At 67.8% G+C, this 113,421-nt stretch carries 108 protein-coding genes, 5 pseudogenes and 1 riboswitch (1 of these 114 only partly in view); of the genes and pseudogenes, 75 read left to right on the top strand and 38 right to left on the bottom strand.

Annotated features, from left to right (window positions below):
- Positions 1-166 precede the first annotated feature (166 nt).
- Positions 167-883: a potassium channel family protein gene (locus tag AYX06_RS17060; protein WP_062737157.1), complete on the bottom strand. Its 717-nt coding sequence runs from the start codon at positions 881-883 to the stop codon at positions 167-169.
- Between the two features lie 4 nt (positions 884-887).
- Positions 888-1,898, bottom strand: coding sequence for an IS481 family transposase (locus tag AYX06_RS17065; RefSeq protein WP_062737158.1), 1,011 nt, complete (start codon positions 1,896-1,898; stop codon positions 888-890).
- Between the two features lie 908 nt (positions 1,899-2,806).
- On the opposite strand from AYX06_RS17065, the gene AYX06_RS17070 reads away from it, so the two are divergent.
- The 7 genes from AYX06_RS17070 (at position 2,807) to istB (AYX06_RS17100) (ending at position 10,011) form a co-directional block, all read left to right on the top strand.
- On the top strand, positions 2,807-3,379 hold the full coding sequence (locus AYX06_RS17070; protein ID WP_157093475.1) for a hypothetical protein: 573 nt from the start codon (positions 2,807-2,809) through the stop codon (positions 3,377-3,379).
- A 171-nt stretch (positions 3,380-3,550) separates the two neighbouring features.
- Positions 3,551-4,798 (top strand): coiled-coil domain-containing protein, encoded by a 1,248-nt coding sequence (locus AYX06_RS17075; protein ID WP_232319476.1) that lies wholly within the window; start codon positions 3,551-3,553, stop codon positions 4,796-4,798.
- The gene (locus AYX06_RS17080) at positions 4,798-6,171 is read left to right on the top strand and encodes a DUF4041 domain-containing protein (RefSeq protein ID WP_062737161.1); all 1,374 of its coding nucleotides are present in this window, start codon (positions 4,798-4,800) and stop codon (positions 6,169-6,171) included. The genes AYX06_RS17075 and AYX06_RS17080 overlap by 1 nt, the downstream gene beginning before the upstream one ends.
- 56 nt (positions 6,172-6,227) lie before the next feature.
- Positions 6,228-6,851: a hypothetical protein gene (locus AYX06_RS19960; RefSeq protein ID WP_147017992.1), complete on the top strand. Its 624-nt coding sequence runs from the start codon at positions 6,228-6,230 to the stop codon at positions 6,849-6,851.
- 183 nt (positions 6,852-7,034) lie between these two features.
- A complete protein-coding gene (locus AYX06_RS17090; RefSeq protein WP_062737163.1) occupies positions 7,035-7,364 on the top strand; it encodes a histone-like nucleoid-structuring protein Lsr2 in 330 nt (109 codons plus the stop codon).
- 653 nt (positions 7,365-8,017) lie between these two features.
- Positions 8,018-9,226, top strand: a complete 1,209-nt coding sequence (istA, locus tag AYX06_RS17095; protein WP_084271588.1) for an IS21 family transposase — start codon at positions 8,018-8,020, stop codon at positions 9,224-9,226.
- Entirely contained in the window at positions 9,226-10,011 is a 786-nt protein-coding gene (istB, locus tag AYX06_RS17100) for an IS21-like element helper ATPase IstB (RefSeq protein ID WP_047802659.1), read from the top strand. The genes istA (AYX06_RS17095) and istB (AYX06_RS17100) overlap by 1 nt, the downstream gene beginning before the upstream one ends.
- Before the next feature lie 131 nt (positions 10,012-10,142).
- Here istB (AYX06_RS17100) and AYX06_RS19445 read toward each other — a convergent pair whose 3' ends face one another.
- Complete coding sequence (locus AYX06_RS19445; RefSeq protein WP_084271795.1) at positions 10,143-10,583, bottom strand: excalibur calcium-binding domain-containing protein; 441 nt, start codon at positions 10,581-10,583, stop codon at positions 10,143-10,145.
- A 136-nt stretch (positions 10,584-10,719) separates the two neighbouring features.
- Between AYX06_RS19445 and AYX06_RS19450 the strand changes: the two genes are divergently transcribed.
- Entirely contained in the window at positions 10,720-11,016 is a 297-nt protein-coding gene (locus tag AYX06_RS19450) for an Lsr2 family DNA-binding protein (protein WP_147017978.1), read from the top strand.
- A gap of 473 nt (positions 11,017-11,489) precedes the next feature.
- Here the strand turns inward: AYX06_RS19450 and AYX06_RS19965 are convergent, their stop codons facing one another.
- A complete protein-coding gene (locus tag AYX06_RS19965) occupies positions 11,490-11,666 on the bottom strand; it encodes a hypothetical protein (protein WP_157093476.1) in 177 nt (58 codons plus the stop codon).
- A 170-nt stretch (positions 11,667-11,836) separates the two neighbouring features.
- On the bottom strand, positions 11,837-12,289 hold the full coding sequence (locus AYX06_RS17110; protein WP_186815709.1) for a ParA family protein: 453 nt from the start codon (positions 12,287-12,289) through the stop codon (positions 11,837-11,839).
- A gap of 233 nt (positions 12,290-12,522) precedes the next feature.
- Here AYX06_RS17110 and AYX06_RS17115 point away from each other — a divergent pair, with 233 nt between their 5' ends.
- Positions 12,523-13,158: an AAA family ATPase gene (locus tag AYX06_RS17115; RefSeq protein ID WP_062737164.1), complete on the top strand. Its 636-nt coding sequence runs from the start codon at positions 12,523-12,525 to the stop codon at positions 13,156-13,158.
- On the top strand, positions 13,152-13,451 hold the full coding sequence (locus AYX06_RS19970; RefSeq protein WP_139318660.1) for a hypothetical protein: 300 nt from the start codon (positions 13,152-13,154) through the stop codon (positions 13,449-13,451). Before AYX06_RS17115 ends, AYX06_RS19970 begins: the two co-directional genes overlap by 7 nt.
- Before the next feature lie 578 nt (positions 13,452-14,029).
- Here AYX06_RS19970 and AYX06_RS17120 read toward each other — a convergent pair.
- Both AYX06_RS17120 and AYX06_RS17125 read right to left on the bottom strand, forming a co-directional pair.
- A complete protein-coding gene (locus AYX06_RS17120; protein WP_062737165.1) occupies positions 14,030-15,292 on the bottom strand; it encodes a Y-family DNA polymerase in 1,263 nt (420 codons plus the stop codon).
- Positions 15,293-15,750: 458 nt separating this feature from the next.
- A complete protein-coding gene (locus AYX06_RS17125; RefSeq protein WP_062737166.1) occupies positions 15,751-16,377 on the bottom strand; it encodes a recombinase family protein in 627 nt (208 codons plus the stop codon).
- Between the two features lie 367 nt (positions 16,378-16,744).
- Between AYX06_RS17125 and AYX06_RS17130 the strand changes: the two genes are divergently transcribed.
- The 12 genes from AYX06_RS17130 (at position 16,745) to AYX06_RS17185 (ending at position 27,003) form a co-directional block, all read left to right on the top strand.
- The gene (locus AYX06_RS17130) at positions 16,745-17,320 is read left to right on the top strand and encodes a hypothetical protein (RefSeq protein WP_058858396.1); all 576 of its coding nucleotides are present in this window, start codon (positions 16,745-16,747) and stop codon (positions 17,318-17,320) included.
- A 1,072-nt stretch (positions 17,321-18,392) separates the two neighbouring features.
- Positions 18,393-18,722, top strand: a complete 330-nt coding sequence (locus AYX06_RS17135) for a hypothetical protein (protein WP_058858395.1) — start codon at positions 18,393-18,395, stop codon at positions 18,720-18,722.
- Between the two features lie 51 nt (positions 18,723-18,773).
- Entirely contained in the window at positions 18,774-18,956 is a 183-nt protein-coding gene (locus tag AYX06_RS17140) for a hypothetical protein (protein ID WP_062737167.1), read from the top strand.
- Between the two features lie 288 nt (positions 18,957-19,244).
- On the top strand, positions 19,245-19,658 hold the full coding sequence (locus AYX06_RS17145) for an Hsp20/alpha crystallin family protein (protein ID WP_058858393.1): 414 nt from the start codon (positions 19,245-19,247) through the stop codon (positions 19,656-19,658).
- Positions 19,659-19,856: 198 nt separating this feature from the next.
- Positions 19,857-20,330 carry a general stress protein gene (locus AYX06_RS17150; protein WP_058858392.1) on the top strand — a complete coding sequence of 158 codons (474 nt, stop codon included), beginning with the start codon at positions 19,857-19,859 and terminating at the stop codon, positions 20,328-20,330.
- A 449-nt stretch (positions 20,331-20,779) separates the two neighbouring features.
- Positions 20,780-23,392, top strand: coding sequence for an ATP-dependent Clp protease ATP-binding subunit (locus AYX06_RS17155; RefSeq protein WP_062737168.1), 2,613 nt, complete (start codon positions 20,780-20,782; stop codon positions 23,390-23,392).
- Between the two features lie 804 nt (positions 23,393-24,196).
- Positions 24,197-24,445 carry an ANTAR domain-containing protein gene (locus tag AYX06_RS20615; RefSeq protein ID WP_058858390.1) on the top strand — a complete coding sequence of 83 codons (249 nt, stop codon included), beginning with the start codon at positions 24,197-24,199 and terminating at the stop codon, positions 24,443-24,445.
- Between the two features lie 177 nt (positions 24,446-24,622).
- Complete coding sequence (locus AYX06_RS17165; RefSeq protein ID WP_062737169.1) at positions 24,623-24,985, top strand: hypothetical protein; 363 nt, start codon at positions 24,623-24,625, stop codon at positions 24,983-24,985.
- Positions 24,982-25,242 carry a hypothetical protein gene (locus AYX06_RS17170; protein ID WP_058858388.1) on the top strand — a complete coding sequence of 87 codons (261 nt, stop codon included), beginning with the start codon at positions 24,982-24,984 and terminating at the stop codon, positions 25,240-25,242. The genes AYX06_RS17165 and AYX06_RS17170 overlap by 4 nt, the downstream gene beginning before the upstream one ends.
- A gap of 370 nt (positions 25,243-25,612) precedes the next feature.
- The gene (locus AYX06_RS17175) at positions 25,613-25,996 is read left to right on the top strand and encodes a low affinity iron permease family protein (protein WP_058859808.1); all 384 of its coding nucleotides are present in this window, start codon (positions 25,613-25,615) and stop codon (positions 25,994-25,996) included.
- A gap of 206 nt (positions 25,997-26,202) precedes the next feature.
- The gene (locus AYX06_RS17180; protein ID WP_062737170.1) at positions 26,203-26,670 is read left to right on the top strand and encodes a hypothetical protein; all 468 of its coding nucleotides are present in this window, start codon (positions 26,203-26,205) and stop codon (positions 26,668-26,670) included.
- Positions 26,671-26,700: 30 nt separating this feature from the next.
- Positions 26,701-27,003: a DUF4193 domain-containing protein gene (locus tag AYX06_RS17185; RefSeq protein ID WP_058858386.1), complete on the top strand. Its 303-nt coding sequence runs from the start codon at positions 26,701-26,703 to the stop codon at positions 27,001-27,003.
- Between the two features lie 92 nt (positions 27,004-27,095).
- Here AYX06_RS17185 and AYX06_RS17190 read toward each other — a convergent pair whose 3' ends face one another.
- The 6 genes from AYX06_RS17190 to AYX06_RS17215 all read right to left on the bottom strand — a co-directional run bounded on the left by AYX06_RS17190 (position 27,096) and on the right by AYX06_RS17215 (position 33,222).
- A complete protein-coding gene (locus AYX06_RS17190; protein WP_147017866.1) occupies positions 27,096-29,621 on the bottom strand; it encodes a PHD finger domain-containing protein in 2,526 nt (841 codons plus the stop codon).
- Entirely contained in the window at positions 29,614-29,931 is a 318-nt protein-coding gene (locus AYX06_RS17195; RefSeq protein ID WP_058859807.1) for a helix-turn-helix domain-containing protein, read from the bottom strand. The genes AYX06_RS17190 and AYX06_RS17195 overlap by 8 nt, the downstream gene beginning before the upstream one ends.
- A gap of 35 nt (positions 29,932-29,966) precedes the next feature.
- A complete protein-coding gene (locus AYX06_RS17200) occupies positions 29,967-31,097 on the bottom strand; it encodes a tyrosine-type recombinase/integrase (protein ID WP_062737172.1) in 1,131 nt (376 codons plus the stop codon).
- 156 nt (positions 31,098-31,253) lie between these two features.
- On the bottom strand, positions 31,254-31,679 hold the full coding sequence (locus tag AYX06_RS17205) for a LexA family protein (RefSeq protein WP_062737173.1): 426 nt from the start codon (positions 31,677-31,679) through the stop codon (positions 31,254-31,256).
- A 235-nt stretch (positions 31,680-31,914) separates the two neighbouring features.
- Entirely contained in the window at positions 31,915-32,781 is an 867-nt protein-coding gene (locus AYX06_RS17210) for an alpha/beta fold hydrolase (RefSeq protein WP_062737174.1), read from the bottom strand.
- 33 nt (positions 32,782-32,814) lie between these two features.
- Positions 32,815-33,222 carry a hypothetical protein gene (locus AYX06_RS17215; protein ID WP_062737175.1) on the bottom strand — a complete coding sequence of 136 codons (408 nt, stop codon included), beginning with the start codon at positions 33,220-33,222 and terminating at the stop codon, positions 32,815-32,817.
- Positions 33,223-33,374: 152 nt separating this feature from the next.
- On the opposite strand from AYX06_RS17215, the gene AYX06_RS17220 reads away from it, so the two are divergent.
- From AYX06_RS17220 to AYX06_RS17230, 4 genes and pseudogenes are all read left to right on the top strand, one after another.
- A complete protein-coding gene (locus AYX06_RS17220) occupies positions 33,375-33,842 on the top strand; it encodes a LysR family transcriptional regulator (RefSeq protein ID WP_084271796.1) in 468 nt (155 codons plus the stop codon).
- A gap of 66 nt (positions 33,843-33,908) precedes the next feature.
- Positions 33,909-34,055: helix-turn-helix domain-containing protein (locus AYX06_RS20620; protein ID WP_407927999.1), on the top strand; the 147-nt coding region annotated here is incomplete at its 3' end.
- Between the two features lies 1 nt (position 34,056).
- A pseudogene (locus AYX06_RS17225) lies at positions 34,057-34,737 on the top strand (integrase core domain-containing protein); the annotation flags it as partial.
- A gap of 56 nt (positions 34,738-34,793) precedes the next feature.
- Positions 34,794-35,327 carry a LysR substrate-binding domain-containing protein gene (locus AYX06_RS17230; RefSeq protein WP_232319478.1) on the top strand — a complete coding sequence of 178 codons (534 nt, stop codon included), beginning with the start codon at positions 34,794-34,796 and terminating at the stop codon, positions 35,325-35,327.
- Between the two features lie 1,127 nt (positions 35,328-36,454).
- Here the strand turns inward: AYX06_RS17230 and AYX06_RS17235 are convergent.
- The 4 genes from AYX06_RS17235 to AYX06_RS19465 form a co-directional block, all read right to left on the bottom strand.
- Positions 36,455-37,348: a hypothetical protein gene (locus tag AYX06_RS17235; protein WP_062737177.1), complete on the bottom strand. Its 894-nt coding sequence runs from the start codon at positions 37,346-37,348 to the stop codon at positions 36,455-36,457.
- 99 nt (positions 37,349-37,447) lie between these two features.
- Entirely contained in the window at positions 37,448-38,173 is a 726-nt protein-coding gene (locus AYX06_RS17240; protein WP_062737178.1) for a GAF and ANTAR domain-containing protein, read from the bottom strand.
- Positions 38,174-38,258: 85 nt separating this feature from the next.
- On the bottom strand, positions 38,259-39,407 hold the full coding sequence (locus AYX06_RS17245) for a hypothetical protein (RefSeq protein WP_147017986.1): 1,149 nt from the start codon (positions 39,405-39,407) through the stop codon (positions 38,259-38,261).
- 270 nt (positions 39,408-39,677) lie between these two features.
- Positions 39,678-39,893: a hypothetical protein gene (locus tag AYX06_RS19465; RefSeq protein WP_075872786.1), complete on the bottom strand. Its 216-nt coding sequence runs from the start codon at positions 39,891-39,893 to the stop codon at positions 39,678-39,680.
- Positions 39,894-40,133: 240 nt separating this feature from the next.
- On the opposite strand from AYX06_RS19465, the gene AYX06_RS17250 reads away from it, so the two are divergent.
- The 4 genes from AYX06_RS17250 to AYX06_RS20625 are packed head-to-tail and all read left to right on the top strand — an operon-like array spanning position 40,134 to position 42,572.
- Complete coding sequence (locus AYX06_RS17250; RefSeq protein ID WP_062737180.1) at positions 40,134-40,547, top strand: hypothetical protein; 414 nt, start codon at positions 40,134-40,136, stop codon at positions 40,545-40,547.
- Positions 40,547-41,548, top strand: a complete 1,002-nt coding sequence (locus tag AYX06_RS17255; protein WP_147017949.1) for a hypothetical protein — start codon at positions 40,547-40,549, stop codon at positions 41,546-41,548. Before AYX06_RS17250 ends, AYX06_RS17255 begins: the two co-directional genes overlap by 1 nt.
- On the top strand, positions 41,545-42,138 hold the full coding sequence (locus tag AYX06_RS17260) for a hypothetical protein (RefSeq protein WP_062737182.1): 594 nt from the start codon (positions 41,545-41,547) through the stop codon (positions 42,136-42,138). The genes AYX06_RS17255 and AYX06_RS17260 overlap by 4 nt, the downstream gene beginning before the upstream one ends.
- An 11-nt stretch (positions 42,139-42,149) precedes the next feature.
- A complete protein-coding gene (locus tag AYX06_RS20625) occupies positions 42,150-42,572 on the top strand; it encodes a hypothetical protein (protein WP_062737183.1) in 423 nt (140 codons plus the stop codon).
- A 105-nt stretch (positions 42,573-42,677) separates the two neighbouring features.
- Here the strand turns inward: AYX06_RS20625 and AYX06_RS17270 are convergent, their stop codons facing one another.
- Positions 42,678-43,025: an ArsR/SmtB family transcription factor gene (locus AYX06_RS17270; protein ID WP_147017950.1), complete on the bottom strand. Its 348-nt coding sequence runs from the start codon at positions 43,023-43,025 to the stop codon at positions 42,678-42,680.
- Between the two features lie 180 nt (positions 43,026-43,205).
- On the opposite strand from AYX06_RS17270, the gene AYX06_RS17275 reads away from it, so the two are divergent.
- From AYX06_RS17275 to AYX06_RS17330, 12 genes are all read left to right on the top strand, one after another.
- Entirely contained in the window at positions 43,206-44,330 is a 1,125-nt protein-coding gene (locus tag AYX06_RS17275) for a transglycosylase SLT domain-containing protein (protein ID WP_062737185.1), read from the top strand.
- 200 nt (positions 44,331-44,530) lie between these two features.
- Positions 44,531-44,962 (top strand): hypothetical protein, encoded by a 432-nt coding sequence (locus AYX06_RS17280; RefSeq protein WP_232319477.1) that lies wholly within the window; start codon positions 44,531-44,533, stop codon positions 44,960-44,962.
- A complete protein-coding gene (locus AYX06_RS17285; protein ID WP_062737187.1) occupies positions 44,959-46,512 on the top strand; it encodes a hypothetical protein in 1,554 nt (517 codons plus the stop codon). The genes AYX06_RS17280 and AYX06_RS17285 overlap by 4 nt, the downstream gene beginning before the upstream one ends.
- Positions 46,509-47,921, top strand: coding sequence for a MinD/ParA family ATP-binding protein (locus AYX06_RS17290; RefSeq protein WP_157093477.1), 1,413 nt, complete (start codon positions 46,509-46,511; stop codon positions 47,919-47,921). Before AYX06_RS17285 ends, AYX06_RS17290 begins: the two co-directional genes overlap by 4 nt.
- A gap of 2 nt (positions 47,922-47,923) precedes the next feature.
- Positions 47,924-48,526, top strand: coding sequence for a DUF6668 family protein (locus tag AYX06_RS17295; protein ID WP_157093478.1), 603 nt, complete (start codon positions 47,924-47,926; stop codon positions 48,524-48,526).
- A 16-nt stretch (positions 48,527-48,542) separates the two neighbouring features.
- The gene (locus AYX06_RS17300) at positions 48,543-48,812 is read left to right on the top strand and encodes a hypothetical protein (RefSeq protein ID WP_062737190.1); all 270 of its coding nucleotides are present in this window, start codon (positions 48,543-48,545) and stop codon (positions 48,810-48,812) included.
- A gap of 49 nt (positions 48,813-48,861) precedes the next feature.
- The gene (locus AYX06_RS17305) at positions 48,862-49,668 is read left to right on the top strand and encodes a hypothetical protein (protein WP_062737191.1); all 807 of its coding nucleotides are present in this window, start codon (positions 48,862-48,864) and stop codon (positions 49,666-49,668) included.
- Entirely contained in the window at positions 49,668-51,308 is a 1,641-nt protein-coding gene (locus AYX06_RS17310; protein WP_157093479.1) for a hypothetical protein, read from the top strand. The genes AYX06_RS17305 and AYX06_RS17310 overlap by 1 nt, the downstream gene beginning before the upstream one ends.
- On the top strand, positions 51,305-52,837 hold the full coding sequence (locus AYX06_RS17315) for an SCO6880 family protein (protein ID WP_157093480.1): 1,533 nt from the start codon (positions 51,305-51,307) through the stop codon (positions 52,835-52,837). The genes AYX06_RS17310 and AYX06_RS17315 overlap by 4 nt, the downstream gene beginning before the upstream one ends.
- Positions 52,837-54,369: a hypothetical protein gene (locus AYX06_RS17320; protein ID WP_062737194.1), complete on the top strand. Its 1,533-nt coding sequence runs from the start codon at positions 52,837-52,839 to the stop codon at positions 54,367-54,369. Before AYX06_RS17315 ends, AYX06_RS17320 begins: the two co-directional genes overlap by 1 nt.
- On the top strand, positions 54,366-56,045 hold the full coding sequence (locus AYX06_RS17325; protein WP_062737195.1) for a type IV secretory system conjugative DNA transfer family protein: 1,680 nt from the start codon (positions 54,366-54,368) through the stop codon (positions 56,043-56,045). The genes AYX06_RS17320 and AYX06_RS17325 overlap by 4 nt, the downstream gene beginning before the upstream one ends.
- Positions 56,042-56,413 (top strand): DUF4913 domain-containing protein, encoded by a 372-nt coding sequence (locus AYX06_RS17330; RefSeq protein ID WP_062737196.1) that lies wholly within the window; start codon positions 56,042-56,044, stop codon positions 56,411-56,413. The genes AYX06_RS17325 and AYX06_RS17330 overlap by 4 nt, the downstream gene beginning before the upstream one ends.
- A gap of 61 nt (positions 56,414-56,474) precedes the next feature.
- Here the strand turns inward: AYX06_RS17330 and AYX06_RS17335 are convergent, their stop codons facing one another.
- Together AYX06_RS17335 and mobF are read right to left on the bottom strand one after the other, a co-directional pair.
- Positions 56,475-57,494 (bottom strand): DUF3644 domain-containing protein, encoded by a 1,020-nt coding sequence (locus AYX06_RS17335; protein ID WP_062737197.1) that lies wholly within the window; start codon positions 57,492-57,494, stop codon positions 56,475-56,477.
- Positions 57,495-57,690: 196 nt separating this feature from the next.
- Positions 57,691-62,193, bottom strand: coding sequence for a MobF family relaxase (gene mobF / locus AYX06_RS17340; RefSeq protein ID WP_062737198.1), 4,503 nt, complete (start codon positions 62,191-62,193; stop codon positions 57,691-57,693).
- 568 nt (positions 62,194-62,761) lie between these two features.
- Here mobF and AYX06_RS17345 point away from each other — a divergent pair.
- Complete coding sequence (locus AYX06_RS17345; RefSeq protein WP_062737199.1) at positions 62,762-63,115, top strand: hypothetical protein; 354 nt, start codon at positions 62,762-62,764, stop codon at positions 63,113-63,115.
- A gap of 194 nt (positions 63,116-63,309) precedes the next feature.
- Here the strand turns inward: AYX06_RS17345 and AYX06_RS17350 are convergent, their stop codons facing one another.
- The 3 genes from AYX06_RS17350 to AYX06_RS17360 form a co-directional block, all read right to left on the bottom strand.
- Positions 63,310-63,792 (bottom strand): hypothetical protein, encoded by a 483-nt coding sequence (locus AYX06_RS17350; RefSeq protein WP_062737200.1) that lies wholly within the window; start codon positions 63,790-63,792, stop codon positions 63,310-63,312.
- Complete coding sequence (locus tag AYX06_RS17355; RefSeq protein ID WP_062737201.1) at positions 63,773-64,057, bottom strand: hypothetical protein; 285 nt, start codon at positions 64,055-64,057, stop codon at positions 63,773-63,775. The genes AYX06_RS17350 and AYX06_RS17355 overlap by 20 nt, the downstream gene beginning before the upstream one ends.
- A gap of 440 nt (positions 64,058-64,497) precedes the next feature.
- A complete protein-coding gene (locus AYX06_RS17360) occupies positions 64,498-64,734 on the bottom strand; it encodes a hypothetical protein (protein ID WP_062737202.1) in 237 nt (78 codons plus the stop codon).
- Between the two features lie 423 nt (positions 64,735-65,157).
- Between AYX06_RS17360 and AYX06_RS17365 the strand changes: the two genes are divergently transcribed.
- The 3 genes from AYX06_RS17365 (at position 65,158) to AYX06_RS17375 (ending at position 67,270) form a co-directional block, all read left to right on the top strand.
- Complete coding sequence (locus AYX06_RS17365; RefSeq protein ID WP_062737203.1) at positions 65,158-65,559, top strand: hypothetical protein; 402 nt, start codon at positions 65,158-65,160, stop codon at positions 65,557-65,559.
- A gap of 2 nt (positions 65,560-65,561) precedes the next feature.
- Positions 65,562-66,254 carry an RES family NAD+ phosphorylase gene (locus tag AYX06_RS17370; protein WP_062737204.1) on the top strand — a complete coding sequence of 231 codons (693 nt, stop codon included), beginning with the start codon at positions 65,562-65,564 and terminating at the stop codon, positions 66,252-66,254.
- A gap of 329 nt (positions 66,255-66,583) precedes the next feature.
- Positions 66,584-67,270: a hypothetical protein gene (locus AYX06_RS17375; RefSeq protein WP_147017892.1), complete on the top strand. Its 687-nt coding sequence runs from the start codon at positions 66,584-66,586 to the stop codon at positions 67,268-67,270.
- A gap of 157 nt (positions 67,271-67,427) precedes the next feature.
- On the opposite strand, the gene AYX06_RS17380 is transcribed toward AYX06_RS17375, so the two are convergent.
- The gene (locus AYX06_RS17380; RefSeq protein ID WP_222596085.1) at positions 67,428-70,295 is read right to left on the bottom strand and encodes an HAD-IA family hydrolase; all 2,868 of its coding nucleotides are present in this window, start codon (positions 70,293-70,295) and stop codon (positions 67,428-67,430) included.
- 221 nt (positions 70,296-70,516) lie between these two features.
- Positions 70,517-71,386 (bottom strand): F510_1955 family glycosylhydrolase, encoded by an 870-nt coding sequence (locus AYX06_RS17385; protein WP_062737207.1) that lies wholly within the window; start codon positions 71,384-71,386, stop codon positions 70,517-70,519.
- A 158-nt stretch (positions 71,387-71,544) separates the two neighbouring features.
- Here AYX06_RS17385 and AYX06_RS17390 point away from each other — a divergent pair, with 158 nt between their 5' ends.
- The 5 genes from AYX06_RS17390 to AYX06_RS17410 all read left to right on the top strand — a co-directional run bounded on the left by AYX06_RS17390 (position 71,545) and on the right by AYX06_RS17410 (position 76,840).
- Entirely contained in the window at positions 71,545-72,246 is a 702-nt protein-coding gene (locus AYX06_RS17390; RefSeq protein ID WP_062737208.1) for a response regulator transcription factor, read from the top strand.
- Positions 72,243-73,379, top strand: a complete 1,137-nt coding sequence (locus AYX06_RS17395) for a HAMP domain-containing sensor histidine kinase (protein WP_062737209.1) — start codon at positions 72,243-72,245, stop codon at positions 73,377-73,379. The genes AYX06_RS17390 and AYX06_RS17395 overlap by 4 nt, the downstream gene beginning before the upstream one ends.
- A 97-nt stretch (positions 73,380-73,476) precedes the next feature.
- The gene (locus AYX06_RS17400; protein WP_062737210.1) at positions 73,477-73,803 is read left to right on the top strand and encodes a heavy-metal-associated domain-containing protein; all 327 of its coding nucleotides are present in this window, start codon (positions 73,477-73,479) and stop codon (positions 73,801-73,803) included.
- Between the two features lie 54 nt (positions 73,804-73,857).
- Positions 73,858-76,101, top strand: a complete 2,244-nt coding sequence (locus tag AYX06_RS17405; RefSeq protein ID WP_062737211.1) for a copper-translocating P-type ATPase — start codon at positions 73,858-73,860, stop codon at positions 76,099-76,101.
- 43 nt (positions 76,102-76,144) lie between these two features.
- Complete coding sequence (locus AYX06_RS17410) at positions 76,145-76,840, top strand: DUF305 domain-containing protein (protein ID WP_062737212.1); 696 nt, start codon at positions 76,145-76,147, stop codon at positions 76,838-76,840.
- 189 nt (positions 76,841-77,029) lie between these two features.
- On the opposite strand, the gene AYX06_RS17415 is transcribed toward AYX06_RS17410, so the two are convergent.
- Entirely contained in the window at positions 77,030-77,737 is a 708-nt protein-coding gene (locus AYX06_RS17415) for a DUF305 domain-containing protein (RefSeq protein ID WP_062737213.1), read from the bottom strand.
- Between the two features lie 414 nt (positions 77,738-78,151).
- Entirely contained in the window at positions 78,152-78,562 is a 411-nt protein-coding gene (locus tag AYX06_RS17420; RefSeq protein WP_062737214.1) for a four-helix bundle copper-binding protein, read from the bottom strand.
- 587 nt (positions 78,563-79,149) lie between these two features.
- Positions 79,150-79,342: riboswitch (cyclic di-AMP (ydaO/yuaA leader) on the top strand.
- 5 nt (positions 79,343-79,347) lie between these two features.
- On the opposite strand from AYX06_RS17420, the gene AYX06_RS20300 reads away from it, so the two are divergent.
- The 4 genes from AYX06_RS20300 to AYX06_RS17440 all read left to right on the top strand — a co-directional run bounded on the left by AYX06_RS20300 (position 79,348) and on the right by AYX06_RS17440 (position 84,312).
- Complete coding sequence (locus AYX06_RS20300; RefSeq protein WP_062737215.1) at positions 79,348-80,010, top strand: C40 family peptidase; 663 nt, start codon at positions 79,348-79,350, stop codon at positions 80,008-80,010.
- Positions 80,011-80,283: 273 nt separating this feature from the next.
- Entirely contained in the window at positions 80,284-81,288 is a 1,005-nt protein-coding gene (locus tag AYX06_RS17430; protein ID WP_062737216.1) for a C40 family peptidase, read from the top strand.
- Between the two features lie 1,162 nt (positions 81,289-82,450).
- Complete coding sequence (locus AYX06_RS17435; protein ID WP_062737217.1) at positions 82,451-83,173, top strand: response regulator transcription factor; 723 nt, start codon at positions 82,451-82,453, stop codon at positions 83,171-83,173.
- On the top strand, positions 83,170-84,312 hold the full coding sequence (locus tag AYX06_RS17440; protein ID WP_232319471.1) for a sensor histidine kinase: 1,143 nt from the start codon (positions 83,170-83,172) through the stop codon (positions 84,310-84,312). Before AYX06_RS17435 ends, AYX06_RS17440 begins: the two co-directional genes overlap by 4 nt.
- A 73-nt stretch (positions 84,313-84,385) precedes the next feature.
- Here AYX06_RS17440 and AYX06_RS17445 read toward each other — a convergent pair whose 3' ends face one another.
- Positions 84,386-85,618 (bottom strand): heparan-alpha-glucosaminide N-acetyltransferase domain-containing protein, encoded by a 1,233-nt coding sequence (locus AYX06_RS17445; RefSeq protein ID WP_330999251.1) that lies wholly within the window; start codon positions 85,616-85,618, stop codon positions 84,386-84,388.
- 720 nt (positions 85,619-86,338) lie between these two features.
- On the opposite strand from AYX06_RS17445, the gene AYX06_RS17450 reads away from it, so the two are divergent.
- From AYX06_RS17450 to AYX06_RS20975, 9 genes and pseudogenes are all read left to right on the top strand, one after another.
- Entirely contained in the window at positions 86,339-86,551 is a 213-nt protein-coding gene (locus AYX06_RS17450) for a heavy-metal-associated domain-containing protein (RefSeq protein WP_062737218.1), read from the top strand.
- Positions 86,552-86,682: 131 nt separating this feature from the next.
- Positions 86,683-87,516: a heavy-metal-associated domain-containing protein gene (locus AYX06_RS17455; RefSeq protein WP_307725510.1), complete on the top strand. Its 834-nt coding sequence runs from the start codon at positions 86,683-86,685 to the stop codon at positions 87,514-87,516.
- A gap of 73 nt (positions 87,517-87,589) precedes the next feature.
- Complete coding sequence (locus AYX06_RS17460) at positions 87,590-89,920, top strand: heavy metal translocating P-type ATPase (RefSeq protein WP_062737220.1); 2,331 nt, start codon at positions 87,590-87,592, stop codon at positions 89,918-89,920.
- A 140-nt stretch (positions 89,921-90,060) separates the two neighbouring features.
- The gene (locus AYX06_RS20970; RefSeq protein WP_147017869.1) at positions 90,061-90,201 is read left to right on the top strand and encodes a YHS domain-containing protein; all 141 of its coding nucleotides are present in this window, start codon (positions 90,061-90,063) and stop codon (positions 90,199-90,201) included.
- Between the two features lie 101 nt (positions 90,202-90,302).
- Positions 90,303-90,632 (top strand): metal-sensitive transcriptional regulator, encoded by a 330-nt coding sequence (locus AYX06_RS17470; RefSeq protein WP_062737222.1) that lies wholly within the window; start codon positions 90,303-90,305, stop codon positions 90,630-90,632.
- 238 nt (positions 90,633-90,870) lie between these two features.
- On the top strand, positions 90,871-92,469 hold the full coding sequence (gene istA, locus AYX06_RS17475) for an IS21 family transposase (RefSeq protein ID WP_198161393.1): 1,599 nt from the start codon (positions 90,871-90,873) through the stop codon (positions 92,467-92,469).
- Positions 92,466-93,248 carry an IS21-like element helper ATPase IstB gene (gene istB, locus AYX06_RS17480; protein ID WP_062733518.1) on the top strand — a complete coding sequence of 261 codons (783 nt, stop codon included), beginning with the start codon at positions 92,466-92,468 and terminating at the stop codon, positions 93,246-93,248. The genes istA (AYX06_RS17475) and istB (AYX06_RS17480) overlap by 4 nt, the downstream gene beginning before the upstream one ends.
- A 97-nt stretch (positions 93,249-93,345) precedes the next feature.
- Entirely contained in the window at positions 93,346-93,633 is a 288-nt protein-coding gene (locus tag AYX06_RS17485; RefSeq protein WP_062737223.1) for a DUF2306 domain-containing protein, read from the top strand.
- A gap of 106 nt (positions 93,634-93,739) precedes the next feature.
- Positions 93,740-93,964: pseudogene (locus AYX06_RS20975) on the top strand (tautomerase family protein); the annotation flags it as partial.
- Here the strand turns inward: AYX06_RS20975 and AYX06_RS17495 are convergent.
- Both AYX06_RS17495 and AYX06_RS17500 read right to left on the bottom strand, forming a co-directional pair.
- The gene (locus tag AYX06_RS17495; RefSeq protein WP_084271802.1) at positions 93,961-94,707 is read right to left on the bottom strand and encodes a PDC sensor domain-containing protein; all 747 of its coding nucleotides are present in this window, start codon (positions 94,705-94,707) and stop codon (positions 93,961-93,963) included. The pseudogene AYX06_RS20975 and the gene AYX06_RS17495 overlap by 4 nt on opposite strands.
- Positions 94,704-95,492 (bottom strand): GntR family transcriptional regulator, encoded by a 789-nt coding sequence (locus AYX06_RS17500; protein WP_062737226.1) that lies wholly within the window; start codon positions 95,490-95,492, stop codon positions 94,704-94,706. Before AYX06_RS17500 ends, AYX06_RS17495 begins: the two co-directional genes overlap by 4 nt.
- Before the next feature lie 166 nt (positions 95,493-95,658).
- Here AYX06_RS17500 and AYX06_RS17505 point away from each other — a divergent pair, with 166 nt between their 5' ends.
- The 6 genes from AYX06_RS17505 (at position 95,659) to AYX06_RS17530 (ending at position 101,744) form a co-directional block, all read left to right on the top strand.
- Positions 95,659-96,723, top strand: a complete 1,065-nt coding sequence (locus AYX06_RS17505; protein WP_062737227.1) for an ABC transporter ATP-binding protein — start codon at positions 95,659-95,661, stop codon at positions 96,721-96,723.
- Positions 96,724-96,775: 52 nt separating this feature from the next.
- A complete protein-coding gene (locus AYX06_RS17510) occupies positions 96,776-97,978 on the top strand; it encodes an extracellular solute-binding protein (protein WP_062737228.1) in 1,203 nt (400 codons plus the stop codon).
- A 270-nt stretch (positions 97,979-98,248) separates the two neighbouring features.
- The gene (locus tag AYX06_RS17515) at positions 98,249-99,034 is read left to right on the top strand and encodes an ABC transporter permease (protein WP_222596091.1); all 786 of its coding nucleotides are present in this window, start codon (positions 98,249-98,251) and stop codon (positions 99,032-99,034) included.
- Positions 99,035-99,047: 13 nt separating this feature from the next.
- Positions 99,048-99,851, top strand: a complete 804-nt coding sequence (locus AYX06_RS17520) for an ABC transporter permease (protein ID WP_062737229.1) — start codon at positions 99,048-99,050, stop codon at positions 99,849-99,851.
- A 65-nt stretch (positions 99,852-99,916) separates the two neighbouring features.
- On the top strand, positions 99,917-101,347 hold the full coding sequence (locus AYX06_RS17525; protein WP_084271804.1) for an NAD-dependent succinate-semialdehyde dehydrogenase: 1,431 nt from the start codon (positions 99,917-99,919) through the stop codon (positions 101,345-101,347).
- Between the two features lie 142 nt (positions 101,348-101,489).
- Complete coding sequence (locus AYX06_RS17530; protein WP_062737230.1) at positions 101,490-101,744, top strand: hypothetical protein; 255 nt, start codon at positions 101,490-101,492, stop codon at positions 101,742-101,744.
- Positions 101,745-102,016: 272 nt separating this feature from the next.
- Here AYX06_RS17530 and AYX06_RS17535 read toward each other — a convergent pair whose 3' ends face one another.
- The 5 genes from AYX06_RS17535 to AYX06_RS17555 form a co-directional block, all read right to left on the bottom strand.
- On the bottom strand, positions 102,017-103,027 hold the full coding sequence (locus AYX06_RS17535; RefSeq protein WP_062737231.1) for an IS481 family transposase: 1,011 nt from the start codon (positions 103,025-103,027) through the stop codon (positions 102,017-102,019).
- Positions 103,028-103,321: 294 nt separating this feature from the next.
- Entirely contained in the window at positions 103,322-103,909 is a 588-nt protein-coding gene (locus AYX06_RS17540; RefSeq protein WP_058874577.1) for a helix-turn-helix domain-containing protein, read from the bottom strand.
- A gap of 228 nt (positions 103,910-104,137) precedes the next feature.
- A complete protein-coding gene (locus tag AYX06_RS17545; protein ID WP_058874578.1) occupies positions 104,138-105,094 on the bottom strand; it encodes a DMT family transporter in 957 nt (318 codons plus the stop codon).
- A 394-nt stretch (positions 105,095-105,488) separates the two neighbouring features.
- A complete protein-coding gene (locus tag AYX06_RS17550) occupies positions 105,489-106,307 on the bottom strand; it encodes a shikimate 5-dehydrogenase (protein ID WP_261775459.1) in 819 nt (272 codons plus the stop codon).
- Positions 106,308-106,574: 267 nt separating this feature from the next.
- Positions 106,575-107,639, bottom strand: a complete 1,065-nt coding sequence (locus tag AYX06_RS17555) for a LacI family DNA-binding transcriptional regulator (RefSeq protein ID WP_062737232.1) — start codon at positions 107,637-107,639, stop codon at positions 106,575-106,577.
- A 164-nt stretch (positions 107,640-107,803) separates the two neighbouring features.
- On the opposite strand from AYX06_RS17555, the pseudogene AYX06_RS17560 reads away from it, so the two are divergent.
- Positions 107,804-108,508 (top strand): annotated as a pseudogene (locus AYX06_RS17560) (ABC transporter substrate-binding protein); the annotation flags it as partial.
- On the opposite strand, the pseudogene AYX06_RS19480 reads toward AYX06_RS17560, so the two are convergent.
- A pseudogene (locus tag AYX06_RS19480) lies at positions 108,508-109,515 on the bottom strand (IS481 family transposase); the annotation flags it as partial. The pseudogenes AYX06_RS17560 and AYX06_RS19480 overlap by 1 nt on opposite strands.
- 112 nt (positions 109,516-109,627) lie before the next feature.
- Between AYX06_RS19480 and AYX06_RS19485 the strand changes: the two are divergent.
- From AYX06_RS19485 to AYX06_RS19490, 4 genes and pseudogenes are all read left to right on the top strand, one after another.
- Positions 109,628-109,795: pseudogene (locus AYX06_RS19485) on the top strand (transporter substrate-binding domain-containing protein); the annotation flags it as partial.
- Positions 109,796-109,857: 62 nt separating this feature from the next.
- Positions 109,858-110,643, top strand: a complete 786-nt coding sequence (locus tag AYX06_RS17565) for an amino acid ABC transporter permease (RefSeq protein WP_062737233.1) — start codon at positions 109,858-109,860, stop codon at positions 110,641-110,643.
- A complete protein-coding gene (locus AYX06_RS17570) occupies positions 110,640-111,407 on the top strand; it encodes an amino acid ABC transporter ATP-binding protein (protein ID WP_062737234.1) in 768 nt (255 codons plus the stop codon). The genes AYX06_RS17565 and AYX06_RS17570 overlap by 4 nt, the downstream gene beginning before the upstream one ends.
- On the top strand, positions 111,407-111,943 hold the full coding sequence (locus tag AYX06_RS19490) for a Gfo/Idh/MocA family protein (protein ID WP_084271808.1): 537 nt from the start codon (positions 111,407-111,409) through the stop codon (positions 111,941-111,943). Before AYX06_RS17570 ends, AYX06_RS19490 begins: the two co-directional genes overlap by 1 nt.
- Here AYX06_RS19490 and AYX06_RS17575 read toward each other — a convergent pair.
- Both AYX06_RS17575 and AYX06_RS17580 read right to left on the bottom strand, forming a co-directional pair.
- Entirely contained in the window at positions 111,846-112,244 is a 399-nt protein-coding gene (locus tag AYX06_RS17575; protein ID WP_019311206.1) for a heavy metal-responsive transcriptional regulator, read from the bottom strand. The genes AYX06_RS19490 and AYX06_RS17575 overlap by 98 nt on opposite strands.
- Before the next feature lie 88 nt (positions 112,245-112,332).
- Positions 112,333-113,421, bottom strand: the 3' portion of a protein-coding gene (locus AYX06_RS17580) for an FAD-dependent oxidoreductase (RefSeq protein WP_062737235.1). It continues 297 nt past the right edge of the window; the window shows 1,089 of its 1,386 coding nt (coding positions 298-1,386); its start codon lies beyond the right edge, outside the window — the gene reads right to left on this strand; its stop codon occupies positions 112,333-112,335.

Here is a 113,421-nt window from a genome sequence, read left to right on the forward strand (position 1 = left end):
TTGATGTACTACGTGAGGGGGACACCTTCGATCTCCGTAAGGCCCGGGGGGGGGGGTTCACCCCGGGTGCGATCGTAGACTTCATCGCCCAGTGGGCCATCGATGAGACCACCGAGGCGGTGCTGGAATTGCCGCCGGCCTAGTAGTCAACAGGGCCTCGCTCAGGCTATCGATGCCGCGCCGTCTGCTCTAGCATCAGGGCGCAGAACTCCGCCAGCTCTTCTCTAAGCTGGTCAACGTGCGCCACGGTCGCGGCGGTGCTCTTTTCCTCTACCTCGGCGACTTGCTGGATGAGCCATGACGCCAGCGTGGCCGTGACGACGCCGAGAAGAGCGATGCCGTAGATCATCAGGGCAATAGCAATGAGCCGGCCAGTCAGCGTCACGGGGTACAAATCGCCGTAGCCAACGGTCGTCACGCTGACGACGGACCACCACAGGGCGTCCCAGAAATTTGTGATGAGGGATTCCGGGTGGTTCCTCTCGGCGTCAAACATGGCCAGGGCGGCGACGTAGATGAGCAGAAATGATCCGCCGGTCACGTAGACGATGACGCGGCCGCGCAGGGCTGTGCCAGCGACTCGGTGCAGGATGTTCAGCGCCGTGAGCAGCCTAAGCAGCCGGAGGGGCCTGAGCATGGGCAGGGCAACGATGATGAGCTCATGCAGGTGCCGGAGGAACCATGAGCCCTTAGCCGGCGCCAGGGCCAGGCTGACGGCGTAGTGAGCGGCGAACAGCAGCCATATACCCTGGAGAACCACCGAGGCGGCGCCCGGGGGAATGGTTCCCGGGTCCAGGACTTGCCAGCTGTACACGGCGAGATAGACGAGGGCCGCCAACATGACCGGCCATTCAGTGATTTTTCGCCAGCGCTCCAAAGTCATAGCACTAGTTGTAAGAGGGCATGACGTTATTGGCAGGGGCCGGGACGCGTGAGGCCGGGGGATGATCGCCACAGGCGGTATGGGGCCGATGGTAATTGAAGTGGTTCACCCACACCCCGATCGCGTCCCGGCGGGCCTGCTCGCTGGAATAGGGGCGGGCGTAGAGGACCTCGTCGGCCAGCAGGCGGTTGTACCGCTCCACCTTCCCGTTGTGCCGCGGCGTGTAGGGCTTGATGCGCTGGTGGCGGCCGGCGAGGGCTTCCACGCAGCGGGTGAAGTCGCGGGCCCGGTAGTTGGCGCCGTTGTCGGTCACGACCCGGTGCAGCCGCCTGATGCCATGGGCGGCGAAGAAGGCCCTCGCCCGGCAGAAGAACCCGATCGTGGTCACCGCCTTCTCGTCGTCGAGGGCTTCGGTGTAGGCCAGCCGCGAGAAGCCGTCCACGGCGGAGTGCAGGTAGGTGTAGCCGACCTTCGCTCCGGGCCCGCACTTGGCCGCCTTCGCGGCGGTGGATCCGCGGCCGTGGGCCCGCCAACCGCCGCCGTCGGGGATCTTGCCGACCTTCTTCACATCCAGGTGGACCATGTGCCCGGGCCAGGCGGCGCGGATGCGTCCCGGGGCCCTGCGGGAGTTCTCGCCTGCGGGGGTGAGGTCGCGCAGCCGGGAGATCCCGAGTCGGTGCAGCCAACGGCCCACGGTACGCAGACTGATCGCCACGGCGCGGTCGGCCAGGTGACGGTGGATGCGCCGCGCCGACCATTTGCGGCCCCGGCGGAGCGTCTCGATAAGGTCGACGACCGCCGCCGGGGTGCGGGTGCTGCTGTGCCGCGGGGTCGAGGGCCGGTCGGTGAGCCCGGCTTCGCCGGACTCGAGGTAGCGGGCCACCCAGGTCGCCACCGTGGGCCGGCTGACGCGGAACTCGGCGGCCACGTGGGCCTTGGGGATCCCGTCGTCGAGGTGGCGCAACACCATGCGCAGCCGGCCGGTCGGGGTCAGGGGTGCATTAACGTGGGTCATGAACGGGCTCTCTCGTGCGGGCGGACGGTGTAGGAACTTCCATCCTGTGACGAGGAGCCCGTTCCTCATCTCATCGACGCACCCGCGCCAAGAACCTCATGACCCACAACAACTAGTAAATCCCTTTGGGCTCGGGGCGGCCGTAGACACGGGGGTGCGCCCCCGTGGGAATTCGCTAACTCGGGTGCTGTGCTGAGACATGGCCGCGAAACCTCGACTTAGGTTCGTGTCCATCGGGGTGACTCGAGCGTCATCGCTGGATCTCTTTCACCAACCGGAGCGGTTGGTCTGAAGAGCCAGCACCCTGTGGGCTTGGCGACGACATGGACAAAAAGGATCACCGGCCAAGTACCTGGTGATCCCAGCGACCGGCACCAGCCCTCATCCGGTGGTGCAGCCCCTGCCCGGGCTGTCTCGTACTTCGGTGTTTTGCCTGTGTGGCACCGGCCGGGCGAAAGTCTCGCTGCATCGAATCGGCACTGCCTCCTTCGCCATACCAACCATCATCAAAATTTCCAATCCCGCCACCCCCGCTGCCCTCTGCAGAACGGCCCTACCGGCGCGACTCGGGTGGGTGCACTTACTATCGGGAACATGTCCTATAACTCGGGACTGCTCCGCCATGGTGGAGCCCTCGCTCCCCCAGGCGGTATCCGATGAAAGCCCGTACCCTTCCCCTCCTCTCGCTCTCCGCACTCTTGCTGACCGGTTGCGGAACCGCCTCCGATGCCGACATCGGTGCCTCGCAAGCCAGCTCAAGCAGCGCCACAACTCAGGCTGCTTCCGCGGAGAGCGCTAACCAGGGCGAATCCGCTCCAGATACGACCAATGCACCAGAGGACAGTGCTACTGGAGGTGGTGACCCGGTCTCCGAGCTCAAGGAGCAGTTCCCTGGTTACCCGGTGCTCGTGGACCTCGCCTCGATCGACACCAGAGTCGCCAGCTCCCTGGAGGGCAACACCTACAACGGCAAGGTCGTCGCCCTGGCCCCGGGCCTCTATGCCCCCTACAACGCCAACTTCACCGACCTGGACAAGTACTACGACACCGGAATCATCTACGGCGACTCCATGATGCGAGACGAGTACCTGCCCGACACCGGAGGCTCCACCTGGGGTGGAGTGCAACCCGGCGCCCAGGAGCCCGAGTCCAATCCTGCCGTAGCGTCCTCTGCAACCGGCGAATCCGAACTGGCGACCCAGCTCAAGGAAGAGTTCCCTGGTTACCCGGTGCTCGTGGACCTCGCCTCGATCGACACCAGAGTCGCCAGCTCCCTGGAGGGCAACACCTACAACGGCAAGGTCGTCGCCCTGGCCCCGGGCCTCTATGCCCCCTACAACGCCAACTTCACCGACCTGGACAAGTACTACGACACCGGAATCATCTACGGCGACTCCATGATGCGAGACGAGTACCTGCCCGACACCGGAGGCTCCACCTGGGGTGGAGTGCAACCCGGCGCCCAGGAACCGCCGCAGTAGAGGCTCCTTTTGAACTGGGTCGTGGGCAAGCAGCTGCCATGCTTACTGAGGGAGGTTCGAATGGATCGCACGGCATCCATGTCTATCGGGTGGGTCTCTTATGTGCATTGATTAGTTTTGTATATGTCTAGAATCTTGATAGTCCGTCCGCACTGTTTATAGGAGCTCTTTGTGGCACGTCGCCGTGGTTTTTTCGCTGAAATGCAACACCAGGCAAAGCTCACCGAGCAACGCCAACGCGCAGCAGCCCGAGAGCAGGAAGCAGCTGTCCGTCGTGCTGAGCAAGCACGCAAGGCTGAGGAGAGGGCGAAGCTCGCGGCCCAGCGGGCGTCGGAGTCTGAGCGCAAACGCCTGGAGAAGGAAGCGGCAACCGCCCATACGGCTTCGCGACAGGCTGAGGTGGAGCAGCTCAACTCTGAGCTGGCGGCGTTGTATGACCGCGTCGACAGCCTCCTCGAGGCCACCTTGGATGTGGATGACTACGTCGATCTGGACAAACTCCGCCGAACGGTTAAGCATCCACCCTTCGAGCGCGAAAAGCTGAAGAGGCCTCTTTCAGCCCCCCAGCCCATTCCTGAGCCGGCTCCCCCAGTTTTCCAGCCTCCTGCCCCGCCGACGGGCTTGTTCGGGCGGAAGCAGAAGATGGCGGAGGCCCAAGCTCAGGCAGAGGCGGACTTCGCTCAGGCACGGGCACAGTGGGAAGAGGAAATGCGGCTACTGCCTGGTCGGCGCGAGAAGCTCGCCGCTCGCCACGAGGCTGCAGAGGAAACCCGGAAGCGGGCTTTGGCTGCAGAATTAAGCCGCTATGAGGCCGAATGTGCTGAACGGGAGAAGGAGGTCGCAGAGCACAATGCCGACCTCGATCAGCTCATCGCCAATCTCGGCTACGGCTCAGTGGAAGCGGTGCAGGAGTACGTGGGGATCGTGCTCGCGAACTCCGTATATCCAGAGGGCTTCACCGTGGAACATGAAGCACAGTTCGATCCTGAAACGGCGGAACTGTCCTTGCGGGTGCTCATCCCTGAGCCGAGCACCATCCCGACGATCAAGGCCTACCGCTATGTGAAGGCCAGCGACGAGATCACCCCGGTGGCACTTTCGCAGAAAGACGCCAAGGATCGATACCTGGGGATCGTCCAGCAGATGGCGTTGCGTTCCCTGCACGAGGTCTTTGAAGCCGACCGGCGAGGTCTCATCCAGAGCATCTCCCTGGAAGTCGGCGCCCAGACCATCGACCCGGCCACCGGCAAAGGCATCTACGTCCCGTTCCTGGCCGTCAGTACCTCTCGGGAGGTCTTCTCCGATATCGACCTCTCGGCCGTCGTGCCCGCAGCCACCCTGGAGTACCTCGGTGCATCGGTCTCGAAGAATCCTTTGGGCTTGGTGGCTGCCAACACGGAGGGAGTGCGTCGTTCCTGATGACTGACAACGACGCGCTGGTCTTCAATCCACCTCCAGGCTGGCCCAAACCGCCCGCCGGATGGCGCCCGCCAGCTAGCTGGAACCCGGACCCCTCCTGGCCGCCCCCTCCGGAAGGCTGGCAACTGTGGGTGGCCGCAGATGCTCCGGAACCCACGGAGGCTGCCACGCAGCCAACGGAGACGACACCTGTACCTCATGCGCCTGCACCGCCGTCAACCCCGGAGGCCACGCGGATCGCCCTGCTCGAAGCGGAGAACGCCCGGTTGCGCCAGCAGGCGTCCGAGGCGTCTTCCTCGGCCGAGCCCCACATTGAACTCAGCGACGCCCGGGTGCTCCAAGACGTCGGCATTTACCGTTACCACCACCCCCTGGAAAACGCCACCGCCTTCCGCGACCGTCTCACCGACCTCGAGGCCCGGATCGCTGAGCTCGTCGCCGCCGACCGGGCCATCGTGAAGTCGAACGCTTTCACCTTCGACAACTCCCTGGCCAAAGGCCGGCGGATGACCAATGACCTGGCCAAGCTCATGCTGCGGGCCTACAACGCCGAAGCCGACAACAGCATCAGATCCCTGAGGCTGGGCAACGTCCAGACCGCCAAGCGCCGGCTCGAGGCATCGCGGGCTTCCATCGCAAAGTTGGGTGCGCTGATGGAAATGCACATCAGCGATGAGTTCCACCAGCTGCGCCTGGAGGAAATCGAGCTCACTGCGGACTGGCTGATGAAAAAGCAGGAGGAGAAGGAAGCCGAACGTGAAGAACGTGCGCGCCTGCGCGAGGAGCGCCGGGTGGAACGCGAGTTGGCTGAAGAGCGCGCCCGGCTCGACAAGGAACGCTCTCACCTTTTGAACGCGCTCCAGACCATCCGCGCCTCAGGCACCACGGATCCCGACCTCGAACACCGCCTGGAGTCCATCGACGAAGCCATCGCTCAGAACGACTTCCGGGCAGCCAACATCCGAGCCGGCTACATCTACGTCATCTCCAATCGCGGGGCCTTCGGTGAGGACGTGGTCAAGATCGGCCTCACACGCCGCTTGGAACCGACCGAACGCGTGGACGAACTCAGCGGCGCCGCGGTGCCCTTCCGCTTCGACATCCACACCCTGTACTTCTCCGAAGACGCCGTCACCCTGGAGAACGAACTCCACAAGCACTTCGCATCACGGGCGCTCAACCAAGCCAACCCCCGCAAGGAGTTCTTCTTCGCCTCCCCCTCCGAGGTTCGCGAAGTCCTCGCGGAAAAGGTCGGCAACCTGCTGGAGTTCAACGAACAAGCCGAAGCCACCGAGTACTACCAATCCCTCAACAGGTGGCCCGCCAGACCTGCAGTGGACAGAGACGACGTAATAACCACTTCGCACGATTAGGGCGAGTACTACTGGGACGATCATACTGACGAGTAACCCCAGTCTTAGGAGTCCCCATGCGCGTTCTCAAATACCTCGGAAATGTTCTGGTCGTCGCTGTAACGGTCGTCTTCATCCTCGTCGCTCTGCTCATTGGACTGAAGGCCTTCGGCTTGTCGGACCCGGCGCTGGAGGCCGTCGGAATCACTACACAGCAGCCCCAGGCGACTTCCAACGACGAGAATGCTACTCAAGCAGCCGACCCTCCCGAGCGAGGTCGTGCGGAGCCCAGCGATGCGGCAACTCCCCCCGAGGCTGTCCCAACGCCTATGCCAACCCCTGAGGCGGTTCCCACGCCGGAAACAAACCCCGAGGCTGTTGCTTCCCCTGCGGAACCCGTAGACCCCGTAACAGCAACAGAGGCCGTAAACCGCTACCTGGCTGCCGAGCCCTGGTACGGGCCGCAGGAAATGGGCACCTCCATCGTGGACACAGTGGTGGTTGAGGGCGACGACGTGATCGTCACCTTTGTCACCGACCTTGAAACAAACGCCACCAAAACCTACGCCCCTAGCGTCCTCGCGGACGTCACCAGTGCACTTCGAGCACACCCTGATGATCCCGCCCTTCAAGGCCTCGATTTGGTGGCTATCTATACACAGGACGGCGGAATGGCCACCTACGAGACACTGTGGCGCTAGTGTCATGCGCCGGCCATTCGTTGTAGAAGACGTGCGAGGAACCCAGGGGATTCCTCAAACGTTCTCAATAGGGCCTTCGGATGGGATTCCTGCTAGCTGACGGAAAGTGAGTTCAGTTCGGCTATTGCGGCCGTGTATATTCTTCGGTGCAAGCCATGATGAAATCGATGAAAAGGTGCTGAATTGGCGCAGCGCGTGAAAATCATTCTGGAAGACGACCTCGAGGGCGGTCCTGCTGAGGAGACCGTCCAGTTCGGTCTGGACGGCCGGCAGTACGAGATCGACCTCTCCACCGCTAATGCGGAGAAGCTGCGGGAGGCCCTGCGCCCCTACGCCGCCTCCGCCCGGCGGGCCCAGTCCAAGCCCACCCGGGCCACCGGGCCCCGTGCCTCCTCCGGTGGTAACCCGGAGACGGCGAAGATCCGGGCCTGGGCAAAGGAGAACGGGTACGAGGTCTCCGACCGCGGCCGCATCCACCAGTCCGTCAAGGACGCCTACTACGCCGCCCAGTAGACCCCCACCCATGAGTCGGCACGGGAGCCTGTCGCATTCCGTACAAGATCCAGGCGCGGACCCAAACCGTCCCCGCAGGAGGAGCAAGACCTGCACAGGCTCCACCGGGGCTTGCCCGGTGGAGCTGACATCCTGCAGGGGCGGGTCGGGGTCGATGGATCCGCAGCCCGGTCCGTCCCTGGCGCTGCCCAGTTTGCTCCAGTAGTTCGGTTTTCGTGGACAGGCTAGGGAACCCGGCCTGAGCGCAGTCTTCCCTGGTTCGATTTCTGGCGTAGTTGCAGGCTTGTGGGCGCCCCTCGTCCTGGGTCGGTTCAAGATTCATGTCTAGGGCCGCACCGTGCCCTGCGGAGAGTCCTGCGGTCCCCGCGAGGTTCCCGCGTGGTGACCTTTCAGGGCGCAGGTCGTGGCGTCATTCTCGAGCTAGGTCACCCACCCAGGTCCTCGGTCGTCTCCACCGCGATCCAGGTGGCCCCATCCTCGCTATGAAACCCCTCGTGCGGTGGGCAACCACTTGGTCAGCGACTTTGTCGACCCCGGGACCTGTCAGACCCAAAACGGTGACCGCTGCAGAGGCCACCTCGCCTCTGCTGTCGACGCCGGACGAATACTGAGCAGATGCGACGGTCGAAAAGTGAGCACTCGACGATTGGAGTGTGATCACTGTGGAAGATTGGGCGTTGATCCGTCGGCTGCATGCCGAGGGGGTGCCGAAGTCCCAGATCGCCTCGCGGCTGGGGATCTCGCGGAACACGGTCGCCAAGGCCGTGGCCGCCTCCCGGCCACCGCGCTACGAGAGGTCCGCCGGGCCCAACGCGTTCACCGATGTCGAGCCGGTCGTGCGGGCGCTGCTGGCCGAGCACCCGTCCATGCCGGCCACGGTGCTGGCCGAGCGGGTGGGGTGGTCGGGGTCCATCACCTGGTTCCGGGACAATCTCCGAGCCATCCGCAGCGAGTACGCCCCGCCCGATCCGGCGGACCGGTTGTTCTACCGTCCCGGGGACCAGGTCCAGTGCGATCTGTGGTTCCCGCCGGCACGGATCCCGCTGGGTGACGCTCAGCAGGGATCACCGCCGGTGCTGGTGATGGTCTGCTCCTCCTCGCGGTTCATCACCGCGGTGATGATTCCCTCGCGCACCACCGGTGATCTGCTGGCCGGGATGTGGCACCTGGTGGTCGAGCAGATCCAGGGCGTGCCGCGGCGGTGGGTCTGGGACAACGAGTCCGGCATCGGTCGCGGGGGCCGCCCGGCCGAGGGGGTGGTCGCGTTCATGGGCACGATGGCGGCAACCCTGGTGCAGCTCAAGCCCTACGACCCGGAGTCCAAGGGCATCGTGGAGAGGGCCAACGGCTATCTCGAGACCTCGTTCCTGCCCGGGCGCAGTTTCGCTTCCCCGGCCGACTTCAACGCCCAACTGCGCCAGTGGCTGGTGGGTGCCAACACCCGGCGGGTGCGGGCCATCGCCGCCCGGCCGGCGGAGCTGATCGCCGCTGATCGGGCCGCGATGCTCCCTGTGCCGCCGGTCGCCCCGGCGATCGGGCACCGCTGGTGGGTGCGGCTGGGTCGGGACTACTACGTGCGGGTCGCCGGCAACGACTACTCCGTGGACCCGACCGTGATCGGGGCCATGGTCGAGGTCACCGCTGACCTGGATCGGGTGCTCGTGCGTCACCAGGGCCGGGTCGTGGCCGAGCACGCGCGCTGCTGGGCAAGGGCGACCACGGTCACCGACCCGGCGCACGTGGCTACCGCTGCGGTGCTGCGCCGGGCCTACCAGCAGCGCCCGCACCCGGGCGCCGAGGCGGATCCGCTGGTGCGGGATCTGGCCGACTACGACCGCGCGTTCGGGATCGAGGTCGCCTGATGGCCACCACACCGGCCGAGACGGCCAAGACCCTGGAGTACCTCACCGCCTCGTTGAAGGCCCCACGGATCCGTGAGGCCGCCGCCCGGATCGCCGACACTGCCCGTGCGGGGCACTGGTCCTACGAGGAGTACCTGGCCGCCGTCCTCGAGCGCGAGGTCGCCGCCCGCAATGCCTCCGGGGCCCGGCTGCGGATCACTGCCGCAGGCTTCCCCGCGATCAAGACCGCCGAGGACTTCGACTTCACTGCCCAGACGGCGATCACCCACACCGACTACGCCGCGATGGCCTCGGGCCGGTACCTGGCCGAGGCCGGCAACATCGTGCTCCTCGGGCCCCCAGGCACCGGCAAGACCCACCTGGCCACGGCCCTGGGCATCACCGCCTGCCAGCAGGGCCACCGGGTGCTCTACGCCACCGCCGTGGACTGGATCCACCGGCTCAAGGGCGCCCACGACACCGGGCGCCTGGACGCAGAGCTGCGCAAGCTGGGCCGCTACCGGCTGATCATCATCGACGAGGTCGGCTACCTGCCCTTCGAGCAAGAGGCCGCGAACCTGTTCTTCCAGCTCGTCTCGACCCGCTACGAGAAGGCCTCGCTGATCCTCACCAGCAACTTGCCCTTCGCCCGCTGGGGCGAGGTCTTCGGCGACGTCACCATCGCCGCGGCCATGATCGACCGCATCGTCCACCACGCCGAGGTCCACACCCTCAAAGGCGCCAGCTACCGACTCAAGACCTTGGGCACCGACTCCCTGCCCAGCACCACCCACCAGACCAACTAGCGACATCCACTGCTCACTTTTGGGCCGTCGCTACTGCTCACTTTTCGACCGTCGTTGACATCTGCAGCGGTCACTGCTCGAACTTGTCCCGCACGGGAATCCACCCCACCCGCAGGAGGTCCCCTGGGCTTCTAGGCCTGGGAGGCGCGGCGGCGCAGAAGGTAGGCCCCGCCGGCAGCTGCCAGCACAGCCAGGCCACCACCGACGGCCACCGCACCCGCGTCGGTGGAGTCTTCCACGACCACACCGGTGTCAGCGCCGCCAATGGGCACCTCCTCTACCTGCGGCTGCGCGTACGGGTCCTCGATGATCGGCCATTCAGGGACTGCGAGGCCGGTGAGGGAGCTTGGGTCCCAAGGCATGGTGTCGCTCTCACAGCCCACGCCATCACCATCGCGGTCCAAAGCAGGGCTGTACGCGGACGAGTTGGCGGGGATGTTGTAGGCACCCCGTGCCGCGGCGTCATCGCAGTTCTGGAACGGTAGATCCGGGAATGCCATAGCCGGTGAGACCGACAGGGCCGAGAAACCCACCGCTGCCACCAGTGCTGCACCTGCTGCGCTTTTCTTCATGACTGCTCCTGGAAGTCGATGCACCTGCTTACCTCTGCATCGTATGAAAAAACGTGGATCCACTAGGGGATAAGAGCTTTTTCTACGCAGCTGACATCTGCAGCACCGCGGTAGCTCACCGATGAGCGCGGCATTTATGACATCCCCCTGCTCGAGCCAGCACCGGCACCCCGGCGCGGGACACGTCGTGGAGCAAAACCTGTCGGCGGCCGTGACCACTGAAGGGCACACTGCAACCCGACCAGCCCATCAGAAACAGCACGATCTCTACCACCACGGTGAACGAGCACGGCCCGCGTCCCACGGCCCAGAACATGGACATCGGGCAGATCGAAAAGCGCGCACGGCCTGGGCGCCGGAGATCGGCTACCAGATCTCCGACCGCGGCCGCATCCACCAGTCCGTCAAGGACGCCTACACCGCCGCTCAATAGACCCTCTACTCCCCACCCAGACAGGCCCTCGGGCTTGTCCGGGTGACCCCCGACAGCGGAGCCTCGCGAGTGCTGGCCCCCCTGGCACATCGCAGCGGAACTTCCCGGAGCGCAGCTCGAGCACGGGAACCAGGTCCCCGTGCGGATCTCCCCGCACGGGGACCAGCCGGTGACGGGCTGACGATCCGTTCTCCGCCACGGTGCCGCTGGGACGCCCCGCGTCCAGTCTGGACAGCGCTGATCGTCCCTTTGGCGCCCAGGAACAGGCCTCGCTGGGGGTTGGCCCTGGCTTCTTGCGGCAGGTACGCGGGCACCCGCGTCGTTCGAAGACCCACCGGACCACCCGCCCCATCCCGCCGCCTGTCCCCAGAAGAAGAGAACCCGGCCCACCACCAGTGGTGAGCCGGGCTCCTTCCTCGCCGACCATGGGAAAGCCGCCCGCAGCCGCACCCCTCCCCTATCGGGGGCCGGTTCTATCGGTTGAGCTGTTGGGCGTAGACGCGCACCGCGTTCTCGATCACCGCACGGGCGGTGCCGTCGTGCTCGGTGAGCTCCTCGATCAGATCGGAGACGTCCTGGGCCACCCGCACCCCGAGCTGGATCGTGGGTTCCCGGCGCGGCCGGCCCCGGCCGCGCTTGGGTGCGGCCACCGGGGGCTCCGCCGCCGGGGTTGCTTGCACCGGCGGGGACGACACCACCGGTGTCGCGGGCTGGGGTGAGGTAGCGCGTGGGGGTGTGTAGTCGACCGGGTCGATGTGCTCATCCGGTGCCGGGCGGGGCCGGCGGCGCTGGAGTGAGGCGGGGCGCTCGGGCTTGTCGGTCATCGCAGCACCTTCTTCGCGATCGCCGTGTAGGCATCCAGCACACGGGAGCCCTTGCGGTACTGGCCGTACCACTCCCCCGAAATCCGCACCTCCTGGACAATCGCCCGATCCGGGATCAACGGCTCCAAGAACAACCCCGTAGCCCGCAGCTCCTCGAGGCTGGCCACCGCCGCCCGGCTCATGATCGTCTCCTTCACCCCACCGACGACGATGCCGGCCTCGGTCAGGGTGTCCGGGGCGCCCAGCTGCTGGCGGTGCCGGCGGAACTGGGCGACCGTGCGCCTCGCCCCGTCCACCCCGTCGATGCCGTCGCTGGTGGCGGTGGCGGCGTAGACCACGGTGTCCGCCGCGTTCAACGCCGACAGGGTCAGCGGTCCGCCCTGCCGGTTCGGGCAATCGATGACCACCACATCCGCCTGAAGACCGATCAGGGAGATCTTCAGCCGCAACTCCGCATGATCAGCTCGAGCCGCTTCCCGGTTGGAGACGTTGCGGGCCGAGGGAATGACCCGGAGGTTGGGATGCCACCCACTGGGCACCGCGAGACTCTAGGCAGCCGAAGAGCGAATAGGCCAGCCATGTGTGGCCTCATTTTGGTACCACACAAGTACCACACCATAGTAGACCGGCGTAGTACCACACTGGTACTGATGCGACACCAAAGTGGTGTTACTGTAGTGCCATGATCATTGTCTTTGGGCATCAGAAGGGCGGAACGGGCAAGTCGACTCTCACCGTCAACATGGCCGTTGAGTTGCAGCGGCAGGGGAAGGACGTGCTGCTGGTCGACGCTGACCCGACGATTCGCACGACCTCAAACTTCACTACTGACCGAGAGGAAGCCGGGCTCCCCTCGTTGCAATCCGTGCAGAAGTCGGGATCACTGCATAAATTTTTGGAGGAGTTCCGACCCAAGTTCGATCACATCCTGGTCGACGTCCCGGGCAAGGACTCCAAGGAGATGCGTACAGCACTGACTGCAGCGGACATGCTGATCAGCCCGACGCGCGCCACCCAAGCCGACCTTGATGCCGTGGCCGGCCTCCTGGAGACGATAGAAGGGGCCCAAGACTTCAACGAGGACCTCAAGTCAATGCTGGTCCTCAACTTTGTCTCTTCCAACGTGTTCACCAAGGAACGAGAGGAAGCGCAGTCGTACCTCGAGGACTTCCCTCGAGTGCGACTTGCTCAGACCGTGTTGCATCAGCGCAAGGCTTTCGCCGACTGCCTGGCCGACGGCAAGGGAGTCGTGGAGATGCGCGACGCCAAGGCCAAGGCCGAGATTCAACTGCTGACCCAGGAGGTCTTCTCATGGTGAGGAAACGTGGACCGATTGCCTCCAATCGAGAGGAAGAGATCGAGCGGTTTGCAGCGGCAGCCGAACGCTCGGGTTCAGACACCCCCGATCAGGGACCACCCCTGAAACCATGGAAGCGGCGGGCGCGGAACGGAGCCAAGGTGAAGGGGTACAACTTCCGGTTCAACAACACCCAGCATGCCTTGCTCAATTACGCCGCCGAAGCTGAGGACACTTCCCAGCAGAAGTTGATCGAAGAGCTCGTATGGCCCGTGCTTGAGGAGCGCTACGGCCAGAACGTGCCGCTCAAGTAGTCCTCCTCACACCACATCGGTGTGGTATTGGTACCACATAAGTACCAACATGGTGCCGTGTCGACAGTGGTCGGCACGGCACCTTTATGCCCAGATACTGCCGTGGATACTTCCCGGCGAAAATTTGATCAAAAAGCTCGTCAGGTCCGTGCCTGAGGAGGGCTATGGCCACAGAGAACTTCTCAAACCCGGTTCAACACCACACTGGTGTGGTGCTGGTACTACACCAGTACAATTATGGTGCCGCGCTGGTTGCTGTTGGTGCGGCTCCTACATGCCTAGATATCGCCGTAGGGCCGGACCAAACGCACGAACCATCGTCCCCAATCAGGTGAAGCCCCCGAAGTGGCGGTCCTTGTAGATATGCGACGGGAGATCATCCGTCCTGGTAGAGCAAAGGAACCGGCATTCACGATTGGTACCACACTGGCACCAACTTTGTGTGGTACCAGTGTGGTACCGACAAGGTACAAGTTGCATGTCAGGAGCGCCCAGGACATTTCAGGAAGTCTCCAACGCCAAAGAGCATGTGGTGGATGCCGCGCCTCGACGCAGTGCCGGAGGTGGTGAGCGACCGATTAGCTGACGGTGCGTAGCTCTGCCCAGTCTGTGGTGTAGCGCGGGGAGAGGTCGGTTTGGTGGTTGGTCCAGGGGGTGGGGGAGTGGGCGCCGAGCCTGCCCAGGGCGAGGGTTCCGGTGCCGAAGCGGCGGTTCACCGCGTCGATGAGCTCCCCGATGGGGGCGGGCTGCTCGAGCACTCCGGGCAGGACCGGCACGGCTCCGTCGGGGACGAGGTCCGTGCAGAGGATGCCGGCGCGCATGTAGGACATGCCATGCATCAGCTCGGGCACCAAGGCCGCCCGGGCGGCCGCCACGAGGGGCCCGGGCTCGTTGGTGGGCACGGCCAAGCGCACGTGAGCCGAGGCGTGGTGGGTGGGCCCGGGTCGGTGGGGGGAGGTGGTGGCGAAGACGGTGAGGCGCCCGGTGACTTCGCTTTCCTTCCGGAGCCGGCGGGAGACCCGTTGGGCGAACTCGGCCACCGCGGCCCCGACGATCTCCGGATCCCAGATCGGGTCCGGGAACGATCGGGAGACCAGGATCTGCTGCTTGGTGGCGATCTCGTCCTCGACGGGGATGGCGGGGAACCCGTTGAGCTCCAGGACGGTGCGCATCTGCACCACGGAGAACTTGTCCCGGACGGCCACCGGGTCGGCATCACGCAGCTGGACGATGGTCTGGATCCCCATCGCCTCCAGGCGCTTGGCCAGCCGCCCGGCGATCCCCCAGACCTCGGTCACCGGCAGAGCCGCCATGAGCCGGTCCCAGTACCCCTCGGGGGCCTGGTCCCAGTGGACCACCCCGTGCGTGGCGGGTAGCTTCTTCGCGGCCTCGGTGGCGATCTTGGCCCGCGTCTTCGAGCTGGCGATCCCGATGCTCACCGGCAGCCCGACGTTGCGGGCTACGGTGGCTTTGAGCCGGCGCGCCCACCGCACCTGTTCCTCGGGTGTCCCCTCGGGTGGGAGCAGGAAGCACTCGTCGATGGAGTACACCTCCTGGCCGCGGGCGTGGCGGGCCAGCAGCAGCATCACCCGCTCCGACAGGTCCGCATACAGCTGGTAGTTGGAGGAGCGTTTGATCAGTCCCCACCGGTTGGCGTCGGCGCGCAGCTGGAACCAGGGGTCACCCATCTTGATCCCGAGGGCTTTGGCTTCGGGGGAGCGGGCGACCACGCAACCGTCGTTGTTGGAGAGCACCACCAGCGGTTTGCCCGCCAGGGAGGGCTCGAAGAGGGCCTCGCAGGAGGCGTAGAAGTTGTTCACGTCCACCAGGGCGATCACCACACACCACCCACCCTGGCTAGTGTGTTGGTATGTTGCGATGTTCGTTCTTGCGGTATTCCCTGCCTTTGGAGACGAAGTCACTGCTCATGAGGACTGGTATACCGGCGGGGGGCGACATCATTACTGGGCTCTTCACGGTGAAACCCATGCGGCAGGTCCTCCGGGGGTAACCGGTGGCCTAAACGGGCCCAGGCCGCCCGTTGGTATCTCCGCGGCATCCCTTGTCTGATGCCTCTTGACCTGTCCCGTGACGAGCCTGGTCGGAGGGCGGCGGTCTCTGGCGTCCGCGTGGGTGGGCGTGACCAAGTCTCTCGTAGCCGTGGGCGCGGTAGTGGGCGTGCCGGCGCTAAAGGGTCCGCGGCCCGATCCCGTGTCCTGGGCGAGGGTGGTGAGCGGAATGCCGTTCTCGACGTGCAACCGCAGGATCCGCCACCGCCCGGCCCCGTCCACGGTCTGGCCTACTCCATGCTCGTCGAGACAGATGCCTGGCGCCGCGCCCGCGGCGGCCTGGGTGTGACGGGCCTTTCGGGGGCTCGGGCCAGCGCCCGGTAGATGGTGGTGCGGCTGACCCCGAGGATCTCTCCGATCTGGGTGACGGTCAGATCCTGCTGCTCATACATCCGCCGCGCGGCCCGCACCTGATCCGAGCTCAGGGCCGGGGGCCGGCCGCCCTTCCGGCCCCGGGCCCGGGCGGCGGCCAGCCCGGCGTTGGTCCGTTCCCGGATCAGATCGCGTTCGAACTCGGCCAGGGCCGCGAAGACGTGGAACACCAGCCGGCCCCCCGAGGAGGTCGTGTCGATGGTCTCCTGCAGGGAGCGGAACCCCACCCCGCGTTCGGCCAGCACCTGCAGCTGATCGATCAGGTGCCGGATGGAGCGGCCCAACCAGTCCAGGCGCCACACCACCAGCGTGTCCCCGGGGCGCAGCTGGTCCAGCAGCTTCTCCAGCTCCGGGCGCTGGGCGGAGGCCCCGGAGATCGTGTCCACGAACACCCGATAGCATCCGGCGGCGTTCAGCGCGTCGATCTGCAGCGAGGCGTCCTGGTCGATGGTGGACACACGCGCGTAGCCGAGAAGATGCCCCATTCCCCAAATGTATCGAAACCCGTCACAGCCCGTCAGTACCGCACCATAGATATCGCTACAGGGTTCCGCTACAAAAAACACGGCACGAGGGACCTCGAACGGGCAAATTTCGCCGATCGGCGTTTTTGTAGCGGAAACCTTCGTTTGATGAACAGAGGAGATGCGTAAAGGTGCGGTATCCGCGGTGGAGAGCGACGATCGTCTCGCGGCTGGCTGCAGGCGCATGGTTGTTTCCAAGATGCGGCAGCAGCCTCGAGGTATCGGCGCAGGGTAATGGTCACTTGCGCCTGGCAGCGGAGGATGAGCGGTTCTCCCCCATCGGCGACTCGGCTGGAGCGGGGGCGGGCCGGTCTGGGATCATGTCGGCATGATCGAGCTGCTGTCCGTTCTCCTCGCCCTGCTCGCCCTGGCCGTGGCCGTGTGGGCGGTGGCGCAGACCCGTCGGCTCCAGGGAACCGCCCCCCGGCGCCCCGCGCACTCCGGGAGCACGCGCCGTGACGCCGGACATGCCGAGAGCAGTGCACCGCAGACCGCGGCGGCGCGCCGGCGACAGGCGGACGATGTGACGGCGTGGGTGTCCTCCGAACTGCACGACGCCGGCAGCAGCGCACCGGTGATCGAGGTCCAGAACCGCTCGGGCGCACCGATCTACGACCTCGTCGTCGTCTCCACCGGCCTCTTCTCCCCCGGGCCGCGCCGGACTTCGGGTCGGGACTCCCGGCTGCGCCTGCATATCTTCCCGCCCGGCCACCTCGTCTACGGTCTGCACCCGGAGCGCATCTGGGACACGGAGCGGCGCCCGGACGAGTGCCAGCGGCTGCGCCCCATGACCACCTCCACCGATCAGAAGGTCACGGCGTTCGAGTTCACGGACGCCTCCGGCACCCGGTGGCGCCGCGACGAGAACGGAGTGCTGGAGGAGGTCGCCCCCGGGCCGCAGTAACGCCGGTGGCCTGCAGTACACGCTCTTACCAGATGTCCGACAGGTCCAGGGGCGGGTGGTCCCCGTCCAGGACGACGGGCACCAAGCAATAATAAGGTTGCTTGCCAATGGGTGTTTCGGCTCGTAGGCTGGCTTTCCGGCCGCTTGCCCGCCATCCCTGATGTGCCCGTCGGTGCTCGCCCCGACCATCCCGGTGCCAGGCGGCGGGCAATGGGTTGGGGTGTTCGCTGCGAGGAACGGGGGTCTCGTGGGTCAGAAGCGGTATCTGCTGGGTCCTGCCGGCAATATCGCCCGGGGGAGCCTGCTGCGCTCCTCCGGGCCTCTGGGGGTGGCAGTGGTTGGCCGCGCTCTGCGATGGAGTGGGGGCGTCTTGAGCCAGGTGCTGCCGTCGCGGTGGCGTTCTCGGGTGCAGCTGGCAACCGTGGTGCAGCGGTGGCCGGCGGAGGGTCCTGCTTCGGCGGCCCCGGCGGCGACCACGTGCCGGACGGTGGCGCGAGCTGTGGCCTGTTCGGTGGCGGATGCCCCCGGGGTGGTGCGGTTGCAGCCGACGCCGGCCACCGCTGTGCTGGCGGTGGTCTCGCCGGTGACCGATGCCCCGGACCCATCCTGGCGACCGTCCCGTACCCGCGTCGGCACCTGCAGCGGCGTGCACGTGCGCGCTGTCGGCGGACGGGCAGAGGTGGCCGTGCACCTGTGCATCGACCCAGCCGGGGTGGCCGCTGCTGACCGGTTGCGTGCTGCGGTGGCCATCGCCTCCGGGGTGGAGGATCGTGTTGTTTCGGTGCTGCAGAGAACGGGGTGGCGCTGCGGGGCTGTGGACATCACCGTGCACGCCCTCCGGAAAACCACGACAATCCCAGCTCCTGGGCACGTCCTGGCCGGGGTCGGACGGGGGCGAAAGGAGGGGTGACGGTATGACCGGCGGGGAGGCCGCAACCGGACTCCGGTAGGAGGACCCGAGGTCTCCACGTCCTTGGCTTCCCTCCAGGACGGCTGGAGGTGGCTCGTGCGAAGGGTATCTGGAGTGAGGTGTGGTGATGCCGCACCCCACCGGGGGCAAGGGGGAGCCGTGATGGATCACCACGAGGATGCCGGGGCACCGGGGGTGACGGAGGCATCCGGCTTCCAACAACGCGTGCCGGCGGACCAGCAGCTCCTGACCGATTTCCTCACCGGGTTCGCCCGGGTGCTGGAAGAGGATCTCTCCCGGCCCGGGGAGACCCGGGTGTGGTGCGCGGTGACGGTGCTGGGTGGGGGTCGGGCGGAGACGATCGCGGCCAGCAACGACCGGGCCCTGTCCTTGGACCAGTTGCAGCTGCGGTTCCCGGACGGACCCTGCCTGGCCTCGGCCCGCGAGCACGTCCTGGTCCACACCGGGGACACCCGCACCGACCACCGGTGACCGGAGTTCTTGCGGGCCGCCGCGGCCGAGGGGATCCATTGCGTACTGGGGATGCCCTTCGAGCTGGGCGATCAGCCGCTGCGGGCCGGACTCAACGTCTACTGCGACCGGCCCCACGCCTTCGACAGCGACGCCATCCTGGCCCTCCAGGACAGGGCCCGTGCCGCCTCCACCGCCCTGGGCTCCGCCGTACGGTCGGTGGCACGGCAGGTCATGGCGCCGAAACCGGCCTGAACGGCACAGCAGCAGCGTCCCACCGGCGACGGGGCGCCACGTACCGCACGCCGCCTGGGCCCGGGGCGCAGACCGTCGTCCAGTGATGCCCGGGTGGGAAAACGGCGACGACCCGGGCGTCATGAGCCGCCGGTGACGGGCCTGGTATTGGCGAGGAAACTAAGTGTGCTTACCCTGGTGGTGCTCGAGGAGAACACGAAAGGCCCTGGTCAGCGGGTCCTCCGTCGGCCCGTCACGGACCCGGAGGCTGGTGATGCGGGGCCGCTGAGAACGAGAGGAGCCACGACCATGGCTGAGTTGATGCGTAGGAACTTCGATGCGCTCGAGCCCTTCCGTCGCCTGCTGGAGGGCGATCTGAGCCCCTCCTGGCCGCGGGTGGAGGAGTTCCAGGACGGGAACACCCAGGTGATCCGCGCCGAGCTGCCCGGCATCGACCCGGAGCAGGACGTGGAGCTGACCGTGGTCAACGACACCCTGCGGCTGCGGGCCCAGCGGCGGGAGCAGTCCGAGCACAAGGACAAGGACAGCTACCGCTCCGAATTCCGTTACGGCTCCTTCTCCCGCGTCCTGCCGCTGCCGGCCGGGTGCAAGGAGGAGGACATCACCGCCACCTACACCGACGGGGTGCTGGAGGTCCGGGCCCCGATGCCGGAGCGGGACGAGCAGCAGAGAACCCAGAAGATCGAGGTCACCCGCGGCTGACGCACGACCGCACCGCGGTGGTGGCGGGCCAGGCGCGCCTGGCCCGCCACCACCGGCCCCAGGGAGAAGGGGACCAGGACGACCGCCGCGCCCGTACGGTCCCCGGTCTTCCTGTCGACCCCGAACCTGGTGGTCAGCAGCGCCGGCTGCCGGCCACCGGGCTGCCCAGGACGAGACCACGAACAGGAAGTGACGACCATGTCCCATCCCACCCAGCCCACCGCCTCCACCCACTACCAGGTCCTGCGGACGGTGCCCACCTACGCCCAGGCCCAGCGCATCGTCGACTCCCTCTCCGACGCCGGGTTCCCCGTCGAGCACGTGCGCGTGGTCGGCACCGACCTGCGCCTGGTCGAGCAGGTCACCGGCCGGATGACCTACGGCAAGGCCGCCCTGTACGGAGCCGCCTCCGGGGCCTGGCTGGGGCTGCTCATCGGCTTGCTGTTCGGCATCTTCGTCATCGTGGGGTGGCTGTCGGTGATCCTGTGGTCGGTGGTCCTGGGCGCGGTGTGGGGGCTGATCTTCGGGCTCCTGGGCCACGCCGCCACCGGCGGGCGCCGGGACTTCAGCAGCGTCCAAGGCATCGAGGCGACCTCCTACGAGATCCTCGTGGAGGCCGAGTACCTCGATGCAGCCGCCGCCAAGCTCGGCACCAGCCGCCCCACGGCCTGACTCCACACCGCCGGGCCTATCGAGAGACCGGGGCCGCCGATGTGCGGGCCCGGTCAGAGGGTAGGCGCCAGGAGGGCTGTTCCCCTTGGGTGATACCGGCCAGGACACTGGGCCGCACCGGTGTGCACGGGCACCACCACGAGACCTCACCGCTCAGCACCATCGTCCAGCGGCACGGGCCTGCGGGTTTCTTCCGGTGGCACAGCCCCACCCGTGGTCCTCGCCAACGCCGTCGCGATGCCGTCTTCGCTTGCTGCGCGCGGCCCGAGGCGGGGCACCGTGGGCGACGGATGCCACTGAGCCCTATCGCCGCCGTCCGAAAGCTGGCTAGGCTCTGCTGACGGTGATGTTCTGGGCTCCCTCCGACCGACCCCAGCATCTGCGGATGCGGAACGATGCCGTGTCAGGTATGCCAACTAACGATCACTCAACGCCTGTAGGAGGCGACAATGACGAACGATCCGTTCGAACTGAACTCCCCGTTCGACGACATCATGGGCCGTTTTTTCGGCGGCCGCGATCCTTTCAGCGTGCTGGGCGCCCGGCAAGGCACCACGCCCTCGGTGCAGCGCGTGGACCTGTCCCGGTTGCTCTCGGATGAGGCCCGCGCCCTGGTCCGCGCTGCCGTGGGACAGGCCGCGGAGTGGGGCAGCGCCGACGTGGACGCCGAGCACCTGCTCTGGGCGCTCACCCAGGTCCCGGCCACCGCCTCCCTGCTCGAGCAGGCCGGGGTGGACGTGAGCAAGCTCGCCGGCCAGATCCAGCAGCTCGTGGCCGCCGACACTGCCCGCGCCGACGAGCAGGAGCCGTCCTTGACGCCTGCGGCCAAACGCGCCCTGCTGGATGCCTACCACCAGGCGCGTCAGGCCGGTTCGCGAACGATCAACCCCGAACACGTTCTGCTCGGCATCACCGCGAACCCTGACTCCGTGGCCGGGCGCCTGTTGGCCCGTGCGCTGCCGAACACCGATGCCGTGCGCCCTACCAAGGCCGGACCTTCCGGCGGACACACCCGGGCCGGTCAGCACGACGGCCAGTCCCAGGGGGCTGAGCCATCCAGCACTCCCACCCTGGATGAGTACGGTCGGGATCTCACCGACGCCGCCCGCGAGGGGCAACTGGACCCGGTCGTCGGCCGCGACTCCGAGATCGAGCAGACCCTGGAAGTGTTGTCGCGGCGGACGAAGAACAATCCGGTGCTCATCGGCGACCCCGGTGTCGGCAAGACCGCCATCGTGGAAGGGCTGGCCCAGCGCATCGTCAACGGGGACGTGCCCGACACCTTGGCGAACCGCCGTGTCATCACCTTGGACCTGGCGGGCATGGTCGCCGGCAGCAAATACCGGGGGGAGTTCGAAGAACGTTTGAAAAATGTCATCGACGAGGTCACAGCCGCCGAGCGCGACGTCATCTTGTTCATCGACGAGCTGCACACCGTCGTCGGCGCCGGCGCCGCCGAAGGATCGATGGACGCCGGGAACATGCTCAAACCCGCCCTGGCCCGCGGTGAGCTGCAGGTCGTCGGGGCCACGACCATCGATGAGTACCGCAAGAACGTCGAGAAGGACCCGGCCCTGGAGCGGCGCTTCCAACCGATCCTCGTTCCGGAGCCCTCCGTGGAGGACACCATTGAGATCCTGCGCGGGCTGCGCGACCGCTACGAGGCCCACCACCAGGTCCGCATCAGCGACGAGGCCATCACCGCCGCCGCGGAGCTGTCCGACCGCTACGTCACCAACCGGTTCCTGCCCGATAAGGCGATCGATCTCATCGACCAGGCCAGCGCCCGGGTCCGGCTACGAGCCCGGGCCGTCCCGGCGGACACCCGGGAGCTGACCGAGCAGATCACCACGCTCGAACGCGAGAAGGACGCCGCCGTGGCGGCAGAGCGCTATGGGCGTGCCGATGAGCTCAAGGCCGAACTGGACACCGCCCGCGCCCGGCTCGAGGACGCCCAGCAAATGCGCAGCCCGGTGCCCTCGGTCACCGCCGAGGACATCGCCGAGGTCGTCTCCCGCACCACGGGCATCCCCGTGGCCCAGCTCACCGAGGAGGAACGGTCCCGGCTGCTGCGCCTGGAAGAAACCCTCCACGCGCGCGTGGTCGGCCAGGAAGAAGCCGTCGACGCCGTGGCCGAAGCCGTCCGCCGCGCCCGCGCCGGGCTGGCCGACCCGAACCGGCCGGTCGGTTCGTTCCTGTTCCTGGGCCCGACCGGTGTCGGCAAGACCGAACTGGCCCGCGCCCTGGCCGAGGCCCTGTTCGGGGACGAGGACCGGATGGTGCGCTTCGACATGAGCGAGTTCCAGGAGCGGCACACCGTCTCCCGGCTCGTCGGAGCACCTCCGGGCTACGTCGGCTACGAAGACGCCGGCCAGCTCACCGAAGCGGTGCGCCGCACACCGTACACCGTCGTGCTCCTGGACGAGATCGAAAAAGCCCACCCCGACGTCTTCAACACCCTGCTCCAGCTCCTGGACGCGGGCCGGCTCACGGACGGACAGGGCCGCACCATCGATTTCTCCAACACGGTGGTGATCATGACCAGCAATGTCGGCGCCGACCGCATCCTCGCCACCACCCAGGCCGGCCAACCGCTCGAGGAGCTGCGCGAGACGCTGATGGACCTGCTCGGCCAGCAGTTCCGGCCGGAGTTCCTCAACCGCATCGACGAGATCATCATCTTCCGCGGCCTGGACCAGGCCCAGCTGCGCAAGATCACCGATCTGTTCCTGGAGCAGACCCGTCGCCGGGTCCGCGCGCAGAACCTCACCCTCGAAATCGACGAGGCGGCCGTGGACTGGCTGGCCCAGCGCGGATTCCAGCCCGAGTTCGGCGCCCGCCCGATGCGCCGCACGATCCAGCGAGAGCTGGACAACAAGCTCTCCCGCCTGATCCTCAGTGGTGAGGTCGACCCCGGCGACACGGTGACTGTGACCCTCCAAGACGGCGCACTGCACTTCGCCGCCACCCCCGCCGACACGGGGGCCGGCCCCGACGCCGCGCCCGTGGGCGACAACGCCACGACCGCGGACGCCACCGCCGACGGTGGAGCCACTCCGTGACAACACCCCACCAACGGGCCACCACCCACCTTTGACACGCCCCGACGGGGCGGGGACAGACCCACCAGCCCGTCCCCGCCCCGTCACCAGGCGGATCCACCGGATGCGCCCATGCTGCGGCCGGCATGGCCGACAAACAACGCCCCCGAGAGGGGCGAACGCTCCACCCGAGACTCCCGGTGCGGGTCCGGACCGGCTCAGCGCTCTTCAAGGGCGTTGAGCCTCTGCCCGAGGACCCCTGCCGGAATCAGCCCCCCACCGCAGCAGAGCCATCCTGGCGAACACCCCCTGCGTCGCCACACAACGTGCCGGGCTTCACGCGCCCAACAGTGCGGCACCCGTGTCGGACCTGCAGGAGCTGCTGCTGGCGTCCGAGGACATCACCGGGTTCCTCGACGATTTCACCGCCACCATCGCCGAAGCCCTGTCCACCGATCGCGACGAGGTGTGATGCGCGGTGACCCTGTTGCGCCCCAAGCGCTCCACCACCGTGGCCGCCTCCAGCGCCCGGGCCGAGGCGCTGGATGAGATCCAGTACCACTACGTCGACGGGTCGTGTCTGACGGGGCGCAGGAACACCGGGTGGTCTGCATTTCCGCTACCCGCACCGGCCCGAGGTGGCCGGCCTACGGGGCCGCCGCCGCGGCCAACGGCATCCGCTCCGCTCTGGGCGTGCCCCTGGAGCTGGGGTGAGGCCACCGCGGGCCTGGACGTCTACGCCGACCGCCCCGACGCCTTGACGCGGCAACCCGGGAGGTCATCCAGCGCCAGGTCGCCGAGGCCTCCACCATTCTGCGCCTGGCCGTGCGCCTGGCTGTGCGCCTGGCCCGCCACCACGACACCGAAGCGGACCTGCAGGCGGCCATGGCCTCGCGGACCACCATCGACCTGGCCGTGGGCATCGTCATGGGCCAGAACCGCTGCACCCAGGAGAAGACCTTCGAGATCCTGCGGGCGGCCTCCAGCCACCGCAACGTCAAGCTGCGCGAGCTGGTCGCCGACCTCGTCGCCCAGGTCGGCAAGGGACCGGCCAGCACCCACTTCGAGGCCTGACCGTCTGCCCGTGCCCACCGGCTGTGCCGCGGCACCGCCGGTGGGCCCGACAGGGCCGCTTCGGTCACCTGCTCGGACACGGGGCCTGACTGGAAGCCGGTTGCTGTACCACTTATTGTTGAAGGGTGGTCAAGCAGTCGGCCGCGCCACCGTTCGTGTACGCCGAAAGCTGCTGTTGTGAATCACAAGCTCTCCGTGACCGTCCAGGTCGATCTGGACGGCGAGTACGTCCGCGTCCTCGCCACCGGGTGCCTCACCGAGGCCAGCCAGCGCGCCCTGCACCCGCTGATCCGCCGGGCCCGCATCCTGACTCCCGGCATCCACGTCACCGTCGACCTGTCCGGGGCCCACCACATCGAGGCGACCGGGATGGAGCTGCTGCGCCGCGCCCTCGAGGACACCGACTCCGCCGGTAGCCGCCCAGTGGCCCTGGTGGTCCCGGACGTGTTGCCCCACCACCGGATCACCGTCTCACCGGAAAGTCGGGTGACGCCCGACAGCTCCGCCGGCACGGGCCCGGCCCGGAAGGTGGCGGCATGAGCCCGACCGCCTCTGCCCCCACCGAGGGTGCCACCAGCACCTGTTTGGGGCCGGACTGTGCTTTCCCGGCTGATCTGAGCGCTCTGTCCCTGATCGAGCTGCACGTGTTGCACAGCCAGATCTGCCGTCAGCTCGACCGGGAGTACCTCACCACCCCGGAGGGGGCTCACCCGTTCACCCTGGACCGCCATCAGGAGGTCCTTGCCGAGCTCGACGCCCGCGAGAGCGCCCTCGCCTCCACCGCACCCGTCCATTGACGCCCCGCCCCGGGTCCCCGGGCCACCACACCTGCGGCGCGCGTGGTCGTGGCGGACCAGCCACACCGGGGTCGAGCAGCGGCTGATCGCCCTGGCCAGCGGCACCCCGCTCGGGCCGGCGACGTCGTCGCGCGGCTGCCAGAGCTCCTCCGCCCGGTGCTGGCCGAGTACGGCCAGCAGGAGCAGGTCGAAGTGGTGGTGGCCGACATCCTGCGTGATGGCTGCGGGGTGTGGCATCAACGCGAAGCCACGCGACCGGCCACAGCTTGGGAGACATCGCACGCAGGGTGCTGGCCCTCATCCACCACGCCCCAGAGGGAAAGTCGACGACCCTCACCGCTTGAAGCGGATCATGAACCGGAAGGACACCATGCCCACCACCTCGAAGACCGACAGTCACCCGGGTCACTTCGCCCGGTTCACCACCGCTGCCGCCAACGCCCTGGGCCGGCCCGGGATGTTCCTGCTGGCCGCGGCGCTCATCGTCGCCTGGGCGGTGAGCGGGCCGTTCCTGGACTTCTCCGACACCTGGCAGCTGATCATCAACACCCTCACCACCCTGATCACGTTCCTGATGGTGTTCATCATCCAGAACACCCAGAACCGCGACAGCGCCGCCGTGCACCTCAAACTCGACGTCATCATGCGCCAGCTCGACGTCAAGGACCCCACCCTCTACGACGCGGAGAACCGCAGCGAGGAAGAACTCGAGCGCGAGGATGCGCTCATCACCCCGACCGCGCCCCGGCCGTGATTTGCTGCCGCCTGACCGACACCGGCCGGTGACACCCCGGCCGCCCCGGCATCCACCCTTGTCAACGGCAGGTTCAAAGGTACTCGTCGGTTAGGGAAATGTGGGCACGCTCCAGCAGATCCCCTTGTGATCCCCGGGGGACCTCCCTCGCGTGGACAGGCGCCGGCAGGTCGTCGGTGATCGTGCACGCGATGAAGGGTGCCCCTATGGATCACCAGCTCTCGGTGCTTGTCCAGGTCGACCTCGACGGCCGCTATGTGTGTCTGCTCGTCACCGGATGCCTGACCGAGGCCAGCCAGCAGGCCCTGTCCCCCGTGGTGGCACGGGCCCGGACGTTGCTCCCGCCGGTGATCGTCAGCGTCGATCTCACCTCCGCCGCCCATGTGGAGGCCCCCGCGGTGGATTTGCTGCGCTGGGCGCTTGACCACGACGAGTGCCCGCACGAGGTCACCAGCCCGGTGCAGATTCTCACCCCTGCCGAGCTGCCCGATCACCGTCCCGCCCCCGCCTGGTCCCCGTCCTCGGCAGCCCCGTGGCCGGCTGTGAGCCTGAGCGCGGTGCCCGAGATGGCTTCATCGGTGCGCCTACTCTCGACGTCCCCGGGGGAACCAGCCAAACCCGTGGTCGCAGGCCACCCTCGGCGGCGCGGTCGTACACACCGGGCACGTCAGTGACCACCGCCGTGACCGTAGGGAGGAAACCCCGTGGCCACCGATTACGACGCTCCCCGCACAGCCCCTGAGGACGAGCCGGTCCGCGAATCGCTGGAGGAGATCCGCGCCCAACGCAACGCAACCGCCCAAACTCCGATCCTCGAAGACGACGACGACACTGCCGAGAGCATCGACCTGCCCGACGCGGACCTCATCGAGGAAAATCTGACCATCCAGGTCATTCCCGAGCGAGAGAACGAATTCGTCTGCGCCTCCTGCTTCCTGGTTCACCACCGCAGCCAGCTCGCTCGTGAGGGCCCAGGCGCCAAGTACTGCACCGATTGCGACACCTGACGCGCAGGCGGCGGTCCCACGAACACGGATGACGAGTTCGCCCACCCGGCGGTGAACCAAACGACGCCGCGGATCACTCCGGCTTGCGACGCTCAGGGCTGCGCTGTGCTGGATGCCGAGGGAAGCACGGTTCGCAGCACTGCGGTTGGGCTCTCTTCGGCGGCGAGCAGCAGTCCGGCGTAGTGAGCGTTGCTGGCGGCGACGGTACTGCGCCAGCGCACGGCGGTGGCCAGGTGCATGCCAATGAGGTCGGCGAGCACGGGTGGTGGCAGCTGTTGGGACAGGGTGGTCAGCGCCCCGGTCCGGGCCGGAGCCACCAGGACACCGGCGGCGGCCAGCCGTCGCACCAGAGCGGCCGCCGACAAGGGTGTCCCTGGTTGGGCGCCCGGGTACAGCCAGTGGTGGTCGCGGGCGGGGGCCAGCATCCGGCGTGCGGTGCGGTCCGCCGCGGCCCCTGTAGCCAACTCGGCCAGGGGGACGGGCAACAGCAGCGGCTCCGGTCCCACCGTGACCTCAACCGTCCCGCCGGTGGACTGGATATCGCACAGGCGGATCCGGGTGATCTGGGCCGGGCGGATGCCGAAAACCAGCACCAGGGCGGCAGCCAGCTTCGTCCCCGGCCCGATGGCCTCGCGCTCCAGGACGTCATCCAGGACCTGGCGTCGGTGGTCATCGCTGAGTCCTCCGGCCAGCAGGTACGTCCTGGGCGGGCGGGTGATCTCCAGGGGCTGGCTGCGGCCGTTGATGTGGGCCCAGGTGAGGAAGCCGCCCACGAGGTATCTTTCGGCGCCGGTAGTGGCCCAGTGGTCCAGGTCGGCCTGATCCAGGGTCGCCAGAGTCTTGCCCCGGTGCCGGGCCCAGGCGAGCAGTTCAATCACGATCCGCAGCTCGCGCCGGCGGCTGGTGACCAGCGGACCGGACAGGGGTTCCGTACGGCTCCTGAGATCGCGCAGGTGCTTCCAGGTGGCGAACTGGAGGAACGCCTGCCGCTCACCCGGGTCCTCGATCAGTTGGGCGGCGGTGGGGATCCACGCCTGGAACCGGGCCAGCGGCAGATTGCGAGCGGGCAGCAGGCCGTGCTCGACCAGCAGCGCCCGCACCGCCCGGGTCGTGTACTCGGGCCCCAGCTCGTCGAGGGCCTCGTGATCGAGCAGCTCCGGGGTGGCCAACACCGTGCGTAGCAGTTCCACGGCGCGGTGGCGGTGGAAGGCATTGCGGATGGTGCCGGGGTTCCCGGTCTGGAGGTCGGTGAGCATCGTGCGGGCGGACCCGTTGCTGGCGAGCAGTTCGGGGGGGAACAAGGTGGCGAGCTGGTCATCGGCGGTGCACCGGTCGCACAGCCCGGTGCGTTTCAGCTTGGCGTGGCGGCCGCAGCGGGTGCAGTCGCGGAAGCTGACCGGGTGGCGCGGGTAGCAGTATTCGCACAGGGGCGCCCCCTTCACCCGTCCCACGACGCGCCGGTGTCGGTGGCAGACGCTGCAGGGCTCGAGGATGTGGTGGCAGCTGTGGCAGATCGGGGCCCCGTGCTCATCCCGGGTGGCGACGACCCGCTCCTGGCCGCACCGGGAGCATGTCTCCCTCCGCTTGCGGCACTTCTCGCACATCGCGTCCGGGGTGCCGGGGAACCGGCACGGTCTGGTCTGCCCGCACCGGGTGCAAGTGTCCATCTGGGCGTTGAGCCGGCACGGGGCGCAGACGGGTCCGGCGGGGCCGCGGTAGACGATGTGCTGGTGGGTGCCGCACTGGGTGCAGGTGTCTGAGGCATCCGGGAGGGCCTTCGCGCACCCCTGGCACAGCCGGGCCTCGTCGGTCATCCGTCGGGCGATCGGGGCCGTACGCCCACATCCGTCGCACGGTTGGGATCGCAGTGCGGTGTAGCACCGGGAGCAGCAGCGCAGACCTTCATAGACGTTGGTCAGCGGCCGGTGCTGCCCGCAGTGCCCGCAGCACGCCGGCGGCAACTCGGGTGCCTGGTGGGTCAGCTGATCGTAGAGGACACCGAAGAGGGCCGACCCCCGGGCAGGGGCTGCGAACCAGTCCGCTCCGTAGTCGGCGACCTCCAGGGCCAAGCGCAACCGGCGCCCGGGGACGGCGGGAAGCTGGGCGAAGATCCCCGCCAGGACCGCAGGATCCAGGGAGGGGATCAGGCCGTGGGCGGCCGCGACGAAGATCGCCGGTGCTTGCCCGTACATGCCCCGCCAGCAGGTCCCGCAGTAGTCGACGTCCCCAACGCAGGAGGCGAGCTGACGCTCTCGTCGACAGCAATGACAGATGATGGCCCTGGTGCCGGCCCGCTTCTTGCACGTGGAGCAGACCCGGTGCCCGTCGAGGCGTTCGGGCAACATCCGCTCGAGACCACAGCCGGCGCAGCGCGGCAGACGCACCGAGGTGGCACCGGCCTCGAGCAGGGCGGCGATGACGCGCTGCAGCAGGGTCGGCATCGCATTGGTCCCCGAGGTCAACAGCCCCGGGTCCGCCTGAAGCTGACCCAGCAGCCGGGTCCCGGAGGGGGGCCGCACGACGATGACGGCCAGGATCTCCCGGAGGCGGTCGGCGGGTACACCGGCCTCCACCATGCTGATCACCTCGGTGAGAGACCGCCCCGGGTGCTCAACCATCGCTGGGAGGCACGATCTGGGCCCGCTTGGGCCGGGCCCCGGAGGCGCGCAACGCATCAGCCGAGCCCTCGGGCGACCCCGCCTCGGTGCCGGTGCGGGTGCGAGTGGTGGCCGCGCCGAGATCGACGCGGGTGATGAGATCATCGGCGGTGCAGCCGAAGATGTCCATCAGGGCCACCAGCACGTGCAGACTCAGCCGTTCCGGTTTCTCCGCCGCCAGCCGGTAGACCTGGCTGGCCGACAGATGGATACCCCTCGCTTCCAGTTCCGGGATGAGCTTGGTGGTACTGAACATCCCCGCAGCCGCCATCACCTGCCGCAGCTTCCACTCATAGCCGATGACCTTCACTGTCTCTGCCCTCCCGGGGTCGTGGGCAGCACGGCCCGGATCGCGTCGTGGAGCATCTTGTTCTTGAAGTCCCCGCTCACGGCCGTGTAAAGCGCGGTGGTGGACTGGTAGACGTGACCGGCCTGTTCCTGGACGAAGCGGGGGTCCACCCCGTCCTCGATCAGATGGGTCACGTAGCTGTGGCGCAGACAGTGCGGGGACAGGTCCGGATCCAGGCCGAGCTCATCGCGGTAGAACCCGAACCGGTCCGCGACGTCACGGGCCTGCAGCCGGGTCCCGCGCTCGGTCAACCACAGCGCATTAGAGGCCGCACTGGAAGCGCTCTTCACGACCAGGGGACGGACGTGGGTGATGTAGTCGACCACGGCCTCCACCGCCCAGTCGAAGAGGGAGACGACCGAGCGGCGTTTGGGCGCACCACCCCGGGAGGCCTTCCCGAAGCGGACCTGCAGCACCCCGTAGTCACCGAACTGGGCAGCGTGCGGGTTACGGTAGAAATCGGTGACATCCAGATGCGCGGCCTCATTGGCGCGCAAGCCCCAGGCGTAGACCACCTTCAGCAGCGTCGCGTCGCGATAGGCGATCACCGCGCCCTTGCGCCCGGCATCCAGCCGGGCCGCCACCTCGGCATCGGCTCGATCGAACAACTTCTGCAGCTCATCCCGGCTCAACGGCCGACGCCCCGGGCGCCCCTCGTAGCCCTGCAGGTGCTGGGCGGTGTTCTCCTCGTGACAGATCTGGCTCGGGGGCTCACCGAAGCGCCCTTCGCACTGGGCGACCCACCCGTAGTGCTCCGAGCACAGATAGGCGCAGAAAGAACGCACCGCGTACTGGTAGGAGCGGATGGTGGTGGGGGCCAGCGCCCGGGTGCTGACCCGGTCGGTCATCCACTCATCGAACAACTGCGGACTCCACCGCCACGGCCACTCGTTGGTGCTGGCCTGGAACCGCCGCACCGTGGACACCACCGCGGCCACGGACCGCCGCTGAAGTCCACGCCCGCCGATCATCTGCGCCGACCACCCCTGGACCATGGCCTCGAAGACGGCTTCTTCCTCCTGCAGAAAGGTCACACCAGGGGCCAGCACCAAGGAGGCCGCCCCCTGCGGCACTTCGGCCTTCACCATCAGAACCCCATCACCAAATGGGCGAATCATGCATCTAATGCAGAGACTATCCGAGAGCCTTCTGCATGACGAGGGGTTCACCGGATCGGATAGACACCCTGATGTCAAACGTCGGCACTGTCACCAGGCGAAATCGTGCATCTGATGCAACTTCGTTCATCTGACGTGGCGGATGCCGTAGACCACCACACCCCAGACCACCAGTTCCGACAGGGACGGAACCTCGACGTCGGGGTAGGCCGGGTTCTCCGGGTGCAGTACCACCCGGTCGGGGTAGACGTGGAGGGTTTTGATGGTGAAGTCCCCGTCCAGCACCGCGATCACCACATTGCCGTCCCGCGGGGTCAGTGACCGGTCCACGAGGACCTCGTCGCCGGAGTAGATCCCGATGCCTTCCATGGAGTCCCCGGTGACGCGGAAGAGATAGGTGGAGGTCACATCGCGGATCAGAACCTCGTTGAGGTCGATCCTCCCGTCGTCGAAGCTGTCCTGGGCGGGGGAGGGGAACCCGGCCGGGACCCGGACCAGGACCGCGTTCACCAGCACCGGGTCGTCAATGGTCAGCGGTACTGGTGGTCTCATGCAACCACAATAGAACACACGTTCGATATTTGAATTCTCAAACTCGCTATATACGTATATATCTACGGTTGTCCCGTGCTGATGCTCCGGATTCTGGCCGGTGGACCGGACATGCCAAGGACCCGTCCTCGGTGGGAGCGGGACGGGTCCTTGGGTTGGTTTACCCCTGGTGGATGTTGGGGTTCCGGCAGGTGAAGGGTGGCTTCGTCTGTCGGTGGCCGCGGTAGGGCCAGGCTCAGGAGCTGACGGAGGCCCCCTTCTTGGTCTTGATCGCTTCCAGGGCCTGCTTGAGGTAGCCGGCGAACACGGGGTAGTTCTCGCTCATCGGGAAGTGGCCGATCTCCTTCATCTCGATGAAGTCCGCATTGCGGATCTGTGAGGCCGTGCGCGCCCCGTCCTCGGGGGTGGTGAGGTAGTCGTACTCGCCAGTGAGCATCACCACCGCGCACTGATCGGTGTCAATGTCTCCGAGCTTGCCGCGCAGATCGTGGTCCACGGAGTAGAAGTGCAAATCCCCCTTGAAGGCCTCCGAGCCCTGGGTGTAGTAGAACCAGGTCTTCCACCGATCGGCATCCGGGGACTGCGGGGCCATCAGATCCCACGTTCCACTGGCGCAGACCTGGGCGGCGTTGGCGTGCGGGTGCTGCCACCAGTCCAGGTAGAAGCCCGGGGAGTAGTCCGCCCCCTCCACCGGGATGACCGCGGCGAAGCGGTCCGGGCGCCGGTAGGCCAGCTGCAGGGCGATGTTACCGCCGAAGGAGGAACCCATGAAGATCGGGTTCTCCAACTCCAGGGCATCGCACAGCGCGAGAATGAAGTTGGCGTAGTGATCGGCGGTGAGCTTGTACTCCTCGGTCCACCATGCCGTGTTCTCCGGCGGGTCGGACTTGCCGTGCCGGGGCAGGTCATAGGCGATGACCCGGTAGTTGGCGGTGATCTCCTCGTCCTCGAGCAGATCCCGCCACTGGTGGTTGTGGCAGCCGGCGGTGTGCTGACAGATCAGCGGCTGACCGGTGCCGTTCTCGAGGTAGAAGACCTTGTACTCCAAGCCGTCGACCTCGACGGTGACGTAGTGGCCGGTGACAGGTGAGATGCGAGCCATGAGAGTTCTCCTTTTCCAGGCGGTGCAGAGGAGTCAGACGGGGACGCCGACGGTGCGCAGCAGTTCGATCTGACGGGTGATACAGCGCAGGTTCTGCATCAGCACCAGCACATCCCCTTCCAGGCGCATGTCGCGCTGGAAGGACGCCGACCAGATGCCGTGGAACATCGGCGCCGGCATCTCCACCCCGAACTCCCGCCAGGTGGCGGCACTGGCACGGATGGCGAACTGGTACGGGGCACCCAAGGGGCCAGGATCGATGCTGATCTCAGCGACACGCCCGGCGTTCATCCGCACCACGACGGTGTGGTCGTCCATGTCCAGCAGATAGGAACAGGTGAAGTACTTCCCGTGCGCCTGGATCTCCGGATCCTGGTCATTGGCAGTGCGAAAGGCCTCGGCCCATTGCTGGGTGGAGGTGGTCTCGGTGGTGGCAGTCATGTCATGGTCCTTCCCGGTGGTCTCGGGCTTTCCGTGGCGATTGGCCACTCCTATTGGATCGTGGTCTGAGTCACAGGGCTATGACCGGTGTGCTATGCCGCAATAGGACACGACTATTGGCTCGGTGCCGGGGTGGTCTATACCGTGAGGACATGCAGCCACCCTTCGAGCTGCGTGTCCTGCGGTACTTCGTCGCTGTCGCCGAAGAGCTGCACTTCGGGCGCGCCGCTGCTCGGCTTCACATCGCCCAACCGTCCTTGAGCGTGCAGATCCGCAACCTCGAGCACTCCATGGGCGCCCCGTTGCTGTTCCGTTCCAGTCGCGGAGCCAGTCTCACCCCGGCCGGGGAGGTCCTCCTGGACCATGCCCGGGCTCTCTTGGCCGCAGCCAATGTCGCAGCTGAAGCCACCCGTGCCGCCGCGCAAGGGATGGGACAGAAGCTCGTGGTGGGCTTCCAGGCCAACGCCGCAGCCGAGCTGACCCCAAAAGTGCTGGCCGCCTTCCGGCAGGAGCATCCTGAGATCCAGGTGCAGATGCGGTCTTACCCCTTCGCCGACCCCACCGCCGGCCTAGCTGTTGTGGGGCATGAGGTTCTTGCCGCGGGTGTGCCGGTGAGATGAGGAACGGGCTCCTCGCCACAGGATGGAAGTTCCTACACCGTCCGTCCGCAGCAAGAGAGCCCGTTCATGCCCCACATTAATGCACCTTTGACCCCGACCGGCCGGCTGCGCATGGTCCGCCGTCACCTCGAGGACGGGATCCCGAAGGCCCATGTGGCCGCCGAGTTCCGGGTCAGCCGCCCCACGGTGGCGACCTGGGTGGCCCGCTATCTCNTGGCTGGCCCGCCTGGGCATCTCCCGGCTGCGCGACCTCACCCCGGCGGGGGACGACCTGCGACGCCCACCCCAGCGGATCCGTGCCGCCTGGCCCGGGCACATGGTCCACCTGGACGTGAAGAAGGTCGGGCGGATCCCCGACGGCGGCGGCTGGCGCGCCCACGGCCGCGGCAGCGCCGAGGCCAAGCAGTCCAAGCGCGGGCCCGGGGCGAAGGTCGGCTACACCTACCTGCACTCGGCCGTGGACGGCTTCTCGAGGCTGGCCTACACCGAGGCCCTGGCCGACGAGAAGGCGGTGACGACGATCGGGTTCTTCTGCCGGGCAAGAGCCTTCTTCTCCGCCCACGGGATCCAGAGGATCCACCGAGTCGTCACGGACAACGGCGCCAACTACAAGGCCCGCGACTTCACCCGGTGCGTGGAGGCCCTCGCCGGCCGGCACCAGCGCATCAAGCCCTATACGCCCCGGCACAACGGCAAGGTCGAGCGGTACAACCGACTGCTGGCCGACGAGGTCCTCTACGCCCGCCCCTATTCCAGTGAGCAGGACCGCCGGGACGCGATCGGGGTCTGGGTGAACCACTTCAACTACCATCGGCCCCACACCGCCTGCGGCGATCAGCCCCCGGCCTCACGCACCCCGGCCCGCGCCAATAACGTCATGCCCTCTTACACCTAGCCGATGGCAGCACCGGTGTAGCCTTCATCCGCCCGCCAGTCCCACACACCGACGGTCTGCAGGTCGAAGAGTTGTTTACGGAACCGCGCGTGCTGGTGATGCCGAAGTCCTTCCGCCTCGCCTCCCGACCCATGGTGTTCGTCGATGAAGTCCTGGAAGAACCCTTCATTGCCCGCCATGCCCCAGAGATCTGGCGAGACTTCTGGCTGGCCACCGACGCCCGAGGCGGACAACCCGCACGGATCGGCGCCGACGTGACAACCGTTGACGAGTGTTTCGAAGCCATCCTCAGCCACCAGGGCATCGCCTTCACCCAGACCTCCACCCAACGCTTCTACAACTGGCCCGGCCTGACGTTCGTCCCGGTCGCCGATCTTCCGCCCTCGACCGTGAGCATCGCCTGGCGTGAAGACACCGTCAGCCCTGCCGCACGAGCCTTCATCACCACCGCGCACACGATCGCCGCCTGCACCCCAGTGCCCGAGACCCTCACTTCCAGCAACCCCCACGACCACACCACGGCCATCCCGCTGTTGGCTCCGAGCTCACGGCCGGCAACATCTGAGCCGGTCGCCGCACATCAGCCTTGATCCGCCGACGTTGATTCCTCTGGGGACCGGAGCAGCAGCGCCGGTGAGGGCCCGGCACTCAGCGCAGCCACCGGCGGCCCCGCGGACCCCACCCCGGCGGGGTCGCGGCGGCAGGAAAGACGACGGGCCCTGCTCATGGGGGGGATGACAGGGCCCGCGTGGGTCCCCACCAGCGGTGAGGACACCGACGACCGCGCCGCACCCCGACCTGAAGGGGGGTCAGCCGAGGGGCACAGATCGACCCTGACGACATTACCGCCAGTCACAGCGCACATGACGCCTCGACACCCCGCAACGCAGACGGCACCCGGCACCGGATGGGCAGCGTCGAAGCGGTCCTGGGCCGGATAGGAGAACCCGGGCCGGAACCCGGACCAGGACCCCTCCAGCGGATGCTGGTGCGTGGCCCGGACACGCCGAAAAGGCCACCGAGGACGAGGAGCTGTCCGGCTGACCGGCGATGAGCTGGAGACCCCTCCACTGACGGAAGCCTCGGTCGCACCCCAGGGGGAGTGGGGGAGCAGCCCTCGGTGCCCGGGGTTGCCCGCATGCCGTACGCGCCCCGGGACAGAGCATGGTGTGGTGGTGGTGCTCGAGTGCTGTACCGTCCGGCGAGGCGCGATTCAGTGTGACCGGTGCAACATTTCGCATATTGTTGCCGCTGGTCAGGCCATGGTTCATGGTGGGGGCAGAGGACGAACGGGGCTCGCCGTGGGGGCAGGTTCCATCGTCGTCAGGCCCCAGACTGGCGCCGCGCACAGCAGACAACGGTGTCCTGTGGGCGGGTACGACCAGCAGTCTGCTTCAAGGGGTGAGTGTTGGAGGCGGTACAGGCCGGGGGGCCGTGTACCGCCTCCAGCCACATCTGGGTCACTGCGGGCACCAGCACCGGGGACCACCGACGTCGCAGGCAATGGCCGCCCTCCGGCAGAGCCCGGATCAGGTCTAAGGATCGTGCTGCGGCCACCTCGGGAGCACCCGCCCTGGACGTGACCGAATACGAGGTCGGTCACACCGACCTGCCAGGACCCCCGGGCAGGTGGCCTGGACGGCTCCCCGCTGCAGCCCGGTGCGGACGGTGCGGCGCACCCCCGGCCACGCGGTGGACCGGGCGGGACCAGCCGGGGTCAGCGGTCGAAGGGAAGATAAATCCTCAGCCACCCGCTCACCCACCGCTGCAGGTCCTCGGGATCCCACCCCGGGGCGTTCGCTTCCAGGGCATCGGTTGCTGTCCGGTCGACCGCGGTGACGCCGTCCTGGGCGGCCAACTCGGTGGCCAGCCGGGCCACCAGCCCGGGGTGCTGGCCGGCAATGTCGGCGCGCACCCCGACATCGAAGCCGGTCGGGGCGGCGACCACCAACACCGGTGGATCCACCATCAGCGGTGGGTGCTCATCGTGCAGGGCGGCGATCATCGCCGCCGCGTACTCGGCCAGCTCGTTCTCCCCCAGTGAGGGTTCCCCGCGTTTGAGCCGTAGCATCCCGGCCATCGGCAAGGTCGGCACGAAGATCTGCTGCCCACCCCCGAGCAGCACCGGATGCTGGTGCAGATGATGCCGTGGGTCTCCCGGGGAACCCAGGCCCCACGCCGCAGTCGGGGCGCCGAGGATCATCACCTGGGCCAGATAGGAGACCAGGCCGTCCAGCAGCACGAACATCGTTGCCGAGGGCACATGCATGCTGGTCACGGTGTGCCTCGCCCAGGACGACCACCTCTCCCGCGGCTCCACCGCATCCTCCACCGTGGGATCCGCGGCCAACTCCGCCCGCCGACCGGTGATCCACGCCCACAGCGGAGTCAACGATGCCGCGGTGCCATCCAGGGCCGCCTCCGGGTCCATGCCCTGAGCAGCGAGTTCGGCGCGCAACCGCTGCAGGGCCGGAACCCGCTCAGACAGGAACTCCTCCAGAGCGGCCTCGGCCTGGGCGGGGCTCATTCGCCGGTAGTGCGTCATCGGCATGGTCCCCACCGTAACCAGCACCAGAGCGGGACCGATCGATTCCGACCAAGATGACAGCATGCGCGTTCCTTGTGCGGAGCTCAGCCGGTCACTGTCGGCACCACCGGTGGTCTGTTTGCAGCCCTGGATCCTGCGACGACCGGGCCCATGCGGTCTGGGTTACCGCACGGGTCCTTCCGGGGGGTCCAGGAGCCGGCGGGCGGCCTCGGGCACCGATTGGTGCTCGTGCTCGGCGGCCTCCTGCAGGCGAGCCATTGCCTGGGTCCGGTCCAGGTGGTGGCGTTCCATCAACACCCCGGTGGCGGTGTCGACGGTCTGCCGGCGGGTGAGCACCGCACGCAGCGCCGTGCTCACCCGGGGTGGGTCCTGGCTGGCCTGGCCTCCGGTGAGCAGGGCGGCCAAGGCTGCGGCCAGTAGCTCCAAGGACCGCTCATCGGTGGCACTGAAGGCGTGAGGGGTGGTGGCGTAGACCTTGATCACGCCCAGGGTCTGACCGCCGGCCACCAAGGGCACGGCCAGCACCGCGCCCACCCCCATCCCGGTCACGGCCGTCGACCAACCCGGCCATCGGGTCTCTGTCCCGGTGTCCTCGACGCGTTCGGGGACCGCACTGGCCCACGCACTCAAACACGGGCCTTCCCCGAGCTCGTCCTCGACCCCGTCGACGGCCTCGACCACCGCATCCGTGGCCGCCGCGGTGATCTGAGCCCCGCCCGGTTCTAGCAAAGACACCCCGGCCCCGGCCGCCGGGCCGATCAGGTGCACGGCCAGCTGGGCGATCTGGGTCACCGCACTCGGGGCGGCCGCCTGACCCACCAGCACCTCGTGCAGGCCGGTGAACAGCACCACCAAATCCTCCACCAACGGATCCGCATCCCGTGTCATGACCCCATCCTCCCCGACACCACCGCCCCAACACCGTCTCAGCGATACCCGCACCACCTTTATGTCACTGCCCACCACCGCCCGGTCACCCCTGGAGGCTGCGGGCAGCCGCGGCCCCGGCGGCGATCTGTGCGGCCCACCGGACCCTGAACGGGCGCCCATCCACCCGGGCCACCTCCGCAGACCTAACGGCCACACCCCCCGCCGTAGCCTCGCCGGCCGCCTGCCGGGCGGTGCGCCGGGCCGCGGCCGCGACCGCCTCGGCCCGGCGCTGCTCGGCCTCGGCAGCCGCGCGTTGGTCGGGGGAACGGTGCGGGGTGCCGTCCTGGTGGGTCCAGGCGCGCAGCCGGGCGGCGAACCAGGCCCCGGGGTGGGTGATGCCGGTGGCCGCGTCGTGGGGGTAGCGGTGGCCGTTAGGTGCCCAGTCCAGGGCGTGGAGCACGTCAGCGACACTCCAGCCGGCCCGGAAGTGGGTCTTGGCCACCGAGACCACGTAGGCGGTGGTGATCCGCCGCAGCACCAGCGCATGGTGCTGGATCTCCAACCCCGCCCAACGATAAGCCTGCTTCCAATCCGACCGGGGCGCCCCCACCCTCGAAGGCTGAACCGTCGCATGAGCCGGCCACAGCGGAGCTGTCCGTTGGGCAAGGGCGGCTTGGATTTCCCGCCGCTGCGCGGCGGCCTTGGCAGAGGGCCGCGGCGCAGCCGCGTCCTTTGGGGAAAGGCTCTCGCGCGCGTGCGGGGGAGAACATACCCCCTCCGGGGGGACCGGGCCGACATTTATATCCACAGACACTGCTGCCTCCTCTTCCGTCTTCTCGGTCGGCGTGGGTGCAGGAACCGGAGGCGCGGGGACGGTCAGGGCGTAGACGGGGGCCTCGCCCTGCTTCTTGCCTGTGGCCCGCGGGGTGTAGCGGGCCGACCGCCCGGTGGCCACCACTGCCAGCAGCCCCCAGTCTTTGAGCCGGCGGATCATCCGCCCCACCGAGTCCTCGTGCACCCCGAGGCGTTCCGCGACCCAGGCCCAGGTGGTGCGCCAGGTCCGTGAGGCCGGGTCCTGCTGGACGGCAATCACCTCGATGAGGGCGGCCATGTTGGCCCGGCCATCGGCGCGCATCAGCTCCAGGGCCGGGTGCTCCAGCACGACGCGCTTCCAGGCGACCACGTGCCGGGCCAGCCGGCACCCCTTCGGGACGGCGCGCAGCACCACGGCCTTGGAGCGTTCGTAGGCCACCCGCACCCGCCGACGGTGCGAGGGGAGCTCCCCGGAGGCCTCGAGGGCAGCGTCAGGGGCGGAGTGTGACCGAAAATCGGCGTGACGTAGTGCAGAGGGGTCCATTTGCGGACGCGCCTCAGGTACACTAGGGGACACAACAGTCCCCTGGTATTGGGTTCATGACAGGTTCCGATTCAGTTAGCTGTTGAAACGGCTGTCTAGGTCGCCAAACTTGCGACAGCCGGATGACTTCGACGGCCCGCCCTGCCAAGGCGGGCCGTCAGTCTTTTAAGCAGAGTTAGCCAGCGGTAGGCGCGGCTCCTCCCTATTGTCGAGCTTGTTGGGTCGTCCCGCATCGCGGTCGATCAAGGCACCGATGTACTCGGCCATGCTGAGTCCCGTTCGATGAGACGCTTCGACGGCCGCGCGATGCTGCTCAGGAGACACACGCGTGGACAGCGCCACTTTGTGTCCTTGCAGCTTCGGTTGCTGGTACTCGGTCATGAAGTCATCGTTGCACACCGCAACCGCAACCGGTAGCGGTGTGGGGTGTGTCTCCACGATTTCTTGGCCCCCTTGATTCTGAAACCTGAGGTGGTAAAAGTGCGCTGAAGGCTCCCACCTGGGTGTATCGCATCAACCATACAGTCTTTTGAACATGTTCAACATAAACATGTTCAAGTTCCGGGTAGCCTGGAGGGCATGTCTTGGCTAGGGGGAACTGTTTCCCGTTCCGACTCTGATGTGCTGGCTGAGCTGCCGGACCATCTCACCTGGGAGGGTCTCCATCTGGAGGTGCAGCGTCGGCACGGCAAGCCCATCCACATCAAGCCTGCCCCGGCGGGGTTGGGTCAGGACGTCACGGGCCTGTGGCTGGAGAAGGCTGAGCGGTCCTGGATTTTCCATGCTGCCGGTGAGAGCGAGCTGCTGCGCCGGCACGTGATCCTGCACGAGTACGGACACATCCTCCTCATGCACGGTGGGTGCGAACTGACGCTGGGAAACGCGTTTTCACACATCGGGGGCTCCCGACGAATCAAGACCCTTCTCGGGCGGTCCTCGACCTGGACGGCCCAGGAGATCGCGGCAGAGAACGCCGCCACGCGGTTGGCCGCCCGACTGATCCAGCAGGTGGATCCTCTGCTCGAGGCCTTCTGATGAGCCTCGGAGCGGTGTTGAGTCTGCTCAAGGCCGTGGCGTTCCTCTTCGCCGCCGTGGCAGTGGTCGTTCGTCTGCCACGAGTGGCGCGGCGACGCCGAGTGGACTTCGTCTGGGTGGGCACGGCGTTGGCGGCGCTGGCCTTCTCTGCCAACGGGGTCATGGTGCCCGAACCGACCGTGGATGCGTGGCTGGGCGGGGAGAACATCTTCCATTTGGTGCGCAACCTGCTCGCGCTCAGCGCCGTATGGTGCCTGCGGGCGGCCCTCGTCCAGTCCCTGCAGCGCAGGGACTGGAGCCGGTCGCGGACATTGCGGGAGGCCGCCATAGGTGGTGCCTTGCTGCTGGGGCTGACGGCAGCGTTCTTCTCGATCGACCGGGGCCCGACCTCGGGAGCGTTCATTCCGGACCACCTTGCCCAGGGCGGCACCCTGGTCTACACGCTGCTCATCATGGTGATGGGAGCGTGGAACGCCGCCGATGTTGCCCGTGTCGCCTTCCGGGAACTCACCCTGCGCCAGCATGGGTACGACCGCCTGCTGTGGCCGGGGCTGTTCGGCCTGGGTGTGGGAGGTTCTCTGCTCGTGCTCGGCTGCGCGCTCGAGGCCGGCTACGCAGTCCTGGGGTATTCCGGCACGTGGGATGCTGTAGCTGTGGCCCTGCGGGCCTCGTTCGGGCCGGTCTTCCTGCCCGGGGCCGTGCTGGTGTGCTTGGCCGTGGCGTGGCTGGGTCTCTACGCCCAAGGCCGGCGCCTGAAGATGGGTCTGCGCATGGACATCCTGAGGATCGCCCCGGTGTGGGCCCACCTCGGCGCGGACCGGTGGAGTCCTGGTGGACGCCCTCCGGGCTGGCGCAGCGCTCTGTCGGCTGATCCCCAGAAGGTTCTCTACAGTGCCGTCATTGCCGTCGAAGACGCCCTGCGGGCAGAGAACGCGGGCCTGTCGGAAAAGCAACGGTGTGCCCTGCGGGGCGCCGAGAGGAGATTTGAACTCACATCATGAGCACCTCGATCGTCGTCCCTCGCTGGGAGAGAACCGCCACGGAAGCCTTCCAGCCTCCGGTGCTGCTGGCGGCGCTGCTCATCGCGCTGCCCTGGGGGGCGAACCCTTCTGCGGCCTCGCTGTGGTGGGGAATCAGCGCGGCCCTCATCGTGTGCGGGGTTCCACTGGCCGTGGTCCTCATGCTGGTGCGCCGAGGGATCCTCACCGACCACCACGTGAGCGTGAAGGAGCACCGCCGCCCGGTGATGGCCGGAGTGCTGGTGCTGGTCCTCAGCTACCTCACGGCGGCGATCCTGCTGCAGGGACCGATCGAGATCGTGGCGCTGCTCGTGGCCACGTTTTTGGCCGGGCTGGTGATCGCTGTGGTGAGTCCGTGGTGGAAGATCTCCGGGCACGGCATGATGATGGGCGGAACTATTGTTGCCCTGACAACATCCTGGGGTGTGGTCGGGCTGCTGTTCGTTCCGGTGGGCCTGGCGGTGTGCTGGAGCCGCATCCGGCTCCAGGACCACACCGGGCCGCAGGTGATCTCAGGCTTCATCTACGGGCTGGCCTTCCTGGGCAGCATCTACGCCTGGATCGTGACATGAGGAGAAACCACGTGGGGGACGACAACCGGGAACGGTCAGCCCAGATCTTGGCCGACAAGATCAACCTGCTGTTGGACACCCTGCGCACCGAAGCCGGCCAGACCTACGACTTCACCACGATCCAGCAAGGCCTCAAAGACCGCGGTGTGGCCATCTCACGGACGAAATGGCACTACCTGAAAACAGCCGACATCCGGGTGCGCCCCGACGAGAAACTGCTCCGGGCACTGGGGGAAGTGTTCGGCGTGGACCCGAGATACCTCGTGCAGGAGGACGGACCGCTCCCTCAGCAGGTCGAGCAGGAACTCCACACGGTGCGCGCCCTCCGGCGAGCCGAGGTCCGCAACTTTGCCGCCCGGGCCCTCGGTCAGATCGACCCCGAAGGCCTCCAGGCGATCCTGGACGTCATTGAGAAGGATCAGCACGAGAGATAGGCCGCGCCGCACAGCATTTGAGCCCTAGACGGACTGCCCGTAGGATCCGTATTGAACATGTTCAATACGGATCCTACGGGAAGGGCACTGTGGCATGGGAAGACATCAGTGAGGCTCGATGCGCGTCTCCGCACCCGCACTCCGCACATCCGCCAGGACATACTGCGTGAGAGCAGACAGCAGCCTCTCGAGCCGTGCGTGATTCGCGTAGTACAGCATCGGCCGGCCACGGCTCTGCTGCGCCTCCGCCTTCACGGCATCCATGGCCTCCAGCTCGGTCAACTGAGCACCGAGAGTCTTGGCCGGGAGCCCCGTTCGTTCCACCAGGTCCGCACGTAGCGCCGGTCCCTGCCTGAGGGCATTGATGATCGACAGCCGGACGGTGTTGCCGAACACCTTGGCGGCTTCGGCAACAAGATCAGGCTGACCTGCAGGGCGAACTACGGACGGCACGGAATTCATTGTGTCGCACCCGCAACACCTCACACGCAACTGACATCGCACCTCAGGCCCGAGACCCATACCGCAACGAGCCGAACTTGTTTTGACCGTGTTATACAGCCAAGACGTGCTACAACTTTCATAACTGCATAAAACAGCCAAACGGGTTGGCGCCGGAAAGGGAGGTGACGTGTGAGAGATGAGGAGTCCCACGGCTCATCCACTCTGGCTATCGCTGTCCTGGCGCTGGGCGGGGTGATGGCGATCGGTGTGCCCGTCGTGGGTTTGGCCGGACTTGCACTGGTGGCGGACATGCAGGCGTCAGCCAATAGCGGGTGCGTCCCTTCCACGGTCGTCTCCGACGAGGACCCCGGGGACGGCGTGATCAACGTTCCCAACGGCTGGGGTCCACTGGTGGAGGAGGCGGCCAAGACGGCCGGACTCCCTGCAAGTGTCGCGGCTGCCCAGCTCAAGCAGGAGTCCAACTGGAACCCGGACGCCGGCAGCTCCGCCGGGGCCCAAGGCATCGCCCAGTTCATGCCCGACACCTGGGCCCAGTACGGGAACGGCGGAAACGTGACTGACCCCGAGGACGCGATTCCCGCCTACGGCCGCTACATGGCAGACCTCAGGAATGAGGTGAAGTCCCTGGCCGGTGACGACGCGGACCAGTTGGTGCGTCTGACCTTGGCTGCCTACAACGCCGGCCCCGGTGCGGTGCTCGAGCACGAGGGTGTGCCGCCGTTCGCGGAGACCCAGCGCTACGTGGAGAGAATCCTCGACGGCGGTCAGTTCGAGTTCTCCGCCGGCTGTGCGGCCCCCACCGGCGGCAAGGCGTGGGACGGGGACCTCGGGGAGGGGGAGTGGACCACGCCGTTGCCCGGTGGAAGGTTCACCTCCGGCTATGGGGGCCGCAGTGTCCCGGGCCTGCCCGATTGGGCGCAGAACCACATGGGGGTGGATTTCGCCACCCCGGGTACTGGTGGCAGTGCGGGTGGGGCGGTGATCGCCCCGACCGATCTACGCATCACCGGGTTCAACGCCCCGGATGGATGCGTGATCGCCAAGGAAGACGGGGACGATCCTGATTTCGGGTTCGCCTTCTGTCACCTGAACTCCTGGGGCGTGAAGAAGGGTCAGCGCCTCACCCGCGGCGATGTGATCGGCACCGAGGGCAATCGGGGCCAGTTCGGGATGGCCACGCACCTGCACTTTGAGATTTATCGGCCCGGGGCTCCCGACGTCGTTTTCCCCTACCAGGGTTTCAACATCGACCCCGAGTCGATCCTGCGAGAGAAAGGAGCGTGGCCCGAATGAGCCGCCGCCCCCATTTGATGACTGCCCTGGCCCTGTGCGCCCTGCCCCTGGCAGCGTGCTCAACCAGCCCGGCCCAGGAGACGTCCGTCCTGTCCAGTGCTGCCGCCTCGGCTAGCTCGTTTCCTGCCGCCTGGCCTACGTCGAGCAGCTTCCCCACCCCGGAGGTGCCCGGGGATGGGACCTTCCCGCGTGTTCAGGACGTGGACCGCTCCGATGTGGACTCCACCGCCCGGGCGGCTGCGCTCCTGCTGCATTCCTGGGACACCGCTGCGGACCACACGGAGACGGCGGCTGCGATCCGCACCAAGCCGCTCATGTCGGACGATTGGGCGGCTCAGCAGGTCGAGCCTGAGCGCAACTCCTCCCAGGGGGCGTGGCTCGGTCCGGCCGAGCACGGGGCCTACAGCCGTGCTCAGGCGGTGCCGGCGATCGGGGACGTGACCCGCGACGTCGCTGACGATAAGGCAGTGCGGGCGTACAAGGTGACCTGGCGGTGGGCCAGCCGTGACGGCGAACCTGCCGAGGGCACCGGGACCCGGCACGCGACGATCTACCTGGAGAAGCACTCCGGGGCCTGGGAAGTCGTGGGCCACCAGTCCCACGACCTGCCCGCAGGGGAGGCCGCCTCGTGAGCGTGGCCGTCCACTCCTGGCCGGTGATCACCCTGACCTTCGGCGCGGAGCAGATCGTGGCCGATGCCAACGGGGAGGTGCTGACCTACCCGGTGCTCGATGCCACCACCGCCCACGAGGTCGCTGCGGACGCGGCCGCCGAGGCGTGCCGGCGGTTGGGGTTGAAGGTCTGCCGGGTGCAGGGCCACACCGAGAACGGGTCTGTGTTCGAGATGGTCGTGGACACCGAACTCGGCATCCTTGAGGAGTACGAGGTGCCAGCGTCCGGGCCGACCCCCAACCGCGGGGTTCGGCAGACGGGTAGCACTACCGCGGGCCGATCGGCTCACTTCAAGGGTGGTAACCAGCGCCGCCGCGCCCTGGCGATCTGGGGCAGCGTCGGGGTCCTGGCGCTCACGGCCGGCACCTCGGTGACGATGAACCTGACCGAGGGCCACGGGGAGCCGGTCGCGGTGGTGCACACCCCGCCACCGGCGCAGCTGCCGGTGCCGGCCCCGGCCGGATGGGACACCTACGGCGCCTGGGCCACGCCCATGTCCGGGTCTCAAGTGCAGGCGGTCCTGGACTGGGCAGGGCGCCCGGTCAGTGTGGACGGCAGCAAGCTCACCGGCCATGACCCGGCCACGGGTGTGGAGCAGTGGAGCCGTAGCGCACCGTTCACCGTGACCCAGGTGGCGCTGTTCACCGTTGACGGGCAGACCCGGCTGGCGGCCGCCACAGCCAAGGAGCTGGTGCTGTTCACCCCCGACTCTCCCGAGCAGATCCGGGTCGAGGTGCCCCAGGAGGCCACCGTGGTCCTGGACGGAGGCACCGTGCCCCGGCTGGATCTGCCCACCAAGAAGTCCCTGCTGTTGAGAGCGGACGGGTCCACCGTCTCCCGGGTGGTGCCAGCGGCCGCCAAACCCCTGGAGGCCCAGGGGGATCACCTGATCGCCGCCGATGCCAAGGCGGGGAAGGTGTGGCGGGTCGGCACCGACTCGGCGGCCCTGCCCAAGCCCGCTGCACTGCCCGCCCCGGCCGAGGGCGCGGAACTGACCGGCGTCCTCGGCAGTGTTCAGGGCCGGATGGTGGCCGCCTGGAAGGACGGTAAGCAGACGATCGTCGGCTTCTACGACGTAGATGAAGCCACCGACGTCACCACGGTGAAGCAGGTCGCAGTGCGCGAACTCGACGGGGGCCAGATCACCACCTCCACCGTGCAGACCGACCGGGTCCACGGGCTGCTGCTGGCCTCAACGGTGCTGGTCGATGTGGAAGCCACCACCGTCCACCGCCTCGATGGTCAAGCCACGCTGGCCGCCGGCTATGCCTGGGTCACCAACGACGGTGAGCAGACCCAGGTCACCCGCGACGGACAGCCCGAGGCGACCACCACGGCTGACCAGGCCGCGGTGCCCGACGTCATCACGGACAACGGAATGGCGATGACCCGAGTGGCCGGATCCACCGATAGCTCCCTCTACGCCCTGGCCAAGACCGGCCCTATCCCCACAGCTAGCACTTCACCGACCGCGAGCCCTACCCCCACTGCCAAGGAGACCCCCAGATGAGAATGACCGCGACGATCGACTCCACCGGTGCTGTAGAGCTGGACACCGCCGGGCAGATCACCCGGGAGAACCACTCCACCGTGGGCGATGCCCGCCGTTCGGTGATGGCCACGGCAAAGACCCTGGCGGAGCAGACCAGCCAGGACACCCAGCTGCACATCGATGACCCTTCCGGGTCCCGCACGTTCCTGGTCGGTGTCGATGGCACCTCCCGGCAGGAAAGCCCGGCACCGGCCACCGTGCAGGCCCCGGCTGAGTCCGTGGCTACGGTGGAGCCGGTGGCATCAGCCCCCATCGAGTCCCCGGCCCCGGTTGAGTCGGTCGAGTCCGTTGAGCCTGAGTCGGTGTCTGCTGTGGAGCCGATGGTGCCGGCGTCGGTGGAGACGGCCCAGGTGGCTGCGACCTCCACGGCCCCTAATCCGTTTCTCGGCGGTCGCCCGTCCACGGCCCGGACGGTGGCGGAATCCGAGGCGGCTGGAAGCCGGCGGGAGTCGTTGCCCTCCTTCGTGGACCGCCCCGAGGTGGACGCCCCGGCTCAACACGGATGGCGCGGGGCGCTGAACTCGATGGGCCTGCGCCTGGGACCTTCGGCCGCGGAGCTGAGCCAGCGCCAGGACGAGGCCGCGGTGTCAGCCCACTGGGCCGGGCCGCGCACGATCGCGGTCCTGAACCCCAAGGGCGGGGCCGGGAAGACGCCCACGGTAATCTGCCTGGCGGCCGTGTTCGCCCGCCTCTCCGGTGGCGGAGTGCTGGCCTGGGACAACAACAACTCCCTGGGCTCACTGGGCTGGCGCACCTTCGATGCCGGGCACGAGGCGACCGTGGTCGATCTGCTCGGGCGCACCGAGCACTTCATGACCTCCGATGCCCGGGTGGGCGATCTGTCCGGGTACGTCCACCACCAGCCGGCCGATCGCTACGACGTTCTGCGCTCCGATGACCGCTCCGGGGACCAGGAGCGGCACATGGTCACCGGAGACGAGGTGGACCGGCTGCACGCGGTGGCCGCGAAGTACTACCGGGCGATCGTGATGGATTCGGGCAACACCGAACGCGGAGCGAACTGGCAGGCAATGATCGGCCACGCCGATCAGGTGGTGATCCCGGTGAAGTCCGTCGATGACGCCGCCGAGGGCGCCTCCCGGGTGCTGGCCGCCCTGCACGCCGGGGACCCCCACGCCCAGGAGCTCGCGCGTAACGCGGTGGTGGTGGTGCTGTGCTGCGAGCCCGGCCACCGGAAGACCAAGGCCAAGGAGCTGGCTGATGAGTTCGCCCCCTACGTCCGTGCGGTGGTGACGATCTCCTATGACCGGGCGCTGGTGGAGGGTCGGGTGCGGTTCTCCGCGATGACCCCGGCCACCCGCCGGGCCTGGCTGCGCGCCGGGGCGGCAGTGCGGGAGGGACTGTGATCGTGGACAGCCCTCGCAACCCTTTCGTGGCCGCGCCGGAGGTCATCGAAGAGGAGGACCCGATGGAGGAGGACCCGATTCTCGGGGCCCGGGACTCCATCCGTGGGCCGCAGAACCTCCAGCAGAGGCTGGCCGAGGAACCGGCGCCCGCCGAGGAGCCGGCCGCCCCGGTGGACGTCTCCCAGGCCACGCTGTGGCTGGTCGGTGCCTCTGGCGGGGTAGGGACCTCCACGCTGGCCAGGCTGTGCTCCGAATCAATCGTGGACGCGGGCGTGCAAGAACCGGAATGGGCGGGACGGGCGCTGCTGGTGTGCTCCACCAGCGCAGCCTCCCTGGAGTCAGCGGCCCAACTGGCGCGCAAGTCCGCCACCGGGCAACTGCCCTATGAGCTGGTCGGTTTGGTCATCGTCCACGACCGGCCCAAGAACCGGATCACCAAGCCCACCCTGAGCTTCGCCCGCAGTGTGGCGCGGATGTTCCCGGTGGCCATGACGGTCCCCTATGAGTCTTCGTGGCGCGAGGTCGGCGTCACCCCCAGTCCTTCCAGCACCCGGCTGAAAACCGTGCTGCGGAAGATCCACAGAATCGCCCAGACCGGGCACTGAGAAAGGAAACCCCCCGATGTTCATCAACACCCTCAACGCCCTGATGATCCCGGCCATCAACGCCACCCCAACCCAGCCCCCGGGCATGGAGAACGTGACCATGATCCTCGGCTGGATTCTCTGGGCCGCCGGCCTGGTCTTGTTCGTCTACTTCATCTTCGGGCTCGTCACCGCCGGGCGGAACCGCCGCCGTGGTGATGAGGTCGAGGCCCCGGTGTGGCCGCTGGTCGCGGCCGCCCTGCTCGGGGCGGCCGGGGCGATCTGGAACATGATCACCGGCGGCTGAGCCGGCCCCCGATTCTCGACCGGCACCGCAACGACATGGAGACCCCCCGATGGACACGAACAACAACAACGCAACTCGGACCCGCCCCCGCTGGTTCGGCCCGGCGCTGATCGCCCTGGTGCTGCTGCTGGTCGCGGTGGCCGGCTGGACCATTCGCAACCTCACTACCCCCGATGAGGCCCAGGGCCCTACCTCGCCTGCTGCCCCTGCTGCCTCGACTGCCCCCACCCAGGGGGCGGCCGAGGCGGCTGCTCCCGGCTCGGTGGAGGACTTCGCCTGGGACTGCCAGACGCAGCTGAGCACCGACACCTCCTCGGTGGCCGTTGAGGCCCCCGAGGTCCTGGATTGGGTGGCCGCCGGCTACAACGTGGTGCCCTCCTCCGACGAGTTCGGTGGCTGCGAACGACGCGACTCGGGGCTGCGGGTGGGCTACGCCCATTCGGAGGCCGGGGCGCTGATGGCTGCGGCGACCTACGCGATGGCCTTGGACCCGTCCGTGAGCGAAGAGGCCGCTAAGAACATCGAGGTGGGCATTGCTGAGGGACCCAACCGGGATCGGATCGAGGAGAAGGCCCAGCGCATCCGTGACGGCGTGGAAGAAGGCGATGACGGGTCCGCGTCGGCGTCCACGACGCTGATCGGCTACTCCCAAGATCACTACACCGACGAGGCCGCGTCCTACCAGCTGATCTACTCCCTGCCCTCGGACAACGGTCTGATGACCAAGGTGGCTGTGCAGGCCGATGTGGTGTGGGAGGACGGGGACTGGAAGCTGGACCCGGCCTCGGGCACCGATCTGATGACCTCGGACCAGTACCAGGGTCAGTCCTACGTGGAGTGGGGGCCCAAGAGCTGATGGACGTCATTAAGGACGTCGCCGGCAGCATTGCCGGGGACACCGTGGAGAAGCTGATCCTGTTCATGGCCGGGTGGCTGATCGAGGTGTTCACCACGATGCTCGATCTGGTCGGCACCTGGTGGCTGAACATCGGTGCCCCGGAAATGGGCGCGGGCTCGGCCACCGAGCGGGTGCAGACCGCCACGACGACCTTCGTTGGGGTCGCGGGCATCATCGGGACGGCTTTCGCCGTGCTCAGGATTGCTCGGGATCACAACCGGGAGTCGGCTGAGAACCTGGTGATGGGGCTGATCCGCACCGTGGTGGTCTCCGGGCTGGCGGTGTCGATGGTCGCACTGTCCTTGACGGTCACCGATGAGGTGGCCCCGTGGCTGGTGGACACCATTGCTGGCAACGCTGCCCGGGACGGGCTGGGACAGTCGATGGGTCTGAGCGGGATGGTGGGTGCCGGGATGGCTTTGCCTACCGCTGGGATTTTGCTGTTCCTGACTCCGTTCGCGCTGCTGGGGGCGATCCTCAACGCGGCCCTGGTGATTTTCTCTTACGGGGTGGCCGGGGCTCTGTGCGGGCTGCTGCCGATCTTCGCTGCGGCTTCCACCACACAGAAGGGACAAAAGTCCTTCGATAAAGCGGTGGGCTGGTTGCTGGCGATGATCCTCTTCAAGCCCGGGGCCGCGGTGATTTATGGCTTCGGCTTGGCCTTGATGAACGGGATCGACGGCACCGGGGGCGATGAGGTCGCCAACAAGATCATCTCCTTGCTCACTGGCACGGTGGTCATTTTCTCGGCCTGCTTCGCTATGCCCGCTCTGGTCCGTGTCCTGGTTCCGGCGGTCAGCGCCGGTCCCCGCGGTATGGGTGCTGGTGGGCTGGCGATGCTCGGTGGTGCGGTGGCGATCGGTGCGTTGACCGCTGGTGTCGGCACGGCCGCCGCCGGGGCGGCCGCCGCGGGTGCTGGAGCTGCCGGTGCAGGAGCCGGTGGCGCTACGGGCGCAGGAGCCAGTGGCGCCGGAGCTGCCGGTGCCGGGGCTTCGGGGGCGGGTGCCGGGTCCGGCGCTGGGGGCGGTGCCTTCAGTGCGACCGGGGCCCAGGCACCGGGTAGCGGCGAGGCTGCTGGCGGAGGCTCGTCCACGGCTGGTGGCCCGGCCGGTGCGGAGAACGTGGAGAGCGCCACGGCTGCTGCAGCTCCTAGCTCTGCACCGGGGACCACGACCGGGGATGCCTCGGGGGCGGAGAACGTCCAGAGCAGCACGGCCGGTGCGGCTCCTACCTCCGCGCCAGGGACCACGACCGGGGGTGCCTCGGGCGCGGAGAACGTCCAGGGCCCCACCAGCGGGTCGTCGGCTCCAGGTGGCTCCAGTGCCTCCACGGGCAGCGGCCCGGCCGGCGCGGAGCCGGTGCAGAGTTCGAACCCGCCCCCGGCAGCTGCCGGTGGGGCGTCTGAGGCGTCCGGGCCAGCCGGTGCGGAGCCGGTGGCTTCGACGAATGGTGCCGGGCCGACCGGGCACCCGGGCGGGGAAGGGTCCTCGGTGACGGGGGCCAAGAAACCGTTGGTCGACGGCCAACGGCTGGAATTCGGGCTGCGGGAAGTCGCCCGGGACAGCGAGCAATCCATTGAGAGTGGTGAGGATCTGTGAGTAGCAACCAGGTGATCGTGCGGCAGTACGGCAACATCGCTGAGGACAAGACGGCCGGGCTGTTGGGGTTCTCGATGGCCTCCACCGTGGTGCTCGGTGTGGGGTCGGTGCTTGTGTTCCTGTTCATCATGGCCTCCCAGATCTGGGTGGCTGCCGGTGTCGCGGTGGCCGCGTTCATCGTGGCCACTGTGCTCGGCTCCAAGGACCGCAACGGCCGGTCCAAACCCGAGCGGTGGATCGCCCGGGGCATGTTCTCCCGGACCGAGAAGAAGAATCGGACCACCTACAAGGCCGGGCCGACCTCGCAGATCCCGGATAGTTCCTTTCGCGCCCCGGGGGTGCTGGCTGCGACCGAGCCGGTGTCCTTCACCGACCTGTTTGACCACCACGGGGTGATGCTGTGGCACCCGAAGTTGAAGACCGGAACCGTGTTCGTCATCGCCAACTCCTCCGGGCTGGGTCTGCTGGATCAGGACCGGGTGGACCGGATGGTGGGCACTTGGGCCGCCTTCCAGCGCGATGCCGGGTCGAACACGGAGTTGGTGCAGGTTTCGGTCACCACCCAGTCCACGACCGATCCGGGGGAGCGGCTGCCCGATGCGGTGGCGGTGGGCCGGGCTCAGGCTGGGTCCCAGTCGGTGCCCGCTTTCGCCCGGGCGACGATGGACGAGGTGGTGGCCAACCTCAACCAGGACGTGCCCAAGCTGGAGCAGTGGATCGCCCTCACGTTCAGCGCCAAGGCCAACGCGGGTGAGGGCGTGCCCGAGCGCACCGCCGAGGAGCTGGCCACGGACGTGTCCTCGCTGCTCAGTGGGTTCCTGGAGCAGCTGGAGCAGGCCGGGGCCGGGTCGGTCTCCCTGATGCAGGAACACGACCTCATCGACCAGACCTATGTGGCCTATAACCCCCTGGCGGCCGCGGCTGTGGAGAAGGCCCGCCTCTCGGAGGCCGGCACCGGGCTGCGCTGGGAGGAAGTCGGGCCTTCGGCGGCCCGCGTGGTCGGTTCCCCGGGCCGGTATGAGCACGGTGGGGTGGTGTCGAAGTCGTGGCAGATGTGGCGCCCCCCGGCAGGGACTTTCCGGGAGAACGCCCTGGTGGCCCTGTTGGCGCCGAACGCGGAGATGTTGCAGAAGCGGGTGACGGTGTTCTACCGGCCGCAGTCCCCGGACAAGTCCGCCACCCAGGTGCAGCAGTCGCTCACCAATGCGCAGTTCGCGGCGAATCAAAAGAACCGCCGGCCCACCAGCTCCCAGATCATCGCCCTGGAGAAGGCCCGGAAGGCCGAGCGTGAGCAGGCCGAGGGCGCGTCCCTGGTGCGGTTCTCGATCGTGGTCACCGCCACCGTGGAGCGGCCCGAGCAGCTGCCGCGGCTGGCGGCCACGCTGCGGCGCAATGCCTCCCAAGGGGTGCAGTTGGGGTTGCGGGAGTGCGACTACAACGACGACGCGGCCTTTGCGTTCAACCTCGGCCTGGGTGTGGTCCCGGATGCCGTGGCGACGATTCCGGCTGATGTGCGAAAGGCGCTGTGATGTCTGTCTTCGACCAGCTCACCGATTCGATCCTCAACAAGTCCTTCGGCCGCTCCGCCGCGCAGAGCAACGGGCAAATGCGCGAGCTCACCGAAAAGGGCGTGGACGTGGCCCACGGTGGGATGAACTCCTGGGTGGAGGCACCCCCGGAGTTCACCGCGACCTCAAATCAGACCGCGGGGCTGTGGCCGTTCGCGGTGGGCACCTCCTCCCCACTGGTCGGGGCGGTGCTGGGACGCAACCAGCTCAACGGCTCGGTGGTGTGCGGGGACCCGATCAACCTGTTTTTGCGCGGCATCATTTCCTCCCCGTCTTGCTTCATCTTGGGGCTCCAGGCGAGGGGCAAGTCCTCGGTGGCGGTGCGCATGGCCTTGGCCCTGGTGGACCAGGGGTTCCTGTTCGTCGGGGCCAGTGATGTGAAGCCTGACCTGGCCGGGCTCACCGTCGAGGTCGGCGGCCAGGTCATCCGGGTGGCCCCCGGGGTCGGCTCGATCAACCCCTTGGATGCCGGGCCGTTGTGGCGCCGGCTGGGGGAGTTGCCCGAGGCGCTGCAACGGCAGATGCGCGCGGAGATCCACAGCCGCCGCCTCAATGCGCTGACCGGGTTGCTGGAGCTGGTGTTCAAGGCACCGTTGGATGCCCGGCAACAGGAGCCCACGGTGCTGTCCATGGCGATCACCGAAGCCGCCGAGCACGCCGAGGCCCAGGGCCGGCAGCCGATCATCGCCGACGTGGTGGACGTGATCACCGCCGCACGGCCGGCGATCATGGCCGCGATCCTGGTCGATGACCAGGCCGCCTACAAGGCGCAGGTGCGGAACCTGCTGGCCGGGCTCAACGCCCTGGGTGCGCACGGGCCCTTCGGGGACGTGTTCTGCCGGCAGACCAGTGAGGAGATGGAGATTGACCAGTCGGTGGACTTCGACCTCTCCGCCATCGACGAGACCCTATTGGACCTGCGGGCGGCAGTGCAGATCGTGTGCTGGTCCTACGCCCAGGCCGGGATCTCCGCGGCCAAAACCCTGGCCGAGGCCGGGCTGATGGAGGAACGCCACCACCTGATGATCATGGACGAGCTGTGGCAAGCCCTGCGCGCCTCGGAGCTGCTGGTCCACCAGATCGACGGCATCACCCGCCTCAACCGCACCAAAGGACTCGGGCAGCTGCTGATCACCCACTCCATGAAAGACCTCCAGCTCTCCACCGAGGAGCTGACGAAAATCGCCACCGGGTTCATGGAGCGCTCCTCCATGAAGGTCCTCGGTGGGCTGGCGCAGAACGAGATGGAGATGCTGGAGACGGTCTTCCCGCTGTCCGAGCAGGAGAAGGCGCTGCTGGTGGCCTGGTCCGCCGAGGGTTCGGTGAACCCCAAGACCGGGCGCACCTCCCCACCCCCGGGGCGGGGCCGGTTCATGCTCAAGACCGGGGAGGCGCCGGGGGTGCCGTTCCAGACCAATCTCACCGCCGGGGAATTGCGGGTCCATGACACCAATGCGGCCTGGGCGGCCGCACAGGCACGGGTGAAGGCATGAACACCAATGACCAGAACAAGAACTTCATCGGCATCCTCCTCCTGTTCGCCGCCGTGATGGGCGCCGTGGCCCTGGTGCACCTGGGCGAGATGCTGACCCCGGTGACCGGAGATCTGCCGTGGAACCCGTTTACCTTGGGCATCCAGCTGGCGACCGGGGCGTTGGACTGGCCAACCGCGGCGACTTTCCTGGTGGGTCTGGAGGTGGTGGTCGGTGTGGTGGCGCTGATGGTGTGGGGCACCCGCACCCCGTCCAAGGCTCAGGAGGCCGCCCGGCGGATGAGTCCTCCGGGGCGGATCAACCCGGCGATGGCTGCGGCTCGCACCACGGAGGCGCACCGGCTCCACCCGGAGGCACAGGGCATTGGTCCGGGGCTGACGATCGGGCTGGTGGGCAAGAACCCGGTCTATCAGGGCTGGCGGGAGTGCTCCGCGCACGTGTGGGGCACCGGGCGGGGCAAGACCACCTCCCAGGTGATCCGCCATGCCGTCGAGGCGCCGGGGGCGTTCGTGATGACCTCGAACAAGGTGGACGGGGTGGCCGAGGTCCTGGCCGCCCGCACCACGACGGGCAGCACCGTGTGGTTGTTCGACCCCCAGCGCATTTGGCGCGACAGCACCCGCCCCGCGATGATCTTCAACCTGCTGGCCACCGTCACCGATACGGTCTCGGCCGGGGAGGTCGCCTCGATCTTTCAAACGGCCTCCGCCTCCGGGTCGGTCGGGGGCAAGGGGGATCCGCAGTTCGACTCCCAGGGCCGCGACTACCTCTCCTGGTGCCTGCTGGCCGCGGCCAAGAGCGGCAAGACGCTGGCGGACGTGCTGCGCTGGGTGTCCTCGGCCGCGTTCATGGAACCGGCCCAGCTCCTGAAACAGGCCGGGCACACCGGCCCGGCCGCGGCGTTGGAGGGCATGGGGGATCAGCCCGAGGACACACGTGGTTCGGTGGCCGCCAGTGCCCAGCGCATGTCCTCGGCCCTGGTCCACGACGAGCTTCTGGCCTGGACCACCCCGACCCCGGGGGTGCCGGTGTTCGACCCGCACCGCTTCGTCACCAGCAAGGACACCCTGATCCTGCTCACCCAAGACGCTGCCGGCTCCGGGGCCGCCTTCATCTCGACCCTGGTCTACGCCGTGGTCACCGCCGCCCAGCACGCCGCCCGCCGGGCCGGGGGCCGGCTGCCGGTGCCACTGGTGGCAGACCTCGATGAGGTGGGCAACGTGGTGAAGCTCAAGCAGCTGCCGGAGTGGTATTCGTTCTTCGGGTCGATGGGCATTGTGGTCTCGGCCTACTTCCAGACCAAGGGGCAGGGCGTGGACATGCTCGCCCGCACCGGGTGGGACACCCTCTGGTCGGCCGCGGCGGTGAAGGTCTACGGCGGTGGCTCCGATGACGCGGAGTTCCTGGAGTCGCTGCGCAAGCTCATCGGCACCTACGACGCGAAGGTGCGCAGCACCTCCACCTCCCGCGGAGTCGCCTCCCGATCGGTGCAGACACAGCAGCGCGACATCATGCCGGTCTCCAAGCTCTCCGAGCTGCCGGCCGGCCACGCCTGGGTGAAGACCTCCACCGGCGGCGGCACCATCGTGCGCACCGTGCGGTGGTTCGAGGACAAGGACCTGACAGCCTGCATCAACCCGGTGCTGGAGCGGATCAAGGAAGGACAGCACCGATGAGTGAGCAGCAGGCAGAGACGGAGCACGCGGATACGGAGCAGGCATACACCCCGGAGGAGTTCGTGGAGTGGGTGGAGCGGTTGATAGCCCGAGTGGAGTCCGTGGACATGGATCAGGCCATGCGCTGGTGCCCGCAGTGGTGGGCTCACACCGAGGCCGTGGACCGATTCAAGGCCCTCTATGAGGAATGGATCGGGTGTCAGGCCAACGGGGGCATGTCCTCGTGGTGGGTCAATCACTTCGACCGCCACGCCGCTGTGCTGTTCACCAAGCGCGGTCCCTTCGGGGAATGCGGCACGTCCCACGTTGAGAAAGGCTTCCGGCGCACTCTGGCCTGTGAGCATCCTCCGGCCGACTGGTCGTGGTGACCACATAGTCCTGGGGCAGGTCGCCGCCCCTTCCCATTGGCCTGAGCCCTGCCACGCTCCCTCAGTCCTTGGCCGCAGCCTTCCTCGCACGCAGGTGCTCGCCGTACTCACCGCGGACCTCCTCGTAGTGCTCGTCAGTGAGGTCGACCATGCACCGCACGGCGTCGCCGGACCAGACGTAGCTCCCACCGTTGCTGTGCTTCCACGCCATGCGCGGGTTGTCACGCAGGTTCTCTTTCCAGCACAGGGCCGCGTGATCGTAGTTTGTCAGCGCTTTGTCCTTACCGGGGCCCTTGCGCTTGGCGTTCACCCGCTCGATCAGCTCGGTCATCGTGTAGGGGTGCGTCTGATTCGGGTCGGTCTTTTTCACCATCACCCGCTCGCCCTCCTTCGCCACGGACACCACCAGGTCGGCTCGCGTGACGGGCTTGACTGAGTGCAGGTGCACGTCGTAGACGGCCGCGACGCGCTGCATGTCAGCGCCGGCGGCTTGGGCTTCGTCGAGCAGCTTGCGCAGGCCCTCGATGAAATTCTGAACCTCGGCCACGGCTGAGTTGGCAGGTTCGGTCTTCATGAACTGGATCGGCTCCGTCGGTGCCTTGGCGCCGAGGGGGAGGAGCTGCCAGGTGATCGAGTCGGCCAGGTCCTTGTTGAAGCGGTCGAGCATGAAGTCCCGGTAGTTGAGGACGCTGGTCTGCAAGAAGGGGTAGACCATCTCGCCCAAGTCGGCGGCGTAGAGGTGCACCGCGCGGTTGCGGTACCCGACGAGAGCTGTGACGTTAGCTGCCAAGGCCGTGCCGTCGACGCCCGTCGGAAAGAGCTTGTGGATGACCACCTGCTTGAGCGCATCCTCAGCCGCCAGCGTCCGGTAGGGCTCGTTGCGCTTCTTGGGGTAGAAGATACGCTTCCCCGCCTGCCGCAGGGCCGCCTTCAACGCGAGCTCCCAAGCGTTGACAACGAGAACCACGGTGACCTCGTCGCGATACTCCATCCGCGGCTTGTTGTAGACCTCGATCGCTGACAGCATCGCCGAGAGTGAGTTCGCGACGAGCCGCCGCGAAGAGACATAGGGCTGCGGCATTCTTCATCACCTCGGTCAGGAAGGTCGTCAATGACATCGAGCCTAGAGCTACTGACCGGAGACGGTGATCAATCGTGAGAACGGCGGCTGGTTGCCGCAAGCCATGTGGGGTCGGAGGTGATGCTCGGATGCCGGGGAGCTCGGTCATGGGACCCATTTGTCGCCTCCGCTCGATCAACGTCTCCGGTCAGTACAGCTAGAGGCTGCGGCCACCGTCGCGGCGAATGCGGTCAGCCGCATGGCGCGTTGCCGCGGCGTTCTCCTCCTGCCGGCGGGACATCTGCTCGACACGATTAGCGGCCTTGAAGCGCTTGATGACCTCGGCCTGGCTGCGTTCCAGGTCGGTCTTGTTCTGCTTCCTGGCGGCGTCGTTCTGGGCGTTCTCGGACACGGTGGGTTCCTTCTTCTGGGGGGCCGGCGCTTCGGGGGATGACGTGCCGGGAGCCGGGGAAGCGGGTTGGGTCTGGGCCCGGTGGCGGGCCACTGCGCGGGCGATCAGCTCGTCCGTGGTCAGCACGCGCCCGGGTTCCTCGGCTACCGGAGTCTTGGCAGCTTCGGTGACGGCGTTCTCCCGCACCTGGGGGTCGGGAAGCGTGTCGGCGGCCTGGGCGCGGGTGGTGCGCAGGGCCTCCACGGCTTCCTGAGCTGGGGTCGGGGTGGTGCGCACCTGTTCGGCCACGTGTGCCTCATCGACGGCTTGCCGGATCTGCTCGGGCGTCTGCGGTGCGGCGGTGGTGAGCGCGGAGTGCTTGTGCAGCGCGGTGGCGCGAGCCATCAGAGCGGCCGCGATCGGGTCCCCCTGGTGGGCCTGGGGGATCAGCGTGGTCTCGTGGGTGCCGATGTTGTAGCGGTTCCGGTACGCCTCGACCTCGGCGGCCACCTGGTGCCACTCGGCCGCCTTCGCAGGTTTGGCAGGCACCGGCCCCAGGGCAGTAGTCCACTCGGGGCGGGCCTCGGCCAGCTCGGCCCCGCGCACCATGACGCGCTGCTCCATCCTGGTGCGCAGCCGTTCCAGTTGCTCCCGGTACTGCACCGGCACCTGCCGGTCGGTGGTCAGCGGGGTGGGGGCCAGGTCCTCGCTCACCCGGCGCCCGTCCGCCATCGGGGCCGGTGCCGGGGTCTTGGCGGCCACCGCGCGCACCTGCTGCTCGGCGGCGATCGCCTCCCCGATCGACACTCCCGTGTCGGTGCGGGTGCGCTCTCCTCGGGCGATCTGCTCGACCGCCGTCTGCTCCGGGGACAGCCCGGCGCGGCGCTCTTGTTCGGCGCCCATTGTGCGGGCGGTCCAGTCCAGGTGCAGCGATGTGGTGGACTCCCACAGTTCCGGGGGCAGGGCCAGGTTCTCGGCCTCGGCACTGGCCTTCGCTTGGGCCAGCTGAGCCGAGGGCATCCAGGCGTAGGGGTGTGAGGCCCACTGTGGGTCCTCGATCGCGGGCTGGGTTTGGGCGGCCTTGGTGCGCTCAGCCAGCCGTTCCAGGTGCTCGTCGGTGAGGTTGCCCAGGGGCCGGCGGTCGGTGTTGTCGATGATCGCCCTCGCGGCCTCGATCTGGTGCTCCAGCCGCCACGCCAGCACGGCGGCCGGGTCCTCCGCCCCGCCAAAGCCGCGCTGATGCACTGCCCGGTTCAGTAGTTCGGCCGGGTCCATGCCGGCCTCCTGGGTAGCACGCAGGTGGGTGGCCACCGCGCCCCACGCCTCGCTGCTGGTGAAGTCTGCGGCCTTGTCCGCGCCCATGACCTCGACGGCCACCGTGCGGGTCTTGGCCGTCCAGGCAGCGTCAGCGGTCTCGCGGTAGACCTCGCCTAATGTGGCGACGTCGCCGTTGCGCATTGCCTCGGCGGCCACGGTTTCGTGGGCGGACAGGTTCCGGTCGTAGGCTCCGGCGATGCTCTCAAGCACCTCATCCCGGGACTGCCCCTCGGCCAGGGCGACGTAGAGCTGGTTGGTTTCCCGTCCTCGAGTGGCGGCCACGTAGGCGGCGGCCCGGTCGGTGGAGTCGTCCAGGATGACGTGGGCGGTGTCCACGGTCGCGCCCTGGGCGCGGTGCACGGTGGCGGCGTAACCGAGCTGGCCGTGCTGGGCCAGGTAGTCGGCGTCCAGGGTGATCTTGCCGCCGTGGCTGGTGTGGCCCAGCGTGGCGGTGTCGGCTCCGACCTTCTCCACGGTCCACACATCGTTGTTCTTCACGAAGTCCTTGCCACCGTTGAGCTGCAAGGTCCGGTCATTGCGGCGGGTCACCACGACGTCCCCGGTGTGGGCGGTGAGGCCGTCGCGCAGCACCACCGAGTCCCCGGAAGCGTCCAGGGCTCCGGTGGCGATCCGGGCGGCTTGGGCGCGGGCGTTCAGCTCGGTGACGGTGGCGTTGTCGGTGGCCATCAGCAGGGACCGCTTGCCCGCTTCGGTGTCGGTGATCCAGGCGCGCAGAGCGGTGTCGGTCATGGCCTCGGTGTCTCCGGCGACCACGCGGCGGTTGTCCATGTACCAGGCCCACGGGGTGTCCGCCCCGGCTGCGGGGGGTTCGCGCAGCGCCAGGGACGCGGCCGCTTCCCCCGCGGTCTGGAAGCGGTGGACGGCCTCCAGGCGGGTCGCTCCCACCTCGTTGTCCAGCAGGCGCAGCGCCCCACCGGAGCCGATCGCTCCGAGTTGACGGTCATCCCCGATCGCGCGCACCACGGCCCCGTGCCGGGCGGCCACGTTCACGAGCTCGGCCAGCTTGGGCGTGCTGACCATGCCCACTTCATCGAGGATCACCACGTCCCCAGCGTGCAGCTGCGCCGCCCCGGTGCGCCCGGTGCGGTGGGCAATCAGGAAGGCGTCGATGGTCGTGGCTTGCGCCCCAATGTCGTGGGCCATGACCGCAGCCGCGGCCGCGGTGGGGGCCAGGCCGACGACGTTGCCGCCGGTAGCGCGCACCGCATCGGCGGCCAGGGAGAGGCTGGTGGTCTTGCCGGCCCCGGCCGGTCCGATGCCCAGACTGAGCAGCTTCTCCTCGGTGGCGAAGGCACGGGCCAGGGCCACCTGCCCCTGGCTCAGGGGGCCGGTGTGGGCGGCCAGCACCTCCTCGAACCGCTCCGCGGAGACGGTGGGGATGACGGTGCGCTGGGCGGCGGCGAGCACCTGGTGCTCGGTCTCCAGGACCTCCCGGGAGGTGTAGAGGTGGGCGTCGGAGCGGATGAACTGGCTGGTGCCATCAGCCCGGGTGAACTCCGCCAGGCGCGGCACATCGGCGGTCGGGGTGACGGACAGGCTGTGGGTACCGGTGGCTTCCTTGACCACTTCGGTTACCAGGTCATCGGGTACGGTGTGCCCGATCATGGTCTCTTTCAGGTGCCGGCGGGTCTGGGCCTGGACGTGGTTCACACTCCAGGTGGCTCGCTTCTGGGACAGCTCGTGAACGACCAGGCGGGCGTGCTCGCTGACGTCGATCTGGGTGGCGTCCGGGCCGGTCGGCAGGCCGGTGGCGGCCGCCCGCACGTGAGCCAACAGCTCGTCTCCGACCGGCATCTGGACCTGCTGCCCGTACTCCTGGCCCCATTCCTCGACCAGCTCGGACAGCCGTCGGGCGGACTTCTTCGCGGGCCGGGACTCAAGGGTGGCTTGCTGAGCCAGGGCGATTTTTTGCTTGGCATTGGGGGCGTAGCCGTGCCGGTGGGTGAACTCCGACTCCAGCCGATCCAGGCTCCCGGCGATGTCCGCCCGGCGCGCGGAGGCGTGGTGGATGGCGTCCAGGTCCACCCCGACGATCTCGTAGATCGGCTCGTTCCCACCGGCCACTCTGGGGGTCGCGGCCACCCCCAGAGTGGCGCAGACCTTCTCCATGACCTTGGCGTTGTAGGTCTCCGAGGCGGCAACGCCCATGCGGTACAGGGTGCGCCCGTCCAGGGAGGACCACTTGCCGTCGGCGCCTTTGACCTTGTTGGCGATCACCACGTGATCGTGCAGGTGCGGGTCCCCGGTGCGGGAGTCGTAGTGGCGGAACTGGGTGGCGACCAGACCACCCTCGACGTCGATCTGGCGGACCCCGTTGTAGCCGCGTCGGGTGAACGTGGCCTCCTGCTCCAGGAAGCTCAGCGTCTCGGCGATCGCCTCGGTGTGGGCCATCTCGACGGCCTTCCGGGCCTCATCCCCACCCAAGGCCCAGAGGAGGGAGACGGACTTGGCGGGGGAGAAGACGAGGTCGTAGCCAGCCACGGTCTGCTGCTTCGGGGTCGTCTGGGAGGTGATAAACCGTCCTAGCTCTTCCTTGTCCCGGGCGTCGCGGCCGTGGGTCTCCCGGAACAACTGGCCGCCGACACGGCCTCGGATGGCCTGGCGTTCCTGGCGGGTCGGGGTGGCACCGGTGGTGCGTTCGTGCCGGGCGATTTCCTCATCCAGGCGGCGGCTCAGTTCGGTGTTGGCCTGGGTGTACTTGTGGAACTTCCGCCCCAGGGCCACGTCGGAAGCGGTGCCGCCTTCGGCCAGGATGCGATCGGCGTCGGGGTGGAGTCCCTCCCCGAACAGGGCGGCCATCTGCGCCTCGGTCACCTCCCCGGAGACCCCCAGCAACGTCTCGGAGTGGGCCACCCATTGACCCGGGGGCATACCCTCCACGGTGTAGTAGTCACCCAGCTCACGGCTCTCAGCACGCAGCTCATCAGCGGAGGCGACCTCGCTGGTGTAGTAGGCATAGCCGTCCCCAGCGCTGAGCTTGTGGACGGTCATCACAGAAGCAATGTGAACATGTTCATCCTCGGTTATCAACAATGCAAGAGGTGTGACGCTCTGGCAGGGCGTGGAGAGCCGGTGCGAGCTTGCGAGTCATCGGATCGGAGCGACCCAGAGTGTCCGTCACTGCAGGTGACGCGGTGGTGCCCACGAGACCTGGGAAGGGTGGGCAGGTGATGCCACTGCGCGGACGAGGAACGAGGACAGGCAAAGCAGCATCAGCTGTCCACGCTGACAGGTCGATTGGGTGGCACCGCCCCCGCGGTTGTCCATGCGTGGTTTTCGGGTGGACAACCGGCCCGAGGTTTCGCCGGTGGCTGTGGGTCCGGTGAAGGGACCGGAGGCTTTATCCCGGAGCCGGTCCACAGCCACCGGCGAAAGCTCACAGCACTGTCGCGCCGCCCCGCGGCGCGCCCGCATCCGCGGGCTGGTCGTCGGCGGTGGGGGAGTGGTGCTTGAATACTTGTGAACATGTTCATTTGATGGAAGGGGTGGAATGGCACCGCGGAAGAGTGCGACCAAGACCGAAGCACGGGAGCGGGCTCGTCGGGCAGCCGCGGAATCGATGGCCCGAGAGCAGCGCCTGCTGGCATGGGGTGAGGAGTTCTTCCTCGCCCAGGGCGAGTCCGAACAGATCATGGAGAGCGCCGAGCAGCGCATCACGGAGATCCGTGCCAAGGCCGAGCAGGAGGCTGCTCGAGCCAGCGCTTCACAGGCGCGCGTGGTCGCCGCCATGAAGGAGGAGCGGATCGGACTCACCGAGATCGCTCAACGGCTGGAGCTTTCAGTCAGTGAGGTCCGCGCCCTCCTCAAGGGTTCCCTTGCTCCCAGGTCATCCGATGCCATCGACGATTCCGCTGGCATCGAAGTGGCTGATGAATCCGATCAGACGACGCAACATGCACCGGTGGGTGTGTGACTTCGATGCGCTGGCACCCTTTTACCTCGCGTAGGGCTCCCTCCTGATTCAAGTTCGCTTCGTCGTAGCCGTGCGCTTGATTCGAGAGCGCACACAGCTCCGTCCTCTCGTGGCCGCTCGTGCGGTTGGCCACCGCCAACAGTGACGCGGCACTGGGGCCGGCCCGAACCGGGTGTGGGTCGGATCGGAACCCGCTAGAAGAGGGTGGGGTGGTCGGGATCGATGCCGTGCACGAGCTCGCGCACCAGGTCCTCGTCCCAGCCGTGGGACTTGAGTTCCTCGCGCACCTGCCGGGACCGGGCGGAGCGCTCGGTCCTCGACAGCCGGCGCCACCGGGCGGCAGTGGCCGAGGGCATCCGGCCCTTCATCGCCCGGTCGGCCATGTTGTCCGAGCGGGTGCCCAGCAGCAGGTGCGTGGAGGGATCCAGGGTGGCGTGCACACACAGCGGGACGTCGCACCAGTGCAGCGCGGTGAGGCCTTCGATCGCGGCCAGCCCGCCGTGCACGGTGGCCAGGGAGAAGCGGTGGGCGGCGACGGCTCGTTGACCGCCTACGGTGTTGATCCAGAAGCGGCCGTAGCCGTCATCGCTGATCGCCCCGAGCCACAGCCAGCACGAGTCGGCGTGCGGGCCCTTGAGGACGTGGGAGTAGAAGCGCTCAACGTCCGAGGAACGCACGGCGGGCCTCCGCTTTGTGGACGAGCACCAGCAACAGTGCCGTGATCAAGGCGCCGACTCCGATCGCCGTCCAGGTGAAGTCGTTGGCGCCGGCCACAGCCCAGACCATGAACAAGTACGGGGTGATGGACACGGTCCCGGCCAAGCGGTGACGCAGTCCGGAGGGCATCGGGATGATGCGCAACAACCAGTGCGCCAGGCCATGACCGATCCGGTAGTACAGGCGGACCCACCACAGCAGATACGGGATCAGGATGCGCGGCATCGACTCTCCCTCCCGCCGGCCGTGGGCGGCACCTCGCCACGGGACGGGGAGTGCGCCAAGTGGTGCATGGGGGTCCTTCTCTGGGTGGGGCTGAAGCTTGTTCTAGCTTGGCACGCTGGCAGGGCCCGGGGTGCCCGTGCCGGTGACGGGCCCAGTACCTCGAGGGCCCCAGCGCCCTGGGGTGGCGCACTGTCATGGGACGACCCTGAAACGTGGCGGAACGGGGACAGCAAGACGACGTGAGCGACAGCGCCGTCCAGGAAGCACCATCGATGAGCTCAAGAGGATCATCGAACTCGAATACCAGCATCACCCCGCGTTGATGTGCAGTCCCCAACCCCGGTGCGCCCAACATACCGGGCCGGAGCGACACCGGCGGGTGCAGCGACCGCCCCGTGGTCTGGCCCGGCTCAGTGACGTGCGGGCAGATGCGCGAGGCCTCACTCGGGATTGTCCACGGTTATCGGGTTGTCGTCGTCAGCGTCGGTGGCCAGCTTTTCGATGCCGGTTTCCGCAGGGGCCGGCTCGCTCAGACGCTGCTCGACGGCCTGCTGGAACTTCTCAGCTGCTTCCGCATCGACCAGCCCGTCCGCGGAGTATGCAGCCGGGTTGGATCGGTCCTGGGCGTTCTCCTCCTCCGGTGTGAAGGTGCGGGGGACAGGGGAAGTCGGATTCATCGAATACCTTTCATCTCGGCGGGGCAGATCCACGCCGGCCCACTGCCGGAGAGCTCCAGTGGTGGGGCGAGATCTTCTCTTGGCGCTAGCTAGAACACCGCAGTGGGGTGGGGGAGTCATCGTGATCGCACCCGAATCACCAGTCAGGGGCGGGGACGGAAGAACGGGGGGCTCTCCCGGCTGGAGGCTCCTCGTGGAGCTTCCCTGCTGTCGTTCCTATCGTGGCCCGAGTGGTCGTGACAAGAGCCGCGACCGCACCGTCTCGAGTGGCGCCCGACCCGGACGAGGGAGCCGACGGCGGATCCTGGCCGGTCCTGCTTCGCCGTGACGGTCGTGGGCAGTGGGGCGGGGGGTGCTACGTGAGGTGGCATTCGATATGTGATTGTGCTGGGGATTTGGACTGGGAGCGGGCATGATGGGGGTATGTCCACCGCTCCCATGGCACCGCGCACCGGTCTTCAAGCCCACCGTGATTCCCAACGGTGGTCGATTCCGCAGGTCGTCAAGGGGCTGCGCGAAATCCTGGGCGCACGCCTGGTGGCCTATCTCGGCGGAGTGAAAGAGACCCGAGCGGTCCGGGAATGGGTCGACGGCAGCCGCGAGCCCGGCTCCGAGGCCGTGAAGCAGCGGCTGCGCGATGCCTACTACATCGCCGCCCTGCTGGCCGAACGCGAAGCCCCCGGGGTGGTACAGGCCTGGTTCACCGGCATGAATCCGCAGCTGGGGGACCGCGCCCCGGCCCGGCTGCTGCGGGAAGGCGACCCGGAGCGCACGGTCGCCGAGGTCACCGCCGCGGCCCGGGCCTTCGTCGCCTCGGCGGGATAGTGGTGGGCCTGGTCATCACCGACCCCCCGCAGGAACCGGTCTGGCGAGTCGGGTACCGACCCGAGCCTTTGGCCTGGAGCGGGTGGGAGCACGCCACCGACGGGCGCTTCCACGGCCGCTGGGACGACCCTCACGGGACGTTCCGCACCCTGTACCTGGGCGAGTCCCTGCTGGCGTGCTTGCTCGAGGTCCTGGCCATTGCGCGCAAGGACAAGCACCTGGCCGCGGCCTTGGCGGAGATCGACGAAGATCCCGAAGACGCTCAGGATCACCCCACCGCGACCCCCGGCACCCTGGATCTAGCGTGGCTGGAGCCCCGTTGCGCTGCCTCCGCTGTGCTCAGCGGACAGTACTGCCGGGTGAGTGCGGCTGACACCGTAGCCACCCTCTACCCGCGGTTCATCGGCGACGCCCTGGACGCCGGCTACGACGACTTCGACGCCGGCCTGCTCAAAAACGGTGCCGCCCGGGCCATCACCCAAGCCGTCTCCGCCCACCTGTACCTGCAGGAAGGCATCGACGGCATCGAGTTCGCCTCCCGACACGGCGACGAACTGAATCTGTGGTGCCTCTACGAACAACCCCACGACTCACAGACCAGCTCACACCTGCTGAGATTGACCGAAGTCACCCTGCACCCGGACACCCCGGACCTGCAGCAGGCCCTCGACCTGCTCGGTCTGAACTGGGCATAGACAGCACAGATTGCATAGACGCGGCATACGAGGACACGGCATCGACGGACGCCCATAGGCAGAGTGGGACGAATAGTTGCACTAGATGCGAGAACTCCCCTCTGACCGTTGTCCGATAATTGCCGTTATGTAAAGTCATTAGGACAAACTGTCCGAAACTCGGTGTCCGTGACCGACCGGAACCTGCACAGTGGCACCCCGGACCTCGCCCCTCCCCACGGGCAAGTCAGACCAACGTCACCTGATTGCGCGGCAGTTCCGCACTGGGGGCGTTCCCCATCATTACGCATGATGCGTGAACAATGGAGGGACAACCACGAGGAGAGCCTATGACTGACACCCCCGACGAACGGGACGCGGGCAACACACCCGGAGAGGCGGAAGCGACACCCCCCAAAATCCGACGCAAGTATCCGGCCACCGGAATGAAGATGAGCCGCGTTCGCGAAATCCAAAAGCTCATCAAGGATGGGCGCGAGCACGAAGTGCCCCCCAAAGAGCTTCACGAGGCACAAGAAGGTGCTCGTCAACTACGGGAAAGCATGAATCAGCTGGGCGAAAGACTGGCCCCGGATCTGTCTCATCTGCAGGATGCAGCACGCAGGATCACCGATCGGAACCTCAACCTGTCCCAAGGGAACGCCTCGTCATGGCTGGAGCCCGAGAAGATCGAGCTCCTCGCGCACCAGCGCCCGCCTGCCATCGAGCCTCCTGACCTGGATGGGATTGCCGAAAGCATGGCAGAGGCTCAAGCCGAGAAGAACGCGCAGGTGAAACGCGCCCAGGACACCGCGGACGAGACGAACAACCTATTGATCGAGCTGACTGCGCTGATGGCCAGCGTGGAGACCAGCAATCGCAACACGGAGCGCGTCACGGTCGAGATCAAGGCCCATCGAGAGCAGGCAGCGGCCCAGCAGGCTAAGCAAGACAGGATCAACGTGCTTTTGGCCGTGACAGCCGTCTTGGTCGCTGCGGCGTCCCTTGTCGTTTCGATAGTCACTGGCGCCAGCTAGTAGGACAACGTCACTGCTCACCCCGGTGGCCAGGCACGAGTCGCAACCCTTACCGCAATGCCGTTCTCGCAGATGTCCGCTAACCGGGCCATATGTAAAGCGGAAGGGACCTATCTGGTCCCACAATCGGTGTCCATGGTTCCATCAACCGCCGGGGTCATTCGGCGATGACGGGAGGGATCGGCGTGAGCGGGAACTGGTGGTCTTGTCCGCCGCTGAGCTCAGCGGAGTCACCGGCCACGTTGATGTGCACCGGTGGCGCGCTGCTGGGCTGGAGGTGGATATGGAGAGTATCCGTGGAGAGAGTGACGTTGATGCGGTGGCCCCGATACAGCACCTGGAAGCCCACTTGTCGCAGATGCTCGGGCAGTCGAGGGGTGAAGGCCAGGGCGCCAGCCTCGATGTGCAGGCCGGCGAAGGCACGTACGACGATATCGAGCGTGCCGGACATGGCGCCCAGGTGGACGCCTTCGCGGGTGGTTCCGCCTTGGGTGTCGTCCAGGTCGGCGAGTAAGGCTTGGCGGAAGACGGTCCAGGCGCGGGTGGTGTCGATCTGGGCGAGTACCGAGGTGTGGACCACTCGGCTCAGCGTGGATCCGTGGGCGGTACGGGTCAGGTAGTACTCCACGGTGCGCCGCAGGTTGTCCTGGTCGAAGGCGTAGCCGAGCCGTTCCAGTGCCTGGGTGGTCCCACCGGGGCCCAGCAGGTGGATGAGCATCAGCACGTCGGCTTGTTTGGCGAGTTTGTAGCGGTTGGTGCTGTCGTTCTCGGCTTCGAGGATGAGGTCGAGGCGTTCGATGTTGCCGTATCGGGCGCTGTAGCCGGCCCAGTCCAGTTCCCGGAGGTCCTCGTAGCCGGCGAACTGACTGATGATTCCCTGGTCGTGGAAGGGCACGTCCAGGCGGCGGGCCAGGTGGTCCCAGCGGGCGATTTCTTCGGCGGTGATGCGCAGCCGGTCGTTGAGGTGCTGGGCCGGGTGGCCGGCCAGTTCGGTGAGCACGGCGGTCGTCCGGTCGCACAGCCAGGAGGTCATCACGTTGGTGTAGGCGTTGTCGCGGAGTCCGGCGCCGGGGTCGTCGGGGGGTCCGTCGTGGTATTCGTCCGGGCCCATCACGTGGTCGATGTGGAAGCGGTCCGCCTCCGGGTCGTAGGTGGCCATGGAAGCGAACAGGCGGGTGACCTCGATGATCAGCTCGGCCCCGCGGGAGGCCAGCCAGGCGCGGTCGCCGGTGGCCTGGTAGTGCTGCCAGGCGTTGTAGGCCACGGCCAGCCCGACGTGGCGTTGCCGGTAGGAGCGGTCGGGCACCCAGCGGTGGGAGCGTCGGTTGTAGAGCTGGCGGGGAGTCTCCTCCCGTCCGTCGCTGCCGCTCTGCCAGGGGAACATGGCCCCGTTCAGGCCCGCGGCGCGGGCTGCAGCGCGCGCCGCGTCGAGCCGGTGCCACCGGTAGTCCAGCAGGGCTTCGGTGACCTCGGGGACGCGCAGCCCCAGGACGGGGAAGACGAACAGCTCGTCCCAAAAGACGTGTCCGCGGTAGCCCTCGCCGTGCAGTCCCCGGGCCGGGACCCCGGCGTCGAGGGCGGTGGTGTGCTCGGAGATGGTTTGCAGCAGGTGGAACATGTGCAGGTTGAGCACCAGTTGGGATTGCCGGTCGGCGTCGAAGGTGATGGCGAATCGGTCCCACAGGCCCCGCCATGCCCCCGCATGCGGCTCCAGTAAAGCGGTGAAGTCGGCATGGTGGCGGGTGAGTTCGTTCATCACCGCGGTGGTCGGTGAGGAGATCGCCCGGTCGCGGGAGGTGGCCACGGCTGCGGTCTTGAGGACGGTGACCGGTTGTCCGTCGATGAGTTCCAGGTCGTGCTGGCGCCAGTGGCGTCCACCCACAGCGGTCCCCGGATGGGCTAGGCCCACGGCGCCGTCAATGGTGGTGCGCACAGCCAGGGCCAGGCGAATCTGGCTCTGGGTGGTCTGGACCTGGCAGAAGGTGGTGTCCGGGTCCGGTTCGGTGAACACGGGTGCGGTGAGGTGCTCTCCGCCGGTGCCGATGTAGTCGTGGACGTTGGTGTTGGTCACTCCGGCGTCGATGCCGCTCCGGAGACTGACCGACCCGCTGAAGCCTTGGGCGGTCACGGTGGTTTCCAGGGCGGCCAGGTGGGGGGCGTGCATCGACACCAGACGCCGTTGCACCACGGACAGGCATTGCCCCTCGAGCCCGCGGAGGGTCAGGGATCGGGTCAGCACACCATGACGCAGATCCAGCTCACGCCGTTCGGTGGTGGTGGCCAGTTGCCCGGTGGACCACCATGGGCCTTCCCCGATCCGTAGGTCCAGCGGCAACCAGTTGGGGGTGTTCACCAGGTGCTCTTCCTCGAGCTGCTGCCCGTGGATGATGCCGGTGGTCCGGTTGTAGGTCCCGGCCAGATAGGTGCCGGGATAGTGGATGCCGTCGTCGCGGCGCTCCGGGTGCGCCCCACGGGTGGCCATGTAGCCGTTGCCCAGGGTGGTTAGGGCCTCCCGGTGGCCTTCGTGGGCGGGGTCGAAACCGTGGTAGACCATCCGCCATGGGTCGGTGCGTGAGGCGCCCAGGTCCAGCTCGGAGACCTCGCCCAGGACCAGGTCTGCTCCGGCGCCCTCCAGGGCCTCCCGCACACCGGTGCGGTCGATGCCGACCACCAAGCCGAAGCCGCCCGCGCGGGCGGCTCGGACGCCGGCCACGGTGTCTTCGACCACCGCGACCTCCTGGGGGGAGACCCCGAGGCGGCGGGCCGCCTCCCAGTACAGGCTCGGGTCCGGCGGGTCGGGCAGGTGATGGTCGGTAGCGCTCTGCCCGTCGACGATCACGTCGAACCTAGCGTGCACCCCCGCTTCACAGAGCGCGGCTTGGGCGTCGGCCCGGGGCGTGATCAGGCCGATGGGAACGCCTCCGACGCGCAACCGCTCGAGCAGGGCGATCGTGCCCGGGTAGGCGCGCACCCCCACCCGGGCCAAGGCTGTTGGGGTGAGGACCTCGTCCAGGGTAAACAGCACCGCCTCATAGGGCAGGGCGGGACCAGGTCCTGCGGAAGGGTGTCGGTTCTCGAGGTTGCCGGGACCAAAGGCGGTCATCTCAGATCAACCCCTCCACCACATCCTCCGGACGATCCGGGCACCGGACGGAGATTGAGGCGAGTTCCGGCTCGTTCATCGGCTTCTTCCTTCCTGGCAGCCAAACATAATGGTCTCGCCTCAACCGGGCCGGCTGTCGTGGCTTACAGCAACGGTTCGGTGGCGTTGCCACCGTCGGTGGTGCGCAGCACGGTTCCGTCAGCCACGAGCAGGGCCTCGGCCGTGCCGTCCTCGGTGATGCTGGCCCCCAGGGCGGTGATCTCCCCGACCGGCTGGTCGCTGGCGGTCCAGGTCTTCCCGGCATCCGTGCTGGTGAGCAGGCGTCCGTCGATCCCGGCCCCAACGATGGTGGTGTCGTCGGCCCAGGCCACCAGGGACATCAGCTGTGGGGTGTCCAGGGTCTCCCAGGTGGCGCCGTCGTCGTCGGAGCGCAGGACCCCGTCCTCAGTGGTGGCCAAGATCGTCCCTGTGCTCGGGGCGATCGCCAGGGCGGCCGGGGCGGAAGGGATCTCGAGGGTGTCCCAGTCGCGGCCGTCGGAGCTGGCGCGCAGTTGGCCATCGAAGCCGATCACCCCATTCGGGCCGGCGGCCAGGGCGTGGAAGTCCGATTCCCCGCCCCTCGAGAGCACCTGCCAGGTCTCGCCCTGATCGGTGGATTCGATCAGTCCGACCGGCTCGGGCAGATCGGTGCCGGTGCCGGGGTGACCCGAGGCCAGATAGCGGCCCTCGGGCGTGACGGTGAAGCCCATCAGGTCCACGACCGGACCCACCTGGATCAGTTCCCCGTCCTGCAGGCGAAACAGACCCTCGTGGGTGGCCAGCAGGATCGCCCCTGCCCCCGCCTCTGTCCCGGTGTCGCGGGTGATGGCGTGCACGTGGGTGATCGCCGTGCCGGCGCTGCTCGCTCCGGCCGGTGCCGGGGTCTCCGCAGGGGAGGAGCACGCCGCCAGGGCGCCGGTGCTGAACAGGCCGATCCCGCCGACGAGCAGGGTTCTACGGGTCAGGGGGTTCATGGATCCTTTCCGCCTCGCACCACGCTGCGAGGACCATCCACCATTGTCGATCGGCCGGGAAGGGCCCCGCGGCGTTTTCCTTAAAGGTTTGACGAAGATTCCTCCCCCACCCGGCCTACGGCGCGAATGCGGTTCGGGCCGAGAGGGACACTGAAGTCATGAATCCTGGCATCGATGCGGCGGCCGGGCGGGTGCTAGTGGTCGACGACGAGAAGCCCCTGGCCCAGATGGTCGCCACCTACCTGACCCGCGCCGGCTACGACGCCGCCGCTGTTCACACCGGCCCCGACGCTGTAGAGGCCGCCCGCGCCCAGGCCCCTGAGGTGGTGGTGCTGGATCTGGGGTTGCCGGGGTTGGACGGGATCGAGGTCTGCCGGAGACTGCGGGCTTTCTCCGAGTGCTACGTGCTGATGCTCACCGCCCGCGGGGATGAGGAGGACAAGCTGGCCGGATTGGCGGCCGGGGCTGATGACTACATCACTAAGCCCTTCAGTGTGCGCGAGCTCGTTGCCCGGGTCCAGGCGGTGTTGCGCCGGCCTCGGACCACGGTCGTGCCGCCGCAGCCGGCCCGGGTGTTCGGGGAGCTAACCGTGGACCTCACCGCCCACGAGGCCCGCGTGGGCGGGAGCCCGGTGGGGTTGACCCGCACCGAGTTCGACCTGCTGGCCGCTCTGACGGCCCGCCCGCACCAGGCGCTGTCCCGCCGCCAGCTCATCGACACCGTGTGGGACCCGGCCTGGGTGGGTGATGAGCGGCTGGTGGATGTGCACATCGGGCACCTGCGCCGAAAACTCAGTGATGACCAGGGCGCCTACATCGATACCGTGCGCGGGGTCGGCTACCGGATGGTGACCCGATGAGCCCCCGGTACGAACGCGGCCTGGCCTCCCGCTTCCTGGCCGCCCAGTTGCTGGTGGTCGCCGCCAGCCTGGCTGCGGCGGTGGTGGTGGCTTCGGTGGCGGGTCCGCCGATCTTCCACGAGCACCTGATCATGGCCGGGCATGCGGAGAACTCCCCGGAACTGCTGCATGTGGAGCAGGCCTACCGCGACACCAACCTCATCACCCTCGGGGTGGCCCTGGGGACCGCCCTGGTCTGTGCGCTGGTGGTCAGCGCCTGGTGCTCCCGTCGCCTCCGGGCCCCGTTGGAACGGCTCACCGAGGCAGCCCAGGGCATGGCCCGCGGCCGCTACGACACCCGGGTCCCGGCCATGGGTGCTGGTGCTGAGGTGGACGCTCTGGCCTCCTCGTTCAACACCATGGCCGCCCGGCTCGAGCGCACCGAGGACACCCGCCGGCGGATGCTCTCGGACCTGGCGCACGAGATGCGCACCCCGCTCTCGGTGCTGGCTGTCTATCTCGAAGCCCTCCAGGACGGGGTCACCCGCTGGGACGAGGCCACCGGTGAGCTCATGAGTGACCAGTTGGGCCGGTTGACGCGGCTGGTCGAGGACATCAACGACGTCTCCCGCGCCGAAGAGGGACGGATCGATTTGAACCGCGACGAGGAGAAGGCGGGCGAGCTGATCCGCAGCGCCGTCGAAGCCCACCGGGAGGCCTACGCGGCCAAGGGCGTGAGCTTGGTGCTCGATGCCCAGGACCACACCGCCGGGACCGTCGAGGTGGACCGGCAGCGCATGGGCCAGGTGCTGGGCAACCTGCTCACCAACGCTTTGCGCCACACCCCACCCGGCGGGACCGTGAGCGTACGCGCCACCGCCCACGGCCCCCACCGCCTCGCCCTGGTCGTGGCAGACACCGGCGACGGCATTCCGGGCGAGCACCTTCCCCAGGTGTTCGAACGCTTCTACCGCGGGGACACCGCCCGCGACCGCGACCACGGCGGCTCCGGGATCGGACTGACCATCTCCAAAGCCCTGGTCGAGGCCCACGGCGGGACCTTGACCGCCACCTCTCCCGGCCCCGGTCAGGGGGCGATCTTCACCGTGGAGTTGCCCCGACACAGCTCACGGCCGGCCAGGACCAGCGCATGACCACACCCCCTTGCGTTATACCCCTAGGGGGTATATACCTGAGGTGAGTGCAGGCAGTTCCTGTCTCTGCCGCACGATCCGATCGAAGGAGCAACAGATGACTTCCGAGACGCGCATCCCGCTGCCGATGGCCTCCACCGGCTGCGCCTGCTGTGCCCCGGCCCCCGGCCAGACCGCTCCCACCGTTGAGACGGCCCCCTCGGCCGGGACCTCCACGGTCTACCGGGTGGAGGGCATGACGTGTGGCCACTGCGTGAAAAACGTCACCGAGGAGCTCACCGCCCTGGACGGGGTGAGCGATGTGCACATCGACCTGGTCGCCGGTGGGGCCTCCACCGTCACCGTCACCGCCGACCGGCCGCTGTCCGCGGAAGCGGTCCGCGCGGCCGTGGAGGACGCCGGCTACACCCTCGTCACTGACTGACGAGCCCCGATCATCATCTCGGCCCCCTAGGGGCCTGCGCGGAAGGAGCACATCATGAGCACCCCGCACCACCACCCCCGCCCCACCGCTCCGGGCCACGAGCACACTGGCCACGGCGCTGAGCAGTCCATGGACCACAGCCTCCATGGGCGCCACGGCGATACCGACACCCATGGGCAGGCCATGCCCTCCGACCACGCCCACTCCGCGGTGGACGAGGACCACGCGGTTCACACCCACGGGGAGCACGCCGGGCACTCCACGGCGATGTTCAAGAACAAGTTCTGGCTCTCCCTGGCCCTGTCCATCCCCGTCGTGTACTTCAGTCCCATGGTCGGGCACCTGCTGGGCTACCACGCCCCGCAGTTCCCCGGCTCGGCCTGGATCGCCCCGGTGCTGGGCACGATCATCTTCTTCTACGGCGGGATGCCGTTCCTCAAGGGCGGGCTCACCGAGCTGAAGTCCCGCCAGCCGGGGATGATGCTGCTGATCTCCATGGCCATCACGGTGGCCTTCGTCGCGTCCTGGGTCACCACCCTGGGGATCGGCGGCTTCGACCTGGACTTCTGGTGGGAGCTGGCGCTGCTGGTGGTGATCATGCTGCTGGGCCACTGGATGGAGATGCGCGCCCTCGGTGCGGCCTCCTCCGCCCTGGACGCCCTGGCCGCCCTGCTGCCGGACGAGGCGGAGAAGGTCCTCGACGGTGAGACCGTCACCGTTGCGATTCATGAGCTGGCCGTGGGCGACGTCGTCCTCGTCCGCTCCGGGGCCCGTGTCCCGGCCGATGGGACCATCACCGGCGGCTCGGCCGAGTTCGACGAGTCCATGATCACCGGCGAATCCCAGGCCGTCTCCCGCACGGTGGGCGACACGGTCGTGGCGGGCACCGTGGCCACCGACAACACGGTGCGCGTGCGAGTGGAGGCCGTCGGGTCCGACACCGCCCTGGCCGGGATCCAGCGCATGGTCGCCGACGCCCAGGCCTCCTCCTCCCGCGCCCAGGCCCTGGCCGACCGGGCGGCCGCCTGGTTGTTCTGGTTCGCCCTGACCGCCGGCATTCTCACCGCCATCACCTGGACCCTGCTGGGCCAGCCTGACGACGCGGTGGTGCGCACCGTGACGGTCCTGGTGATCGCCTGCCCGCACGCCCTGGGGCTGGCCATCCCGCTGGTGATCGCGATCTCCACCGAACGCGCCGCGAAGGCTGGGGTGCTGATCAAGAACCGGATGGCCCTGGAGCGGATGCGCACCATCGATGTGGTGCTCTTCGACAAGACCGGGACGCTGACCGAGGGCGCCCACGCCGTCACCGGTGTCACCCCCGTTCCCGGGGTCTCCGAGGCCGAGCTGCTGGCCGTTGCGGCGGCCGCGGAGGCCGACAGTGAGCACCCCGTCGCCCGGGCCATCGTCGCGGCCGCGGCTACACACCCCGAAGCCTCCCGGATGGGCCTGCGCGGTACCGGCTTCCAGGCGGCCACCGGCCGTGGCGTGCGCGCGTCCGTGGACGGGAGCGAGGTCGTGGTGGGCGGACCGAACATGCTGCGTGAGCTCGGCCTGTCCACCCCGGCCACGATCTCCGCCGCCACCCGGGCCTGGACCGACCGTGGGGCCGGGGTCCTGCACGTGGTGCGCGACGGCACCGTCATGGGCGCCCTGGCCCTGGAGGACCGGGTGCGCCCCGAGTCCCGCGCGGCGGTCCGCGCCCTGCAGGAACGGGGTGTGCGGGTCGCGATGATCACCGGCGACGCCCGGCAGGTCGCCGAGGCCGTCGGGGCCGATCTGGGCATCGACGAGGTCTTCGCCGAGGTCCTGCCCCAGGACAAGGACACCAAGGTCACCGAGTTGCAGTCCCGGGGGATGACCGTGGCGATGGTCGGCGACGGCGTCAACGACGCCCCGGCCCTGGCCCGCGCCGAGGTCGGTATCGCGATCGGGGCCGGCACCGACGTGGCCATGGAGTCCGCCGGGGTTGTCCTGGCCGGCAACGACCCCCGGGCCGTGCTGTCGATGATTGACCTCTCCCGGGCCAGCTACCGCAAAATGCTGCAGAACCTGGTGTGGGCCACCGGTTACAACCTCATCGCCGTGCCGCTGGCCGCCGGTGTGCTGGCCTCCGTCGGCCTGGTGCTCTCTCCGGCGGTGGGGGCGGTGCTGATGTCGGTGTCCACCATCGTGGTGGCGCTCAACGCCCAGCTGCTGCGCCGGCTCGACCTGGACCCGGCGCACCTGGCCGCCACCGGCACCGAGGACCGAGCTACCGCCCCATCGCAGCGGTCAGACGCGGCCCACGCCCACTGACCCACCGATTCCCCACCCCTCAACATAGAAAAGGACTGAACCTGTGAAGCGTTCCACCACCCTCACCACTCTCGCCCTGGCCTCCGCCCTGGCCCTGGCCGGCTGCGGCACCAGCGGCGAAGAAACCTCCGGGGAGGCACCCGAGGCCACCACATCCGCGGCCGGCGCCGGAAACACGGACACCGCCACGGCCACCCCCTCCGGCTCCGCCCAGGCGGTCACGGAAGAGCACAACGACGCGGACACGATGTTCGCCCAGATGATGATTCCCCACCACGAGCAAGCCGTTCAGATGAGCGAGGTCATGCTCGCCAAGGATGATCTCGATCCGGACGTCGAGGAGTTGGCCAATAAGGTCGTCGCCGCCCAGGGCCCGGAGATCGACCAGCTCAAGAACATGCTCGAGACCTGGGGGGAGCCCACCTCGATGGAGTCCGGGGGCATGGAGGGCATGGACCACGGCTCCGGCTCCGGTGGGGGCATGGAGGGCATGGAGGGCATGGAGGGCATGATGACTGAGGAGCAGATGCAGGAGTTGGAGGCCGCTGAGGGCACCGAGGCCGCCGAGATGTACCTGACCATGATGACCGCCCACCACCGCGGGGCCATCGACATGGCCCAGGACGAGGTCGCCAACGGGCAGAATCCTCAGGCCATCGAGATGGCCCAGAAGGTGATTGAGGACCAGGAAGCCGAAATCCAGGAAATGGACCGTCTGCTGCAGCAGATCCAGGGCTAGTACCTGCTGGGCTCGCCCCGCTCAGGCATCCACCCCTCAACTTGGGCGTCTGAGCTGAAGGGCTTCACCGGCCCAGGGGCGGGGGCCTCACCCAGATGGGTGAAGCCCCCGCCCCTTGGCCGGTGGCAACCGGTGTGTCGTGAGGTCAGCCTTCCGTGGGCTCACCACTTCGGTGGCTGGCCCCGGGTCTTAGCTGCGGCCGGCGAGCCAGGTGCGGAAATCAGCGACCTGGGCCTGCTGGGTAGTGATCCCAGCGGTGGCGGCCACCCGCAGCTGGGCGTGGTCCGCCCGGGACTGCGGCTCCAGGAACTCGATGATCCCGGCCTGGTGGTGCGGGATCATTTTCTGCACGAAGGCCACGTCGAAGCCCTCACCAGCCTCCACGGCGGAGAGCTCCTCGATCATCATCTGGGTTTCCTCCTCCAGGACCTTCATCTCTTCCTGGGCTTCCTCGGGGGCTTGGGCCATGGCCTCCTCGGGGGTCAGCCCGTACCACTCCTCCAACCACCGGGTGAACTGGTCGATCTGGTGCTGCTGGTTGGCGATGATGTTCTCCGCGTGCGTGCGGATATCCGGGCTGGCCCCGCGCTCGAGCTCGAGCTGGGACATCTCGATCGCGGCCTGGTGGTGCGGAATGATCTCGGCCAGGAAGGTGATCTCCAGCTGCTCGCCCTCCAGCCCGGCCAGGGTCTCACCGAACTCGTAGGCCGTCGGAGAGGTCGGATCCGGCTGGAGCGTCTCCGCCGGGGCCTGATCCTGGGCATGGGACGAGACCGGGGTGGCCACCTGCCCGTGGGCCAGGGCCGGGGCGGTGGCCCCGCCCAGCAGGGCGGTCGCGAAGATAACGGTGGAGGCGGCGGCCGTAATGCGGCGGCCAAGGAACTGGGTGGAACGCATGATGATGTCTCTCTTCCACAATGAAGAAGCTCGACCCCGATGTGCCGGCCTCGGCAATCAGCTCGTACCCGGCACGCGAACAAGCCGCGCGGGTAGAGCTGTCCTGAACAAGGGGTGGGGGAAGAGGAAACCCGCCTCCGGGCGGGCCCGATCAGCCCATCAGGATCCTCTTTCACCGACGGAGACCGGTCACCGGTATCCGTCGGTCAGCGTGTGGCCTCCAGAAAAGGCCCAGTTCCCGTGGAAGCCCTTCTCCACGGGCCCTCAGGTACTGGGGCACCACCCAGGCGGCGGGTGCGTCATGGCGGCGGTCCCCTCACCAGAGGAGATCTGGCCCGTGACGCCGATCCCTGTCGGTCACGGACGTTCGCACCGCCCCCGCCGCCCGGGTGATGGGTCAGTGGGGGTCGGGACTCAGCCCAGGGAGGCGACCAGTTCGGCGCAGGCGGCCTCGCAGCGACGGCAGGCCTCAGCACAGATCCGGCAGTGCTCGTGCATGGACGCGTGCTGCTCGCACTCATCCGCACACGCCTTGCACGCCATCTGGCAGGCCTTGATCGCGTCCAAGGTGATGTTCGCGTCGTAGCCGGTGTGCCGCGAGAGCACCCGTCCGGTGGCCTCGCACAGGTCCGCGCAGTCGAGGTTGGTGCGGATGCACTTGGTCAGCTCGGCAACCATGTCCTCGGACAGGCAAGCATCCGCGCAGGCGGTGCAGGTCTGGGCGCACTCGAAACAGGCTTCGATACAGGCGGCCAGCTTCTCTTTGTCCACCCCGCCGAGGTCCTTCGGGTAGGTCTCCAGCATCGCGCTCACGTGGTGGGTCATGGCTTGCTCCTTCGTCGGTTTTCTCCAGGAGACGAACCGGCCGGAACCAGCCCGCCATGCCATCGACAGTAAACTGCCTTTTCTGTGTGACGCGCCCCAAAAACTTGAAGATTTGATGAAGATAAACGCCCCAGTGACGCGCAGCGGCACCCCATCGGCTGGCCTTCACCGCGGTGAAGCCGGTCGAATATGGAGATCTCGTGAAGAAATCCCGCCTCACGCTCCGAAAAGGCGCCCCGAGATCTCCCCAAGATGTAAGCACCCTCGAAAAACCCTTGGTACTGCCTCCAGAAAAGCTGGGAGACACGCGCGGCCCCCAGCCCCTTGTCGCCGCTAGATGTGTCCAGCGAAAAGCGCTTCACGATGCCATTTTGCCTAGTCATACCGGTCCCAGACTTGCCAAGGCTCGCGTCATGAGCCCAGCTGAGCGACGAAGCTCGTCTTCCAGGATGTGGCCATCAGGAGCCGGGACCCCGACTTCTCAGTCCCGACCGGAGGAAGAATCTGGGCCGTGATCTAAACGTGACACTTTCGTTATGGATGGGCTACTGTCCACTGCGTGCCGCTGACTGATCCGGTCGGCACCCTCGTGCACATCGCCGAATTCTGCCGGTGCCCGGGGTTCCTGAAGAGAAATCGCTTGGCAGAAGCGGGGGAACCATTTTCGGTCCCGGTGATCCGGGACCTAGGGGTTAAGCCGCCCAGGACGTCTGCGTCCGGGGCGGCCGGGTGTCTCCCACCCGCATCCGACAGCTCACCTCGTAGGCAAAGGGAGGAACACACCCATGACTATTTTTAAGCGCCGCACTGCCCGCCACCGCGCCGAGACCACCTCGCACCTGGTGCGTACCACCACGATCGCCGCTGCCGCCGGCGCGGCGCTCATCGGCTCCATCGCCCCGGCCCAGGCCTACGCCGAGGTCCCCGCCGACACCGCCACCGCCTACTCGGCCCCCGCGTCCGCTCTGACGACCTACTCCTCGACGGCCCCCCAGGCCGTCGTTGCCCCGCAGGCCGTCTCCACCGCCTCCACCCAGGCCCCGGCCGCTCCTGAGCAGAACGCTTCGGCCGCGACGGTGTCCACCCAGTCGGCGGACATCACCGAGATCACCGGCGCCTCCGGGATCGTGGGCACCGCGATGCAGGGCGCCGGCACCGGCTACGTCTGGGGCGGGACCGCCTTCGGCGCCTGGGACTGCTCCGGGTTCACGAAGTGGGCCTACGCCCAGAACGGCATCGAGATTCCCCGCACCAGCTTCCAGCAGATCGCCGCGGCCACCCCCACGGCCACCCCGCAGCCCGGGGACCTCGTCTCCCAGAACGGCGGGGCCCACATCGGCATCTACATCGGCGGCGGCAAGATGATCTCCGCCCTGAACCCCACCCAGGGCACCTTCGTCCACCCCGTCAACGCCATGCCGGTGGACGGCTACTACACCTACCGCTGACCCGGCCCGCCCTCCGCAACGACCGGAATCGTCGCGGAGGGCCCCGGTCCTCGCCCCGGTTGCACAAGAGAGTCCCCGCCTCTCGAGTGAGTTTTTCGTCCACTGCGGACACCACACCTTCCTCCACTCACCCGCCGTGGGCGGTGCTCCCGATCCGGGGCCCGCTCCGCCGGACACCGTGACACCTTGCACCCCTGACCGGGGTAATCCGTGCTGTCACCACACCGTTCCGTCAGATCCGCCCGGCCCTCCAGAAAGCCTGCTGAACTCCTCATGACTCGTGACCTGACCTCCTCCAACGGCATCGGCTCCCTCCTCACCGGCAAGGCCCGCACCGTGGCCGCCGTCGCGGCCTTCTCCGGCCTGGCCCTGGCCACCACCGTCTCCGTGCAGGCAACCCCGGCCCCGGAAGCCTCCACTGACGCCCCGCTGTCGGCCGTCGCCGCCGCCACCCCCACCGCAGCGCCCACCGTGTCCCTCGAGCCGGTCGCCCACGTGACCACAGCCGAGAAAAAGGCGGAGCAAAAAGTCGATGCCCCGGTCGTCGCGGCACCCGCCGTGGCCGCTCCGGCACCGAAGGCCGTGGCCGCCCCGGCCGTCGCACCCGCCCCGGAGCCAGTCGCCCAGGATCCAGTCGTCCAGGAGCCAGTCGTCCAGGCGGTCCCGAAGCCTGTCACCGCACCCGCCCCGGTGGCGTCCCCCGCCCCGAAGCCGACTGTGCAGGCGGCCCCGAAGCCTGTCACCGCACCCGCCCCGGTGGCGTCCCCCGCCCCGAAGCCGACTGTGCAGGCGGCCCCGAAGCCTGTCACCGCACCCGCCCCGGTGGCGTCCCCCGCCCCGAAGCCGACTGTGCAGGCGGCCCCGAGGCCCGCCGCCGCTCCCGCCCCAAAACCGGCCGTGCAGGCCGCTCCGGCCGCCGAGCGCACGGTCACCCCGCAGAGCTCGTCCTCCGGCAAGGGCGCGACCATCGCCTCCGCGGCCATGGGACAGCTCGGCGTCGGACAGGACTGCACCGCAGCGGTGAGCAACGCCCTGCGGGCCGCCGGGATCAACTTCCGCGGGTGGCCGGCTGAATACTTCACGCTCGGCGCACAGGTCTCCGCCGGCCAGGCCCAGCCCGGCGACCTCGTCTACTACGCCGACGGCGGCATGGGCACAGCCCACATCGGCGTCTACATCGGCGGCGGCAAGGCCGTCCACGGCGGCTGGAACGGCGGCACCACCGTCGTCGACAGCGTCAACGTGGGCTCCGGCCCCGTCTACATCCGCGTGCGCTGAGCGCACGCCAGCACAGTTTCCGGGTGCGCGGTTCCTGGTCGGCCAGACAGGTTCCGCGCACCCGGTTTCCACGCCTAGGGGCACTTTTTAGCATCGAGCAGCTGGCCACCGTCGTGCCGACACCCCGGGAGCACCCCACCAGGGTTGCCTGCGCTCAACCGCGTCGCTGTGACGATGACCCCATCCGCTGTGACTGCGGGGGCTCCGGTGTTCTTCTGATGACAGGACCGGCACACCCCCAGACCAACCTCCAGCGGCCAACACCCTCAGCTCCGGCGACCCGGACAAGTCGGCCCGTCGTCGAGGGCGAGAAGTACAGAGAACCGGAACGAGAGGCACCGGGAACTGTTGGCGTGGCGGCGTTGAGAGCCCACCACCGCCTCCGGTCGCCGTTTTCCCGGGCACAGTGCATGAATGCACCCATATCCTTCCGGCTCTCCCGCAGACTGGTCTCCAGGACAGGGCCACGGCACCGACCAGCACCGGTTCGCGGTCTGAGGCCGCTGGACCGGCCGTGGCGCTGCTTGATAGGCAGGCTCTCGCCCCTTCCCGGCTCCGGCCGATGGGACCACCGGCCAGATGGCCCCGTCCCGACCGATGTGTGGCGGAAGGAGCGACATGTGCACGTGGACGGTGGCAGCGACACGGAAAACCTCAGTCCGGGCGGAAGGTCCCTTGGCGCAGTCCCTGATGCAGGCCCTCACGGTCTACGACGGTGGCCTGGGAAGCTACGGGCCAGGAGGCGTTTCCCTCACTATGCACGTGGAGGCCAGCATCGGCGCCACGGCCTATGTTGCGGCACTGTCCGCTCTGGCGACCGACGCACTGCCGTGGGCGGCCGGAGCGGATCTGACGGATCCACAGGTGTCCGCCCCCGCGCACCGTTGGCAGGGCCTCAACGCACTCCTTCCCGGCCGGCCTACCCCCACCTCCCGGCGTCACCCTGCCCCTGCTGCCGGTCCCCCACCGTGCCCGCAAGAAGGATGCCTGGGTTCTTCCGGCCCACGGGGTGAGAAGCCCGAGGCCCCGCATCCATGACGTCACCCGCGCCACGGCCGGGCGAGACGTCTCGTGCCTCGGCACGACGGCCATGTTGCACCAGCCCCACCACCTCATGCCCCGAACCGCAGGCACGGTCCCACCCCCTGAGCAAGGAGCCCACATGCCCACGCCCCCGACCGGCCGGATCCTGGTGGTCGACGACGAGACCGACCTGGCGCAGCTCGTCGCGGGATATCTGCGCAAGGCCGGGTTGGAGGTCGCCGTGCGCCACGACGGCACCGAGGCCGTGGCGGCGGTGCGCGATTTCATCCCGGACGTGCTGGTGCTGGACCTGGGGTTGCCCGGGATCGACGGGATCGAGGTGTGCCGTCAGGTGCGGACCTTCTCGGACTGTCACGTGCTGATGCTCACTGCCCGCGACGACGAGGTCGACAAGATCGTGGGCCTGTCCGTGGGCGCAGACGACTACGTGACCAAGCCCTTCAGCCCGCGCGAGCTCGTGGCCCGGGTCCAAGCCATGCTGCGCCGGGCCCGCACGGGCAATGCCGAATCCGCTGCAGGCTCCCAGCACAGCCAGCAGGCCCTGGTGATTGGGGAGCTGGTGGTGAACGAGGACTCTCGCCAGGTGCACCTGGCCGGGGAACCGGTGGCGTTGACGCGGATCGAGTTCGACCTGCTCTTGTGCCTGGCTGCTCGCCCACAGCTGGTGCTTTCCCGCCGGCAACTGGTGGAGATGGTCTGGGACACGCACTGGACCGGGGACGAGCACCTGGTGGATGTGCACATCGGGCGGATCCGCAAAAAGCTCGGCGACGAAGCCACCAACCCGCGGTTTATCCACACCATCCGTGGGATCGGCTACCGGATGGGCACCGGACGATGAGCGCCACCGTCTCCGGGCGCACCCACCGCTGGTCCTGGAGCCCGCTGACGGTGCGGTTGATGCTGGCCCAGACCGCGGTGCTGGCCATCGGGCTGATCATCGTGGTGATCACCGCGGTGCTGGTCGGACCGAGGATGTTCTACCACGAGCTCGTCGAGTCCGGCCATGCCGATGAGGCCCTCGGGTTGGTGCACCTGGAGGACGCCTTCCGCTCGGTGAGTCTCACGGCCTTGGCCATCGGAGGGCTCCCGGCGCTCTACCTCGCCGGGATGCTCACCTTCTACCTTTACCGCACCATCGGGCGGTCCCTGGCCTCCTTCAGCGCCGCCGCCGGTGAGGTGGCCGCGGGCAACTACGACGTGCGTGTCACCTCCACCGGACTGGGTCGGGAGTTCGACTCCCTGGCCTCCTCCTTCAACGACATGGCCGCCAAGCTCGACGCCGTGGACACCACCCGGCGTCAGATGCTGGCCGATCTGGCCCATGAGATGCGCACCCCTCTGGCCAGTCTCAAAGGACACTTGGAGGGCATCGAGGACGGAGTGGTCCAGTGGGATGAACGGACCACCAGCATCCTGTACGCCCAGATCACCCGGCTGGAGCGACTGGCCCGCGACATCCGCCAGCTCACCGCCGCTGAGGAAGGCATGACTCACCTGCAACTGACCCCCCAGGACCCCAGCCGTTTGGCAGCCCAGGCTGCTGCGGCCGTCCAACAGGACGCCGCCGGTCAGGACATCTCGGTGACCTCCATCAGCACCGGCATGGAGGTCACACCGGTGCTGGTTGATCGGGAGCGGATGGGGCAGGTTCTGGGCAACCTGCTGGAGAACGCCCTGCGCCACACCCCGCCCGGCGGTGCTGTCACCGTGCACACCGACTACGCCCCGGAGGCGGTCACTGTCACCGTCACCGACAACGGGGAAGGCATCAGTCCCGAGCACCTCCCGCACGTGTTCGAGCGCTTCTACCGCGCCCACACCGGCCGGGAAGCTCATCGCGGAGGCTCTGGCTTGGGGCTGGCCATCAGCAAGTCGCTGGTTGAGGCCCAGGGTGGGACCCTGGAGGCCACCAGTGAGGGACCCGGGCGCGGGGCCAGCTTCCGGATCCGCTTGCCCCGCCACACGCTCACGGACTGACCGCAGCGGCATCGCCAGGCTGGTCTTCGACGGCGGCGGGCGTGGCCCGTCATGTCGTTGCTGCCTGCGCTTCCTATCTGTGGCCGTTCTTCCTCGGCCCGCCCAGCACCAGCCGGCGGGTGCCTTTCACACTGGTGCTGACCACCTTCTCCAGCGGCCCTTGTCCTAGGCCCCGGTGCCAGGCCACCGCGAAGAGCGTCGCGACCGCCAGGTGGACCATGAACCACAGGTAGGGCAGCTCGTAATGGATCTCGAAGGACAGCGCCACCAGATGGGCGGTGTAAAGAGTCAAGGTCATCACGCCCATCGCTGACAGCGGCAGCAGCCATTTCCCGATCTTCGGGCCGATGAGCAGGAAGACTCCCAGCACCGCCAGGCCCACCCCCAGACTGGCCGCGATCGCCAGCGGGGTGTTGGTGTGCGGGGTGGCGATCGCCAGCCACCACGCGGTGTCCGTGGGCAACGCATCCGGCCCCCAAACCAGCACATCATCCAGCTCGTGCTCGCCCATCGAAGAGGCATCCAACAACTGCTGGTAGCCGCCGAAGGCATAGAGCAAGACATACGAGGCGGCCCGGGCGAAGATCGCCAGCCCCACTCCCACCACCACCAGCCGAGCTTGAACCTCCGTCTTGCGCAGGTCCAACCGCCCCAGCCCCAGCCCCACCAACAGATAGGTCATGTACGGCAGGGCCGGGTAGGACCCGGTGAGCAGCAGCTGGGAGGCCGTAGCACCGGGCTGTGTCAGCAGATCCGTGAACGTGGGATTGTAGGAGACGAATTCGGGCAACACATCTTGGAGGCCCTGCATCAGCAGCGGGGCCACCACCCCGAAGATCGCCGCAGAGATGAACAGGAACTTCGGACCTGCGTGCAGGAACGGAATCGCCAGCAGGAAGAACACCCCGTAGTAGATCAAGATGTTGTAGGCCGGCGGGTCCTCCGACATCAGGGTGCCGATCCACAGTCCCACGATCGCGATCAGCACCGCGCGCACCACCAGGCCGATCCGGTCAGCGGTCATCGTCCTGCCCTCGTGCGGGTGCCGCCCCCCGGAGGTCAGCGCCAACCCCACCCCAGCCAGCAGGGCGAACAGGGCCGCCGAGTCCCCCGAGAACAGCCGCCACGACCAGCTCGCCTCCCCGGACTCCTCGTTCCAGGCCGGCAGCAGGTGAATGGCCATCAGCCCGATCAGCGCCAGCCCTCGAGCCGCATCGATCCCCACCAACCGGCGCGTGGGCCGCAGCACCGCGTCTCCGAGACCCGCCGGCGGATGCCCTCCTATTCTCGATCCACTACTCATCATTCCCCCTGTTGACAACAAGGTCCCGGTGCATCCGGGACCGTCCTGTTTTCAGGGTGGTCCTTGCACTTGGAGTGCCCGTCGCGGAATTCTCAAGAATCCATGAAGACTTCAGGATGCGTGGAGCACAGAGGTGCTCACTCGTGCGGTCACCACACGAAAGGAGAAAACGGAATCACAGCACAGAACCGGCGAGGACCCTTGGGGTCCGGCGGGCTCCCGCGCCCCGGACCGTGTCCGCCCTTCACCTGAATAATGACGGGTGCCCCAGCCCTGAGGGGCAACGCCGGGGCACCCGTATGCCCGTACACGGGCCGAGGAGAACGGGGGGTTCTCACGTGCTAACTATGCCTTCGTTGACCCGGAAAATCAGTCCTCAGAGCACCTAAAAGAGCAAGCTTCAGGATATCTTCATGTCGTCTTGAGAAAAGCTCAACAAGCGACTTCGATATCAATAAAGGGAGTCAGAGCTGAGCAAAGGAACGCCACCGTCTCGTGCTCCCGTGGCACTGGCAAGCACCCCAGGTCTGGCCCACGTGGTGTCCACCGGCAGGCCAGCGCGTGGATGGAGCACGACGGAACCCGCCGCAACCGTACCGCCTCGCCCCTGACCTGCCACCACTTTCCCTCCCACGGCAACACTTGACAGTGTGTACCCCCAGGGGGTACACCTGTACTTACACATATACCCCCCAGGGGTAAGGAGTCGGGAAGGACGAGACCATGACGACCACTCAGTTTCAGGTGACCGGGATGACCTGCGGGCACTGCGAGATGTCGGTGCGCGAGGAGGTCCAGGAGGTCGCGGGCGTGACCGGGGTGGAGGTCAGCCACCAGAGCGGCCGGCTGGCCGTCACCAGCGATCAGCCGGTGGACGAGGCGGCGGTCATCGCCGCGGTCGAGGAGGCCGGCTACCAGGCAGCGCGGTCGGCGTGAACGCCGCCGCACGGCTAGGGGCCTACGCAGCGGGGCTGGCGGTGGTGTTCACCGGGGCTTTCGCGACGGCCGGGGCCGTAGTGCCAGAGACAACAGTGTCGGCCTGGACACAGCAGGCGGAAGGAACCCAGATGGACCAGCACACCGACAGTGGCCAGGACCCGGTCGAGACCACCTCCGGCAACCACGCGGGGCACCTGGTGCAGGGGGTGAGCATGGAACAGAACGGCTACCTCCTCCAGGAGGTCGCCGCGCCAGGGACCATCGGGGAAGCCGGGGAGCTGTCGTTGACGATCACCGGTCCCGACGGGGCCCCGGTCACCGAGTTCGACACCTCCCATGAGAAAGACGCGCACCTGATCGTGGTGCGCACCGACGGCACCGGGTACCGCCACGTGCATCCTGTGCTGGACGAGGCCGGGCGCTGGTCGCTGCCGTGGCAGTGGGAGGCTGCCGGCACCTATCGGGTCTACGCGGACGTCGTGCCGGCCGGTGCGGGGAAGAATCTGACGCTGACCCGCACCGTGGATGTGGCCGGGGCCTTCACCCCGTCCACCCCGGAGGTGACCGTCACCGATGAGGTCGATGGGTTCCAGGTTTCGGTGGAAGGCGATCTGTCGGCCGGATCCGCCTCGGATTTGACCATCAGCGTCACCCGTGACGGACAGCCGGTCACCACCTTGGAGCCCTACCTGGGCGCCTACGGGCACCTGGTCGCGTTGCGCGCCGGGGATCTGGCCTACCTGCACGTCCACCCCGAAGGTGCTGAGCCGGTCGCCGGTGAGGTCTCCGGGCCCGACGTCGAGTTCGCCACCACGGCCCCGACCCCGGGCCGCTACTACCTCTACTTCGATTTCCAAGTCGACGGGCAGGTCCACACCGCCCAGTTCACCCTCGACACCACCGGGGCAGCTGACACCAGGACCTCCGCTGACGCTACATCTGAGGGCCACGGCGAGCACTGACCTGTTCCCCGCCCACCACTGAGAGCGTCGCGACCGGATCGGTGGCGCCCCTAGCGAGAGAAAGAAGCACCGCATGTCTGCATCCTCGGCCCAGCCGCAGTCACTGGGCACCGACGTCGAGCTCGAGATCGGTGGGATGACCTGCGCCTCGTGCGCCAACCGGATCGAACGCAAGCTCAACAAGCTCGAGGGCGTGAGCGCCAGCGTCAACTACGCCACGGAGAAGGCCCGCGTCAGTGCCCCGGCCGGGTACGACCCGCAGGACCTGATCGCCGAGGTGGAGAAGACCGGTTACACCGCAGCGCTACCAGCACCTCGGCGGGCCGACCCCGGTGTGGCAGCGGCCGAGGAGGCAACGGCGGAGGACGTCGAGCTGCGTACCCTGCGGCAGCGTCTGATCGGGGCGGCGGTTCTCGCGGTGCCGGTGATTGCGATGGCGATGATTCCCGCCCTGCAGTTCGACTACTGGGGCTTCGCCTCCCTCGTGCTCGCCGCGCCCGTGGTGGTGTGGGCCGGCTGGCCCTTCCACCGGGCCGCGTGGCTGAACCTGCGCCACGGCACGGCGACGATGGACACACTGATCTCGATGGGCACCACCGCGGCCCTGGTGTGGTCGATCGTGGCACTGTTCTTCGGCACGGCCGGCCAACCCGGGATGGTGCACCCCTTCGAACTGACCATCTCCCCCTCCCACGGGTTGGGGAACATCTACCTCGAGGTCGCCGCGGGCGTGATCACCTTCATCCTGCTCGGCCGCTACTTCGAGAAGCGCTCCAAGCGCCGGGCCGGGGCGGCCCTGCGCGCCCTGCTGGAGCTCGGCGCGAAAGAGGTGGCCGTCCTGCGGGAGGGTCGCGAGCAGCGCATCCCCATCGAGGACCTGGCCGTAGGGGATGAGTTCATCGTGCGCCCCGGAGAGAAGATCGCCACCGATGGGGTCATCGTCTCCGGCACGAGCGCCATCGACGCCTCCATGCTCACCGGGGAGTCGGTGCCGGTGGAAGTCACCCAGGGAGACGCAGTCACCGGTGCCACCGTCAACGCGGGAGGCCGGCTCGTCGTGGCCGCCACCCGGGTCGGCTCGGACACGCAGTTGGCGCAGATGGCCCAACTGGTCGAGGACGCCCAATCCGGCAAGGCCGAAATCCAGCGTCTAGCCGACCGGGTCTCGGCCGTCTTCGTGCCCATCGCCATCGCGATCGCCGTGGCCACGCTCGGTGCGTGGATCGGCGCCGGGTTCCCCCTCTCGGCAGGCTTCACCGCCGCGGTGGCGGTGCTGATCATCGCCTGCCCCTGCGCCCTTGGCCTGGCCACCCCCACCGCGCTGCTGGTCGGCACCGGCCGAGGCGCCCAGATGGGCGTGCTGATCAAAGGACCCGAGGTGCTGGAATCCACCCGGCGGATCAACACGATCGTGCTGGACAAGACCGGCACCGTCACCACCGGCAAGATGACCCTGACCGAGGCGATCCCCGCCCCCGGCGTGGCCCGGGCCGAGCTGCTGCGGCTGGCCGGCGCCGTGGAGAACGCCTCCGAGCACCCCATCGCCCAGGCCATCGCCACCGGTGCCACCACTGAGGTGGGAGTCCTGCCCACACCGGAGTCCTTCGAGAACATCGAAGGCCGCGGGGTCCAGGGCATCGTCGACGGCCACGCCGTACTGGTCGGCCGTGAGGCCCTGCTGGCCGAGTGGGCCCAGCACCTCGACGACGATCTGCGCCAGGCCAAGCAGGCCGCCGAAGCCCAGGGCAAGACCGCAGTGGCGGTCGGCTGGGACGGGCAAGCACGCGGCATCCTCGTGGTCGCCGATGAGGTCAAGCCCACCAGCGCCCAAGCCATCGCCCAGTTCAAAGAACTCGGCCTGACCCCGGTACTGCTCACCGGGGACAACCAAGCCGTGGCCGCCCAGGTCGCCGCAGAGGTCGGCATCGAGGAGGTCATCGCCGAGGTGCTCCCGAAGGACAAGGTCGACGTCATCGCGAAGCTCCAGGGGAAGGGCAAAACCGTGGCGATGGTCGGCGACGGCGTCAACGACGCTCCCGCCCTGGCCCAGGCCAATCTCGGCCTGGCCATGGGCACCGGCACCGATGTGGCCATCGAGGCCGCCGACATCACGCTGGTGCGCGGGGATCTGCGGGCCGCCGCGGACGCGATCCGACTCTCCCGACGCACGCTGAGAACGATCAAGACGAACCTGTTCTGGGCCTTCGCCTACAACACCGCAGCCATCCCCCTGGCCGCCTTCGGACTGCTCAACCCCATGCTCGCCGGAGCCGCCATGGCCTTCTCGTCCGTCTTCGTGGTCAGCAACAGCCTGCGTCTGCGCTCCTTCACCAGCCAGGCAATCGACCAGCAGCCGTCACCGGCGACCCCGCGGCCGAGAACGCGGCAGCCAATCGAGGCCTGAACCCTCCCACCGATCGAAAGGAAACACCCCTTATGTGCCACCACGACCCCGACCACCACGACGAGCACGGTCATCACCATGGGCTCGCAGACGGCCACCAAGCTGGGGTCTCCAGCGACGAGACTGCAGAGTGCCCGGTGATGCCCGGCAACCAGGTCATCAAGGCCGCCGCCGAGGCTACAGGGCTCGTCCGCGACTACCAGGGCCAGCGATACTGGCTCTGCTGCGCCGGTTGCGGCCCGGCCTTCGACGCCGACCCCGCCAAGTACGTGCCCGCCTGATTCCACCCAGTACCCCTTGGACCGGCGGCTGCGGGCCAGCTCCACAGCCGGCCCGGAGCCGCCGGCCCATACGACACCCGCGGAAAGACGAGGACACCACCATGGACACCACCCCTGCCTCCGAGGCCACTGACATCGAGTGCCACACCACTCACGGCTACATCAGCGACAAGGACCGCTACCTCGCCCGCCTCAAGCGCATCGAGGGCCAGGCCCGAGGCATCCACCGGATGGTCGACGAAGAGCAGTACTGCATCGACATCCTCACCCAGATCTCGGCCGTGACCTCCGCACTGCGCACCGTGGGCCTCGGGTTGCTCGACGACCACATGAAGCACTGCGTCCTGGACGCCGCTCAACTCGGCGAGGACGCCGCCGAGGCTAAGCTCAAAGAAGCCTCCGAGGCCATCGCCCGCCTTGTACGCTCCTGAACCCCCAGCCTTTCCCCGACTCCACCCCCTCCCGGAACACCTGCAGTAGAACCGGCTTGACTGCTAGCGGACATGCCAATCTCCCTGTAGGCGGACACGTATCTCCCTGCTGACGGACAGCTAATCTCCCTGTCCTGTGCCATGGGATCGGGCTCGTGTCGGTCCCTCCGCAGACGTCCCTCCGGGGGTTCGCTCGAGGTCTCTGACCACCTTGAGCCATCACCCGCCGGAGGGACGCATGAAGAAGTCTGACAGGGAGATCATGGAAATTCTCGAAGCCTATGACGCCACCGGTTCCGCGCACTCGGCCGCGGCTCTGGCCGGGGTGGATCCGAAGACGGTGCGCCGTTACGCCGCCGCCCGGGATGCGGGCCGGCCGGTGACCGGCCCGGGCCGCCGGCCCCGGATGATCGACGCTTACCTGCCGAAGATCGAGGAGTGGGTCGAGCGCAGCCAGGGCACGGTCCGCGCCGACGTCGTCCACGCCCGCCTGGTCGGTGTGGGGTTCCCGGGGACCGAGCGGACCACCCGCCGGGCGGTGGCGCAGGTGAAGGCTGCTTGGCGGGCCGGGCACCGGCGCACCTACCGGCCCTGGATCACCGAGCCGGGGCTGTGGTTGCAGTTCGACTGGGGCGAGGGCCCGAAGGTGCCCGGGGTGGACGGGACGCCGCGGCGCACCTGGTTGTTCTGCGCCTGGCTGGCGTGGTCGCGGTTCCGGGTGGTGATCCCGGTCTGGGACCAGACCCTCCCGACGCTGATCGGGTGCCTGGATGCGACTCTGGCCCGGATCGGCGGGGTGCCCACCTACGTGCTCACCGACAACCCCAGGACCGTCACCGTCGATCACGTGGCCGGGGCGCCGGTGCGCCACCCGCAGATCGTTCAAGCCGGCCGGCACTACGGCACCCAGGTGCACACCTGCGTGCCGTATGACCCGGAGTCCAAGGGCGGGTCGGAGTCCACGGTGCGCATCGCCAAGGCCGATCTGGTGCCCACTGACGCCAACCTGCGTGAGCACTACGCCTCCTTCGCCGCACTCGAGGCCGCCTGCACGGCGTTCTGCGCCAAGGTCAACGGGCGCACCCACCGGGAGACCGCCCGGGTTCCCGCCGAGGCGCTGGTCGAGGAGCAGCAACGCCTGCACGTGGCCCCGACCGCCCCGCACACCACCGCCCTGGGGGTGACCCGCACGGTGGGCACGGATCAGACCATCCGGTTCGGCTCGGTGCGCTACTCCACCCCGCCCGGGCTGGTCGGGGCCGAGGTGTGGGTGCGGGTCGCAGCCGAGGAGCTGGTGGTCGTCGCCGACCTCGACACCCTTCCGGTGGCCCCGGGGTGGGCGGCCGGGCGGGCTGGGCTCACCGAGGTCGCCCGCCACCGCCTCTCGACCCCGGGCAATCCACGGATCGACCTGGGCCACTACCCTGACCACCCGCAGGACCCCACCGGTGCGCCACGCCCGCCCCGGCCACGGCCCCGCAGCGCGGCGGAGAAGGACTTCCTGGCCCTGGGCGCCGGCGCGCAGGCCTGGCTGATCGAGGCCTCCGCCGCCGGAACGGTACGGATCCGGGCGAAGATGGCCGCCGCCGTTGAGCTCGCCGCCCTCATCGGGGACGGGCCCGTGGACGCAGCCCTCGGGGTAGCCGCGGCCGCCGGGCGCTTCGGCGAGGGTGATCTGACCGCGATCTGCGATCACCAGGCCACCGGGGCCACCGCCGCCGGACTCGTGGCCGCCGACGAGACCCACTCCGCCCAACCCGGCACCGCCTCCTGGGCCGACTTCGGCACCAGCACAACAACCAGCACAACCCCCACAACCAAGGAGACCGCTCAATGAACACGGCCACCGCCCCGGCAGCGCCGCCGTTGCCCGACGATCTCGCCGCAGTGCTCAAGCGGATGCGGATGCCCTACCTGCGCGCGGCCGCCCCCGAGGTGCTGGCCACCGCCCGCGCCCAGCGCTGGGACCCCACCGAGGTCCTCCGTGCGCTGCTGGCCGAAGAGGTGCGCGGGCGCGACGAGGCCACCCGCGCGGCCCGACGCAAGGCCGCGGGCCTGCCGGCCGGGAAGACCTTCGAGTCCTGGCGGTCAGGCGATTCTTCGATCCCGGCCCCGACACAGTCCGCCCTGGCCACCCTGGAATGGGTGGGCCGGGCGGAGAACCTCGCGATCTCGGGGCCTTCGGGCACGGGCAAGACCCACTTCCTCGAGGCCCTGGCCCATCAGGTCATCGACGCCGGGATGCGGGTCTCCTGGTTCACCCTCGAGTCGCTGACCGCCGCGATCGGCCGGGCCGGGGTGGACGGTTCGATCGGCAAGACCATCGCCCGGATCACCCGGGCCGAGCTCATCGTCGTGGACGACATCGGGATGCTGCCCTCGGGCCAGGCCGCCGCCGAGGCCTTCTACCGTCTCGTCGATGCGACCTATGAACGCCGCAGCCTCGCGGTGACCAGCAACATCCATCCGGCAGGGTTCGACACGATCATGCCCAAGACCCTGGCCACCGCAGCCGTGGACCGGCTTCTGCACCACGCCCACGTGATCATCACCGAGGGCACCTCGCTGCGGCTCACCGAGGCCACCGCCGGACGCGGGGTGGTCCCCTTGACCTGATACCGCCGGAGGGAGATTAACTGACCGCGGACAGGGAGATCAGCTGTCCGCAGACGGGGAGATCACCTGACCGCCCACAGGGAAGTCCCGCTGACCGTTGACAACCTTCGGCACCGTCACCGTCGGGCTATGGGCCGCGCGCACCGGGCGGATCGGCGCGCACCGGGCGTTCATGCGCGGGCCCTACTTCGGGGTCCTGGGCGTTTTCCTCCGCGTCGCGGCCGTTCCGGACCTGCGGATCCCGCAGCTGGCTGTCCACGACCTGCCCGCCTTGACCCTGTGGGTAGTCGCCGTGCTCGCCTCGGCCGCCCTGGCCGTCTACGGCGCGTCCCTGCTCCGGGGCCCCGGCACGGCACATCGTCCGGCCGCTGAGCCTCCGGCATGAGCATCCCGGGTGGTGCCTATGGTGGGAGCCCCGACCCAGGAGCCAGCCCATGCCGATGATCCACGTGCGCAACGCCACCGCCTCGAGCACGTAATACAAACGTCAGCTCGTCGCCGAGCTCACTGCCACCTACGCCCGGGTCATGCAAATGCGCCCGGACACCATCCGGGTGGTCATCGAGGAGTACCCGCGGGAGAACTGGGGTGTGTCCGGAGTGACACTGGCCGACTCCGGACAGAACGAGTCCCTCGACTCCCCCGCCAACGACCACGTGCCCGGCCACGGAAACCCCGGCCCCGTACGAGGTGGGCCGCTGGGTCACTGGCGCTAATTCTTCTGGCTTCGGATGTAGTCGGGATAGATCACGGCTAGTGGGAGTCCTGGGATTGGTTGCCATTGCACCGTCTCAGAGCCGAAGGCCGCACTGCGCAGAGACAAGGGGGCGTTTTGCTCCTGGCCGGGCCATCCGGGAGCCATCAATGTGCCGGCGGCGAAGTGCGAATCGGCTGCAGCGACGATTCTGCCGTGTCGGTTCACCAGGACAGCTTCTGGGTGAATGGCGCTGAGCGCTTCTTCGAGCAGGGACTCCAGTGACGCGACGAGTATGTCTGCTCCAGCAACGCCAACAGGCTGGCCGGAGCTCATGATCGGCGTGGTGATGGTCATGGTGTACTCGTCGGTGCAGAGGTAGTCCACATAGGGGCCTGCGATGTGCGGGCGCCGGGTCTGCAGGGGAACCGTGAACCATTCTCGACGAGCACAGATCTTGCCCACGTCTTCGATGACAGACAACAATCTCTCCGCCGTCGTGCCCTGCCACCATGCCATGTGCCATTGCGCGTCATTAAGAACGGAAGGTGCTGCGACGAAACCGGCACCTGCCAACGGCAGTGTGGCATCCTGCAACAGTTCGACGGCAAGTGGCTGCACCACAGCATCTACCTCACGCCTCGAGGGCGGAAGGCGGGGATCCGCGAAGACCGCGCCCACCGGATCGGCCCATGCCTGAATGCGCCCGGTGACCTGTTCGAAAAACTGAGCGATGGTGGCAGTCGATGCCGGTGCGACGGTCATGAATTCTTTCCCTTCTGCATGGACCTGACGCTGTCGGTGATATCGCTGGCGCGATTGGCACGATGTAGCCGGCTGTGCTCTGCCAGCAACCAAGCTACGGCTGAGTGGACGTAGTCGTTGACCAGTTGCCGTGCCTTGTCGCCGTCCTGCGTCCGAAGTGACTCGGTCATCCGGTTGCACAGCCCCAAGGCTCGATGGTCGAACTCGCTGTCGGCGTGAGCGAGGCTCAGCAGAGCTCCGAAATCGGTGTGCAGGCGGACGTACTCGCGAGTCAGGCGAGCGGACTGACTGAGAGCAGCCAGCTCGAGCATGAAGTCGCCCACCGTGCGGCGGTCGTGGGTCTCCAGGCCTTCGGCCAGCAAGTCGGTGAGGGCTGCGGTCTCTTCGGGGTCGGCTGCCTCAGCCGCAAGCTCGGCTGCTGTCGCGGCGATGGCGGCGTAGTGCAGGGCGAGGTCTCGCAGCTCGACCCGGCTCATCTGGGTCAGACGGCGCCGTGCCAGATCGCTCTGATCTCCCGCCTCGAGGGTGACGAAGGTGCCCCCGTCCCGCCCGCGCCGTGTGGTGACCAGACCGCGTTCCCGTAGCCTCACCAGCGCCTCCCGGGCAGTGACCATGGCCACCCCCAGTGACGAGGCCAGCTCGGCCTCGCTGGGAAGCCGGTCCCCGTCGGCGAGGACGCCCGCTGTAATGCCCTGCATAATCCGGTCTTCCACGCGCTGGGCTCGTCCGGCGTCCCCCAGTGGCGCAAAGACCGCCGACAGCAGGCGTTGCTGGGTGGTGTGCACCGGCGCCTCCGCTCTTCGTCTGCATGCGTCGAGATGTGAGGGTCGCAACCCTCTCGTTCCGCACAAATCTACGCGGCACCCTTCTCAATAGCTATGTCTTATGGTTCCATAGGTTTTCCTGACTGTGGTGCTCATCACGAGATACCCTCCCGAAAGGACGCCTGTTGTGCCTGTCCCTGCTGCTCTCCGTCCCTCGCCAGCTGTAACGGATGCATCCGGGGCAGACCCGGCTATCGCCCTCCATCGGGTCGACAAGACGTTCGGAGACTTCCACGCGGTCAAAGACCTCACCCTGGACATTCGCCGGGGGGAGTTCTTCTCCCTGCTGGGCCCTTCCGGTTCGGGCAAGACCACGGTCCTGCGCATGATCGCCGGGTTCGAATTGCCCACGGGAGGTGCGATCTCCCTAGGCGGACGAGATGTCACCTCCGCGGCGCCCTTCGACCGTGACGTGAATACCGTCTTCCAGGACTATGCGCTCTTCCCGCACCTGACCGTCGCCCAGAACGTCGAGTACGGACTACGGGTGCGTGGCATGTCCCGTGCGGAACGGGCCCGCCGGGTGCAGGACGCACTGGAGCTGATCCGGTTACCCCATGTCTCCGACCGCCGCCCGTCCCAGTTGTCCGGCGGGCAGCGCCAACGTGTCGCGTTGGCCCGGGCGCTGGTGCTTCGTCCGCAGGTTCTGCTGCTGGACGAGCCGCTGGGGGCCCTGGACAAGCAGCTGCGGGAACAGATGCAGGTCGAGCTCAAGCAGATCCAGCGGGAGGTCGGGATCACCTTCGTGTTCGTCACCCATGATCAGGAGGAGGCTCTGACCCTGTCCGACCGCGTGGCCGTGTTCAACGAGGGCACCGTGGAACAGGTCGGCACCCCTGAGGACCTCTACGCCCGGCCCGCCACCCGGTTCGTGGCCACGTTCCTGGGCACCACGAACCTGGTGGAGGGCGAGCTGGCGCGCGTCCTCACCGGCCGGCCGAGCGTGCTCAGCATCCGTCCCGAGCGCATCCACATCCATCCGCTGGGCAGCGCCGTGGACGAGGGCCGGTGCGCCGTCGAGGCGGTCATCGAGGAGCAGATCTACACCGGGCCCACCACCCGGTACGTCGCCCGCACCGATGACGGGACCCGCCTGATCGTCCAGGAGCAGAACGACTCCCACAGCACGGCCTCCGACCGCGGTGACCGCGTGCAACTGCAGTGGTCCCGCCGCTTCAACTACGAAATCTGACCTTTCGTCCCTGCCACGTCCTGCCACATCCGTCCGAGAGAAAGCGCGTCCCATGAAATTCACCAAGGTTCTGCCGCTGGCGGCCCTCACCACCCTGTCCCTCGCCCTCACCGGATGCGGCGAGAGCACCCCGGCATCCTCCTCCGCTTCCAGCGGCATCCAGGTCCCCGACCTGCCCGCGGCCACCGAGGTCGGCGAAGGGGAAGGGCAGGTCAACATCGTCGCCTGGGCCGGGTTCGTGGAGGACGGATCCACCAACCCGGACGCCGACTGGGTGAGCGCGTTCGAGAAGGAGACAGGTTGTCAGGTCAACCGCAAGGTGGGCGCCACGTCCGATGAGATGGTCCAGCTCATGCGCACCGGAGAGTATGACCTGGTCTCCGCCTCCGGCGACGCCTCCCTGCGCCTGATTGCCGGCGGCGATGTCGCCCCGATCAACACCGAGCTCGTCCCCAACTTCGGCAACGTCGTGGAAGGCCTGAAGGGACAGGTCTACGACACCCTCAACGGCAAGAGCTACGGCGTCCCGATCGGTCGTGGCGCCAACGTGCTGATGTACAACACCGAGGAGGTAGCCGAGGCCCCCGATTCCTGGGCCCCCACCTGGGAGGAGGACAGCGCCTACAAGGGGGCCGTCATGGCCTATGACTCTCCCATCTACATCGCCGACGCAGCCCTGTACCTGATGGCCACCCAGCCCGAGCTGGGGATCACCAATCCCTACGCCTTGGACCAGGAGCAGCTGGCCGCCGCCGTCGAGCTGCTCAAGCAGCAGAACGGTATCGTCGGTGAGTACTGGAACGACGCGCTCAAGGCCGTTTCCTCCATCTCCTCGGGCACGGCACAGATGGGCACCGGCTGGCAGGTGATCGTGAACCTGGCCCAGGCCGACGGCGGCAAGGTCGAGTCCGTGCTGCCCAAGGAAGGCGCCACCGGTTGGTCCGACACCTGGATGATCTCGGCGAAGTCCAAGAACCCCAACTGTGCCTACCAGTGGATGGACTGGGCCTCCTCACCGGAGGTCAACGCGAAGATCGCCCAGAACTTCGGCATGGCCCCGGCCAACTCGCTGGCCTGCGAGGGCTCGACGAAGAACGAAGAGCACTGCGAGAGCTTCCACGCCACCGACGAGGAGTACTACAAGAACGTGTGGATGTGGACCACTCCCGTGGAGCAGTGCATCGACGGCCGCACCGACGTCACCTGCACCAACTACCAGGAGTGGACCAAGGCGTGGACCGAGGTCAAGGGCTGACATGCAACGGCGGCGGGCCGGGGGGCGAGAAGCCTGGCCGCCCCCGGCCCGCCGCACCCAGGGACCTAGACAACCATCCTGAGGAGGACTGGCGGCTCCCCGCCGCCGCAGACGACCATGGCGACGACCCACACCACACCTGTTGCGGCACCTGACCCCGCACCCACCGACGGCGCTGCGCCTCCCCGCCCGCACGGCTCCGGGGACCGGTTTTCCCGCCTGCTCCACGCACATCCGCGCCTGCGCCTGGGCGCCCTGCTGAGTTTGCCCATGGCGTGGCTGGGTGTCCTCTACATCGGCTCACTGGTCCTGCTGTTTATCACCGCGTTCTGGTCCACGGATCCTTTCACGTCGAAGGTCATCCCGGGATTCACCTTGGAGAACTTCCGGGAGATCCTTACTGTCCCCGCCTATCAGCAGACCGCTCTGCGCACCGTGGGGATCGCCCTGGCCGTGACCGCGTTGTGCGCGCTACTGGCCCTGCCCCTGGGGTTGTACATGGCGAAGATCGCCTCACCGCGCATGCGGGCGGTTCTGGCCATCGGCATCACCCTGCCGCTGTGGGCCGGATACCTCGTCAAGGTCTTCTCCTGGCGCATCACCTTCATGACCGGCGGGCCACTGGACTGGCTGCTCACCCCCCTGGGCTTGAACGGCCCCGGATACGGCACCGCGGCTCTGGTGGTGACGTTGTCCTATCTGTGGTTCCCCTACATGGCGGTCCCGGTGTACGCCGCCTTCCGCCAGATCCCGGACAACCTCTTCGACGCCTCCGCCGACCTGGGCGCCAAGGGCTGGACCACCGTACGGACCGTGGCGCTGCCCTTGCTGAAGCCGGCTTTCATCGCGGGGTCCATCTTCACGTTCTCTCTCAGCCTCGGCGACTACATCGCCGCGCAGTTCGTCGGCGGCACCACCCAGGTGATCGGCACGGTCATCGCCTCCAACATCAACCTCAACCCGCCGTTGGCCGCGGCGTTCGCCACGGTACCGGTGGTGGTCGTCGTGGCCTATCTCTTCCTGGCCCGCAAATCCGGCGCCCTGCAGCAACTCTAGGAAGGCCCCACCGATGACTCTTTCCCGTCCCGCCAAGGTCCTCCTGCGGGTCTTCGCCGGCCTCGTGATGGCCGCCATCTACCTCCCGCTGCTGCTAGTGATCCTCAATTCCTTCAATGCCACGACTTCCGGGGCGTTCCCCATCTCGGACTTCACCACACGTTGGTGGGTGGCCGCCTGGCACAACGAAGGAGTACGGGCCGCCTTGTGGACCTCGATACAGGTGGCCACCATTGCGACCGTCATCGCCCTGGTGCTGGGCACCATGATCGCCTTCGCGCTCTCCCGTTACGCCTTCTTCGGCAAGAACGTCGTCAATCTGCTGGTGGTCCTGCCCATCGCCCTGCCCGGAATCGTCACCGGAGTGGCGCTGAACAACACCTTCAAGACCGTGCTCGAGCCGCTGGGTATCGGTCTGGGCCTGTTCTCCGTGATCGTCGGTCACGCCACCTTCTGCGTGGTCATGGTGTTCAACAACGTCCAGGCCCGACTCGGAAGAATGAACCGTGGCCTGGAGGAAGCAGCCATGGACATGGGAGCGAACCTGCCCAGAACCTTCATCGACGTCACCTTCCCCGGGTTCCGCTCCGCATTCATCGGCGGAGGCCTGCTGGCCTTCGCCCTGAGCTTCGACGAGATCGTAGTCACCACATTCACTGCACCTCCAGGAACGGAAACCCTGCCGATCTGGATCTTCAACAACATGTCCCGCCCCAACCAAGCCCCGGTGGTCAACGTCATCGCAGCCGTACTCATCATCGTCTCGATGATCCCGGTCTACCTCTCCCAACGACTCACTGGAGATGACAAACGCTAAGGACCCGCCCCGTCCGTCTACTATCCATCGGCACACCACCTGACCACAGAGCAGGAGACATTACAGTGACCTTCACGCCCTCTCGATCGACCGGCCACAACGGCAAGCAGCATGCCGACCGGCTCGCCTACCGCAGCGTCAACCCCGCCACCGGTCAGCTCGTGGCCGAGTACGCCACCGCCACCGACGCCGAGGTCGAAGCGGCCGTTGCGGCCGCCGATACCGCCTTCCACCAGTGGCGGGCGGTTCCGGTCGAGGAGCGGGCAGCCGTGGCCGCCCGGGTCGGTGATCTGTTCGCCGCCCGGGTCGAAGAACTGGCGGCCATCGCCACCGAAGAGATGGGCAAGCCGATCTCCGAAGCCCGCGGGGAGGTGGAGTTCTGCGCGGAGATCTTCGCCTACTTCGCAGCCCAGGGCCCGACCCTCGCCGCCGATCAGCCCATCACCGCCTCGGCCGGCGGGCAAGCGGTGATCCAGAAGCGCCCCGTCGGGGTGCTGCTGGGGATCATGCCGTGGAATTACCCCTTCTACCAGGTCGCCCGTTTCGTCGCCCCCAATCTCGTCCTGGGCAACACGATGGTGCTCAAACACGCCGAGTCATGCCCGCGCTCTGCCCTGGCCCTCCAACAGCTACTCGACGACGCCGGGGTCCCGGCCGGGGCCTACACCACCCTTTTCGCCTCCCATGACCAGATCGCCCAGGTCATCGCCGATCCACGAGTGCAGGGGGTGTCGCTCACCGGCTCCGAACGCGCCGGAGCTGCCGTGGCCGAGATCGCCGGGCGGAATCTGAAGAAGGTCGTGCTCGAGCTCGGCGGGTCCGATCCCTACATCGTCCTGGACACCGATGACGTGACCGCCTCGGCCCAGGCGGCGTTCACCACCCGGATGGGCAACACCGGCCAGGCCTGCAACTCCAACAAGCGGATGATCGTCTCCTCCGAAATCTACGACGAGTTCGTCACCGAACTCACCCGCCAGGCCAACACCCTCATCCCTGGCGACCCTGCCGCCGATACGCCGGGCACCTACGCACCGCTGTCCTCACGGGCCGCCGCCGAGGGTCTGGTTGCCCAGATCCGGGCGGCCGTGGAGGCCGGGGCCACCCTGCACGCCGGCGGGAAGCTCCTCGAGGGGCCCGGGGCCTACCTCGCCCCGGCCGTGCTCACCGGTATCACCCCGGACATGGCCGCCTACCACCAGGAGCTCTTCGGTCCGGTGGCCGTGGTCTACAAGGTCGAGAACGACGAGGATGCCCTCGCCCTGGCCAACGACACCCCTTACGGACTCGGCGGGGCGGTCTTCAGCACCGACCCGGCCCGCGCCCGGCGGGTCGCCGAAGGCCTGGAAGCCGGCATGGCCGTCGTCAACGCCGCCGAGGCCGAGGGCGCCGAAATGCCCTTCGGCGGCGTCAAGCGCTCCGGCTACGGCCGGGAACTCGGGCCCCTGGGCATGGACGAGTTCGTCAACAAACGCCTGCTCTACATCAACGACTGAGCACGAGTCAGGGCCTGCGCCCGGCCGTCCATAAAAGTTGAGGGCAAGCCCTCTCATCCGCGGGGTCGGTTCAACCCCCTTGGCTGGGGCGCGGATGCTCGAAGAACAACCCCTAACTACCTCACCACTCCGGAGGTTCCTCATGCTTGAAGGCCTCGAGCAAAGCACGCAGGTGCACGACCTGTCGCATCTGCGCCCGGGTGACTTTGTACAGGCCCGTTTGCCGGGCACCCTGCTGGTCTATGAAGGCCATGTCGAGACCGTCGTACCGCCACAAGGCGTGCTGTGGATACGCCACGGCGCGTTCCAGGAGCGAAGGCTCATCGCCCTCGACGAGTACGACATGTTCACAGCACCTGCCTCCAGTCCTGTCTTGGAGCAACCGACAGAGTATTGACCTGCCGCGGACCGGGAGCTGTTCCTTAGACCCCAGGGCCACCTGTTCAGCAAAGAGCGCCCCGAGGGAGACCGGACATCGATGGAATCGTTTCCTCCTCGGCAGCCGATCAGGCGGTCTGACCGGGTACCCTGCCGTCGTTCGGACAAACGCGCGTAGACAGGGTGGGACGAGTGCTCTCACCAGTTTCTATTCGTCCTGCTTAGTGACCGATAGCCGGCCATATGTAAAGCACCGGGCGCCCATTTGCTGTACCGCCCCGACGGGAAGGCCTAAGTGTAAGAGGGCATGACGTTATTGGCGCGGGCCGGGGTGCGTGAGGCCGGGGGCTGATCGCCGCAGGCGGTGTGGGGCCGATGGTAGTTGAAGTGGTTCACCCAGACCCCGATCGCGTCCCGGCGGTCCTGCTCACTGGAATAGGGGCGGGCGTAGAGGACCTCGTCGGCCAGCAGTCGGTTGTACCGCTCGACCTTGCCGTTGTGCCGGGGCGTATAGGGCTTGATGCGCTGGTGCCGGCCGGCGAGGGCCTCCACGCACCGGGTGAAGTCGCGGGCCTTGTAGTTGGCGCCGTTGTCCGTGACGACTCGGTGGATCCTCTGGATCCCGTGGGCGGAGAAGAAGGCTCTTGCCCGGCAGAAGAACCCGATCGTCGTCACCGCCTTCTCGTCGGCCAGGGCCTCGGTGTAGGCCAGCCTCGAGAAGCCGTCCACGGCCGAGTGCAGGTAGGTGTAGCCGACCTTCGCCCCGGGCCCGCGCTTGGACTGCTTGGCCTCGGCGCTGCCGCGGCCGTGGGCGCGCCAGCCGCCGCCGTCGGGGATCCGCCCGACCTTCTTCACGTCCAGGTGGACCATGTGCCCGGGCCAGGCGGCACGGATCCGCTGGGGCGGGCGTCTCAGGTCGTCCCCGGCTGGAGTGAGGTCGCGCAGGCGGGAGATGCCCAGGCGGGCCAGCCAGCGACCGACCGTGCGCAGGTGCATTTCGTGCCCGAGATCCAGCAGGTGGCGGTGGATCCGCCTGGCCGACCATTTCCGGTCTCGCCGGAGGGACTCGATCAGCTCCACGACGGCCGCCGGGGTGCGCTGAGGGCTGTGCCTTGGGACCGAGGGACGATCGGCCAGCCCCGCCTCACCGGCGGCGAGATAGCGGGCCACCCAGGTCGCCACCGTGGGGCGGCTGACCCGGAACTCGGCGGCCACATGGGCCTTCGGGATCCCGTCCTCGAGGTGACGGCGGACCATGCGCAGCCGGCCGGTCGGGGTCAAAGGTGCATTAATGTGGGGCATGAACGGGCTCTCTTGCTGCGGACGGACGGTGTAGGAACTTCCATCCTGTGGCGAGGAGCCCGTTCCTCATCTCACCGGCACACCCGCGGCAAGAACCTCATGCCCCACAACACCTAAGGCTGCCCCAACGATTGAACCGTCCGCGGAAAGCATCGGAGGGGCTGTAGCCGTAGCTCCTGCCCGGTGGGGTCGACCTGGATGACCGGCCCAGGATATTTCGGCTCTCTCGGAACCCACCAGCCAATGGCGCCCGGCGGGGGCAGCCTGTGGCACCGGGTCCGTGGTGGGGTGCGCCTAGGCTCCGGTGACGACGCGGGTGAATTCGGTCCAGGTGTCGCTGTCGTTGCGGTAGGTGTAGCGCTGGTCGCTGCGGATGCGGCCGGCCTCTCCGGCGCGCAGGACCAGGGCGGACCCGCTGGTGATGATGATGAGTTCCCCGGCGTGGACCTGGTGCAGTTCTTCGGTCCCGGCCGTGTCCGGCTGGGCGTGGTAGGTGTCCCCCGGGGCCAGTCGCCAGGACCATAGTTCGGTGCGGGGAACGCTCTCGGTGGCGAGGAGCAGCACGGCCTCGCTGCCACGGTCCGAGCTCCACACGCGCACCGCTGCCCCGAGTCGCCCCCCGCTGGCTTCTTCCGCGGGGGTGGTGGGGGGCATGGCGAGGGAAACGAAGTCGGTGCCCAGGGCGTGGGCGATGTGGTCGACGGTCACCAGGCTGGGATTCGCCTGGCCCAGCTCGATCTGGGTCAGCATCCGCCGGCTCACCCTGGCGCGGTCGGAGAGCTCCTGGACGCTCCACCCCCGGTGCTGGCGCTGCTGGCGGATCTGTCGGCCGACCGTGGCGACGAACTCCGCGGTGGCTTCACCTTTCTCACGGGTGGCCATCCGTTCCTCCTCCGGTGAGCAACATGGTGGGCACCGGCAATGCGGCGTTCTCACCTGGTGCGCCCTGATGGTACTGCGCGCTTTCATCGGCACGCTGCGCTCTGGGGCGCTTCCGCTGGCGGCTCGGCCAGGCCGGGCCGTTGCCGGCGGCCCTGGTCCCGTCGCCTCCTACTGAGTCGGCCTGCACCGAGCGAGTGGACCTTTGGGCTGCTCGAGCGTCGACGTCCGTCACCTGACCTCAAGGCCTTCCCGGTCCGCGCCCTGATCGGACTCAGGGGCGGGACGCGGTCGGAGCGTCAGATCCTTGGGGCGCAGCTCGCTGACCAGGACACCGACGACGATCAGCACGGCCCCCAGGATCGCCAGGCCCGGCAGGCGATCCCCGGCGATACGCCCGATAATCCCGCCCCACACCGGTTCCCCGGCGTAGATGACGGTGGCCCGGGTGGCCGACACAGAGCGCTGCGCCCAGTTCATCGCCCACTGAATCAGGATGCTCGCCGCCCCGAGCCCGACCCCGGCCACCAGCCACACCCAGGAGAACCCCGGAACCCGTTCGCCGGTCACGGGCATCATCGCGAAGGACAGCAACCCGGCCATCAGCACCTGCACCACGGTGACCCGGCGGGCATCCACCGTGCCGGCGAAACGACTGATGAGCACGATCTCCACCGCGCAGGCCACCGCACTGAACAACGTGAGCGTCTCCCCGGGGCTCAGCCCACCCAACCCGGCGTCCGGACCAGCCAGCAACACCAACCCCGCGAAGGCGAACGCCACCCCGACCAGGGTCATCACCGCCGGGGCCTTGCGCAGCAACACCCACTGCAGCAGAGGCACCATCGGCACGTACAAGGCAGTGATGAACGCCGACTGGCTGGCCGTGATCGTCTGCAGCCCCACCGTCTGCAGGCCGTAACCGAAGAAGATCGACGTCCCGATCACCGCACCGGCGCCGATCTCCTGCCAGGTGATGCCCCGCAGCACGCGCCAGAACACCACCGCCCCGATCAACCCGGCCACCACGAAGCGGACCCCAACGAAGAACAACGGGCCGGTGTGGGCCATTGCCACATGGATGATCAGGAAGGTCGCCCCCCAGATCATGGTGATGCCGATCAGGATCAGTTCGGGGCGACTGACGCGGAGCCTGTTTCCGCCGGTACGAAAGAAGGTGTGCCACACACACCTCAGCGTATGAGAAATATAATGCTCATGCCAAGGTGAAGACCTGGTGCCCTGGCAGGAACCCTTAGCGCAGGGTCGCGGCCCTGGGAAACGTCCGGTAGCCGGCCATGTGTAAAGCGGCGGTCCTCGATTTGCTCACGCACCCCCAGTCCACGGTCGAACCAGTAACTCTTCGGGCCGCCTTTGCCCTGCGGCTGCGCCCGTGACCGCAGTCGGTTGGTTACGGCTGCTGGTGTGTGTCCGGGAAGCGTTGCTGGTGGGCCGGGAGCAGGGCGGAGTAGTAGTCGGGTTCGAAGTCGATCGCGGCGACGTCCCCGCCCGTCTTGGCTCACCTTGAGTTTGACCAGAATCGGTGAGGAGCGGGTGGCGGTCTCGGTGGAGCCGGGCCGGCCTACTCTGCCCGGACGAATTCTTCGGCGTCCTGCACCTGTTGGCCTGTGGGGCGGATACCCGTGTACAGCACGAACTGCTCAAGCGCCTGGATGGTGGCCACCTCCGCACCGGTGATGACCTTCTTGCCCGCCGCCCTGCCGGCTTTAATCAGCGGCGTTTCCGGCGGCAAGGCCACCACGTCGAACACGACCTCGGCGGCTTCAACGGCCGCGGCCGGAAAGGATTGAGAATCCGCTTCGGCGCTGCCTGCCATGCCGATGGGCGTGACGTTGATGATCATGTCGGCGGTGGCACCGCCCAGCTCGGCCCGCCACCTGAAGCCGTAAAGGTCAGCGAGGGCACTCCCTGTGGCCTCGTTCCGGGCAATGATGGTGACGTCGCCAAAGCCCGCGTCGCGCAGCGCAGCGGCAGCGGCCTTGGCCATGCCGCCGGCTCCCTGCAGCAGCACCGAGGAGTCGGTGGGCACGTCGTTGCGTTCTAGCAGCCGCTCAATCGCCGTGTAGTCGGTGTTGTAGGCAGTGAGGTGGCCGGCGTCGTTGACGATGGTGTTCACCGAATCAATCGCCTTCGCGGACGGATCCATCTCGTCGACTAAGGCGATGACGTCCTCCTTGTACGGCATGGAGATGGCGCAGCCGCGGATGCCCAGCCCGCGGACACCGGCGATGGCCTGCTCGAGGTTGGTGGGGGCGAAGGCCTTATAGATCCAGTTCAGCCCGAGCTGTTCGTAGAGGTAGTTGTGGAAGCGGGTCCCGTTGTTGCTCGGCCGGGCCGAAAGCGAGATGCACATGGTCATGTCTTTGTTCAGAATCGGCACCCCTCCATTAAATGGCCAAGCCGGCATTGAACTCCTACTACAACGCCACCCGCACGGGTATTGGCCGGTAGCCGGGCCATATGTGAAGTGATGAGACTTGGCCACTCCTGTAGCCGGGGTACACGGGCCGAGCAGCGTCTGCCCATCCATCCCTCGGATCTCGATTGCGCCTTGTACTGCGGGCAAGCCAGGTCAAGAAGTCACCTGCTCGTGTGGCAGTCCCGTCCTGCCCGAGGCAGCAAAGGCATAGGACAGGCCACATCGGGCTCATTCCGATGGTGGGCAGATGGATTTTCTGTTGATGAAGCGCGCCTTCAGTCGCGCGGGCGAGGCGGCCGGGTATGCGCCAGCCAGCACTTGCAGCAGCGCGGTCGCTGCAGAGACGCCCACCTCGTAGATCGGCTGGGCGATGACTGACAATGGCGGGGTCATCAGCTGGGCCCATCGGGCGTCGTCGAACATCACGAAGGACATGTTTTTGGGGATCTCCAGGTTTCTGTGCTGGAGGGCGAGCAGCACGTCCAGGGCGATCAGACCGTCCGAGGCGAGAATGGCAGTGGGGGGTGACTCCAGGGCCAGCAGCTCATCAATGATTCTTGCAGTGACCCTTTCACCGAGTGCATTGAAGCGTATGAGGTCTTTGGTCGGCTCCACACCGTATTGCTGCAGTCCATCGACAATTCCCGTGAGCCTGTCCTGCACCGAAGATACGGGAATGCGCATCCCCGGGCGGTACGTCTCTCCGTGCGTCTGCAGCGAGGAGATGAAGGCGATGCGCCGGTGGCCGGCTGCCAGCAATGTCGATGTTGCTTCTTTCGCAGCAGGAGCGATGTGCACGCTTGCTGAAACGGCAGGCAATGTTTCAATCTGTCGGTCCAGAAGAACCAGCGGAACGCCAGCCCGGTGAGTGTCTTGGAGATGGTCCGTGACCAGGGCTGTCGCTGGTGCGACGATGAGCCCATCGACACGTTTTTCGAGGAGAATCCGCACGGCGTCAACTTCGGCTTCCGGATTCTCTGAGGTGTTAATCAGGATGACGTCGTAACCGGCTTTCTTGGCGATGTCTGAGATCCCGCGGGTGGCCAAGCCGAAGTAGTCGTTCTCAATGTCGCCGACCACCACGCCGATGGTCTTCGTCTCGCCCGTATTGATACTGCGTGCAAGCACGTTGGGTCTGTAGCCGAGTTCCTCTGCGGCGGCCTGCACCTTCTCCCGAGCAGCGGCACTGACTGTGCCGTAGGACCCCAGCGCGCGGGCGGCACTGGACTTCGAGACTCCCGCCCGCCTGGCCACATCGGCGATCGTTGCAGGCCTCGTCTTCTGCGGAATCATGAGGCGCCTCCTTCGTTTTGACCATTGACGCCCACTCCCGACGCCGGTAGCGTGCGTCACACCCGACTGACACCGGTGTCAGTCTATCGGGTGACACCGGTGTCAGACGAGCCCGGGCTCGCTGCCTCCCTCAATCGGCACCTCGAGACGAATGGAACCTCGCCATGAACATCCTCAGGAATTTCCGCACTGCCGCGACCACGGGTTTGATTGGGTTGACCTTGATGACCGCCACTGCGTGTGGTGGAACCGGGGATGCATCGGGTGCAGGAGCCGAGGACAATCCGTTTAACTTGATCGAGCCTGGCACGATGCGGGTGGCCAGTGTGGGGGATCTGCGGCCGTACACCTACACCGACGAGAACGGTGAATTCACCGGTTTTGACGTGGAGCTCTTGGAGGACGTGGCCGGCCGGATCGGTGTTGAGGAAGTGGTCTTCACCGGGCAGGACTTCTCTGGGTTGCTCGCGGCGGTGGCCAATGGCCAGTACGACGTTGGGGCGGCTGCCATCGGCATCACCGAGGAGCGGCAGCAGACGGTCGATTTCTCCGAGGGTTATCTGGCCGGGTTCCTGTCGGTCGTGACCCCGAAGGACTCCGACATCGCCTCGGAGGAGGATCTGGCCGGTGGTCGGATGGGGGTGGTGCAGGGGACCCTGCAGGAGGCCTACGCGGTGAAGAACCTGCCCGACACGGAACTGGTGCGCTTCCCGGACAACAACGCCGCCATCTCCGCGCTGAACAGCGGGACTGTGGACGCCCACTTCCTCGACTACGAGTCGGCCAAGAAGTACGTCGAGCAGTACGACCTGGTCAGTGCCGTGGAGATTCCCTCTTTCGACGCCCCGGCCGGCTTCGCTGTCGCTAAAGTGTAAGAGGGCATGACGTTATTGGCACGGGCCGGGACGCGTGAGGCCGGGGGCTGATCACCACAGGCGGTATGCGGCCGATGGTAGTTGAAGTGGTTGACCCACACCCCGATCGCGTCCCGGCGGGCCTGCTCGCTGGCGTAGGGACGGACGTAGAGGACCTCATCGGCCAGCAGTCGGTTGTAGCGCTCCACTTTGCCGTTGTGCCGAGGTGTGTAGGGCCTGATGCGCTGGTGCCGGCCGGCGAGGGCCTCCACGCACCGGGTGAAGTCCCGGGCCTTGTAGTTGGCGCCGTTGTCGGTCACGACTCGGTGGATCCTCTCGATCCCGTGGGCGGCGAAGAACGCCCGGGCTCGGCAGAAGAACCCGATCGTCGTCACCGCCTTCTCGTCGGCCAGAGCCTCGGTGTAGGCCAGCCTCGAGAAACCGTCCACGGCCGAGTGCAGGTAGGTGTAGCCGACCTTCGCCCCGGGCCCGCGCTTGGCCGCCTTCGCCGCCGTACTGCCGCGGCCATGGGCGCGCCAGCCGCCGCCGTCGGGGATCCGCCCGACCTTCTTCACGTCCAGGTGCACCATGTGCCCGGGCCAGGCGGCACGGATCCGCTGGGGCGGGCGTCGCAGGTCGTCCCCGGCTGGAGTGAGGTCGCGCAGGCGGGAAATGCCCAGCCGGGCCAGCCAGCGACCGACCGTGCGCAGGTGTAGCTCGTGCCCGAGATCCAGCAGGTGGCGGTGGATCCGCCGGGCCGACCATTTCCGGTCTCGCCGGAGGGACTCGATGAGCTCCACGACGGCCGCCGGGGTGCGCTGAGGGCTGTGCCTTGGGACCGAGGGACGATCGGCCAGCCCCGCCTCACCGGCGGCGAGATAGCGGGCCACCCAGGTCGCCACCGTGGGGCGGCTGACCCGGAACTCGGCGGCCACATGGGCCTTCGGGATCCCGTCCTCGAGGTGACGGCGGACCATGCGCAGCCGGCCGGTCGGGGTCAGAGGTGCATTAATGTGGGGCATGAACGGGCTCTCTTGCTGCGGACGGACGGTGTAGGAACTTCCATCCTGTGGCGAGGAGCCCGTTCCTCATCTCACCGGCACACCCGCGGCAAGAACCTCATGCCCCACAACAGCTAAGGACAACGACGAACTCGTTGAGGCCCTGAACGAGGGCCTGGCCGAGGCCATGGAGGACGGCACCTGGAAGGAACTGCACGAGAAGTGGTTCCCCGGTTCCCCGATGCCGCAGCAGTACCTGCCCTCGGCCGAGCAGACCGCCACCGCCGAGCCCACGTCCTGATCCTGCCGGACGCCCGCCCGTTCGGCAGTCCCACCGTTCCTCCGACCGTCTGAGAGCACCTCATGGACTGGATCGACACGATCACCCGCACCTTCTTCGACGTCGACGCGATGCTGGCGGTGCTGCCGCAGCTGCTGGCCGTCGGGCTGAAGAACACCCTCATCATCTCCGTCTCGGCCACCGTGATCGGGCTCGTGCTGGGCATGGTCCTCGCCGTGATGGGCATCTCCCGGACCCGGTGGTTGCGCGTGCCCGCCCGGCTCTACACCGACATCTTCCGCGGGTTGCCCGCCATCCTCACCATCCTGCTCATCGGCCAGGGCTTCGCTGGGATGAGCCAGCAGGTGTTCGGTGCCTCGCCGTACCCGCTGGGCATCGCCGCGCTGAGTCTGATCGCCAGCGCCTACATCGGGGAGATCTTCCGGGCCGGCATCCAGAGCATCGACAAGGGCCAGCTCGAGGCCTGCCGTGCCCTGGGCATGAGCTACCCCAAGGCCATGGCCCTGGTGGTCGTCCCCCAGGGCGTGCGCCGGGTCCTGCCGGCACTGGTCAACGAGTTCATCGCCATCGTGAAGGACTCCAGCCTCGTGTACTTCCTGGGCCTGTTGGTGGGTGAACGCGAGCTGTTCCGTGTGGGCCAGGACGCGGCCGTGCTCACCGGCAACCTCTCACCGCTGGTGATGGCTGGGGTCTTCTACCTGATCATCACCGTTCCACTGACCCACCTCGTGAACTACTTCGACCACCGCTTCCGCGCCGGGCGCCGGCGCGCGACCGAGCCTTCGAGCGGGCTGGCGGAAGTCGAGGAGCTCAACACCACCCCTTCGACTGTTGGGAGCAAAGCATGAGCACCACCGCCGCGCCCGCCGCGCCCGTGGAGACCTACCACGGGGCCAGCCTGGAGATCCGTGACCTCACCCTTGCCTTCGGCGACATCGAGGTGCTGCGCAACGTGAGTCTCTCTGTGCCCGCCGGCACCACCACCTGCATCATCGGGCCCTCGGGTTCGGGCAAGTCCACCCTGTTACGCGGGATCAACCGCCTGCACGAGCCCAAGAGCGGTGATGTGCTGCTCGGAGGACAAAGCGTGCTGGGGGTCAAGCCCGACGGGCTGCGGCGGCGGATCGGGATGGTCTTCCAGCACTTCAATCTCTTCCCCGACCACACCGCCCTGGAGAACGTCGCCCTGGCCCCGACCAACGTCAAGCGCATGCCACGGGCCCAGGCCCGGACCCTGGCGCACAAGCACCTGGCCGAGGTCGGCCTGGCCGAACGCGCCGACCACCGGCCCCGGGACCTCTCCGGAGGCCAGCAGCAGCGCGTGGCAATCGCCCGGGCCCTGGCCATGGAACCAGAAGTCATGCTCTTCGACGAGGCCACCAGCGCCCTGGACCCCGAGCTCGTCAAAGGCGTGCTCGACCTCATGGCCGGGCTCAGCCACAGCGGCATGACCATGGTCGTGGTCACCCACGAAATGCACTTCGCCCGCAAGGTCGCCGACCAGGTCGTCTTCATGGACGAAGGCAAGGTCGTCGAGGCCGGCACCCCACAGCAGATCTTCGACAACCCCGGCAGCGACCGCCTGCGCCGCTTCCTCTCGGAGGTCCTCTGATGGCGGCCCCGATCCGCACCGCAGTCCTCGGCTACGGAGTCTCCGGGCGGGTGTTCCACACCCCGTTGCTGGCCGCGGACCCCGACTACGAGCTGACGGCGGTCGTCACCGGCAATCCCGAACGAGCTGCCCGCGCCGCCGAGCGGCATCCCGGAGCCCGGATCGTCCCCAGCGACGACGATCTGTTCACCCTGCTCGATACCGGGGAACTCGAACTGGACCTTGTGATCCTGGGCACCCCACCGGGCACCCATTTCGATCAAGCAGTCGCCGCGATCAACCGCGGGCTGCACGTGGTGGTGGACAAACCGTTCGTCCCCACCGCCATCCAGGGCGAGGAGCTGGTACGCCGGGCGCAGGAGGCCGGGGTTGTGACTGTCGACGGTGAATGGCGGTGTTCTGACAGAGGTATTTGGCGGCCGTGGTGCGGCTGTGGGCTCAGAGGTAGCTGCAGATTTGGGCGGGATCGCACTGGGTGGGGTCGCCTTGGGAGGCGGCCTGGTAGTGCTCGGCCGCGGAGGCCCGCAGGGCGGTGAGCTCAGCGATGTGCTGGTCGAGGTCGGTGAGTTGCTGGGCGAGCTGTGCGGCTACGTGGGCGCAGGGGGCCTGCCCGGCGTCGCGGATCTGCAGGATGTTCCGGATCTCGGCCAGACTGAGTCCGGCGGCCTTGCTGCGGCGGATGAACTGCAGGCGGGCGAGGGCCTCGGGTGGGTAGTCGCGGTACCCGTTGGGGCCGCGGTGCACCGGGGGCAGCAGACCGTGCTGTTCGTAGAACCGCAGGGCTTTGGTGGTCATGCCGGCGGCTGCGGCCGCTTCACCGATCCGCACGGTGCGCACCTCGATCCTGGACTGTCGTGTGGCCTTCCACGGTAGAGGAAGGCTCCGGGGGCAGGGCCCTGCCTGCCCCTGGAGGGGCAGGTGGTCATCAGGGTTCGGTGCGGGCGCGGTCGGTCTCGACGGCCTGCCAGGTCTTGCGCGCGGCGATGAGCACCGGGTCCCACACCGGGGAGAAGGGCGGGGCGTAGGAGAGGTCGATGTTGAGCAGCTCTTCCACCGGGGTCTCGTGCCACAGCGCCACGGAGAGCACGTCGATGCGCTTGGCCGCGCCTTCTTCCCCGACGATCTGGGCGCCGAGCAGCCGTCCGGTGCCGCGTTCGGCGATGAGTTTGGTGCGGATGGGTTTGGCCCCGGGGTAGTAGCCGGCCCGGGTGGTGGAGTCGACCACGGCGGTGACGGGGTCGAAGCCGGCCGCCTGCGCCTCGAGCTCTCCGAGGCCGGTGCGTCCGACTTCGATGTCGCAGATCTTGGTCACGGCGGTGCCGAGCACCCCGGGGAAGGTGGCGTAGCCGCCGCCGAGGTTGATCCCGGCGGTGCGGCCCTCCTTGTTCGCGTGGGTACCCAGCGGCAGGGACACGTGGCGGCGGGAGACGCGGTGGAACTTCTCCACGCAGTCCCCGCCGGCCCACACCCCCTCGATGCCGGTGCGCAGCCGGCGGTCCACGGCGATCGCCCCCGTCTCGCCCAGGGGGATCCCGGCGTCGGCGGCCAGGGTGGTGTTCGGGGTCACCCCCAGGCCGAGGATCACCAGATCGGTGGGGATGGTGGCCTGATCGGTGACCACGGCGGTGACCTTCCCGGCGTGGGTCTCGAAGCCGGTGACGGTCTCCTCCATCCGCACCTCCATCCCGTACCCTTCCATCGCGGTGGCGATGAGCGCGCCCATGTCCGGGTCCAGGCCCGGCAGCGGGGCCGGGGGGCGTCCGATCACGGTGATGTCCACGCCCCAGGCGGACAGGGCCTCGGCCAGTTCCAGGCCGATGTAGCCGGCCCCGACGACCACCGCCCGGCCCGGGCGCTCCCGCTCCAGGACCGTGCGCAGGGCGATACCGTCGTCGAGGGTCTGCACCCCGTGGATACCGGCCGCATCGATCCCGGGCAGTGGCGGGCGGGCCGGGGTGGCCCCGGTGGCGACCATGAGTTGGTCGAAGCCCTCCCAGGCCTCCCGGCCGGCGGT

Origin of the sequence: Kocuria turfanensis, assembly GCF_001580365.1 — a bacterium.
Lineage (GTDB): Bacteria > Actinomycetota > Actinomycetes > Actinomycetales > Micrococcaceae > Kocuria > Kocuria turfanensis.

Excerpts from the sequence above, each read along its gene's own strand:
- AYX06_RS17060 (WP_062737157.1), bottom strand. The coding sequence starts at position 883 with ATGACTTTGGAGCGCTGGCGAAAAATCACTGAATGGCCGGTCATGTTG.
- AYX06_RS17065 (WP_062737158.1), bottom strand. The coding sequence starts at position 1,898 with ATGACCCACGTTAATGCACCCCTGACCCCGACCGGCCGGCTGCGCATG.
- AYX06_RS17080 (WP_062737161.1), top strand. The coding sequence starts at position 4,798 with ATGACTGACAACGACGCGCTGGTCTTCAATCCACCTCCAGGCTGGCCC.
- AYX06_RS19960 (WP_147017992.1), top strand. The coding sequence starts at position 6,228 with ATGCGCGTTCTCAAATACCTCGGAAATGTTCTGGTCGTCGCTGTAACG.
- istB (WP_047802659.1), top strand. The coding sequence starts at position 9,226 with ATGGCCACCACACCGGCCGAGACGGCCAAGACCCTGGAGTACCTCACC.
- AYX06_RS19445 (WP_084271795.1), bottom strand. The coding sequence starts at position 10,583 with ATGAAGAAAAGCGCAGCAGGTGCAGCACTGGTGGCAGCGGTGGGTTTC.
- AYX06_RS19450 (WP_147017978.1), top strand. The coding sequence starts at position 10,720 with ATGACATCCCCCTGCTCGAGCCAGCACCGGCACCCCGGCGCGGGACAC.
- AYX06_RS17115 (WP_062737164.1), top strand. The coding sequence starts at position 12,523 with ATGATCATTGTCTTTGGGCATCAGAAGGGCGGAACGGGCAAGTCGACT.
- AYX06_RS19970 (WP_139318660.1), top strand. The coding sequence starts at position 13,152 with ATGGTGAGGAAACGTGGACCGATTGCCTCCAATCGAGAGGAAGAGATC.
- AYX06_RS17125 (WP_062737166.1), bottom strand. The coding sequence starts at position 16,377 with ATGGGGCATCTTCTCGGCTACGCGCGTGTGTCCACCATCGACCAGGAC.
- AYX06_RS17130 (WP_058858396.1), top strand. The coding sequence starts at position 16,745 with ATGATCGAGCTGCTGTCCGTTCTCCTCGCCCTGCTCGCCCTGGCCGTG.
- AYX06_RS17135 (WP_058858395.1), top strand. The coding sequence starts at position 18,393 with ATGGATCACCACGAGGATGCCGGGGCACCGGGGGTGACGGAGGCATCC.
- AYX06_RS17140 (WP_062737167.1), top strand. The coding sequence starts at position 18,774 with ATGCCCTTCGAGCTGGGCGATCAGCCGCTGCGGGCCGGACTCAACGTC.
- AYX06_RS17145 (WP_058858393.1), top strand. The coding sequence starts at position 19,245 with ATGGCTGAGTTGATGCGTAGGAACTTCGATGCGCTCGAGCCCTTCCGT.
- AYX06_RS17150 (WP_058858392.1), top strand. The coding sequence starts at position 19,857 with ATGTCCCATCCCACCCAGCCCACCGCCTCCACCCACTACCAGGTCCTG.
- AYX06_RS17155 (WP_062737168.1), top strand. The coding sequence starts at position 20,780 with ATGACGAACGATCCGTTCGAACTGAACTCCCCGTTCGACGACATCATG.
- AYX06_RS17170 (WP_058858388.1), top strand. The coding sequence starts at position 24,982 with ATGAGCCCGACCGCCTCTGCCCCCACCGAGGGTGCCACCAGCACCTGT.
- AYX06_RS17175 (WP_058859808.1), top strand. The coding sequence starts at position 25,613 with ATGCCCACCACCTCGAAGACCGACAGTCACCCGGGTCACTTCGCCCGG.
- AYX06_RS17180 (WP_062737170.1), top strand. The coding sequence starts at position 26,203 with ATGGATCACCAGCTCTCGGTGCTTGTCCAGGTCGACCTCGACGGCCGC.
- AYX06_RS17190 (WP_147017866.1), bottom strand. The coding sequence starts at position 29,621 with ATGGTTGAGCACCCGGGGCGGTCTCTCACCGAGGTGATCAGCATGGTG.
- AYX06_RS17195 (WP_058859807.1), bottom strand. The coding sequence starts at position 29,931 with ATGGCGGCTGCGGGGATGTTCAGTACCACCAAGCTCATCCCGGAACTG.
- AYX06_RS17200 (WP_062737172.1), bottom strand. The coding sequence starts at position 31,097 with ATGGTGAAGGCCGAAGTGCCGCAGGGGGCGGCCTCCTTGGTGCTGGCC.
- AYX06_RS17205 (WP_062737173.1), bottom strand. The coding sequence starts at position 31,679 with ATGAGACCACCAGTACCGCTGACCATTGACGACCCGGTGCTGGTGAAC.
- AYX06_RS17210 (WP_062737174.1), bottom strand. The coding sequence starts at position 32,781 with ATGGCTCGCATCTCACCTGTCACCGGCCACTACGTCACCGTCGAGGTC.
- AYX06_RS17215 (WP_062737175.1), bottom strand. The coding sequence starts at position 33,222 with ATGACTGCCACCACCGAGACCACCTCCACCCAGCAATGGGCCGAGGCC.
- AYX06_RS17220 (WP_084271796.1), top strand. The coding sequence starts at position 33,375 with ATGCAGCCACCCTTCGAGCTGCGTGTCCTGCGGTACTTCGTCGCTGTC.
- AYX06_RS17235 (WP_062737177.1), bottom strand. The coding sequence starts at position 37,348 with ATGCTGTCATCTTGGTCGGAATCGATCGGTCCCGCTCTGGTGCTGGTT.
- AYX06_RS17240 (WP_062737178.1), bottom strand. The coding sequence starts at position 38,173 with ATGACACGGGATGCGGATCCGTTGGTGGAGGATTTGGTGGTGCTGTTC.
- AYX06_RS19465 (WP_075872786.1), bottom strand. The coding sequence starts at position 39,893 with ATGACCGAGTACCAGCAACCGAAGCTGCAAGGACACAAAGTGGCGCTG.
- AYX06_RS17255 (WP_147017949.1), top strand. The coding sequence starts at position 40,547 with ATGAGCCTCGGAGCGGTGTTGAGTCTGCTCAAGGCCGTGGCGTTCCTC.
- AYX06_RS17260 (WP_062737182.1), top strand. The coding sequence starts at position 41,545 with ATGAGCACCTCGATCGTCGTCCCTCGCTGGGAGAGAACCGCCACGGAA.
- AYX06_RS17290 (WP_157093477.1), top strand. The coding sequence starts at position 46,509 with ATGAGAATGACCGCGACGATCGACTCCACCGGTGCTGTAGAGCTGGAC.
- AYX06_RS17300 (WP_062737190.1), top strand. The coding sequence starts at position 48,543 with ATGTTCATCAACACCCTCAACGCCCTGATGATCCCGGCCATCAACGCC.
- AYX06_RS17305 (WP_062737191.1), top strand. The coding sequence starts at position 48,862 with ATGGACACGAACAACAACAACGCAACTCGGACCCGCCCCCGCTGGTTC.
- AYX06_RS17310 (WP_157093479.1), top strand. The coding sequence starts at position 49,668 with ATGGACGTCATTAAGGACGTCGCCGGCAGCATTGCCGGGGACACCGTG.
- AYX06_RS17320 (WP_062737194.1), top strand. The coding sequence starts at position 52,837 with ATGTCTGTCTTCGACCAGCTCACCGATTCGATCCTCAACAAGTCCTTC.
- AYX06_RS17325 (WP_062737195.1), top strand. The coding sequence starts at position 54,366 with ATGAACACCAATGACCAGAACAAGAACTTCATCGGCATCCTCCTCCTG.
- AYX06_RS17330 (WP_062737196.1), top strand. The coding sequence starts at position 56,042 with ATGAGTGAGCAGCAGGCAGAGACGGAGCACGCGGATACGGAGCAGGCA.
- AYX06_RS17335 (WP_062737197.1), bottom strand. The coding sequence starts at position 57,494 with ATGCCGCAGCCCTATGTCTCTTCGCGGCGGCTCGTCGCGAACTCACTC.
- mobF (WP_062737198.1), bottom strand. The coding sequence starts at position 62,193 with ATGACCGTCCACAAGCTCAGCGCTGGGGACGGCTATGCCTACTACACC.
- AYX06_RS17345 (WP_062737199.1), top strand. The coding sequence starts at position 62,762 with ATGGCCCGAGAGCAGCGCCTGCTGGCATGGGGTGAGGAGTTCTTCCTC.
- AYX06_RS17355 (WP_062737201.1), bottom strand. The coding sequence starts at position 64,057 with ATGCCGCGCATCCTGATCCCGTATCTGCTGTGGTGGGTCCGCCTGTAC.
- AYX06_RS17360 (WP_062737202.1), bottom strand. The coding sequence starts at position 64,734 with ATGAATCCGACTTCCCCTGTCCCCCGCACCTTCACACCGGAGGAGGAG.
- AYX06_RS17365 (WP_062737203.1), top strand. The coding sequence starts at position 65,158 with ATGTCCACCGCTCCCATGGCACCGCGCACCGGTCTTCAAGCCCACCGT.
- AYX06_RS17375 (WP_147017892.1), top strand. The coding sequence starts at position 66,584 with ATGACTGACACCCCCGACGAACGGGACGCGGGCAACACACCCGGAGAG.
- AYX06_RS17385 (WP_062737207.1), bottom strand. The coding sequence starts at position 71,386 with ATGAACCCCCTGACCCGTAGAACCCTGCTCGTCGGCGGGATCGGCCTG.
- AYX06_RS17390 (WP_062737208.1), top strand. The coding sequence starts at position 71,545 with ATGAATCCTGGCATCGATGCGGCGGCCGGGCGGGTGCTAGTGGTCGAC.
- AYX06_RS17395 (WP_062737209.1), top strand. The coding sequence starts at position 72,243 with ATGAGCCCCCGGTACGAACGCGGCCTGGCCTCCCGCTTCCTGGCCGCC.
- AYX06_RS17400 (WP_062737210.1), top strand. The coding sequence starts at position 73,477 with ATGACTTCCGAGACGCGCATCCCGCTGCCGATGGCCTCCACCGGCTGC.
- AYX06_RS17405 (WP_062737211.1), top strand. The coding sequence starts at position 73,858 with ATGAGCACCCCGCACCACCACCCCCGCCCCACCGCTCCGGGCCACGAG.
- AYX06_RS17415 (WP_062737213.1), bottom strand. The coding sequence starts at position 77,737 with ATGCGTTCCACCCAGTTCCTTGGCCGCCGCATTACGGCCGCCGCCTCC.
- AYX06_RS17420 (WP_062737214.1), bottom strand. The coding sequence starts at position 78,562 with ATGACCCACCACGTGAGCGCGATGCTGGAGACCTACCCGAAGGACCTC.
- AYX06_RS20300 (WP_062737215.1), top strand. The coding sequence starts at position 79,348 with ATGACTATTTTTAAGCGCCGCACTGCCCGCCACCGCGCCGAGACCACC.
- AYX06_RS17430 (WP_062737216.1), top strand. The coding sequence starts at position 80,284 with ATGACTCGTGACCTGACCTCCTCCAACGGCATCGGCTCCCTCCTCACC.
- AYX06_RS17435 (WP_062737217.1), top strand. The coding sequence starts at position 82,451 with ATGCCCACGCCCCCGACCGGCCGGATCCTGGTGGTCGACGACGAGACC.
- AYX06_RS17440 (WP_232319471.1), top strand. The coding sequence starts at position 83,170 with ATGAGCGCCACCGTCTCCGGGCGCACCCACCGCTGGTCCTGGAGCCCG.
- AYX06_RS17445 (WP_330999251.1), bottom strand. The coding sequence starts at position 85,618 with ATGATGAGTAGTGGATCGAGAATAGGAGGGCATCCGCCGGCGGGTCTC.
- AYX06_RS17450 (WP_062737218.1), top strand. The coding sequence starts at position 86,339 with ATGACGACCACTCAGTTTCAGGTGACCGGGATGACCTGCGGGCACTGC.
- AYX06_RS17455 (WP_307725510.1), top strand. The coding sequence starts at position 86,683 with ATGGACCAGCACACCGACAGTGGCCAGGACCCGGTCGAGACCACCTCC.
- AYX06_RS17460 (WP_062737220.1), top strand. The coding sequence starts at position 87,590 with ATGTCTGCATCCTCGGCCCAGCCGCAGTCACTGGGCACCGACGTCGAG.
- AYX06_RS20970 (WP_147017869.1), top strand. The coding sequence starts at position 90,061 with ATGCCCGGCAACCAGGTCATCAAGGCCGCCGCCGAGGCTACAGGGCTC.
- AYX06_RS17470 (WP_062737222.1), top strand. The coding sequence starts at position 90,303 with ATGGACACCACCCCTGCCTCCGAGGCCACTGACATCGAGTGCCACACC.
- istA (WP_198161393.1), top strand. The coding sequence starts at position 90,871 with ATGAAGAAGTCTGACAGGGAGATCATGGAAATTCTCGAAGCCTATGAC.
- istB (WP_062733518.1), top strand. The coding sequence starts at position 92,466 with ATGAACACGGCCACCGCCCCGGCAGCGCCGCCGTTGCCCGACGATCTC.
- AYX06_RS17495 (WP_084271802.1), bottom strand. The coding sequence starts at position 94,707 with ATGACCGTCGCACCGGCATCGACTGCCACCATCGCTCAGTTTTTCGAA.
- AYX06_RS17510 (WP_062737228.1), top strand. The coding sequence starts at position 96,776 with ATGAAATTCACCAAGGTTCTGCCGCTGGCGGCCCTCACCACCCTGTCC.
- AYX06_RS17515 (WP_222596091.1), top strand. The coding sequence starts at position 98,249 with ATGGCGTGGCTGGGTGTCCTCTACATCGGCTCACTGGTCCTGCTGTTT.
- AYX06_RS17520 (WP_062737229.1), top strand. The coding sequence starts at position 99,048 with ATGACTCTTTCCCGTCCCGCCAAGGTCCTCCTGCGGGTCTTCGCCGGC.
- AYX06_RS17530 (WP_062737230.1), top strand. The coding sequence starts at position 101,490 with ATGCTTGAAGGCCTCGAGCAAAGCACGCAGGTGCACGACCTGTCGCAT.
- AYX06_RS17535 (WP_062737231.1), bottom strand. The coding sequence starts at position 103,027 with ATGCCCCACATTAATGCACCTTTGACCCCGACCGGCCGGCTGCGCATG.
- AYX06_RS17540 (WP_058874577.1), bottom strand. The coding sequence starts at position 103,909 with ATGGCCACCCGTGAGAAAGGTGAAGCCACCGCGGAGTTCGTCGCCACG.
- AYX06_RS17555 (WP_062737232.1), bottom strand. The coding sequence starts at position 107,639 with ATGATTCCGCAGAAGACGAGGCCTGCAACGATCGCCGATGTGGCCAGG.
- AYX06_RS17565 (WP_062737233.1), top strand. The coding sequence starts at position 109,858 with ATGGACTGGATCGACACGATCACCCGCACCTTCTTCGACGTCGACGCG.
- AYX06_RS17570 (WP_062737234.1), top strand. The coding sequence starts at position 110,640 with ATGAGCACCACCGCCGCGCCCGCCGCGCCCGTGGAGACCTACCACGGG.
- AYX06_RS19490 (WP_084271808.1), top strand. The coding sequence starts at position 111,407 with ATGGCGGCCCCGATCCGCACCGCAGTCCTCGGCTACGGAGTCTCCGGG.